Here is a 115,343-nt window from a genome sequence, read left to right as displayed (position 1 = left end):
ATCGCTGCCGCCTCTGCAGAGTCTCTCAACCGACTGGTCTCTTGTACGTAGCGTGTGCCTTCTACCGCCCAAAAGGTCACTCCCATGATAGGGACAAGTAACAAGCCCATCCATACCGCAGCAACCCCTTGTTGTTTTCGAAGGCTTGGGCGATGGATACTGATTTTCCGTTCAAGCTGCATTTTCATTTCATTATCTCCCTGGCATGATTGAAGAAGAGGCAATCTTAACGGTGGTATTTTTGCCACCATTAAAGAAAGGTTTGAACCAAGAGCTCTCTTCTTCGCAAAGGCTCACGCGATATAAGGGGTAAACAACGCCATTATCTACGGGAGCTAAATCAACATGTTCAATAATTGAATCGGTTTGACAGTTTAAGCTCTTGAACTTATTGCTACTAAACTCAGCAGCATTATTGTTGTTGGTTAACGACTCTATCTTGATTGCCACATTATCAACGGGCGTATTCAGCATTCGGCTTGCGACTTTCACCATATTACTTAGTTCTTTCCGTGTAACGGAAACGTTCTGTCCGGCGAGCACATCGCCATCAAAGTAACGAGAGCGTTCTTTGATAATATTCACCAAAGCAAAACTCGATCGATCGAGCTTTGCGCGGGTAAGTAATTGATGGCTCAAGTCAGCAGCAAACAGGTAAACACCCCAAAGGGCGACCAGTACGAACAGTAATTCAATGGTAAAAGAGCCCTTTTGACGAGACGCGGAACAGACACGTTGTTTACAGCTCATCATCTTTCCATCCCTCATGTTCCAAATTTAAAACCATGGTGCGAGAGATATCTCTATCTGCAGCACCTGCTAGCATAATGATCGGCGTGTAGCGGTAGGTTACAGTGATTTCGGCAAGGTCATAGTTGAAGTTCAAATTTTGGCCAGCGTGGCCTCTGTTTGCTACGAAATCATCGTAGTTTTTAAAATACCTTCCTTTGATCGAGAAACGTGAACCGTCAATTAAGAAGCGCCACAAGTTGTCATCATCTTCAATTAAGCTTCTGAACTTTTTCTCGTACTGCTCGTTGATCCCTTTACCCTCATAGATCTTGGCATTTCTGATGGTTTCTCTAAGCGAGTACTCGGTCATGTTCACGACGTAGATTTGATAGCTCGACTCAAAAATTGCGAAGGTTGCAAAGAACAGAACCAGAGCCCCCAATACAAACTCAATGGCAGTTACTCCCTTCTGCTTGTTAAGGTGCTTCATTAGACGCTCCCGTTTGAGTCAGCTCGACTGTAATAACCTGAATTTCTTGCGTCGAAAAGTCGTCTTTTAGTAGTTTTTGGGCTGAGTTGGCTTTGTCAGTTTTCATCAATGCTATCGCCAAGTTTGCTTTGACGATCTTATTCGCGGGATCTTCTTTCAACACCGGAGCTAACGTTTCAATCGCCTGATGATACTCACCATTAGCTATCTGAATCATCGCGATATTATTCTTTATTACAATGTCGTCGTAGCCACGTAAGCGAGCAAGACTCAGCTCCTGGTATGCTTTTTCGTACTGACCTATTTTTGCATATGACACACCGAGTAATACGTGGATTTGACCGGAATTGTTTCCGGCCTCAACCGAATTTATATAAGAGGAAATAGCACGGCCAATGTCATTTTTATCATCGAAAACTTGGCCCTCTAGCTGATACAAACTTGGGTTAACGATGCCCTCTTGATGAAGGTGTTGAACATAGAAATTTGCCGATTCGATATCACCTTTGTGAAAGTATGCCCAGGCCAGTCTCTGTTTCACAGCTGGATCTTCCGAGCCCTGCTCCAACTGGTATTTGTAATGGCTGATAAGACCATCGTAGTTTTTAACCTTCTCCATATTGGTCACATCAGCGTGCAGTTGTTCTTGCTCAGTAGGTGTCGATTGGCAACCCGCTAACAGGCTTAGCGTTAACAACATCAAATAAGTGCGCTTTTTATTCATTCGACCGGCCCTCTAGATACTCAATGTCATTTGCATGATGCTCGGTGCAAGAATCAAAATGACGATTGGAAACATGATAAATAAGATTAAAGGCACACTCATTTTGGCAGAGAGCTTACCGACCTTCTCCTCAACCGTAAGCATTTGCTCTTTACGCATATCCTCAGCAAGGTCACTGAGTATTTGTGCGACGGACGTTCCGTATTGCAAGTTCTGAATAATAGTCAGAACAAAACTTCTCACCGCAGGGGTTGGAATACGCTCCGAAAGGTCATTCAAAGCCTTTTCGATACCATGTATTTTACCTGAGTCAGATGTGCGCTTAATTTGGTAGCAAAGGTCAGAATCGAACTCTGCAAGCTCTAGAGCCAAATAGGCTAAACCAGCCTCTATAGTCATACCGGTTTGTACACATACTGACATCATGTCCAAGAGGTAAGGAAGCTGTGAGGAGGTTTTTCGGATAAGTATCTTACGGCGCACTTGCAACAAAGTATCTGGAAGTACAATTACAGTAATTAAAGAGGTAATCGCGACCAACAGTTGGTTACTCGAAGTCATGTCTCCCATCAGAATCAAAATAGAGACCAAAACCAATACCAATACCTTCGCGGGAAAATAGAACTTCGCCCATTTCGTGTTGTAATATCCCGCTTCGATCAGTTTCTGCTCGAGCTCATCATGATGCTCCTTGCCAAATCTAATGAAAAATCGATTCAAGCGCGAAGGCGGTTTAATAGCATCAGTCGCTAGATAATTCGCTAATTTCTGTCTGCGCTGTTCGGCCTGTAACGACTCGATGATCAAAAAGAGCAGCGACAAAAACAGCACAATAAGTGCAGCTAGTATCATCATGCGCGAACACCTCTTACTAATAACCAAACAATAAATAAGCCGATAAGCTCACTGCCCAGCACATAAAACAACACGACTCTCCCCTCGGGATCATGAAGTACAAAATCAACATTAGACGGATTGATTTGGTTAAGAATAACCATAAAAACCATAGGGATAGCAGCAACTATCTTGGCTGATATTCGGGCTTCCGAAGTCATTGCCATCTTCTTTTTTTCTAACGTTCTAGCATCGACCAACACACGAATTAATCGAGTCAACACACCTTTAAGTTGTCCGCCTCGCGCAATATTGGCTCTAAGCGTTACAGTAAAGAATAAAAACTCTGAATACGGGTAGTTTTTACACGAACGTTTAAGTACTACTTCCGGAGACTCACCTAACTTAAGTCGGTCTCCCATCAACTTAAACTCACGCCCGATAGGATTGTGCATCACTTCGCCGACATAGCTAATGGCGTGCATTAAACTGTCACCCGCCGTCACGGCACTCATCAGAATATTCAACGCGTCAGGGAAGGTATTTTCGAAATCTCGGCGCCTTTTAGTCGCCAAGAAACGATAGCCGAAAAAAGTAAAAACGAGAGCTAACACAGGTACACACCAAGCTTTAGTCATCGATAATAGATTTATCACGACGTACCAAGAGACGACCAAACTACCCATGATGTATAAAGCGATATACAAGGTTGAACGCGGCCCCAACACCATCAGGGTAGGTGAAATAGACTCTCTAAACCTGTGCCAAACCTGTCTCCCAACTAATGATTTCACGTTAATAGCGTCAAAACTTTCAACTTCTACGTCTTCAATATTGAAGAATTGATTGACTTTTTTTACCTTTGAATCTCGGATCAAAAGAAGTAAAAGAGCGAACAGGATCAATGAAATCCAAAGCATGCTAGACTCCCTTGAAGGATTCGATAAGCTCTTCATAAAGCCCAAAGAATTTCGCTTTTTTCACTAACTCAGAGCGCTGCATGATCCCATTGGTGACAAACTCCCCTTTCACATTTTCGCCGAAAAGAGCATCGTCGTACCGAAAGCCATAAATCTCTTCCATCACCACGCTATCGCCTTCAAGTCCAACAATTTCCGATATACTGGTAATTTTGCGCGTGCCATCACGAAGCCTATTAACTTGCACAACCATCTGAACGGCACTCACGATTGTTCTTCGAATCGCATCTAACGGCTGATTCAAGTTCGCCATCATCACCATTGATTCAACACGGGCAATTGCATCTCTCGGCGTGTTCGCGTGCAGTGTAGACATAGACCCATCGTGGCCGGTGTTCATCGCTTGCAACATCTCAAATGCTTCCGAGCCACGACATTCACCGAGAATAATTCGATCAGGACGCATACGAAGCGCGTTGATCACCAAGTCTCGCTGAGTCACAGCCCCAGTTTGTTCAACACTGGAGGTTCGCGTCTCAAGTCGAACTAAGTTAGGTTGTTGCAGACGCAGTTCAGCGGCATCTTCAATCGTGACGATACGTTCATCTTCCGCAATGTATTGAGACAAAGCGTTCAATAAGGTTGTCTTACCGGAACCAGTACCACCAGAGATAAGCACATTAATACGACAGCGAGACGCTATCATTAATACTCTCGCCATATCAGGTGACATCGAACCAAAATCGATCAAATCATCAAACCCGATATTCTGCTCTCTAAACTTTCGAATAGAGATCGATGTGCCATCCAGCGCAATCGGTGGAATCACGATGTTCACACGGCTACCGTCATCTAACCTGGCATCAACCGTTGGAGAGAGTTCATCAACGCGTCTGCCTACACGTGAAACGATACGCTTAGCAATAGCCAACAACTGCTCTTCATTCACAAACGAAACTTCGGACTTTTTGACCTTGCCATGTCGTTCGAAAAAGATGTTATTGGGCCCATTAACCATGATATCGGAGATAGACTGGTCTTCGACCAGTGGCTGCAAAGGACCAAGCCCAAACAGCTCGTCGATAAGGCTTTTCACTAAACCAGATTTCATCATCGATGTGATGGGTCTCTGGTAGCTATTGGCTAATAAGTTTACTGCCGCTTGTATCTGTGATTCTAGTTCTTTGCGGCTCATTTTCTGAACCGCTTCGGCGTCTAGCGCTTCAAAAATTTGACCACGAAAGGCGAGATATAAGTCTTTATTAGAACTCATTTAACACGCACCTTCTTTAACCAAGAGTTCATCGCTTTCTGGTCGATCGGCTGGCCATTAATAAGTTTGACCAACTGCTCCATAGAGTGACTAATATTTCGGTCGTGTTTATGTCCTCGCTTGCCATCAATAATGATGTGCGCAAGCGACTTACAATAATCAAACTCTAGATCAACACTCATTCCCAGATACTTATTAAGATCCGACTTTTCCAACACAAAAGAATTTTTAGGACGATGGTAGTTAGCGACCATAATGATGCGAGTACGCGACGACAAAGTCAGCTGTAAGCTCTCTATCTTTTCATAGAGCCGCTTAGCATTTCTCACCGATGACACCGATGCGTCAAACACCAACACAACCACATCAAAATTTTCTACCAAGAGTTGTGGTTCAACTTTGAAGTCCACAGCCCCAGAAAAATCTTCAATAATGAAGTTGGTGTTTCTCGCCAACAGTCCACATAAGGTTTGGCTATAATTAAAAATATCACTTGGGCTCTTCTCACCATCAATCGCTAATAAACGAAGATGCTTACGAGCATTAAAGAGGTAGCTCAATGCACCCTCTTCGTCCATTTCGTGTAATGGCGTGGTAAACTCATCAATGGTTCGCGGCATAAAATCTTTTAGCCCAAGCAAAACATCAATATTAGTACCAGCATTTTGATGGTCGACAAGAATCGTATCTGAGCCTTGTGTCGATAACAGTGACCCAAGCTCAGTAGAGATAAACGACGCGCCCACACCACCTTTGCTACCAACAATAGCAACGTGCTTTGCTTTACGTTTCTGGCTTACACCAGAAAAGGTTTTGAGGTTCTTACTCACGTGAGTTAAGAAGTCCGCAAATTCTTGTTTATTCACCGGCCAGAAAACGTAGTAGAACCCCATCTCTTTAAGAGAGCGAAGCGTTGAAATAGCATCTTCTTTACCTATAACTACCACGCCTTTATGAGTTGGTAGTTTACTAGCGAAAGCTTTTGCATCTTCTACAACATTGCTCGACTCATTAAGCTCAAGAATCACAATATGACTGCTTTGTTGCTCGGTAACTTTGGTTAATCCGGCCGTTGTGTTTACGCAAGCTGGCTCATCCCACCCTTCAAACAGAAATACTTCTTGAACTAGATTCAAACACTCTTGTGATTGATAAAATAACGTACACCCTGCCACACCGCTCGAGGTTATCAGAACTGGCTTGGCCTTGGTTGCTAACGCTTTTGTCAAATCAAACATTATTGTTCTCCTACCAATCTTGATTTGTGCGCCACTTGCTTCAATCTCATCGACTCAACAAAACAGTCAGACTGCCTCAAATTGACATGTATTTGGGCTGGCTTGCACGTTTGTGTCTTCAAGCGCGTTAGCGTTACTTTGATTCCTAGGTCACTTGGCAACGACTGGGCATACCGATAAACAACTCGTTGTGGTGTGATAATATGCGATGGATACTGTTTAAAAATACTCTGCAGCAGCTGTTTGTTCGCAGCTGACTTATAATCCACCACATAGGTAGCCTCTTTATCGACCGATTCAATTTCCTGTATCAAGTCACTAATCTGCTGAGCTGTTTTATCGCGTTTTTTAATAACAAACTCAAAACTATGGTGCTCTTTGTAAACTAGAGCTTCAGCACCTTGACCAACGAAATACTGTTCAGAAACACAGCCAAACAGTGAGGTAGAGAACAAGGCTATCAATGCTAATTTCTTCATTGGATAAACCCTCCTTGCGACAGCAGACGAATTGTTGCATCAGACGATGTCACTTCCTTACCATCCCATTTGATGTTCAACCAACGTGCCAATGTCGATGTCTTCTTAATGTACGGAAGTTGAATATCTTTTGGCTTCATTGGCTCCACTAGATTTACAGTAGCGACAATGACCAATTCGGTACGTTTTCTTTCGGTGGTTGCTTTTCTGAACGCGGCGCCAAGAACTGGAATATCACCAATAAATGGGATCTTTTGCATTTTTTCCAAATCAGCGCTGCTCATCAAACCACCCAGAACAAAGCTATCACCATCGGCCAGCTCCACCGTTGTCATTGCACGACGAGAAACAAGCTGTGGCACTTTGATACCAGCGGCTTCAACATAACCCTCAACTTCACTCACTTCAGGTGCCAGTTGCATTCGGATCTTGTCTTGGCTCAACACTTTGGCCGTTAGATCCAGCTTGATACCGAACTCTTTGAATGAGATGTTGACGTTATTATTGGAAGACATGATTACAGGTACTTCCCCGCCAACCAGAAAACTTGCAGACTCACCAGATAATACGGTTAAGTTCGGCTCAGCCAGAACCTCTGCGATCTGGTCATTTCCTAACGCTGTAATTAAGGTAGTGAGATTAGCCGCATCGAATTGGTCAAAAACAAATTGCCCGACACTTGAACCTACCGTGCTCCAATCAGAACCGATGGTTTGTCCAAACGATTCTGTCACTTGCGCGACCGATATTTTGACGTTCACCTGCTGAGTCGTGGCGACTTCAATTCGCTCGATGATCCCTTGCCACGTCATATTGCGAGCAAACACCATGCTTTCAGACTCTTCATAATCCGAACTGTCGGATTTAAATTTTAGCTTTTGTGTTTTGTCCCATTTCTCCATTTTTTCTCGGTCTAGTAACGTCGCGACCAAGCGATAAATATCGTCACGCGTTTCTTCTGAATCAACGATACCACTCACTGCAACTTGCTCACCTATTGACTGAACCTTTACTTGAGCGTCAGGAAAATGGAATTTAAGTTGTTTTCTGACGTCCGTTAAGTTCAAATCAACAATAATACGGTCGGATAGCAGCACATCGTTATCCACTCCATAGACAATCAATCGCGATTGGCCCACACTGTTCGCAAACACAACAAGAGTGCTATCGTTGATTACCTTGTAATCGACGATGTTAGGGTTGTTTATGAACACTTGACCGATTGGTGTTTTAAGTTGAATGTGTTGGCCATCATTTAAAGTGATAGAACGATCAGCAGCGAAAGTGTTTGTTGTTGAAAGTAAGCCAAACAGCGTTACTAGAATGGAGCCAAACAATGCTCCTTGATGGATAATCCTCATCACAAAGCCTCTCTTGGGTTGTTCTCATTACCACGTAACTCATTAACTCCTGTGTAGTTATCAATGATGTTACGCACCTCGGCAAACTCAGGCTGACTATAGGTTTGGCTGCGATAAATTTCGATGTGCATGGTTCGTTGTGCAAGGGCGAGTTTGGGTAGATCATCCGGGCCTACTTCAATGACAACCGTCATTAAGCCAGCTTCTTCACTTGGAGAGCGAGCAGTAATCGATCTATCCCCTGTGTCATCATTTCCAATATTGAGCACCTTGACATGTTTCAAAAACATCGACGCCTTAACTCCGCGAAAACGCTTCGGCTTATCTAGGTTGCCAGCCAAATTAGCATGAGGAGAGCTCACCGTAAGCACATCGACAAAAGACCCCGGCCGGATGTAGTCATTAATCAAGTTTTTATCGCTAACTTTCAATGGGTACAATGTCATGTTCTCGGTAACGAGAAGATCGATGTAGCCAGGTCTACCAGGGCTCACTTGATATTCAGGTAATACCACATCACCAGAGCGCAGGTTTCGATTTAATAGAATGGAAGGCGAGAAACTGATTTGTGTATCTTCTCTGACACCAAGTTTTAGTGCTTCACTAAGAGGCAATTGTTGTTTAACAACGTCTTGTGCATTGACTGCATGCCCTTTTTTAAGCGCTTCAGTTGCAATCCACACTCCCACATGTTCTTCGCTTTTTTCTACGACCACTTCATCAGCAGTGTTCGGCTCGGTTTCAGTCTTAAACAAATCGACAGCGCCTAATGCGCCCACGATTAAAGCAGCGATGGCAACAAGTAATACCAGTCGTGATCTCATAATATTCTCATTTTTTGAGGTTATATATATGGCGTAGATTTGGTTAAAATAACCAAATAGAATCCGATACTGATAGCCACACCATACGGAATACCTTTTTGATCATTCAACGTTTTTTTCGCTAGTATTTTGTTAATCAACTTTGTCTTTACGAGATAAAAAACAACTAAAATCCCACCAGAAAAAGCCATCATAACGAGTGCCCAAACTAGATCATGAACAGGAATGGTAAGTGATAAGACAGATGCATATTTAATATCACCAGCACCAATCCAAATTAGCTTATAAAGAACAAGCCCTATACTTAGCACAAGTAGAAAGCTGATCGTTTGAATGTCTAATGGGGATAAGGAACACTGCAAAATCAGCAATACGTATAAGGCGTTATTTTGTATTTTTCGGTAGAGAAAGTCAGTGGCTGACACATATATAATCAATATCGCCAAACCTACTAGATAAAATTCATGACTAAAAATAGGGACGCCACATAGTTTGAGTAAAATAATTTCATTTTATAGCGAAAATAAATTATGCCAGACATCTTTAACATGGTACTGGCATAATGATTTGCTATATTAAACTTCCTAGCGAATAGGATTTATTATGACTTATCACTTGCAGTGTCGATAGCAGTTGCTACTTGTGCGAACGCACCTTCAAGCTTGCCAATGAAACCTGTAGGGCCCACAGCTGTAGTTACTAATACAGCCATTGCAACAGCAATCAGGCCATATTCGATCGCAGTCACGCCGCGTTCATCGTTTTTAAATGAATGGAAAAAATTGCTAGCAGACACGTATGCTTTAGTTAACATTAGATCTTTACCTATACAGTTGAATATCAATAATTGACTCGCTTTGAGCAAGTTAATCATCACACTAAAATTCAAGAACTAACACATAGCTAAGTTAAGCAAGTTTAAGGTAAGAGTTTTATCCTAATTACTGAATAGCCAACAAACTGAATGTTATAAACATTAAACTCCTTAATACTATGTAACAGATAAATAAAAGCCCCGCTAAAAAGCAGGGCTGAACATTTACATTTTGTTTAATTTTGACATTTTTAATAGAGATTAAAACTTAATACATCGCTACTTTTCTTCAAAACGTTTAGCTAACTGATAGAACTCGTTTACTTGTTCTTTAAGCTCTGTCGAATGATCCTTCACAGAATGAGTGGCAACTAAATTCTGTTCTGCAGTCGACGCGATAGATTGCATGTGAAGATTAACCTCGCTCGAGAGAGTACGTTGCTTATGTGCAGAACTTTCAACAGACTGCATCAATTCGTTCATGGATTGCATTAGGTTTTCAACTTCCGACAAGCGCTCGGCACTCACCTTTGCAACATCACCACACGCATCCGTTTGCTCTCTGTTTGCAAGGATATCTTTTTGCCAGCCTTCAATCGTTGCCAGCATGGTATCAATACTCTCTTTGATCTGAACCGTAGCCTTTGACGTTCGACCCGATAGCGCGCGTACTTCGTCGGCAACGACGGCAAAACCTCGTCCTTGTTCGCCCGCTCTAGCCGCTTCAATCGCAGCGTTCAATGCCAACAAGTTTGTTTGTTCGGCGATTCCACCAATCTCTTCCATAATCTTGCTTACGCTCTGCGCTTGGTCGCTCAGTTGGTAAGTCGTTTGCGTCGCCTTTTCGGCCTGAGAAGCTAGGCTCTCTAAGTTTTGATGAGTTTGGTTAATGCTCTCTTTAGCGCCGGCACAGGTTTGCAAAGTCACATCAACAATCTGGTGCGCTTCTTCAGTACGAGAAGATACCTCGTTCGCGGTGACTTCAACCTCTTCCGTTGCTTCACGCACTTGTAGAATGTCTTTTGTTTGTTGATCTAACGCTTCTGATACTTCAAATGATGTGGCATTCAGATTATCGGCTAAGTCCTGCAGCGGTTTCGCAGAATCAGTCATACGGCCGAGTACCGTGCGAATTCGAGCAGACAAAAGTTTTAAGTGAAAATCGGCTACGGAGAATTTGCTGTTACCTGAATAAACAAGGCGGCTCACACTGTCGAATTTCGACTGCAGTTTTTTCAGCTGTAAAGGAGTATCAATCAGCTCTTGTCGGAAAAGCAGAGCTAATGCTGAAACAGGCAGCAAGCTAAGAAGCCATTGGGATACCTGCCCTACTTCGACAAGGTTTGAAATCAGAGGCGCAGCCAGAGAACCCAACAACACCGCATAGCGAACACTATCACTGATCTGCAATGACCATTGGCGGCCAGATTTCTCAGCCTTCAATAAGCCTTGGTAGGCCTTATCTGCAACCTGCACCCACTCGTTCTTCGGTTTAACACGAACAGACTGATAACCACTCACCTTGCCGCTCTCGTAGATGGGAGTAACGTAAGCATCGACCCAGTAATATCCACCAGATTTAGTCTTATTTTTTACAATCCCGCGCCATGCCTTACCTTGCTTCAGATTAACCCACATATCGGCAAACGCCGCTTTAGGCATATCACCATGCCTAACAATATTGTGGTGTTGCCCTAGCAATTCTTGTTGGCTGTATTCTGCGATGCGACAAAAAGCATCATTACTATAAGTAATCACGCCTTTAAGGTCGGTGGTTGATACGAGTTGTTCGTTTTCGCTGAGAAGCGTTTCACGAGATTGAGAAGATGAGCTGACAGTCATTATATTAACTTTTGTTAATTATTATTTTAGGCGAGGAATATATACAATTATTAAAGTTATGACAAAATGTGAACATCACATTTTGTGTAAATGCCTGCTATTTAAACAAAAATAAGCCAGGTACCTCACAAAGCTCAATGCCTCACGTCTCTTCAATCTAACGATTACGACTCATCTAAGTTCACGGCGGTACTAAACTTCACAGTTCTCATTGACACAGAGGTGTGGAACTTACGAATGTTCAAATCTTTACGCAGTACCCGCTCAACAAAATCTTCATAAGCTTGAATGTCTTTGACCGTAACAATCAACATGAAGTCAAAGCTGCCTGAAATTTGGTAACACTGAGTCACTTCCGCAGCCTTCGAAATAGAGTAGCGAAATATCTGATAGATGTCCCCTCGATCTCGCTCCATTTCTACAGACACAACCAAAGTCATCTTACTGCCTGTAAGCTCAGGATTGATGATAGACACATCACCGACGATTACGCCCTCCTCTCTCAAGCGCCTTACTCGCTTTAAACAAGCAGGTGGTGACAAGCCAACAACCTCAGCCAGCGCCTGATTAGGAATTCGGTTATTCTTTTGAAGCTCTACGAGAATGCTTCGATCTATTCGGTCTATTTCCATAATTTCTTACAACCACAGCTTTGTGACTTATAATTTCCAATTCTACGACAATTAAAAAATTTCACGCAACTTCACAAAGTAATTTCAAAATTACGATCACAGCAATCGCGATAAGATCTTCTCATACAACATAATCGAACAATGGTCGTAACAATGAAATTCACTTATCAATTTTTTAAAGAACTCCTTAAAGAAATTTTCGATGTCACCTCGACGCTTTTTCGAATCATGATTCCAATCATCATCGTGATAAAGGTAGTTGAAGAGCTCGGCGGCATCATGAGTCTTAGCGAATGGCTGAGCCCAATAATGGAAAGTGTTGGCTTACCGAAAGAAATGGGGTTGGTATGGGCAACCACCATACTCACTAACATCTATGCAGGGTTGATTATTCTCATCAGTTCCGATGTTCCCCTTACTGTCGCTCAAGCCTCAGTATTAGGCAGCATGATGCTTCTCGCCCATTCATTGCCAATTGAAGGCGCAATAGCGAAAAAAGCAGGCGTAAGCTGGCTTGCCACCTTATCAGTCAGAGTCGGCGGCAGCTTGGTATTGGCATGGCTACTGAATCTCAGCTATCAATACGGAGATTTACTCAACTATCCAGCAACCGTTTTATGGCAGCCAGAAGTATCGTCAGATAACAGTTACATCGGTTGGGCTATCGAACAACTCAAAAACTTTGCAGTGATATTCATGGTGATTTCAGCACTGCTACTGTTACTTAAAGTTTTAAAGGTTCTTGGCATCGAGAAGTTAATGGCTCTGCTGCTACGACCATTTTTAAGACTACTAGGCATCAGCAAAGATGCGACCAATCTAACCATCATAGGGATCACGCTCGGTCTTTCGTTCGGTGGCGGGTTATTGATCAACGAAGCAAAGAAAGGACATATAGCCGCAAGAGACGTGTTTACCGCCATTATGCTACTCAACCTGCTCCATAGTTTGATTGAAGACACCTTGTTGATCTTGCTGATTGGGGCTAATTTTTACACCATATTCTGGGGAAGAATCGTATTTTCAGTCCTCATCGTTGCTTTAATTTCGCACGCTATTAAACGTGTCAAACCAACGATTTGTGAGCGTTACTTTTATCGCGACGTATCCCAATCATAACAGCGAAAACTCACCTTAAACCTTTTAGCAAAAGAGCCGACACACAGGCTCTTTTATCATCAGCTTTTTCACTACCCAACTTGTTCGCCGCTCCAACCCAAAAATTTGCGTAACATTGCGCCCACAAGCGCTTTCACCTCTCCTCAATCGAAGAAATCGTGATAATTCGAGTGAAAATAATTTAAACACGAATAATCCATCATTGGGCTGACAATAAAATTCACTATTCTTATATCAACACAAAGTATAAAGGTATTTTTATTACTATCTAAAGCCTTACCTCTATTAACACGAGAGACAATAACCATATTATCCACACTGATACTTACTATTAAAACAATCAACTATAAATTCACCAAAATGAAATAAATAACTGACAATAAGATAATTATCTAAGGCTATTTGATATTAACTCTTAATGTTGAAAATAGGATAGACAATAACTTGTAAAAATTTACAGTTTGATTGGTTAATTTTATAAATATATTTTGTTACACAATCGAAACAAATGGCTAATTATAACAATGTCACATAAAACAATGGCTTTAATGGTTCTGTCCTTATCCTCACTGTCACAGGCTTCCACTATAGAGAATGATGAACCATTGCTGAGGTCATTGATTGAACAAGGCATTATCTGTCCCGGCTTAAATTATGAGGACAACCAAGAAGCTTTGCGTATCTATCTCAATGCCAAAGCAAATAAGAACCATCAGCCTAATTTCGATTTAAATAAAGATATAAAAAACCAACGTCAGGTAAATAAAGCACCAAAAGAGTGCATTAGACCAATATCGGTGAATAACACCGGTGAAGGAAGTTGATATTAATATCGACATGGAAATATAAAAAGGAAATGTAATGAAGATAATGAGAAAGACGTTGCTGGCTTCAGCAATGATTACTCTATTTAGCGTCAACAGTTATGCTAAAACACCTATTGATTTAGGTGTTGTTAATGAAGATAAGCTAATTGAAATGCTAGTAAGACAAGGCTTAGTTGATGAAAACGCTAGCGATCAAGAAAAACACAGCGCCCTTGATCGTTACCTAAAAAGTAAAATCAATTCGGGTTTTAAAGGTGATGCGCAATTTGGCAAAAAAGCCATGGAGCTGAGAGCAAAGATTCTAAAAGCCATCGAAAAAGAGTCCGGCGTCAAAAAAGCGAGTGTTTTCGCACTGGAAATGGGTACCAAACGCACGGACAAAGTGCTCGCGCTGCTTGTCGACTTCCCTGATCTAAACTGGGACGATAACAAGCTCACTAAAGAGCACACGCAAATGCTCTACGAGAGCTACAACCCAGAACACTACCAAGAGTTACTGTTTTCTGATTCAGGCTATACCGGACCAAATGGTGAAAACTTAATCTCGATGCGCCAGTATTATCAAAGTGAGTCAGGCGACAGTTACAGTGTGGCTGGTCAAGCCGCAGGTTGGTATCGAGCTTCTAAGCCAGCAGCTTTCTACGGTGGTAACTCCCCGACAACGGATAACGACCTAAATGCTCAAGAGCTCGTTCGCGAAGCCCTCAACCAGTTAGCTCAAGACCCTAGCATCAACCTCGCTGATTACGATATCGAAGATCGTTACGATTACGATGGTGACGGAGACTTCCGTGAGCCAGACGGCGTAATTGATCACCTAATGGTGTTCCATGCCTCTGTAGGTGAAGAAGCCGGTGGCGGTGTGTTAGGTCCTAATGCAATTTGGTCTCACAGATTCAACCTTGGGCGCACACATGTGCTAGAAGGCACCTCTAGCTCGCTTCCAGACCGCTTTAATGGCCAGTACGCGGCGTTTGATTACACGATTCAACCGATTGACGCAGCAGCCGGTGTTTGTGCTCACGAATATGGCCATGATTTAGGCCTTCCAGATGAGTACGACACACAATACACGGGTAAAGGTGAACCTGTTTCTTATTGGTCTATCATGTCTTCAGGCAGCTGGGCTGGTCAAATTGGCGGTACTCAACCAACCGCATTCAGTTCTTGGGCAAAACACTTCCTACAGAAGTCTATTGGTGGTCGTTGGATTAATGATGACCAAATCTCAATTGATGACCTGGAAGACAATCCACAAATTTACACCCTGTTCCAAACGACAGATAACTCTCGTCCGAACATGATTAAGGTCGACCTTCCAGAGAAACAAATCGAAGGTTTGAAACCGTTCGAGGGTGAGTACTCATTCCACTCTCAAAAAGGCGACGACCTGAAAAATAGCATGACCCGTAAGCTGGAAATCCCGGCGGGCGATTCTGCAATGCTTACCTTCAAAACTTGGTACCAAATCGAAAAAGACTATGACTTTGCTCGTGTTCTTGTGAACGGACAAGCCATCGCAGGCAACATCACTTCTATGGATGACCCCTACAATACCGGCCTAGTTCCTGCGGTTGGTGGAGAGTCTGACGGGTGGATTGATGCTGAATTTGATGTTTCTCAATGGGCAGGACAAGAAGTCGAGCTTTCGTTCGAGTACATCACCGATGGCGGCTTAGCCATGGAAGGTTTCTACTTAGACAACCTGAGCCTTGTCGTTGACGGCGGCACGGTTGCGGTAGATGACGGCGAAGATAACTCTAGCTTTGCGCTTAATGGCTTCAAATTGAGCAATGGTTTCCATCAAGCTCAACACTACTACCTACTGCAATGGCGCAGTCATATGGACGTGGATGAAGGCTTAGCGAATATCAAGCGCATGGGCCAGCTCATGTCGTTCGATCCAGGTCTGATCATTTGGTATGTCGATGAGTCGCTCACTGATAACTGGGTAGGCAAGCATCCAGGAGAAGGCTGGTTAGGTGTGGTCGATGCAGACCAAAATGCCATGATTTGGCAAAACTCAGGAAAAGTCGCTCAAACACGTTACCAAGTCCGTGATGCCGCGTTTTCACTGAAAGACCATACTCCTATGCGTCTTGTGAACAGTGACAACGATGTGCTTCAGGACACAAACCTAGTGGGTACAGCAAGCTTCTCTGATGATCAAGATTACACATCACCACAAGCTCCTGATTCGGGTCGTATTTTGACTAAGTTTGGCTTGGTGGTAGACATTGTTAACCAAAGCGATGTCAACGAATACGGTGTGGTACGTCTGTCGAAAGTAAGCCAACACAACATCGCGCCAACAGCGAACTTCGAACTCAATACAGATGGGTTGAACGTCTCAGCTCGCAACTTCAGTTCGGATCAAGATGGCGAAATCATCAGCTACCTATGGGACTTCGGCAACGGCGTAACAAGCAGTGAAATAGCGCCAACGTGGACTTACCAAGACGCCGGCGAATACACAGTCAGCCTAACGGTAGTCGACGACAAAGGTGTTAACGCATCGTTTAGCTCAATCGTTAATGTTGAGGTTCCAAACGCGCTTCCTGAAGCAAGTGCGAAGTACATTCACTTAGGTCGTTGGGTCACCATGTGGTCAACAAGCTCAGACAGTGATGGGCGAATTGTCGATACAGAGTGGACATTACCAAATGGAAAAGTGAAACGAGGTCGTACATTCACTTCTATCTTCCCTTCATACGGGAAACACGAGGTGACCTTGAAGATAATTGATGACCAAGGCGGGATCACGACTAAGACCATTATGGTCGACCTATAAGTCGCTTCTAGCTCAAATCATTGAAATAAGTACGTAGACAATAACGTGCGTACTGATAAACCAACTTAAGTACTGCTGTCTTTGGCATGAGTCAGGACAGTAGTTTTAAGAAAACGTTATTATTTAAGCCGTAAGCAAGAGCCCTACCGTCATCGGTAGGGCTTTTTATTGGTCTGTGCTTCGGAAAAGCTAGCCTAACGCTCTGTTCAAATGAAGAGGTCTATCTCACCCAAACAGGTGACAACTACTCACACCGGCTGCTTTTGAATGCGAGATTTACGTGCGCTAAATGCAAACAATAAAATAACGGCTAGCACAAATGGCAATACGTAGATATTGAGGTTTTGCCAGCCCGCAGTCGACTCTAACCAACCAGAAAGCAACGCCGTTACTGTCACACAGCCAAAGACAACAAACTCATTAAACGCTTGAGCCTTCGCTTTGTTCTGCGGTTGATAAGATTGACTGAACAAACCGGTTGCCGCGATGAACATAAAGTTCCAGCCTACCCCGAGTAAAACCAAAGCCGCTCTGAAATGCCAGATTGATTCGCCATGAATGTTGATAGCAATACAAACAACGAACAACACCCCACCCGCCAAAATCATCATTCGTGAACCAAACTTCTCAATAAGTGAGCCAGTAAAGAATGCCGGGACAAACATACCCAATACGTGCCACTCAATCACACCGGCGGCTTTAGTAAAGTCGAATCCACAACCGATCATCGCCAATGGTGTTGCCGTCATTAGGATATTCATCACGGCATAAGCGACCATTGCAGCAAACACAGCACCAATAAAGTTAGGCGCTTTCACTATCACACTAAGAGGATCGGATTTAGGAGCCTGACTATTAAAAGAGGCTGTTGGAAATTGAATGGTTTGTAAGATGAGTAACGCAAGAATGTTCAAGCCAATCAATGAAGCGAACGCACCAATATATAGGCCATCTTGTGACCATTGCTGAGACATAATCGCTAAGTTCGGCCCGAGTACCGCCGCAAGGACACCACCAGCCATTGAAATCGAGATTGCGCGGTGTCGTGCATTTTCATCACACACTTCGATAGCAGCGAAACGATAAAGCGTACCAAAACCAATACCTATCCCGAGCAAAAATGTGGCGAAGCAAAACAAGTAGAAATGCTGCTGAGATAAAGCGTAGGTAGCAAGGCTTGCCCCTGTAATGCCAACGACATTACCAATGCTAAACCCTCTCTTTCGTCCTAGCTTACCTGAAATTAAAGACGCAGGAATCGTGGCAGCCATTAAGCCTAAAAACTGAAGCGCAACGGGCAAAGTAATCATGCTGACACTGGGTGCAATCTGCTTGCCTATCAAGCCAATCACCGAAATCAGTAAGATGTTCCCCGTCATCAATAAGGCCTGACACAGTGAGAGCAGCCAAACATTTCTATTCATCTTAGTTCCTAAATATGAGCACAGTTGGTCAATAGACCAAATAATCAACAAAGTCGCAACACTTTGTTACTCAAAACAACTCCAGCAAACAACCGAAAGCTCTGCTTCGAACAATATTCAATCCAGCGTACTTTGATCTTCGAAGCTTTACACTCTAGAGTTGAAGTTATCATTATTTGAGATAATAATAATTTTTTGTTATTTATTAGGGCGTGTTGATCTTTCGAGCTGATTTTTGCAGCGAGTTGCTGGGTATTTATACAAGGCAGAGGCTTTGATGTGTAGCTAGCCTACATGATAAGCCGATAACGCAGTAGAAATGACCAGCAAACGCTGCCCGGAGGGTTCGAGCTGGGCGCCCCCGCAAAAAGCGTTTTACTCTTTGTTGAGGGAGATTTGCTTAGAATGACTAGGCTGCTTCTCCCTCGCCGCGATTAAAACGCTTTTATCTCGAACAAAATTTAACCACGAAAGTTCAACACGCCCTAGCGCTGTTTTACAAACTTCGGCATTAAGAGGCGAGTATGATCAATCCGCTTTGGCTCAACACATTCAAGACTCTGGTTGAAGTTGGCCATTTCACGCAAACGGCTGAAAAGTTATACATGACTCAACCAGGTGTCAGCCAACACATCAAAAAGCTTGAGCAAGCATGTGATTGTGACCTGCTTTCTCGAGAAAATAAGAGCTTCGAGCTAACCGAGCAAGGTCGGATTATGTATCGCTATGCGCTCAAGCTAGAGAAAGACCAAGAAGATCTTTTCGAGTCTCTGAGTTTTGATAATCCTTATGCAGGACAATGTCATTTGTCTTGCTCTGGCTCACTCTCTTTACGTCTATATCCCAAGCTTCTTGAACTTCAGCAGCAACACCAAGATCTCAGCATCAACCTGGAAGCGGCTCCAAACAAAAAGATATTGAATGACCTACTCCAAGGCACTACCGATATCGGCATTGTTAGGCATTCTCCTAACGACAGCTACTACCAAAGCCAAGTCATTGGCAAAGAAGCACTATGTCTTATTGTCCACCATAGCCACGCCGACCTAGAAATAACACCGCAAACGCTGCATGAGATTGGACTTATCGCTCACCCAGATTCAGCGCACTACCTCTCTTTGTACTTCGACCTATGCGGTGATAAATACTTAGCGAATATTAACGTCAATGAAATTCCAAAATCTGGCTACATCAACCAGCTTCATCAGATATTGCTACCAGTATCAAAAGGATTAGGTTTTACGGTATTACCGGCTGGCGCAGTTGAACACTTCCCAGAGAGAGACAAATTGCACGTTGTGCCGCCAAAAGTAGAGGTTGAGGAGACGCTGTATTTGGTTCAAAAACGAAACCGGAAACTGCCGCACCGATACAATACAGTTATTGATTTGATCAAACAAAATGTGAGTGGCTAACGCGTTGATTCGCTGACTAAATTAAAGCCTTTAACCCCTCAGGTTAAAGGCTTTAAAGGTTATATGATAGTGATTACCACAAGCGACTTATCCCAAGTTGCTTATTCCAAGGATCTGAGAACTTCGCTGGCTCGCTCGAAATCATAGCTAACTAATGCACTTTGAATATCTTTAAGCACAGCAGCATGTGGATACTGCACGAGTAACTCAGCCACGTATTGCGTAGCATCGTTATCATAAGCTTCGAGCAGTGAGAGTAGCTTAACCTTGTGATCTTCTGTGAGCACGGATTCCATCACACTCACTTCATTCACGCATTCAGCTTGTGGCTTTACAATCTGGCTATCCGTTGCTGCAATGAGCTCAGCTAACCTCTCTTCACCTTCTCTGAGGTCTTGCTCATCACACAAACTGTTATGCGCTTTACCTTCTAACTCTCCCATTAAATCAGCTAACTGGAATCCACCAATCGACGCTGCCATGCTTTTCAAGGTATGCAGGTTTCTTTCAAGCGTAATCCAATCGTTTTGTACCAAATTATCAAACGCATCAACCATCATGCTTGGCGCAGTGCTATGGAACTTCCCAATCAATTTGTTTTGAAGTTCCGAATCATGAAGAGTGAGTTGTTCGAACCGCTGTTGAGAAAATACACTGATAGCATCATTGCTCTTGGGTTTACTTGTTAGGCTTTCAAGTGGCTCTGTCTGCCTATCTAACGGAGCTGCCTTTCCTTCTACCATCACCTCCGGCACTATATATTTGACGATCAAAGAAGTCGCTTTATCGATGATAATAGGCTTGTCTAAGAAATCCGTTACACCTGCGTCCCTTGCCTTTTGCTTAGCATCAGCAAACACATTGGCAGACACCGCTATAATAGGGACTTTCGTATCAAACTCACGGATCTGACGCGTCGCTTCAAAGCCATCCATAACGGGCATTTGAAGGTCCATTAAAATCATTTCATAATCATTATTTTTGGCTAGCGCGACGGCTTTTTCTCCGTTCTCAGCCAAGTCAACATTCAAATTCGTACGCTTGAAAAATGCCAACGCTAAGTCTTGATTTAACTCATTATCTTCAACCAGCAATATCTTTTGCCCCTTAAACTCGATGTGATAATCCAGCTTGAGCTCCTGAGATTTAAAGTGTGCCAGTTCTTTAGCATCCGACCTAGGCAGAGTAAGAACGAAAGAAAACTCACTACCCTCTCCCAATACGCTCGTAACTGAAATCTCACTGCCCATGGCTTGTACGAGCTTTTGACTGATATTTAGCCCCAAGCCAGTACCTCCAAACTTTCTCGTGGTAGTACTGTCTGCCTGGCTAAATGCTTGAAAGAGCTTGTGCCTATTTTCTTCTGAAATCCCAATCCCTGTATCAGAAACAACTACCTTCATACTCACGCTTCGATCATTGGATTCGAGATGAGTAACATTCAAAGTCACGTTCCCATGCGATGTAAATTTGATGGCGTTCCCAATCAGGTTCAGAATGACTTGGAATAGTCTTAACGGGTCGCCAATCAACGGGGTATCTAACTCTGGGTCTATCGACATAGACAACTTAAGTTGCTTCTCATCCGCTTTCGATTCCATCAGCTCAATCACATCATTAAAGGTCGTCACGGGATCAAACGGGATGTTATCAATAACAAGTTGCCCAGCTTCTATCTTTGAAAAATCAAGGATGTCATTGATGATACCGAGTAACGAATGGCCAGAACGGTGCACTTTCTCAATATAATTTCGAGCGACAGGATTAGATATTTCGCCAATTGCCAAATAAGACAAACCAATTATTGCGTTCATTGGTGTTCTAATTTCATGGCTCATGTTAGCCAGGAACTCAGATTTCGCTTGGCTCGCTAGATCCGCTCTCTCCTTTTCCTCTGCCAACTGCTCGTTGAGGTATTTCATTTCCGAAATATCGAATGCCCAAAACAGTGTGGCGATATCCCCATCAAGCTCAAACAAGTAATAACTCGCGAGAGCCACAAAGCGAGTGCCATCTGATTTTCTCAGCACTAACTCTCGGTTTTCTACCTTACCATTGAGCTTAAGCTCCTTGTGTACCTCTTCACGTACCGCTAACGAGTCATGAATTGCAGCTACATCAAACGCATCAAGCTTTTTACCTTCTACGACGAACAGGCGCTTTGCGGTGTCATTGGCATAACGAACCTGCTCCTCAAATACCACCGCAGCGGCAATCGGAGAACTATTGAGCATATTGTAGAGTTGATTCTGCGCCTTTTTGAGGGCTTCAGTCGCTTCATTAGCAATACTGATCTGCTTCGCTAATTTTCGATTCCAGAAAATAATAAGTAGGAGGATCACTAGCGAGAAAACCGAAATGGTGTAAACCAACTGGTAGTCAACTCTTTCTATCGCTTTTGGCGCTGCCCACTTTGCTGAGATCTTCTGATGTTCTTCTGCGGAAATACTCTCAATCGCTTTATTCACAATGGAATAAAGCAAAGGTTCTGATTTGATGACATGTAAAGTTGGCGAGAGGAAAAAATCGAGTCTTCCGATAATTCCGATCTCCCGGTGACCAAATGAGTCAATGAGATAATTGAGGACGTCGACAGTATCGATCATGCCATCTAAGGTATTATAGTCCAGTCGGTTGAGTCCATCTTCTGTGGATTCTACCAGCACCCATTCAACGTTCGGGTATTGTTCGATAACCGCATCTGTATTTGCTGCATTCTTCAAGATACCGATTTTCCAACCCTCAGCTTCTTCAAGTACCAAGCTGCTGATATCTCGTCTCGATGCGATCGCTAAGCGGCTTGAAAACAAGCTTTTGACTGCTTTGACATTGTCTCCTAACGAACGGTTTTCTTGAGCCGCGGAGACCAGTTCTACTTCATGGTGATCAACCAAGCTACGGGTCTCTGACCAATTTGCAACGTCTACATGGTTAATATTTAAACCTGTTTTCTGCTCAATCAGTGTTAGATAGTCATCAATCATCCCGATGTATTCACCGGAATTGGATACCGCCTCATAAGGCAACGAATTCGGATCGATACCTATCCGAACATTCGGATTACCTTTGATCCACTTTCTCTCTTTTGGGCTGAGATTTAAGATTTCTCCAATCAAACTATTCGCTTGATAAACATCCGCTATATAGCGTTTCGCCGCATCTCCGAATGAACTGAATTTTTCGACCGAGGGAAAATAAACATGGTTCCGCTCTAACGACTTAACATCAAAATAGAAAGTCATCGAACCAGAGTTGGTGTTTCCTCCTTTGGTTCGATAATTTGCCACCTTGGTGACAGACGAAAAATGAGAGGTGTTTTTCTTCTCTCCATATTCATCAACTAGGTTGCCGATATACCAAGATTTAATCGGGCGATTGTTATTATCCGCTTGTGCGGTGATCACCTGAAATGAACTGTATGTATCAAAAATTTCAAAAACTTCCGTTAACTCTTCAAAGCGGTCATTGACAATAAAATACGCGGATACTTGCGCAATAATATTCGCTTTTTTAAGCACTTGACTTAAATCATTCTGAACCTGCACATCGATAATTTGGCTTAAACCATCATCGGCCTGTTTAAGGTTTTTAATCGCGGCATTGAAGCTGTCTCTAATTTCCTCACTCTTAAAGTCCACATAGATCGGATACTCAACTTTATACTCGTCATGTAACATTAACTCTGACATTTCGATAAAACGAGTATTGGTGATAAACCACTCTAGTACTCTTCGTTCAACCATTAGCAAGTCGACATTTTGAGCCCTCAACTGCGAGAATGCTGATTCAAGATCTTCGTAATCTTCGACACGATCAATGTCTAACTTACCCTTCAGAACTTCAACAGAGTTTTTAATTGGGGATGTTTCGTCGAACAATAACGCCCCTAATGATAGGTCTTTTTGGGATTGAAGTTGGAGTTTGCGTCGCACGAGAGACACAGGAACAAACTCAACATTAAGAACGTTATCACTTAAAAAGTGCGCATTAGGATCATCAAACTGAACACCAGATACAAAGGCAATAGAATTATTGTTATCGATAGCCTTTCTAGCGGCACTAGGAGGAAGGGTGACAACGTCACCTAACTTATACCCCATATCATTAAGAGCACGCTGAAGAATGTCGTGTTCTAGCCCGACCGCTGTGCTGTCTGGGTACATATACGGAGGGTTACCAAAGCCAAATACGCCTTTCAGTGGCACTCGATAAGAGGAGCTATCTAGCCACTTTGATAGAATCTGGTTCTTATTATCAATGTCGAAGGTTTCAATTTGTTTGTTGATTAGCGTCAGTAGCTCTGGTTCGTCAGTTCGAATCACCATTGACGCTTCTAACTTTTTCCAATGTTCCAAAACATAATTGACCGCTAGATCATGAACGCCAATCTTTTTCGCAAGATCCATGGTGGTAATTGGTTCACCGACTATGCCTTGAACATCGCCATCCCCTAACGCACGTACTGCATCAATAACGTTGTCGAACTCCACTCGTTCAATAGCGCTCAATTGAACACCTGCTCTTTGTAAGTCGATATTTTCATTAACCATCGCGATGCGGCGCTTGTTATTTTGCTCTAGGTTTCCATCGAGTTTATTGTCGATAGGTACTATTACAGCAACCTGATAAGGAACATAGGGGTCACTTGCAAGAAAACGCCCTCCTTCACTTGGGTCAAACTGTTGAAATGGGAATACATCACCTCGCCCATCGACTAACGCCGCTTTGGCCTCGACGCGCGAGTTAACTGTGATAAAACGAACATGGACACCAAAACGCTGTTCAAGATCCAATGTCCAATCTTTGATGATCCCAGAAACCAGCCCATCGTCATCAATGAATGAGTACGGGTAATGGTCGGAAAGTGCAATAAAGGTGATGGTCGGTTGGTTTTCCAACCACTGATTTAACTTTGCATCGGTCACTTCAGCCGCGTTTGCACTGCGAATGACCAGTGACCACACCACTATGCCAATGACAAGAGATACTGCAAAACGATTTAGCGACAGCATCCAGCGATCACTCATCTTTGAACTTCTCTTTAATTGCTAGAATCTCAGGTAACTTAAGAAAAAAAAGATCGACGATAGTTGGGTCAAAATGTTTGCCTTTTTGCTCCTCAAACAAACTCAACGCCTCATCAACACTCCACGCTTTTTTGTAGGGCCTTTCTGCGGTCAGAGCATCAAATACATCGGCAACTGCTGCGATACGTCCGACTAGAGGAATATCTTCACCTGCTATCTGGTTAGGGTAACCACTGCCGTCCCACTTTTCATGGTGATATTGCGCGACTTGAATGGCCATTTGCATTAGTTTGGAATCACTCTGTCTGCCAAGTATCTCGACACCGAATTCCACGTGTTTCTGCATGATCGCCCATTCATCGGCATCCAATTTGCCCGGCTTCAGTAACACACTATCAGGAATACCGATTTTTCCAATATCATGCATTGGTGCAGCATCACGCAAAGTCTCAGCGTCTTCGTCTGTCATACCCAAGGCTTTAGCTAATATCTCGCAATAATGGCTCATGCGCATAACGTGCATGCCCGTTTCATTATCTTTAAATTCAGCCGCACGCCCCAAGATATTCAGAGTCTCTAACTTGCCAAGGTTGATTTCTTGAGTTTTCTCTTTGACCTGACTAAACAACGCGCGTTGTTGGTCATAAAGAGCAATATGGGTTTTTACACGCTGAAGTGCGATTTCTGGGGTAATGGGTTTCGTTAAATAATCAACAGCACCTAAAGACAACCCTTTCACTTCTGCTTCAGGATCCATTTTTGCGGTCACAAATATAATTGGTATATGCGCGGTATTAGGCTGAGCTTTCAGTTGACGGCATACCTCGTAACCATCTATATCAGGCATCATGATATCAAGGAGAATTAAGTCAGGCTGTGGCACCATCTTTGCTATTTTGATACCGATAGTACCGTTGATCGCGACCTTTACTTGGTAAGTATCTTTGAGAATTGCAGTTAGCACATCCAAGTTACTTGGGGTGTCATCTACGACTAACACTATAGGTTTACGACTCATTGACACCTCGTATAAAAATCAAACAGTTATAATCATAGTGTAGATGGGTTTTCGCACCACTCAACATGAAAATGACAAATGATTGTTAAAAATGAAGAGTAGATCTTCGAGTGACATCAAACTAACGGTGAGCTCATATGCATGTCAGAATTTCGGCGGGCAATGTTTAAACAATTCACGGGTAAATTCAGCTTTTCACCTTTTATGCAACTCACTTTATTTTGGTTAATCAAGCTTTCGGCTATTAAAGGCGTTAGCAAAAGATTCGATCACTAGAAACAAAAAGAGCTCCTCATACATGAGCTCTTTCTTTTCTGTAGCTAGATACTAATAAGTCTAACGACCTGAGTAATACATACAGATTCGAACACCATCGAACTCGCGAATCTCAAATGGGATCTCGTAGATAGACTCCATCACTGACTTTTCAACCACTTCAGAGACCTTACCCGACTTAACCACTTGGCCTTTGTTCATCGCGACGATGTTATCTGAGTAGCATGAAGCAAAGTTGATGTCGTGAATTACAATCACTACCGCTTTGTTAAACTCATGCGCTAAACGACGCAGCGTCTGCATGATTTCGACAGAGTGCTTAATATCTAGGTTGTTCAGTGGCTCATCTAAGAACACATAGTCCGTATCTTGCGCCACAACCATTGCGATGAACGCCATTTGACGCTGACCGCCACTCAACTCATCAAGGTATTTGTTTTGAATATCAGTAATGCCAAGGTGCTCGAGCGCAGTGTCGACGATCTTATGGTCTTCGTCTTTCAAGCGACCTTGTGAATGTGGGAAACGGCCGAAACAAACCAGCTCACGAATCGTAAATCGCATATTGATGTTGTTTGATTGTCTTAACACGGCAAGGTGCTTCGCAAGCTCTTTGGTATCCCATTCAGCCAGTAATTTATCGCCAATAACGACCTCGCCCGCATCACTTTCGGTTAAGCGACTCGCCATAGAAAGCAGCGTACTTTTACCCGCACCATTTGGGCCAATGATAGAAGTCACTTCTCCTTTTGGGAACATGGCACTGGCATCATCCACCACGAGTGATTTGCCATACTTCTTACTCAAACCTGTTAATTTAATCACTACTTACTACCTTTACTGAATTCTGGTGCGTAACAACAAGAACATAAAATACAAACCGCCGACCAAGTTAATGACCACGCTCACAGTGGTTTCAAACGCCATTACTTTTTCGATAAACCATTGGCCTGAAACCAATAGAACGACCGCTAACAAACTGCTCGCAATGATAAGCACGCGATGTTGATAAGATTTGAATATCTGACGAGCTAAGCTCACGGTGATTAATCCAAAGAACAGCACAGGGCCAACCAAAGCCGTCGATACCGCGACCATCACTGACACAATCACCAAGGTAATTTGAGTCAGTCGCTTGGTGTTCACGCCCAAGCTTGTTGCGTTATCGACACCAAGCCAAAGCACATCAAGCTTAGGCGCTAACAACCACAGGCCAAGCAAGCTCAAACCCAATGGAATAAGGCTGAGGTAAACCAGTTCACCTTTCACGTTGTTGAAGCTCGCGAACATCACATTTTGCAGCACGGCAAACTCGTTCGGATCAATCAACATCGCTAAGAAGTTCGCTAAGCTTGAGAATACGCTGCCGCACACAATACCAATCAACAACAGTGTAAATACGTTGTTTCGCTTACTCTTGAAGTAAAAATGGAACAGCGCAAACGAGAACAAGATCATCACAGTCACAGACAATGAAAAGTTCGCGATTGCATCAATTACCCAAAAGCTAGTGCCACCAAACACAAACAGAAGCACCGTTTGAACCAGCATGTACAAACTGTCAAAACCCAAAATTGAAGGGGTTAGAATTCGATTATTGGTGATGGTTTGAAAAACCAATGACGATGCAGAAATCGCCACCGCCGCCAACACAATCGACAGCAGTTTTGGTAGTCGTAGAGACAAGAAGAACTCGTAGTTATCCCACGTAAGTCCTTGCCCCACAAATACTGCTGCCATCCCCAAAGACGCGATAGCCAGAATCGCAATTTTTACTGAATCACGCATTCGACTTGTCTCTCATGATTAGGTAGATAAAAATCAAACCGCCAAAAATGCTGATGACCATTGAGATTGGAATCTCATAAGGAAAGATAACGATTCGCGCTAACAAGTCACAAGCCAATACCAAGATCACGCCCCAGTAGGCTGTCCAAGGCAGAATCTTCTTCATGTTATCGCCCATTATCAGCGACACAATATTCGGCACGATAAGGCCAAGGAATGGGATAACACCGACAATCATCACCACAGAAGAAGCACAGATAGCGACCAACGCAACACCAATGAAAACGATCTTCTGGTAATTAAGGCCGATGTTTTTCGCGAAGCTCTCACCGATGCTCGCCGCACTGAACTGGCTCGCGAAGTAATAAGCCAGCACACAAGCAGGAACCGCGAGGTAAAGGATTTCATAGCTGCCTTGCAAGACACTCGCAAAGTTCGCCATCGTCCATGCTGACATGGTTTGTACTAAGTCGTACTTGTAAGCAATAAAGGTTGTCAGGGACGAAACAACGTTGCCATACATGATGCCAATTAAAGGCACCAACACCGCATTCTTAAACTTGAGGTGTTGTAAGAAGCGAACCAATAACATGGTGCCTAACACCGCAAACGCAAAGATAAAGCCTAAGTAGCTCCATTGAGCGGCATTACCCAGCACCAAAATACCGACGATGTAACCCAACATGGCGCAATCAATCGTGCCCATCGTAGAAGGAGCAGCGAACTTGTTCTGAACAATCTGCTGCATGATAAGGCCAGAAACACTTAAACCCGCCCCAGCTAGCACGATCGCGAACAGTCGAGGTATCCGACTAACAACATAAATGGAATTGGCATGTTGGTTACCATTGAAGAAGTCACTAAAACTGATTTCAGCGACTCCAATCATCAATGACGCAACGCATAACACAACAAGAAATACAGCAGCTGCAATGGGTTTCAACATAGAAATAATACTAAAGGTAGGTATCGGGTAGACCGTATAAAAAAGTGAAAAAGGGCTTATAAGAACACGCTTATAAGCCCGAAAATCTGATGATTAGTAACTATTGAATCGTACGTTCAATGTCACCTAGCATTCTGTGGATCGCTGTTACACCGCCACCAGCCAGATACCAAGCACTTGAATCAAGGTAAACAATGTTACCTTGTTGCGCTGCAGGTGTTGCCGCAACTAGTGGGTTGTCAAACAGCTGTTGTGCGCGCCCTTCTGATTTGCCGATCGCTTTTTCGCGGTCAAGAACGTAAAGCACTTCAGGTTTTGCGTCAGCAATGTATTCGAACGAGATTAGGTTGCCGTGAGTCCCTTTAATTGGAGCCACTGTGGCACTCTTTGATTCAACGTAACCAAAGTCATCAAAAATGATTGAGAAGCGACTGCCCTTGTTGAACATCGCGATATTGTTGCCGTTATTCATCAACATCATTGCAGTGGTTTCGCCAGACGTTACTTTGTCGTTTACCGCTGCAATAGAATCCTGAGTCTCTGTGATGATTGCTTCAACTTCATTTTGTTTATCAAACAGTTGACCTAGTGCACGCCAGTTTTCTTGAGCGTCAGCCCAGTACTTGTCGCCCTCAATAGAGAACATGATCGTCGGAGCAATTTGTGCCAACTTGTCGTAGACCTTTAGCATGCGGTTTTCAGCAATGATAACGTCAGGCTTCAACATGTAGATAGCTTCAAAATCAGGTTCGCTCAACGAGCCAGTGTTTGCTGTCGTTGCTTTGTAAGACTCTAGGTAATCAGGCATAAGGCTATGAGGTGCGCCGACTGGCTTGACACCAATTTTATCTAGCACATCCAAGCTACCAAAACCAAGAACCACTACTCGTTGCGGCACTTCATCAAACTGCGCTGTACCCTTCACGTGTTCAATAGTCACGGTTTCCGCTTGAGCGGTCATCATGAATGATGATGCAAGAACGATGGCAAGCCCACTCAATAACTGGCGAACTGAATTGATTGTTTTCTTCATGTTTCTTCCTTTGCCATTGAGACAAACCACCACTCATGACAATGAAAGTCAGATGACTCATAGGTGATCATGGGGCCTACACAACGGCTAAATAACGATAATTTAAAGTCTGTCATTGCTTCGACAACAAACTTGCAACGCAAGTGAGAACTATTATCAATTATATTTGCGTTAAATTAGCGACACAACAACTTTATTATTCAGAAACGTAAAAGTGAGTATTCATGTTTTACGTAGTGAAGAGAAGTATTAGGAATCAGAAATAACAAAAAGACGCGAAGAGGAAAATGAGCATTAATCTGGAGAGGAAAATTGATGGCAAAAAGTGACCAACTGTTCTGTAATCATAACGCTTAACCCAAAAGCTACGACTTACAGTTTACAATATAAAGCCTAAATATAACAAAGCCTTACTTTAAGATTAATCAAGCTAGCAATGAAAAGAACTAATTACAAAGAAGACGAAGCGGCGCAAAGCCAAAAATCTGTAGATATCATAGTAAATCTCCTAACCGTCGCTCATTTAACCTTCAGTAAGCGATGATAAGTCACTCAAAAATATTTTTTAATATAATTGAAAATAGGGTTGTAATTTTAAAAACTAGGCGTATAGTTCGCCACTTGGCTCTAATCTATAGAGCTGTTAATGCTAAAGTAAGTCCAAGTTCCACATAGACAGTTCTCGATTCCCTCGTTACACCATCTCTGCGTCAGCTTTCACCTAGATAGTCATTCAATAGCTTCTCAATTAGATCCCACTACCGTTCTATTCGTCATTTGCTTTCTTTTTAGCGAATTCAAGATAGACCGACTACTTAAATACAAATGTAATAAACACAAGGCACAGTTATGTCACGCAGAACAACACGACAAACCCATTGGTACCAACTATCACGCGAAAAAACAGTCAACAAACTAAAAGGTAATAAATGCTCAAGATTAAAATAGACTTACACAAAGAAGAGATTTCATGGGTCACCGAGATTCGACAGCTCAATAGCGATATACTCCACCGCCACATATTGCCCAAGCTACAACATCACAGTTATCTCATCGACTTTGAATTTAATGAACGAGAAAGCATCGGAACTATCGTTTCAGGCAACGGAAACACCCTAGGACATTTCACACTCCTATAGCATTTCCCAAAGGCGACAAAAAGAAACATCGCCTAGCTCCAAAGATATAAAAGATGTCACCCTCAATTCGCTCTAGCAGAACAAAATAGAGTAGAAGTAAAACAGATCAGAAACCTAGCCCTTTTTGCATTTCACACGCGGCTAACGCTAGCTAGGTTATCGTGCTTCTATTTAAACCAACTTATATCGAACTCTGAATCACCAATGAGTCATTATCAGTGCATTCATGGACTAATAAGTTAACGGCATCGACCTTAACTTCTGATCAAGAGTATATAAGTGTTCTGCAGCTTGCATGTGTTGAGGGTAATCACTGAATTTCTCACGGTTCTCTTCATTCATCTTACATGTCTCATCCACCAGCATTAACTTCCAATACAGCTTTGTTGTATGCAGCATCGCCAGTAAAGGTTTGAATACCTCTTTCTCATAAGCTTGGATCAACTCTTCAATCAACTCGTCACGTTCGTCTTCACTTGCGATTGAACCCTCGGTTGCCGACAACACTTTTTGATACTTCAGGTTTTGTTGCAGCTTATCCATAACCGTTTGGTTTTCTTCCGCTAACTCAACAAGTTTCGACTTAATGATATTTATCCAGTTCGCTTGGCTCAGTACTGTGTCATCAACGTTGGTAAAGTCTTCTCGTATCTGTCGTTCCACATCTTTTTGAGCTTTCTTTAAAACCGCACGCACCTTTTGGAAAGGCAGTTGATATTCCTTACTTAGCTCGATAATCAGTTTATGAAAACCACCATTTGGCAGGTGTAAGTTTTCTTTAAACGTCGCCATTGCGGCTTCTTGCTGTTCGGTAAGGTGAGTCATTCTGTTTCCTATTCTTTATCACTTATGGTGCTGAGCCCGGGATCATACCACTATTACCCTCGCTTTTTCGGTAACTTGATCAGTTACACCTAGGTACGTACTTAATTTCTCTCAACTCGTTATCTTTTGGTTGATTTTTACACTACTTAGCATGAAATGGTAAATCTCGCTCGGGGAAAGTTCGTACATTACGCGCTCAGGGTATATCGCCAGACAGGAGTCGTTACTTACATATGAAAGATAACAGCCAGAAGTGAGAAAACACATGACCTATTCAGAATACAAAGAATCCGATTTGCATAAGTGCGTGAGTATTGGTGCAGAAGCAATGGTATCAGTCGCTAAGTTTACCTTTAGAGCCTCGACCCTTTTATTTCGATTTTTCCGTTGGCTTGTCGTATCGGCCTATTCTTATGTGATGAAGTAATTCTATATTGGAATCGTTGTTTTCATTACGACTTATCCAAATACCCAAAAGCGCGCCCTATTAGGTCGCGCTTTTTTTGTGCCCAGTTTTATACCTAGCTTTATGCCAAAAACCCGAGGACATTTTATATTGTCAGTGGCGCTAAATGGTAAAACTGATAATCGAATAAAAACCATACTACACCTGTTCCAACAAAACAGACTTCTAACTTATACAGGTACTAAAATGAAAAAGATTGCACTTAAAATTGTAGGACTAACGGTTTTGGCTTCTGCGCTAACTGGTTGTATCGGCAGTAACGCCGTAACAGGGAAAGTGATGAAATTTAACGTTGAAGTTGTCGATAACCGCTATGCTCGTGCAGGTGTAAACTTCTTATTAGCGCCTGTATACGGTATTACAACCGCAGCCGACTATGTCGTATTCAACTCACTTGAATTCTGGACAGGTAAAAACCCGATCAGCGGTTCACCACACGTATTTGATACAAAAACAGATACTCACTTCAAAGTGAACGATGGGCTAGACCCAAGCCTTAAAGAAGCGCCTGTCGGCCCAATTTCAAGCAATCGCACCATCGAGACCGGTGAGATGATTAAGATCGACGAAAACACGGTTCAAATGGACATCGTTTATACGTCTGGTGAAACGGCGACTCTGACGGGTATCAAAGACGGGCAAAACGTTAGCTATTACATGGATGGTCAGCTTGTATCGCAAACGACTATCGCTGAATTAGAGAAGATTCAAGGCACTGAAGCGTAAGATTCACTGCCTACGCAGAGTTCAAACTTAAAGAGACCTTGAAGCTCATAAAATAGAAGAAGCCCGGCGATTGCCGGGCTTGTTTGTATGTGCTCTATTATTTGTAAATGTCCTATTGGGACTGAGACTGTGCAAGTCGAATGCTCACCAAACTCGCCACCATAATAGCCAAATAGAAGCTGCCGATAATGGATTCCATAAACACAAAGAATTGAGCAATAGGCAGGGCCGGTGATATGTCACCATAGCCAACCGTGGTCAAGGTGATAAAGCTAAAGTACATCGCATTGAACAAGTTGGTTAGCCAAATTTGCTCTTCTAACCCATTAAATGCATTAGGGAAGATCTCTAAAATCAACAAGTAGATGGTCGACCAAGCAAACCCTAACAACAAGTAGATACAGATTGACCCGATAATGTGATTGGGCGTCACCGTTTTTGCTTTCATCACCTGTTTTAACGCCGAGTAAATGTGTGAAAACAAAAATACAGCCAACGCCGATAACGTCACTATCGACAGGTTATAGCCTTCCAAAAATGAAAAAACGCCAGACACTAAAGCCGTAATCAATAACAGTCCATACCAAGAGCGATACAAGGCTCGCTCCTTATGAATGCCGACAATTGAACTCGCCAGAGTAATGATGATGAGAAATAGTATTGTTTTTTGGCCTTGCGGATAAAACTGCTGCATCACCGCGCAACCAAAAAACAATACCAACAGTGCATAGAATAAGAAGTAGAAGTTGTCGTCTTTAGAGACTGGCTTCATCTATTTCTCCTCTGTCTCTGCTTTGTTTGTCTCAGCATCTTCTTGGCTTTTCTCTTCAAGCCCAAGCCACGCCATCATCAGCTCATAGCTTAAACTCAGAATCACAGCACCAACAAACAGACCAACGATTCCTGACATCGCCATTCCGCCCAGTGCACCCAATAAAATAACCAGCATTGGAATATGAGAGCCTCGGCTTAGGAGGACAGGCTTCAAGATAGCGTCACTGCCGCTCACCAAAATACACCACACTAAGAACAAGCTCGCCGCCAGTGTCGATTCAACACTAAACATGTAGATGATCGCAGGTAATAGAGCAAGAATCGGTGGAAGTTGGATGATTGCAATTAACAGCACAGCTAGCGCCCAAAACGCAGCAGCAGGAACGCCAGCAATCACTAAACCGATTGCCGACATCATGGATTGAATCACAGCAACACCAATCACACCTTGCACAACACTGCGCACAGTCGATTTAGAGAGCTGTACCAACTCTTCACCTTTACCGCCCGTTAAACGCGCCACTAAGTGAGTCACACCCGTTTTGCATTTATCGGCATTACTCATAAATGCACCAGCAATGATGGTAGAGATGATGAACTGAATAAAGCCACCACCCAACGAGCCAAGAACAGAAGCAGCTTTCGTCGCGAACTGTTTAAGTTCATCAGCATACTTTATGAAAGTGCCTTCAATATTGTTGGAGGCGGCAACCAAGGTTGAATAAACCTTCTCACCTATGAATGGGATATCTTGTAAGGACGTTTTCGGTTTAGGCAATGACAATGTGCCATCTTGAAGCCCTGTCATCAGGTCAGTCGCGCTGGTGTAGATACCAGAAGAAAGCGCCGCCAAAGGAATAAACAGAAGAATGACACCAATAAAGCTCAGCAATGCACTGGCTTTACCTTTCGACATTCCCGTTTTATTTGAAATTGCGACTGCCACTGGATACAACGCAGTCGCAATGATCGCCCCCCATATAACTAAAAGAATGAATGGGCGCAAAATCGAAAAACACCAATACACGAGCATGGCAATCGCTGCGATCTTAATGGCAGCGTCTATCGCCTGTTTTGAAAAATCATCGGTTAACTTCATGAGACGTCCTTGTTAGACAAAATTAAGGCTGATTCTGTAGGAACTTCCAATTCCGTGTTTCTAGGAATAGAGAAGCCAAAATCATATATATGCCGATTAACACTAATTGGAATATGCGTATAAGGGTGTTGCTATCAATGTCGCCTGAGCTCATCAATGTGCTACCAACCAGTACTAGCAACGTACTAAATGCAGTGGCGAAAATAGGTGCTTTTTCGGGAACCGTGTAGATCTTGGTTGCCATAAGAATGGCAATAAGTCCTATAAACAAAGAATAGAAGACAATGTTGGGTACAATAGAAAGAATTGAAAAAGCAGCAATCGCCAGCAATCCCCCGATACCGTTACTTATCACAAGAAAAGCGCTCAACTTTATCGACTTCTCTGACGTAATCATCAACGATAGCAACGCAATAAACATCATTGTCAGTAAAGCTTCAGATATTTGAAAAATAAAGAAAAAGCATACTACTGGGTAAGAGATAATCATCGCCCTAAAGGCCGCATACCAGCGCTGTTTCTTTTCGAGTGGCGCAGCAGCGAAACCAGAGAACTCCGATTTAGGCTCAGGAAAAAACACATGCACTAACGCGAAAATTATCACTGAAACCACACCAGAAGTCGCTAAGCCAGATGCTAACATTACTGAAACGCCAGGGTTATCAATCGCCATGAATGGCAACATCAAAACAGCAATCAATAGTATGGTCGCGAACAAGTTCCATTTTGGGTCGACAAACAAGTAGTAACCCCAAAGCATCATTAACCCCACTAAAATTAGCAATGGGATTGGGTAATGGGTAATTCCTCGAGATAACAATAAACCTAACCCCATAGTCACCACAACGGCCAAGAGCAATTCGTAGACCGTTTCCTTATGGAGGTTTGGTTTATCAATTAAGAACTTAGCAGTGAACACTGGCGCTACAAACGCAAGTGGCCAGTTTATCCACGCCGCCAAGAAAACAGCCAACGTGACCCCGACGGTATACCGCAGGATCCGTTGCTGTGTTTGTTGGTCAGGAATCGGCTTATCGGACATAAGACAATACGCTAATCAAACGAATCCATACTTTGCCTATCGCGTTGAACACAAAGTTGTCGCCGCTATAAACAATCACATCCGCTTGGCCGCCAACTCGGAGCATGCCTTGCATCTCATCTCGTTTAAATTCGATGGTAATAGGAAGCATCTGTGTTTGACGCAACCAACCCGTTTGTTGGCTAGCCTGAGCAAGCTTACCTGCTTGATCATTTTGCCCCCAATCAACTCCCCAATCGATACTACTTACTCGCCCTTTTACCACTTTGCCCGGTGCGAAATCCAACGCTACTTCAACTTCATCACCTACCGTTACATTACCTAGGCTATTTTCACGATAATAAGCTTCAATCCAGATATCTTCGGTTGAAACGAAGGTCATGATCGGTTGCCCTGCTGATGCATAAAAACCTTCAGACAAGCTAAAGTTAGAAACTCCACCTTGCGTCGGTGCGGTAATCACGGTGCGTTCTAGGTTCAACTGAGCTTGTTCAAGAGCTAACAATGCGGCTTTCACTTGGCTATTTTCTTGGCCTTCTTTACCCATTTGCTTCTTAGCTCGGTCAAGATCAGCTTCTGCATTCACAACCGCAGCTCGAGACGTTGCTAATGCTGCTCGTGCTTTATCTGCATCTGATTTAGAAACCACACCTTTATCGGCCATCTCTAAAACACGCTTGGCTTGTAGCTTGGTGTTTTGTCTTTCAACAATCGCAGAAGTCAGTTTCGCTTGAGCTGAAGCAATGCTCGCGGTTTGAGCACCGACATTTTGCCCAGCGATCTCTAAGTTTTGCTCAGCTTGTTGTACGGCGATGAGGTAATCAGACTCGTCGAGAATCGCAAGCTTATCGCCTTGATTAACAAGTTGGTTAGGTTGAACAAGAATATCGAGTACTTTACCCGACACCTCAGGCTTGATTGGAACGATATAGCCTTTTACACGAGCATTATCGGTAATAGGGATGATGCGGTCTGAAATGACACTGAAGATCAGCATGAACGCCACGAACAACAATAAGTAGTTTGTGACCTTTCTTACTTTGTCTTTTCCGTTTTCTTGCTGGCCAACGTCTTCCTTGGCTTCTTGCGTATTCCCGTCGACTTCTGACATGGGACTCCCTTCTAGATAACTAACATCAACAAAATTAATACTTTAAAAATAAACCCAGCAATGGAAAACTCAAGTAAATGGGGTTAGATTTAGTAAACAAAACGTTGCAAATGATATGCTCGTCTAATAACGCGACAATATATACAGGATTGTATTCTCATGACCTCTAGTCACTATCAAGTCCCGGTGATTCAAACGAACTACGCTAAAATTTTGGTTCAAATTTTTTCTGACTATGGTCTTGATTTACATCTGTTGCTCAAAGATTCCGGTTTACCGCCCGATCTCATCGAATCTGAAAGTGACTTTGTGCCGTCAGAATCCATTAAGCGTTTGATCTATCTCACGTCGGCACAACTTGGCGTATCACGGTTCACCGATATTCTTGGACTGGCATTTCGACGTCGAATCATCCCAAACGTCTTGCATCAATTTACCGAATTCGAAACCATTGGCGATGCACTAAAACAGATCAATTCAATCTTTGCCTACGACTCCCCAGGCAGCAAAGTCGAGTTTATTCAAGAACACGGTCAGAGCTGGTTTTGCAGAACCGCACCTGAAGACAATTCCCCTATGTTTCAATGGAGCGAAGCTTTCGCTGTTATTTATATCATTGAATTAATTACCATTTTATCTCAGTCTCCATGGTTACCTACTAAGGTTCGCTTACAAGGCCATGATATCGATGTCGTCAAAACACTGGTGCCAAGTAGCTGCCAACTGTTCGTTGATCAATCATCGTCGGCTGTGCTTATTCCTGAAGAGATCTTAAAACTCCCTATCCGTCTTACGTCTAAAGAGCTCAGTGCAAAACCGACACTTATTGAGTGGCATACCAGCTTTACCGATAGCGTTTATGAACTGCTAAAGCCGTACATGAAAGAACAAGACCTTTCTCTTGAAGAGGCGGCAGAGCTGCTTAACTTTTCAGTACGAACGTTCCAACGCAAACTCAAAAATGAAAACACCACATATCGAAAGATCAAAGAGAACCTGATGTTTTCAGTAGCCTGTGAGCTGATGGAAGAAGGTCACACGCTGACCTACATTTCTAGCCAGCTCGGTTACACCAACATCTCGCATTTCTCGAGAGCCTTTAAACGGGTGTCTGGTCTTACGCCGAAGATTTACCAACGATCAATCTCGGCTTAGACTCCGCTCAATTGATTAACCAACAACAATTGGAGCAGGAATCACCGAGCTAGGGCTACACACTCTATTTCGCCCGTTACCTTTGGCGCGGTAAAGCGCCTTATCCGCACTGCGATAGGTCGCTTCGGCTTGCGCCTGTATTTCAGACACACCACAGCTCACAGTCAGGTTCAATGTTGTTCCTTTGGCAATCACTTCTTTCAATCGATACATCGCCTCAAACGCTTCTGGCAAATCAGTTTCTGGCATCAAGATAGCAAACTCCTCTCCGCCTACTCGCGCAACAATGTCGGTGTCTCGGCAGTTATTTCTCAACAGTTCAGCGACCTCTTTTAGCGCTGAATCACCTTGGTCATGACCATGATTATCATTGATAGCCTTGAAGTGATCTAAATCGATCAACGCCAGGCAAGAATGCGTGTAACCATAACGCTCCGCTAGGTTTGAGTAATGTTTTAAGTCGTTATCAAAACGGCGTCGATTCCAGCACCCTGTTAATGAATCCGTTTCCACCAGCATTCTTAATCGGCGCTCCAATATCTTGCGTCGGCTAATATCCGTAAAGGTCACCACGTACTTATTATTGTGCGGTAGGATGTCGGTTAGCTTTTCCACTACAACGTTAACGGTAAACTGCTCACCAAGTCGACTTACGCCACTCAACTCACCTTTCCATCTCTGGTTTTCCTTAAGTGAGCGAGTAATGGTCGCGATTAGGCTGTTGTTATTCATAAAGCAGAGGTCAGAAATCGGGCGAGATTCGACTTGGTCAAAGGCATAACCTGATACCCGAGAGAACTGTTGATTAACTTGTATAACCCTCAATTGACTATCGAGAACGATAAAGCCTGCGACACCATCAATGATCGCTTCCGACAAGTTACTCTTGCTTTGAGCCATTTCATGCCGATAAAGGCGTGCGGTAATGAGAGTGCTAAGTAAAAACAACGCACACACCGAAAAAACCATGGCCGTCGTAGCTGCATTACTCAGCAACCACAAGCTAAATGCCATATTGATGACAAGTGCTGACATCACGTATAGCGGCATTTTTCGGTCATAATTTAACTTGTTCATAGTTTGCTCTGGTGATGGGCGAATGACTATGATGGCTAAGTTTTGATCAAGATATTTACCATTTTACGACACATATGAATTCAAATTAAATGCCAACCAGTAAGCTCACTGACTTATGCTAATTATTGAGTAAGAAGAGTAAACTGCCACCACTGAGCGAACTGCCGTAGTTGAAGTTAATCCCAACACCGAAGTTATCAAAGAAGTAGGAATCGTAGGGGACATCGAACACCAATCCTGCGCCAAATTCATAGTAATAGTGCGTATCAAGCGGGTCAGTGAGATCCCCTGCTACGTCTATTCTTCGAAAGTTGTAGTGAATTTGAGGGTTCTTTAACGACCAAGCATCCAATGCCACATTTTGTCTGAATTCAATTTCATTGATAAAGCGTAAACCTTCAGGGTTGCCGATATCGCCATCATTGGCTTCGCCCCATCCTGTTCCATAGAAATAACGCGCTCTTGATGACACATTCCAACTTCCCCAATCTTGTTTCTGTAGGTATTTGAGTTTGACCGACGGCTCGCCAATCAATGCCCATGCAGAAGTATTCAACGCGTATCCATCGAGCTGAGATTGAAAGGCTTGAGAGTAGCTGTTTTTATATTCGTATTTATTGCGGTAGTAGAGTAAATGAGTGCCTAGACCATAAACGATAGACCAATGTTGATTTAAATGGCTTTGAGCACCGAAAAAGCCATACAAGCCCAATACTGAGTCTTTATTAGGGTTAATTCGGCGGTCCGATGTAACATCAGATGAAATCTCAATATCCTGCTCAGACAGCGCATAAGAGCCTCGCACCGACCAAATCAAATCTAGGTCAGGATCATCGGTTTTAATCACGGAAGAATAAGGGATAGAGCCGACACTGACTTGACTTCGAGTGTCGATGGTTTTATCGGAGCCAAAACCACTGTCGTTTAGATTAATGAACGAGTTAGGATCGAAATCCACAAAACCAATAGAGACGGCATCGCTATCTGTAAGCGCAATTGAAACGGCAAATATCTTTTCCAAACGATGTTGAATCGCCTCATTGGATGCATAGGCCGAGGAAGAAATAAGGCCCGTTAAAAGTAAAGTAATAGAAGGGGGATATAGCGATTGGGGTGAAAGCATTAAGTTGACTCCATTCAAACTTATGCTTCAAGTGTAATTGGTAATTTAACTATTTCAATCAGATAGTTAATAGCGTGGTTGATACCCCTCTCAGTTCCGATTGTAAGAGTGTCGCCAAATCTATTAAGCCCCAAAGCTCTTCTACGTCTTGGATTCTAAAATGAATAATCATATGCGCCTCTGTCTAAATTGGAGTCTTATCTTGGATCATTCTGAAACCGGGAACTTACCATAATACGCCATACCCAGTGAAATGACTGTTTACAACTCTGATAGGCGAAGTGATTGTTCATAAGAACTAATTAACGCTGGATGACACGCAGGAACGCAAAAAGTGAGCCACCATGGGCTCACTTTTTAGGTCTAAACAAGATAATAAGTAGCGGAATTAGATAAAGACTCTCGCTCTAATACTAAACACCCAAGCGCTACTTTCATTTGAAAACGCAGGATCTTTTATATACTGGATGTCAGGCGTGACTTGGAAATGATCACCAAACTGCATGTTGTAGTAGATCTCCGCTGTCCATTGCTCTGTGCTACCGCTTATTGCCTTCGCATCAGCTGCAAAAGAATCACCATTCACTTCCGCCCAGTTTAGCGCTACACCTAGGTTATTCGTCGGTTTTCCTAACCCGAAATATCCCATACCAACCGAGATTGATTTATCGTAAAGGGCAACATCCCCTTCAGAGAAGCCACCACGAACAAATGGCATAACTTGATCATTCATGAATTGACTCCATGAGAAGTTAACGCCCGAGCCACCTTCCGCAGCAAGACTATTACTGTGGCGCGTATCATCACCAAAATCCCAGAAAGTGACATGGAAGTTATCGGTGTAGATCTGCTCTTGCGAAGCCGTCCAACCTAATTCCAGTGTCGTAAAGTAAGACGCATCGCTGCCAAAAGCGGTATCAAAACCATCAAGAATATCATCTGATTGACCATTTGCATCCGCGATACCACCGACGACATAAAAATTCTCGCCCAACATATGACCAGCAGAAAGCGCAAGTACACCATCATCTGGTAAGCCCATTGCGCCTGAGCCTGTCGAGAACGCCAAGTTAGTAAAACCAGACCACGGGCTTGCTAGAGCGTAAACATCTGCATAGTTCGTTACATCCTGCCAACCGACAACAATAGTGCCTTTGCCATCGTTGATTTTTTGCTTCCAATTCAAGTCCGTAACACGGAACCCTTGGTCACTGTATGCAGGGCCAATTGCACCAACATAGCCAAGCGGGCCGAATGAATAGTCTTTTGGCGCAGTATCACCATAGGCATGCCTATGTTCCACCTTCCATACCAAGCTACCTGAGTTCTGTGTGCCATTTCCTAGTAGGTGCCATGACCCGTATAGCCGTGCGACGCCGGATGATGCATTAACGCTATCGCCACCAACGCCATCTCCAGAAGTAAGGCCTAACGCAAAGTAATCCGCGCCAAATGTAAAACCATCCGCAGCAAGCTTTTCACGCCAATCCAGTTGCTGATATTTTTGTTTTGAAATTGTATTTTCAACAGAGTCTGGACCTTCGAAATTTGCGCTATAAACCGCTGGGCTCATTGACGTTGCTAGCACCATCACAGCCATACTTACTTTAGATAATCTTGAATTCATCTTGTCACCAATGCTTTTTGAGTGAGTTCTATTTTATTCATTGCTCACATTGAAAATTGTCATTTGATGACAACCATTAATTTTCTTTCTCGTAATAGTCTTCAATCATCGAAGCTTTCATTTCATAACCCATGGTGAGGTTACTGTTTCCATCGACTAAGAAAACTTCTTCAGTCACTTTGTTCGAGCTAAAGTCACCTTCTACCCATACTGGATACTGAACGTTCTGTACCTGAAAGCCTTCAGGGAAAGACACACGCACAATCTGGTTTGCTGGCGGAGGTGGCATGTGAATACATGCGCCCGCCACTGGCACTAAAAGAAACTCAATTGCGGTCATACCTTCTGAGAACTCTAAAGGCACGATGAAACCCGGAACTCGCACTTTCTTGCCGTCAAATTCTGTCGTGATAGCTTCAGCGTTCGCCTTCATGGTTTTCATGTATTCGTCACGCAGCGCGATCATTTCGTCTGCATCAACGCCCTGCTCATTTAGCGTTTTTTTGAATAATAAAGCCTGTTGTTGAGCTTGCTCTTCCTCTGATGCACTCATTGCTATCACACCTTGTAATAGACGCATTTGCTGATCGGTAAGATCTGGCATTTTTAATTTCATTTCGTGAGATTCTGAATTCAGATCTTGCCACTCAAGATTCATCGCTGTTTCAGCAAAGGTAGGTAAAGCGACGATAATCAGTGACATCATCGATAAGATAAGAGAAAGCGTTTTTTGCATAAGGGACACCTTGAAGAGAGGTGACCTACCGAAGTAGGTCGCCTATTAAAGCTTAACTTTTAACTGAATAGTCGCGCTGTGTTACAGCGTGTTTTTGTAGACTTTGCCATCTTTCATGATGACTTTGATGGTATCGATTTCAGGACTACGCGGCTCTGCGTCAAACCATTTTTCGTTTGCACCAATCACTGTTAAGTCTTCAAGTGGGTTGCCTTCTACAATGATGATATCGGCGTATGCACCCGCTTCAATCACGCCCAACTTACCCTCTGGATATGGGTCCATCACACCAGACAACTTAACGATCTCGCCGTTTACTGATGTCATGCCTTTCAGAGTGAAGAAGTTACCAAGCTCTTTGCCCGCAAGGTAAATCGTATGGTCGGTTTGCTTAATACAAGAAACCACGTCACCAACACAGTCTGTGTGGAAGCCCCATTTAGGTTGGTATTTGTTTACGTTCGAGATGTAATCTTTGAACGCTTTGGTTGCAGATTCCGCTTTACGCTTAGATGCAGGGTTCGAGTTAATCGCTTCGATCTGTGTTAAGTAAGGGGAGAACGCAGTCATGTTGGTTGTGATGTAAGCATCTTTATCTTCCATCTTGTCAGCGATATCACCATCGAACATGAAGCCGTGCTCGATTGTTTTAACACCCGCATCCAAGTTACGCATGATCGCTTTTTTACTGTAAGCATGAGACATCACGTAAGAACCGTAAGCATCGGCAATTTCTACAGCTGCCTCAATCTCTTCCGCAGACATCGCATTCAGTTGCCAAGGGTCAAATGATGAGGCTACACCACCCGATGACATGATCTTAATTTGAGTATTGCCTTGCTTGAAGTTTTGACGCGCAGCGGCTTTGATTTCGGTAATCCCGTCAGCATTAAAGCTCACGCTATTACGAGCCATATTGGTCGATGAACCAAAGAAGTGTTGGTTAGCCGTGGTTAGATTACTGAAATCGGCGTGTGAACCCGTTGGCCCAATAAACGCGCCTGATGTGTAGAGTCTTGGCCCCGGCAACATGCCTGAGTCGATTGTTTTACGTAGGCCCGTGTTCAAACCACCCGCATCACGCCACGTGGTAAAGCCTGATTGAAACGCAGCGTTAGCGTTGACTGTTGCTCGAGCGGCCAGTTCTTCAATCGTACGGTTGTTTTCGTGGTCACTTAGATTACCACCATTCATCAGCAAGTGACCATGGCCTTCGATTAGTCCCGGCATTAACGTTTTGCCTGTGCCATCAATCACTTCAGCTTCGCCAGCCTCGATCGGGCTTGCAGAGATTTGTTTGATTAGGTTGTCTTCGACTAATACGTGATGGTCTTCGTACAATTTGTTTTCAGTACCATTGAACACATCGACGTTAGTAAATAGCGTTGATGCTGCATTTGCAGAAAGAGCAAATGAGCACGAAAGAGCAACAACAGAGAGCTTTAAGCCTGCATTTTTCATTTTTACACCTTGATTCCGTTTGTTAGTGGCGTCCACTTCCCATAACGATTCCGTAACTACTAATGAGTGTTATGAGGTTTCAAAGATGTTTTTATTGGTCGTGACACTCACAAAAATCTAATCAAAATTCTGTGAAATAATCGAGGCAAAAACAACTCATCAACATTCAATAACTTAGTAGTGATACTGCCAGTCTTCAAGGTTGATAAATGGCCATTTGGTGACAATAAATAATTCTGCGTGCAGGCTCCGGTTTTTGCTTACTAGCTTTAGCTGTGCTCTTTTCGGTACTGTCTTGGCGTCATGTTCATCTGTCTTTTAAAGGCTCGGGTAAAGTGGGAAGAATCGGAATAGCCCATCTTTGCACCAACTTGCGTGATCGATAGATCGGACTGCTCTAGCAATTCCAAAACCAGCTCAAGAACCATCTCTTCAATCAAGCTCTTGTAGACCACTCCTTCACTTTCCAGACGACGTTGAATCGTCCTAACGTGGATATTAAGAATCTCAGAAGCCAAGCTAATCGGGAGTTTCCCCATCGTGAGGTAAGGCTTGATCACCAACTTGAAGGCATTGAGAAACGTACTAGGTAAAGGGGCGGTTGGCTCAAGTACCTCAGCAACCTTTGGCAAGACAATCGGCGCAAGCATGATTTCTTCTGGAATTTCAAAGGCCGTAACGGGTCTCTGTGTATAAAATTGAGCAGTGCCCATTTGTGGAAGAGATTGAAAACATTCGAGATCGCCACTTTGAATGCCAACCTCAGACGGCTTCCAACGTCCTTGCGTTAATACTGAAAGTAGCTCGTTTATGAAAATGACAGAGAACAATTCGGCGAACTTAAACCAAGGCGCGTTCGTAAATGGCTTCTCGCGAACAAACCACCACTTACCACCTGCGTGTTTGGTATAGACATGAGCCCCATTGGATACCAACTTTAACTGTTCACCAAATTGATCGAGTGCACTTTTCAGCGAATCCTTTTGGTTCAGTTTTGCCACAAACCTTGGTACATAAATTTGCTTGCAAAAGCTCCACATAAACAACGAGAACTCCTCTCTCGACGCCGACTCCCCCATAATCTTGACCACATTTTTTATGGTGGTCTCAGGGAGGTAATCGTAATGGTCATTGCTGGTGAGAATGTCATTGGGGATTTTGGCACTGCGTAACAAGGTGTAGATTTCACCATCGATATGTTTGAACAGTTCCGCAAACAGCTCTACTTCCTTCTTATCAACCACTGTCATTATCTGAGAGGTATTTGGCATCCTTTCCTCTTAATCTGTTCTTTCAAGAACTCTAATTATCACCTTCTTTAAGATAGCAGAACAAACGACGAGTTACCTAGGCCTACTAACCGAATGTCTCTGTCAAAATAACGAATAAACAAACGGTTAGTAGTTAAACACGTGTTTACTGACTTGGTAGATTACTGAACGGCTAGATCCGCTCGGCGTACCCATAATGCTCGGACATGATCGTAAATCAGATTAAACACAAACGCGTAAATGGTAATAAAAATGGTCACGCCGATATCCATCAAAAATGCCTGCCATAACCCCACATTAAGCAAGTATGCCATCACAGGGATCGTCGCTATCAACAAGCCAGCCTCAAATAGCACGACATGAAAAACACGTAACTTGAGTGAACGCTTGGATTTTTCACCCGTGAAATAACGATCGAAAATACGGTTAAAACAGTAGTTCCAAATCATCGCGATGGTCGCAACAACTATCATGGTTCCTGATAAGGCATTTACATCGTGCTCAGTAAATATCGCTAAACCTATAATTGACAGTGTGACAGCCAATACTTCAAATAATACAGAGTGAAACACTCTTTCTAAGGTACTCATACATTCCTCTAAATAATCTAATGCGTGTTGGATTAGCCGAGATTATGTCACCGGAAACAATAAGAGAAAGTTAACAGCCATCACGATTAGTGATAACTTAAGCATGAATAACCCATTTTGTATTGAGCGAGAGATAGCATGTACAGTTTTGAGCAACTAAAAGTCTTCGTCACAGTGTGTGAAAGTGGCTCTTTCTCTGCCGCCGCACGCAAGTTGAAACACGCTCAATCCGGCGTCAGCCAGTCGATCGCCAATCTAGAAATCGCCGTCGACCAAGAGCTGTTTAACCGAGAGAAAAACATCCCCGTTTTGACCAATACAGGTAAAGCGCTATTGCCTGTGGCTAAGTCGATTCTTGACCAGCAAAAGTATTTCGATCAAAAAGTAGAATCCCTGACACAGGAAGATGAGCACGAACTGATCATTGCCATTGACGAAAGCATCATAGATAAAAATTTCATCAAGATAATCAGCTCACTAGCCGATCAGTTTCCAATCACACACTTCGATATCATTACCACCTCAACCTTTGATGTTGAAGATCTAGTAAGACGCGGAAAAGCACAGATTGGCATCATCTACGCGGACGGTGAGCTTAAGGTTGATATGGATTTCTTCTTGCTGGGCCAAGCGCGTTTCCTAACCGTTAGTTCAGCCACTCACGAACTGAGTCACATGGCCGTAGTACAAGACTCAGACCTCAAGCGCTATCGCCAATGTGTGCATCGTAGTTCAAAACAGCGCGAACTGTGGTTCACCTACGGTATTAGCTCGATGCTTTGGTATGCGAACAACCACAAGACCATTGTTGATCTCGTTGAACAGAACGTCGGTTGGGCAAATGTGCCCGAAATGATGGTGATGGAAGGCATTCACAAAGGCGATCTTGTGGCATTGCCTGTCTCACACGAGCATGGTGGTTGGATTACTCCTGTGGGTTGTTTAGTTTCTCGCAGCCACATCAATGGCCCAGTTCTCACCAGCCTTATTGAGCAGCTTAAGGGACACTCACTGCAATACAATCAATGGCAGGCAAACTAACCTCCCCTATTCTTCACACATCGTCCATTCAGAGATTCAATATCGGCGTGCAACTCACCACAGCTACCTCATTTCTGCTTATCTTGCCGATAAATATCTTTGTCGTCTGGATAAAACACCCTAGTTGATGTCCAAAAGTGACCTAACTACACTGCGATCCCAACGGGTTTATCTTTTCAAACAAATTTAGACAGACCCAAATCGCTCTTTAACACCACTGACCCAACTTTAAGTCTCTCAGATAAACGCTCTGCCTTGCAGTCGCTTATTCCAGTTTCAAATAGATCACTTTTTGAATATTAATTCGCCCCAGTTTATGAGCGCTCATCGAGTGCTTTTTTATATCTAAATGAACCTTTTGGAAAATTTGTCGTGAACGTTTTAAGAAATATTTGCCCTGAGAAAATGGGTAAAGAGCGTAACAAACGAGAGTATGATTTACGCGTACTTAATTGTGTCAGTGAAAGCGAATATGAATCGCGTATGGCGGTTTGGAATAGTCTAGCGTTAACTGCTACTCCGTCTGCTTCGGAAACAAAGAGCTTCATCGATGAGTCTTTCAACAAGCTTCAACAAGACCTGAAAGAAGCTAGCCGTGAGTTGTCGATTAACTACACGGACTTCATCGCAATGGCGCATGAAGAGATCAACTACATTAAGGTGTTTGTTGCTGATAAAACCGCACAATACGGTTGGTACGCTGCGATCGTTCTTATGATCATCGGCACCGTTGCTCTGTGTATTCAATAGACCCAACAGTGTGTTAGATAGAGCACCTTAAATGCTCAGTCGATAAGCACATCTACCACTACTTTGTACTGGTGCTTTCACTAGAAAACAGATGACTAGCCTCATTTGTTTTCTAGTCTATAACCTCTTCACTCTCCCATTAGAGATAGTAAGTCTTGGGTCGCTTCTTTAGGGCTTTCAGCGTGACATATCGCCGACACCAAAGCCAAGCCGTGAATACCCGTCTGAACCAACTGCGGAATGTTCGACTCGTTGATGCCACCGATACCCACAATCGGCAGTTTGGTCGTTTCTAACGCTATTTGAATGCCTTCGTAACCCCAGTGTTTCTTTAGATTTGTCTTGGTAGGTGTCGCGAAAATCGCACTAAGGCCAATGTAATCAATCGGCAAACTATCGGCTTCTTGTAACTGCTGCTCAGTTTCGATCGACAGACCAAGAATCTTGTCTGGGCCAATCAACTGACGAGCTAACTCTGCAGGCATATCCGATTGCCCTAAGTGCAAACCATCGGCGTCGACAGCCAATGCAACGTCCACTCGGTCATTGATGATCAGCGGAACACCTGAGCCAACCAAAATCGACTTTACGGCCTGAGCTCGTTCAATGAAAGCTCTTACATCCCCATGTTTCTCTCTTACTTGAACCATAGTGACGCCACCAGCGACCGCTTGTTCAACCACGAACTTAAGCGTTTCTAAATCTTGTTGGTCATCCGTTACTAAGTAGAGCTTATAAGGGTTCATATCGTGCCTTTGGAGTCGGAGTCTAAATTGAGTTGCTACCATTTTACCGACAATTCGCATCATGTGCATGGAAGTTAATACTGAATTAGCTCAATTACACACGCACCCTCACATACGCAACTCGTTGAAAGCATACCGAAAAACCTGAACTTTTTAACTAAAGCGTTACTTATTACACAAAGTATTCACTTCAAGCATGCCCAGAACGCTGTTTTATGAAATACTCCGCTGTGAAGGAATCAGGTAAATATAGGGATAGTTATGCGCCACCTTTCTATAGCGCTCAAGATCAAGCTGGGTTATGCCATCTGCTTGCTCTTTTTCGTCATTTCAGGCTTTGTGAGTTACAAAGGTATCCAAACCTTGTCGAACGGCTTCAGCCAGTACAGTGAACTCAGCCATAAAGCGACACTCTCAGGCAACATTCAAGTGCACTTTCTTCAGATGCGTTTAGCTTCTGAACGTTACTTAGAGTCATTGGATGAACAGTACGAAACAAATTATCAATCAAGTAAACTCGCGATTGATGAACTGCTCAACAACTTAATCCAAACCACCACCAATACTGATAGCTTGTCGAGCCTACAATTAGTGCAAGACAGCGTTGCAGCGTTTGATGCGGCTTATGGATCAATGAAACAGAGTGAGCTCCTCATTGACCAATTGGTAAACGTTGAGATGGTCAAACGAGAGACCAACGCACTGAAAGCTGCTCAGAGCTTGTTGTATGAGTCTTACAATAACAATGATCCAAACGCGAGCTTATACGCCGGCATGTTGATGGAGAACTTCCTCGCAGCCAAGATCACCGTGCTCAGTTACTCAAACAACAACGACCTCAAAACCTATGAAGCGGGCAAAGATATCTTTGAATACGCGCTACCAGGTATCGAAGGCGACATTGAATCTCTCAAATCCTCACCTTATCAAAGTGAGCTGATTGAAGACTTCTCGAACCAACGCGAAGCGTATGCAAAGGGCTTTGAGCAAGTTCATCAACAAATGATTGAGAACACTCAAAGAACCGCTACCCTCGCCTCTATTGGCGACAGTTTAGCGATTGCGGTCGCCGATGCTCAAAGTATTCTTGAACAACAAAAGCAAGCGCTCACGCCTGTACTGCAAGCCAGTGAAAAGCGCTCGATTCAAATCATTATATTGCTGACAGGAGTTGCCTTAGTTATTGGCATGACGAGCGCCGTGTTGGTGACTCGCTCTATTACCACAGGCATCGCGCAGGTTAAACAAATCACCAACGAACTTTCTCAGGGCAATCTGAATGTTGAAGTGAACATTGAGAGCAAGAACGAGATTGGTGAACTGCTAACCAACATGGAGATCACCATTGAGTCTCTGCGCGATATTGTTGGCCAAGTGAACCGCTCTAGTGTGCGTATTGGCGAGATGTCAGAGTCGCTTAACCAGGTGACCAATAATAGCTCGACCAACGCAACACAGTTGAACAGCGAAATGCTCAATATCTCTTCTGCCGTTGATCAATTGGCTTCCAGCACATCAGAAATTGCTGCAAGTGCTAACCACGCCTCTCAAGTTGCCAACCAAGCAACCGAGAATGTGGCGATGGGACTCAAAGAAGTAGACAAAACACTGCATGAGATTGGCAGTGCCGATGAAAGCATGCAGGTCAGTAGCCAGAAAGTGACGGACCTACATAAAGAGTCGATGAACATTGGTGCCATTCTCGAAGTAATTAAAGGCGTTTCTGAGCAAACTAACCTATTGGCATTGAATGCCGCGATTGAAGCCGCCCGTGCGGGTGAGCAAGGCCGTGGGTTTGCCGTGGTAGCCGATGAAGTGAGAACGCTCGCTAAACGTACTCAAGATTCTGCGAGCCAGATTGACGAACTCATCACCTCGTTACAACGTGGCGCTAAAGATGCGTTAGAGTCGATCAAAGAGAGTCACAGCACCGTTTCTGATGCTTCGACTCAGGCGCAACAAGCTTCTCAGAACTTGCATGTGATTAACCAACACATTCAAGATCTGAACCAAGCCAACAGCCAGATCGCAGTGTCGGTTGATGAGCAAGATTGCTTAACTAAGTCGTTGGGTGAAAACGCACAAGGTGCCAATACCATCGCGCAGAGCAACCAAGAGTCAGTCAGCAGCATTTCAGGTGCAGCGAGCGACTTAACCGAGGTTGCTCACCACTTAGAAAGCCAAGTGAATCGTTTTAGAACCTAGCATAAGCTGCTTTATCGCAGCTGACATAGTTCTGAGTCACAAACAAAAAGCCCCCTACACATAAGTGTCGGAGGCTTTCTTTTAGTTAAAAGCTTTAAATTAAGAGCCATTAACTTCGAACTATCAGTTTTGAGCTTAGAACTAGATTAAGCCTACTGAATCTTCAGACGCTGAATCAGTGTCTCTTCATCTAGTTGATACAACTCATCAAGCAAGTTCATTTGCAAGCTACCTGGGCCACGAGAGTTCTCAGCCGCGATTTCGCCAACCACACCCAACACCGCTGCAGCAGCCAAACCACTTTCATCACCGACAGCAGCAAACGCGCCCGTCAATGCCGTTAAGGTACAGCCCATTCCAGTGACATACGGCATCATTGGGTGTCCATTGTTTAACGTCACCACGCTGTCTTTGGTGACAACGTAATCCGTCTCACCAGAAATAACCACATTCGCACCGTATTCAGCCACTAAGCATTGCGCAGCGCCTAATGCAGCATCACTACTATCCAACGCATCAACGCCTTTGCTCTGTGCTTGCTCACCCGCTAGCGCGATAATCTCGGACGCGTTACCACGAATGATCAACTTATCCGCTAAACGTGCGATTTCACGAGAAGTCTCAGTTCGCAGCGTACTTGCACCACAACCCACAGGGTCAAGAACCACCACCTTGTTGTTCGTGTTTGCTTGTTCTACCGCGAAGCGCATTCTTGGCGTCCAAACGCTGTCTAACGTGCCAATGTTAATCACCAAAGCGCCAGAGAATGACATCATCTCAGCCAGTTCTTGTTGTGAGTGTGCCATGATAGGCGAAGCGCCAATTGCCAATAACGCATTGGCCGTGTTGTTCATCACGACGTAGTTGGTGATGTTTACAACCAACGGTTTTTGCTCTCGAACTGCGCGCAGTGATTGGATGATTTGTTCAGTTAGCATGGATTAATCCTTATTCGTGAAAATCGCTTTTAAGCCGCTGTTGAGTCATTAAGTGCATTCAGACCTTGCTGCCAGAAAGCCACTTCCATACGTGTTGCGGTTTTGAAGATATGAACAATGTTCTGACCGCGCTCGCTGTTAATATCAATCTCAGCCAGTAGCTGATTGAAATATTCCGCGCCCGTTGCCACGCCAGACTGGAACTCTTCGCCGCCGTAAAGCTGAAGCCAGCTTGCGTATGGGTTACCTTCCAAAACAGTATCACTGCTTTCTAACAGCGCTTTACCAATCACAGCATAACCAATTGAACATGGAGCCAGTGCCGCATAAAGATCAACAAGATCACCCGTCATACCTGCATCTAGAACGTAGCGCGTGTAAGCAACTGTGCCGAAATCTTCAGGTTCGTTTTCTAAATCCGATTCCGTCAAACCCCACTGACCACAGTAAGTCACATGGTGAGAGATTTCAGAATCTAATAAAGCATGAACACTTGGCAGTGCACGACGCATATCAGCCAGTGTTTTTGCCTTGTAAATCGCCAATGCATAAGCGCGAGCATACTGCTTCAAAAACAGAAAATCTTGTTTTAGGTAATGCAGAAAACACGGCTGAGCGAGAGTGCCGTTTGCCAGCGCTTTAACAAAATCATGCTCAGTGTAGTCTTGCCAATCTTGTTGACAGGCTTGGATTAAGTCTTGGTATTTCATGAGATTCCTTAGTCAAAAGTCGGTACGTAGTCAGCGGCTTTTGGTAGTGATTTAATAATACCTTTGTCAAACATGAACTGCGCGTAATCATCGTAACGCTTCATATCTACTGCAGAAGGGCGAAGTGCGAAACGGGTTAGTGTGTCGTTCCATGCGCGTTGGTTAAGCTCGTTGTTCAACGTATCTGGTGAATACGCCACAAACTCGCTCCATGACTCTTTTGGATGGTTCACGATGTAAGTCGTTGCTTGTTCCAATGCTTTGTTGAACGCTTTGATCGCTTCATCGTCGTGCTGCTTTGCGTTCGCCACAAAGATAAGCTCATCGTAAGCTGGCACACCGTGCTCTTCTGGGAAAAACGCTTTGGCTTTAAAGCCTTCAAGAGCTAACTGGTTAGTTTCGAAGTTACGTAAGCCACCCCAGATTGCGTCTACCTTGCCTGATGCCAATGAAGATGAAAGTGCCCAACCAACATTGATGGTTTGCACATCTGTAAAAGCAACGTTTTCTTGCGCTAACATAGTGCCGATAGTCGCTTCTTCGTTGCCAGCAATCGCAATACCGATTTTTTTACCTTTAAGATCCGCTAGCGAATCGTTCTTGCCGTTATCCAGTACCATTAGTGTGTTCAGTGGCGTCGCGATAAGAGTTGATGCACGAACGAGAGGCAAGCCTGCCGCCACATCCATGGTTAAACTTGGTTGGTAAGTTACCGCTAAATCGACCTTACCTGCCGCAACCAATTTTGCTGGCGTGCTTGGGTCTGCTGGTTCTTGAATTTCAATCTCTAAACCTTGGTCAGCAAAGTAGCCACGCTCTTGAGCGATCACAATTGGGCCATGGTTCGGGTTCACAAACCAATCCAACATCAATGTCAGTTTCTTTTGTTCAGAATCCGCCAATGCCTGACCTGAAGCCAATGAAGCAAGCAGTGCCACTGCACCTATCAATTTTGTATTTTTCACGGTTAACCTTTCCTTTTGAATATTATTCTTATGTTGAGTTATTTTTTATTAAGCAGGCTTTATTAAACAAAGCCTTTTTTAAACAAATGTTATTGAGCAAGCCATCAATGGTTCTCCCAAGGGATAGCTTTTTTAAGTAATTTGTCTGTGATGAAATAGAGCGAGATAGACAGCACCGCCAAGATAAACAAGGCCGCAAACATCTCATCAATGATCATGCGCGCGTTGGCTTGTAGCATTAGGTAACCCAACCCTTCACTCGAACCCACCCACTCACCGACGACTGCGCCAATCGGAGCTATAACCACAGCCACACGAATACCTGACGCTAAGGTTGGCAGCGCAGCAGGCAATTGAATGTGACGAAGCAGCTGCCATTTCGATGCACCCATCGTCTTGGCAAGATCGAGATAGCCTGTCGGTGTATTACGCAGGCCGTCGTAGCAACATGTGGTTACTGGGAAGAAGATAATGATCGCTGCCATCACCACCTTTGAAGCGATGCCATAGCCAAGCCACAGCATCAGTACTGGCGCAATCGCAAACACGGGGATCGCTTGGCTAGCAATTAAGATAGGCAATAGCCAACGTTTCAATGGATCAAACATCAACATCTGTAGGGCGAAAAACAGCCCCATGGATAAACCGAGCAATAGACCAAGTAAGATCTCTTGCGCAGTCACCCAAGTGTGTTTGAGTAACACATCGTAGCGTTCAATCAACTTGAGGAAGACTTCTGCGGGAGCTGGCAGAATGAAGCTTGGCATCTCGAAAATAACTACCACCATTTGCCATAAACCCAGAATAACAGCACTGCTGATAAGCAAACGCATCACGGGGTTCATCTGACGAGGGCGTGTAGTGGCAGCCTGTCCGTTAGTTGAACGAGCCACAGTTTCGCTTCGCATTAGATCATTCATAATCACGCTCCAACTGTTCTAATATCGCTTGTTGTAAGTCAGCACATTCACCATCTAACACTCTTGGTGTGACCGTGTTGGGCACAGATAAAGACTGAGCGCTCGCAGGTGTGCCTTGCAACACATACAAATTATCCGCCAAGCGCACCGCTTCTTGTGGGTCATGAGTAATCAACACAACGGTTTTATCTCTCAACAGCTCACACGCCAAACTTTGCAGCTTGTGCCTCGTTACCGCATCCAGCGCAGAGAACGGTTCATCCATCAGCACCACTGGCTTGTCTTGCATTAAAGTGCGAGCCAAAGCGACTCGCTGACGCATGCCTCCAGACAATTGATCCGGCATCGCATTCGCGTAATCTGCCAAACCAACCGCAGAAAGCAACTCGAGTGCTTGATTGGTTTGTAGCGCTTTATCAGATGCTGGATTTTGAAAGCGATGACTCAGGCAAACATTGTCGATGACCGATAGCCATGGCAGTAACAAATCCTGCTGCGCCATGTAAGCGGTGCGATCCGTTAATGGCAATTCATCGGACGTTGCCAATGTGCCCTGCCACTCCACCTTATCGTCCAGCAAGCCTGCCAGATAACGCAATACCGTGGTTTTTCCGCAGCCACTTCGACCCAACAATACCGTCCACTTACCTGCGTTTAAGCTAAGCGACAACCCAGACAAGGTCGCGTGCTCACTGTCGTTATAGCGTAAGGAGGCATTGCTGAGTTGAACACCAACCGTATTAACGGACATTGCCATGTCCAGCGAAGAAGTGATTGACAGGGCCATGACCTTGACCAACTTGGAGCTCGTCAGCATGAGCAATCGCGCGTGAAATGTATTGTTTACCAAGGTCGACAGCCTCTGGGAGCGTGTTACCTTGAGCCAAGAAAGAAGCAATAGCAGAAGAGAGCGTGCAGCCCGTGCCATGAGTGTTTTTGGTAGGAAAACGCTTCGCGCTAATCACAGCAGATGTGGTCGGTAGAATCAGTAAGTCATTACTGTTTTCATCTTTCTCTAGATGACCACCTTTTAGCAGAACGGCTTTAGCACCTAAAGCGCGCAAATCTTCAATCATATCCTGCATTTCGGCTTCGCTTTCAGGAACGGCCTTTCCTGTCAGTGCAGCGCCTTCCGGCAAGTTAGGCGTAATGATGTCGGCGAGCGGAATCAGCTCTTGTTTTAGCGTGGTTATAGCCGAGTTTTCTAGCAGAAGGTCGCCGCTTGTCGCGACCATCACAGGGTCAATCACTAAGTGTTTTGGCTGGTATTGTTTGATTTTGTCTGCAACGACTTTGATGATTTGCGAATCCGCCAACATACCAACTTTTACCGCCACGATATTCAGATCGGTGAACACCGCATCTAATTGGCTGGCAACATGCTCGAGTGGAATTGGGAAAATGGCTGATACGCCTTGAGTGTTCTGGGAAGTGATCGCGGTAATTACCGAACAAGCGAAGCTACCGGTAGCAGACATGGCCTTAATATCCGCTTGAATGCCCGCGCCGCCGCCACTGTCAGAACCTGCGATGGTTAAAACAATCGGAGTATTGATCGAAGAAGATTGGTTTTCTGGTGTTTGAGTGTTGCTAGGTGATGCTTGAGAAATGGAATGCAGTGTCATGGTCGCTCCTACTGTCTAAAAGACGTAAGAGAACCGAACTTTGGCCGCAAAGAGAATGTGGAGGTGAAAGCAATGAGAGATCATTGTTGAACCACGTAGGCAAAGTAATCATAGTTCCCTACGCCAGTGTTAACTGAATCAGGTTCAACGGGTCTCGAATAACGATCTCAGCAAACACCAAATAAGGTATATGCCCCCCGACTATTGATAGCGATAGTAACAGCACTCTCACAACTGAGATACTGATTTTATTCAATTATAAGAATTACGCATGAATAAATTTCAATTAGGCGCTACAAAACAAGTGCTTATAACGCAATTTAAGATGGCTTCGACTGTATCAACAAGCACAGTACAATCAGGGACATACCTAACCAACCTGTAAAAGGAATCAGCTCACCGACAACGCAGACCGCGAGCACCGCTGCGACTACCGGTTCAAACAAAGTAAGTAGATTGGCACTACTCGCGGTGACATGGCGTAAACCAAAACTGAAGGCGACATAGCCCAAATATTGTGGGATTAACGTCAGATAACTGATGACTAATACGTTGGTCTGCGAGGAAAACAGGTTCTCACCAGTAAACCAGAGCGTTGGCAACAACAGCATCGCACCGAGGCCAAAAATACTGCCCATCGCCGCTTGTGACTTAATCCCTTTATCGATCAGTGCCTTTGTCGCCCAAGAATAAATGGCATAGCACAGGCCTGCCACCAAACCTAATCCAATCCCCAAAAGCTTCAGGTCGTCGCCAGAGTCACTCGCCGATGATGATTCTGAAAATACCAACAACCCAATACCTACTACACCAATCGCAAAGCTAGTGAGCCAACGTTTGTTGATATTATTATTTTTGCTAATCAGACACTCTAGCAGTGCAGAAAAGAAAGGTGCGGTAGCAATCGAAACTACGGTACCTATCGCCACACCTGATAGTTTCATTGAAGAATAGAAAGCTAAGGGATATACCGCCAAAGCCAAAGCGCTCACTGCCAACAGCTTCTTGTTCTGCAAAAGTTTGTCGAAAGCGAATAGGATTTTTCGATACGCCAAGCCCGCTTGCATTAGGCCACCGACACCCATAGAGCAAGCGCCAATCGCCAACGGACTAAGGTCAGGCGCAAAGCTTGCGGCTGTACCTGTCGTACCCCATAAAATAGAAGCAAACAAGATGGCTAAAGTGCCCGTTTGGAATTCATTAACGCGATTGATGGCAAGATTCATTTCTATTATCCAATTTTCATTTTTCAAATAGATAATAGTGAATGTTTATAAAAGTTAGTTTGCTGAAAGGACGCTATTATTGTTTCTAAAGACTGTCTTTCATGGAGCCTAGAAAAGCCCTTGGAGACATCCCAAAATGCTGAGAGAAGCGACGACTGAAAGCAGAAATATCACTATATCCCACATTTTCAGCAATCAACTGAACCGGTAAATCGGTGTGAGTTAGCAAGGCTTGAGCTTTCTCCATACGATAGCGAGTGATGTATTTAAGCGCACTGATACCTAGGCACTCTTTGAAGCGTTTTTTGAATTGAGTGGGACTCAAACAGGCCGTTTCTGCAAGTTGTGAAATGGATAACGGCTGCGTGTAATTATCCGCGATCAGCCTTTGTACCGCACGAATTCGAGGGTCGATGCTCTTGCTTACTTCTTGTTGTTCTAAAAGCAGTGAAAACACATCCAAGATAGATGACTCAATACCACTGTCTACTTGGTATTCCAACTGCTTTTCAACAAACAGCAAGAAGCTCATTAAAGGTGGCGTTATCGTGAAAACCGAGAGCTCATGCTCCAACAAGTGCTGCGGCAACTCTGCCATATCTGCGACAATAAACCGCGCTGCTTCATCCGCCTTAAACGCATGCGCTGTGGTTATCGGGATCACTACACATTCGCCCACGGCCACTTTGCCGACATACCCCACCATCTCGATATTGATACTGCCTTGGATCGGCAATACCAGTTGATGATGGTCATCATGAGCATGGGTATTAAATTGCTTAGTGTAAGATCGAATGCTTAAGCTAGATTTCATGAGCAACGCCGGAGTACATTTCGCTAGGTTAAAGTAAGAGACACAAAGTTACATTATCACTTCCCTAGAGTCACACTCAATACTCATCAAATTCATGCGAGCTAGGTGACATGATCAAAAACGGCCTCTAAATAAGAGGCCGTTTTTATTAAAAATCGTCATTCACATCAAGCTTAGAATGACACTTGGCTATCTTGACCAACCGTTACTTGCACGCCGTTTTGAACATCATAGATTTCAAAACCATCAGCAACCGGATCAGCATTATCTTCACCACTGTCATGTTGCGCAGTACAGGTATAACCCAATGAGTAAGTACCTGGGTCAATGAAGCCCAGTGAGAACTCATAGTTCGTCTGTGCTTCATTCATTGTCACTGACGCTGAAGTTACCGGTTTCACTTCATCACTGCCGCCAATTGGAGCCATGTCAGCTTGTTCAACATTACCTTCATACAAGTAGATCGACTGAACAAATGTAGTGTCACCACCGTTACAAGTGTCATAAGTAGAAAGAGCAACAGTGCCTTCAATATTTCCGGTCTCAACCGTATTGATCAGGCTCACAGACGTTCTTTGAATGGTGTAATCAGGGAAAGTCGAACTGTTCTTTAGGCCACGTCGAAGATCGAACTCGACAACAAAATCGTTGCTTTGCTGGTTCACGTTAAAAGAGTTGTTGAAGTACAGTACGCCAGCGTTATCTTCTTTACCTACACCTTGCGGGCACGCGCCATTACCTTTCACCGTTAACTCACGATTCGTATCATCATTTTCTATCACGTAAGATGGATCTGTTGGATGATCACCATCATTCGCGAACACACACAACTTATAGCTACCTACTGGAACTACCTCATTTTCAATCAAAGGAAGCGCATCGCTGCCTTGGTAATCCAACAAATTAACACTTAACGGAATAGGATCTGCGCCATCAGGTAATGGATCGCCATTTTCATCAACGTAGTTACCGTTTTCGTCCGTTTTATACACATCATAAATCAGAGGCGAACCTCCCCCTTGAGGAAGTAAAGCGACCTTGCTAAATGTCACGGTGACGTCTTTAACATCATCAATGGGCGCATCACTCACGCTTAAGGTAATGGGTGTCGTGCTGCTTGATGAACCTGAATCACCGCCACAACCAACAAGCCCAGCCAGCACAAGGCTCGCTAAAGCGGTTTCCTTTAAATACTTCATAACTAATTTCCTATAAATCACTGCTCAATAAAGGGCGTAGTTTGTTGCCCTCTTATTCTTTTCCTTAATGTGACTCATAGACAAACCGCGCTTATGGCCCAAATCGGCTAGCCCTATTATTTAGGGCTGTCTTCATCCAAAAACTCTGTTCATCAAGGTGCACATCTCAGGTCGCACATAGGTTAATTAAGTCTAGTAAGTAAAATGTCAGTAGTCGCACATATTTGGCAAGGTTGCTGTCAATTGTATTGGAATAGTCGGCATGTATAGGGGCTGAGAGGATGATTGAAAGCAATCAAATCAAAGTCAAAAATCGCCCCCAAGATCAAAAAAGGCCGTTAAGACAGCCTGTTGCTGAACTTAAACGACCTTTTTATTGAATGTGGATAAAGCTAATTCGATATTAGCTCATTCAAATTCACTTATTTTTGAAGTTGCTCTTTAGCCGCTTCAACCTTAGAAAAATCTAGGCCAAGCTCTTCAACTGCTTCTTTGATTAGCGCAGGGTTTTGCATTACCTGACCCATCAGCATTTGAAGTTTGTCTTGAGGTAAACCAAGTTGGCTGATCGTCGCCATTGCTGCAAGAGGGTTCTCGGTCAACGTCTTGAATAGCTCGCTGATCTGCTCGTCGCTAATATTGTTCTCTTTCAACATTGCTAAAATCGGGTTCATTTTTTTGCCTTTGAAACACTAAATTAAGTAGGAGCACAGCATACCATCTAGCTGTGCTCGATTGTACTAGCAACTTATACTTTGCCTACTATGAAATAACCCTAAGCCTAGCGAGACTCTAATGGGTAAGAGCGGTAGCTCCACATACCATACGTTCTCAGTGCGTCACGGTAGATGCCTAGAAGCTCACCACTGCTCGCTTTCTTAAGATCTTCTAGCGGCTTGTCTGGGTAAGAAACCGTATCGAAGGTGATACCTTGAGGACCCGTTTGCCAGCTCGCGATTTCAAACAGAGTTTGACCACGACGAACATGGCTTGCCGAGCTGATAATGGTCGCGTGCTTAATATCATGACGAGCAAGCGCATAGCTACTGAATAAAGCATTCCCTACCGTGCTGGTCGCGTAGTTCTCTTCAATGATGCGATCTTTACTTACCCCTTTTGAGATAAGCCAATCCGCCATTAACTTGCCTTCAGTCTTATGGTTCTTCGGCACGCCACCCGTTAACACGATCATCGCATCTGGGTTCGCTTTAGACATCGCCAACGTTGTCTCAAGACGTTCGATCAAGATTTGATGCATAGAACCATCAGGGTTAAGTGCGTAGCCCAAAGTGACTATGGCACCGTGGTCGCTCAACAGCCCCTTATCTGCAGACTCTTTCAGCGGTGTTTCTAACACGCGGTCGACCGTTGCAAAAATACGTTTGATGTCTTCTGCTTTGCCCTTGTTCAGGCTTTCCAGTTTCTCCATGTGCTTGTTGGATTCACTATCATTGCCTTCAAAACGCTGCCAAACCGCAAGGTACGCGTGAAGATCAACATCGTCTGGCGCAACCGTCAGTGCTTGTTCAAACAACTCAATAGCGCGCTCCGCATTCTTGTTGTAGATCTGAGCGTTCGCTGCCGAGATCAACAAATCAGTACGGTAAGGTTCTAGCTGGTACGCTTCTAACAATCGGTTAGTCACAATTTCCATGTTGCTTGGCATTTTAGCCGTGAAGCCCGCGTGTGAAATTCTTGCCGGAGACTTAAACGCCTGCAACGCATCAAGAAGTAATTGGTCGACAACTTGTCGCTTAGTCACCAACTGCGCGTAATCCGCTGAAGCCTGTACTGCGCCATCGTTAGCAGCAAAAGAATAAGGTGTTGCGCCAAAAGCGAGCATGCCACCAAGAGCTAGGGCGATAATGTTCTTTTTCATGGAAAGATCCTGTGTCGTTAAGTGTTCACATCAGATTTGCTCACCAATGTAAGTCCCTAAGATTAAAAAACTGTGAACCACACCAGAATCTCCGAGGTTAATATTCATTTGTTGCATAAGGTGTGGCAACAGATCACGATTTTTAACTTACCAATAAGCCTGTGTATCCAGATAATTCTGGTTTGAACCAGTGCTCAACGTTTTTGTTGGAATATCTGACTGCGGATTTAATACGCCCTATTCCACCGAAAACCACCCATCACAAACCCGAACTCCGCAGAAAACAACACGCCAAACAGCAACTTAAAGCTCATTTTTTCAACAACTTAAAATCCAACACACCGAATTGTTCGATGGTAATCCTCACTCAAATAACGAAGTTTTAAACACATAGACTTGGAATACGAATCAACAGATTTTCAAATAATTCAAAATCAATTATTGAACGATCGTTCAAGCGGTGCTTTAATGAATCACCAATACAAGGAGTTACCCCATGCTTAAGTTCTATTTTCACCAAACACCCAACCCAATGAAGATCGCTCTGTTTCTAGAAGAGACAGGTCTAGATTTTGAACTCTTTCCTGTTGATACCTTAAAGGGTGAGCAGCACACTCCGGAATATCGTTTGATTAACCCTAACGGTAAAACACCAGCCATTGAAGACGATGGGCAACGCGTGTTCGATTCTAATGCCATCCTTTTGTACCTATCTGAGAACACAGGCAAGCTAGCCGGCCAGCCAGAAGACCGAGCTGAACTATTATCTTGGATGATGTTTATCGCCAGCGGACTTGGTCCATACTCTGGCCAATCAGTACACTTCCGTCATGCTGCGCCAGCAGGCTTAGATTACGCGGTAAATCGTTATCTACGCGAAGCACAACGTCACTACGAAGTGTTAGAGAAACATATGGAAGGTCGTGAGTTTTTCGTCGGAAATGAGTACACCATCGTCGATGTCGCGGCATGGGGTTGGATTGATAAAGCACCGGTTGTGCTTGGTGAAGAAGGCTTAGAACCTTACCCGAACTTGAAGCGCTGGTTTAACGCCATCAACACTCGCCCAGCTGCAATTCGCGCCCGTGAAACCGGCAAAGACGTTGAATTTAAAACCGAACGTGATGAAGAAGCGAAACGAGCACTGTTTCCTTCGAATTATGCGAAATAACTAAACATAAAATAACTACGCGCAAAATAAACAAGCTGTACGCAATCTCTAAGTTAAACGAGTACAACTCAAACAACAAAAGAGCGGCTAACATGCCGCTCTTTTGTTGTTCAATTCATATACGCTGCATGAGCTTACTATTCAGGTCTCGCCACAAAGTTAATCTCTCCAGAACCCGTTAAATATGGGTCTTTGATCTTACCGCTTATCTCATTCTCAGAAACAAAGTCAATCAACAATCGTGAAGCAAACTCGGAGTAGTACAAACTCTTAAATGTGCCATCAGTTAGTAAGATTGAGGCTGACGCTCGAGTACGACCGTCAACACTCAATCGGTAATAACGACCGCCGCTAAATGTTAATACCGCGTCTGGGTAAGAATCAATCTTCCATGACTTACTTTCTAAAAATGAAAACGTAGTTTGATTAATTTCAAAACCTTGAACCGCGTACTTTAGTTCACCATTAGAGTTAAGAAATACGATCTCTGGCCTACCGTTACCATTTAAATCGGCTAATTCGAACTGCTGAACATCTTCACCAGGGAGCAGTGCTTTAGGAGCTATATATGACATCTCATAAGCAGAAGCTTGAAGTGATATAAATGAAATTAAAGACGTCAATAAGACTCGTGCATTCATTGCTACTTTCCTTTATATATTAGTATTTTTTAAAAAATTCACGAACTGAAAAGTAAAAGCACTTACATACCAAGAAGGCTTTTCATGTCACCAGACATATTAAGCATCCAATATTCGCCATCGCTTTTAAGCGTAATAATTTCATATTGAGTAGTGATTCGGTCGCCGAACTGCTCTTTTTTCTCAACCGTAATATACTTTTGACCTTGGTAATCAAAGTCATTAATTACACTGAACGAAGATAATTGAGCAACATTGGAGCCTTGAGCAACCTTCCGAATATTCAAGAAAGTATTCATAAAGACTTTATCATCCATAATCGCGATATCTTCTCTGGTAACTCCAGAACCAAAGGCAATATTCGCAATATCAAGAACATTCTGATTTTCGTTTTGAAGACCTTCCATAATGATGGATTTGAGGTCTCTAATGACATCCGTATGATAAAAACTTGCAGACTGGTTAAAACCGACCTTAGTGATGAAATCAAAATACTGCTCAACAAACTCAACGGGATCTTGAGACAAAGATAGCTCCCCTTCAACCACGACATCGACGTTTTCAATCAACGCGAATACTGAACTGTAAGGCGTAAAGTTGATACGTTTGTCAACCAACCAATTCTTGTAAACCCACGATGATTCGTCCAGGCAATGCTGTGAAACTTCTGCCAACGGCACTCTGTCGCCAATAGTGGTATTGTGCGTTTTTTCACCTTGAGTGTTTATCGCATACGTGTAAACCAAAACACCAGATTGTGGATAACGCGCCTCTCCATCTATCTCACTAAACGTAGTGTTGATACACACACTATCTATGCTATTTAGCGCTATTGGCAATAAGGCACTGGCTTCAGCCCTCTTTGTCAAATATCCCTCACTAAAATCGAAAAAATCAAAGCTAGGAGCTTGATACAGATCGGGTTCTTCAGTCAGTGTAGGGAGACCATGTTTTAAATTTGGACTAACCGTGTATGTTTCACTCGCAGCGTTCGCTGATAATAATAACATTGTTAATGGTGCGATATTTTTCATTATTTACTTCCTTTATTTTTGGCGAGAATATCTTTTATCCTGATAAAAAATTCAACCGTATAAACAGTAAAATAATCAATAAAAAACTCATCTGTGATTACAATCAACTATATAAGCATAATAAAATACAATTAAAACAATAAATATACAAAACACTATAAGTTATAATTAACTATTGATAGCATTAACTAAAGTTACAACTGTAGATATAAACCTCTATTTATCTCTTTCACATTCTAATTAATTTAAATTAAAAATTGGATCATAAAATAAAATATTGATAAAAATAAAAAAACGATTACATTCGCTTCCTGTACTAAATAAGAAATTACACAATGTTATTATTAACATCACTTTCAAATACCTTATATCTCAAAGTTATTAGTAGCTAACCGAAAATTTCACACCATAAGTGAAAGATAAAATCTATAACCTACGTGATTTCAACCTATCTTAAAGAGCCACTCCAAATGAAAAGCAAACTCGCATTATTAGCACTACTCTCGTTCAACACAGCCTCAGCCAGCGACTTATTCTTATTTGAACAAGTCACCGCTTTCAAGTTAGGCGGTGAGCAACATAGCCTTAGTGGAATAGAAAAGCACACGCAGCAGAGAATTCGTATTGAGTGGCGAGAAAACCCTTACGAGAATTCACAGCGTTTAGATAGATGTATTACAACGTTCCAACAAGCAATGAACCAACCGGAACGTTATTACTTGCATGTTCAGCTCGCCCAATCGACGTTCATAGGCTGTGAAATCGGAGTGAAGGAAAGCTTGTTAGCAAACTGATCCAGACAGATTTGATAGTCTACGATTAGTATTCGTTATTACTAATCGTGTCTAATCTCATTCAGGTTCAGCGTCCATGATTAGACACCGAACACCTGAATCGAGAATTCATTCATATTTGTGATATATGCAACTTAATTTATATAACTGTATTGCATACATACGGAAGACTAACTAACTTCGCATGCCCCACAAAAAACTGAAGGAATCATTTGCATGCGACGTTTATTACCACTCTTAACTGCCTCTATACCAGTCCTCTTTTCACCAACGTTATTTGCACAAAGCTACTATTCTGTAGCTAGTTGTGATCAGCTGGTGAACATATACAATGAAAAAAACAGTCCACTGTACATCGATATTGTAGGTAATCTAGATTGTACAAGTTCTCCGACCTTAGTTGAGAGCCTATCGGGAGTAATCAATGGTAATGGCCATACCATCACGAACCTGAATTTCCAAAGTGAAAGAGGATATAAATTAACCAAGGCAAATTTAAATAACATCACATTTAAAAACACTTCTATCCATAATGAAAACAGCTTTGATCACTTGTTTGACATCGATGATCATTGGCGAAACGTCAAATTCATAGACATAGAAACCACAGGTGCACCATTCAACCAGCTGTTTTATTCACTTGATAACAAAGAGCTTACCGATGTCTCAATTGATCTTGTGGGGGTAAAATTGGCAGTTGTTAGAGATTTAGTCTCTTCACGTATTTCTCGATCTAGTATTAACAACCTAGAGCTTTTGAATGCATTTGTAAGCCGCCATTCGTCATCGCCGCTATCTCTGCTTAGTGGGAATGTATCCAGGTCAACCTTAACGAACGTTACACTAGCTGATATAACAGTTATCGGTGAGCCTACTGGGGATAATGGGAAAACCAGCATAGTAGATAAGATAGCTGACTCTGACATCAACGGGCTAACTCTAGAAAACGTTACATTCTCACGTTCAGAAGAAGATGCATTCTTTTATTATGAATCCGATAACAAAAGTACCTACACAAACATCTACCATAACCTGTTCGATGACACGACAAATATTGGGTTTATACCATTAGTCTCAAAACCTAAAGACGATCCACTTAACCGTACGATCAATTTCCAATCTATGAACCAACCAATGCAAGCTCCGGCAATGTGTACCCCATATTTACTTCAAGATAGTTACTTCGGTATTAAAGCTGAATAAACATAAAAGTGACTCATCCGTAAGTGGCCAGACTAAACTGGCCACTTCAAGCCTCCTTTGAACAACGTATCCTTGTTAACCTCAGTAACGAGATGGGAGAACAAACTTAGTCCTCTAACCGCTTTGTAGGACACTAATGAGATTAAGGGACGCTCCGATATATCGCTATCTAATGCACCTACGTGAAGGCGATACCTTTCTGGATATTGAGTTCATTGAGCTTACAAAATGCGAGTGTTGACAATGAACTCGATTCAGATTGCTCGATAAGCGTTTGCCATTCTTGATTAGTGTACCGTTTTTCCATTTCAAATCTCCTCATGGTTGGTGACTTGATCTTATTATTCGTGTTAGGCGATTAGAATGCGAGGTTTATGGAGCGCTTACGGTCAAAGCGCTTAACACCGAAGAACATGCGATTCATGTTGGTGACACGGGAAGTCTCCCAACTACTGATGTCCTGATCGAAGTATTTATAACTAGCAAGAAGGCCACTCATATCAATTACGTGAGTCGTGCAGAATTGAATATTGCCATTTAAGAAGTTTTACCAATAGTCTGAATTTCGAATGAGTGGACCATTGACGACTACAAACAACTCATCCTCTAGAACCATGAGGGTTCCTGGTTTGTTTGACTCATAGGCAACTGTTTTAGGCTCATTAGCCAAGGCTTAGCTACAACTGAGTAGCGCGCAGGCGGAAATAATCGAACGTAACTTCAGAGTTAACACTATGATTTTATAAAAATTAGCTCTAAGCCATACAGAAAGCTCACTGGCTATGGTCACTTTTTCCGATGAAGATTATCCCCAAATGTATAAATTGAACCCCTCACCTAAAAAAACCGCCCAACTAATAACAATCGAGTTACTAAGTAGCTTAACAAATCAATTCTATTAGGGATTAGTTTCTGTTTTTATCCCTTTATTCAACGTTCTAATCATAGAAATTTCATCATCTAGCACGTAGCTTTCAGGCTATCTAACAGGCACAAAAAAGCCACCGCAAGGGTGGCTATCTGAGATAGTAGCACTTCAAACTTGTACTAATTCTCAATTATCTCTGAGTTGAAATTGCCAAAGCTGCACCAGCACTGATAAATGTAGTTCCAAACACCTTTCCAATAATGCTCCCTGATACAAATTTTTTAGTCCCAGTTTTTAGCTTTTGACTTAAAAGAGAATATGAAAGCAAACATAAAAATGAACACATCATTAGAGTAATAACTAATATTAAAAATTGAATAAATAAAGGCTCTGAAGTATTAATGAACTGTGGAAAAAGTGCAGATGTAAATATAATAGCTTTTGGGTTTGTTAATGAAACCAGAAGTCCTTGAGAATAAAGGCTCCAAGCACTAAATTTTGTTTGGTATATGCTGTCGGCTGTCTTTAGGTTTACACCACTACGCCATAGCTTTATTCCCATATACAAAAGATATAACGCCCCAACTACTTTTATGATCGAAAAAGCTGTTGAAGAAACAATCACTAGCGCGCTTAATCCCAATATAGAGCAAGTAGACATAATAAAAAGTCCAGTCACATTACCCGCTGCGGTAATAAGAGCACGTAGAGCCCCGAACTCTAGACTATGCGTTGATATTAGCAATATCGCAGGACCAGGAATTGCTGCTGCAATAAATGCAATTGAGCAAAACGCTAACCAATTTTCAAAATTCATCATATTTCCTCATATAAAACTTATCTTCTATTAAGGGAAAAACAACGCCAAGCGTTACGAATCACTCTTAAATACTTGTTAGCTGAATTTCTTAAGGTTTTCTTCCAACTGCCCTCTTAAACCTTGATTCTCTTGCTGAATCCAATATTCCGCTATTTGGTTTTCACTGACTCGGTACACTGCGCTTCCTACTGTAGAAAGTTCTAAACCTGTAGGCTCATAACCATAAATGACTCCCTCATGGCGACCTTCTTGACGCCAACGTACGTAGACCTTCGCTCCTTGAACTAAAAACTCTTCTACTTTGAGGTCAAAATTACCGTAAGCCTCTAGAAACTCTTCGACGTGTTCACGATAGTTTTCAGGAGTTCTTTCAATTGCTTGTGAGACTCCAGATACAATTTGATGAGCGACAACTACTTGGGCTAGATACTTGTTAACTAAATCTAGCTGTTTCCCCGACCTTACTTCCTCAATAAAACCTCTAACCACTTCTTCAACTGACATCAAATATTCCTTCTCTCCTGCTAACAGCTTTATTAGACAAAAAATTCTGCATTTACATACAGAATTTTTCTATCTAGTAATCTTATACAGGGAGAATACACACTGATATGCAATACGATCAATACCTTACTTTCGCTGATGATTGATCACTTCACAAAATACAGAATTTTTCTACATAGTCCGACAGCTATGGTTCATCTAGGTAAGTACGCCCATTTACTAATAGAAAAAGATGTCTCTAAAATGATAAAACTGTGTAAATCATCACCACAATTTAGTACCGTGGGCTTATCATTCCGATAAGTCTATGGTGTGATATAAGAGTAGTTTGCCCCGAATGTGGCCATTCCTTCGTAATGAACCTAGCCTTCACTCATACTCTTAGTCCATCGGACAAAACTACTTCTCAGTTAGTTTTTGAAATGATTAAAGCTCTTGCATCCGATCAGCGCCAAGAGCTAGTGAGATAGGCTCACTTCGCACCCACCCAACATGCTGTCCACACTATCAAAAACTTTCTTCCACCACTTTGTCGCGAATTAACGATTTCAAAAAAAAAGAGCCGCTAAAAAGCGGCTCTTGATTTTCAAACTATTCGAACTCGTTCAGATTACTCTTTACCGAATACGTTATTCTCTTGCTCTTGTACACGGATGAAAGTCGTACGCTTAGTTAGCTCTTTAAGCTTCGCTGCGCCTACGTATGTACAAGTTGAACGTACACCACCGAGGATGTCAGAGATAGTGTTGTGAACTGAACCACGGTATGGAAGTAAAACAGTTTTACCTTCCGCAGCACGGTACTTAGCAACACCACCTGAGTGCTTGTCCATAGCCGACTGTGAAGACATGCCGTAGAACTTCATGTATTGCTTACCGTCTTGCTCTACTACTTCACCGCCCGACTCAGAGTGACCTGCTAGCATGCCGCCTAGCATTACGAAGTCAGCACCGCCGCCAAACGCTTTAGATACGTCACCCGCACATGAACAGCCACCGTCACCAATGATCATGCCGCCAAGGCCGTGTGCTGCGTCGCCACACTCGATGATTGCAGAAAGTTGAGGGTAACCTACACCTGTTTTAACACGAGTAGTACAAACAGAACCAGGGCCGATACCAACCTTAACAATGTCTGCACCCGCTAAGATTAGCTCTTCAACCATGTCACCCGTTACAACGTTACCCGCAGAGATAACTTTGTTCGGGAATTCTGCACGTACTTTTTGTACGTACTCAACTAGGTGCTCTGAGTAGCCGTTAGCGATATCAATACAGATAAATACGAAGTCTTCGCTAAGCGCCATGATTTGCTTAGTCTTCTCAAACTCAGCTTCAGATGTACCTGTTGATACAAATACGTTGTTCAGTGTTTTCTTGTCTGCTGTTTTAGCAAACTCAGCCCACTGCTCTACTGTGTAGTGCTTGTGTACTGCCGTCATAACACCGTGCTCTGCTAGAGCAGCTGCCATTTCAAAGCTTGCTACCGAATCCATGTTCGCTGCAATTACTGGAGTACCAGACCATTGACGACCGCTATGCTTGAATGTAAAATCGCGGGTTAATTCAACTTGAGAACGGCTTTTAAGGGTAGAACGCTTCGGACGGAAGAGTACATCTTTGAAACCTAACTTAAGTTCTTGTTCGATACGCATAGTGTTTTCCTTGATTCATAAAATTATGTGTCTCTCGCGAAATGCGTAGTAAAACCGTTGGCAGACGAGTTTACTTTTCTTCGGACACAAAAAAACCGGAGCGTTGGCAGACGCTCCGGTTTTCAGCATTATAGGTCGTGATTTAGTAACAGCAAGTCTGATATTTCACTTTTTTTTGTGTTATCCTCTCAAAGATTCCATATCTGGTAAAACCTCCCTAGCTCGACCTTCTTACTAAATTCTTACTAATTAATAACTTAGCGAACCAATCACGCAAACGTTGTCGGTTTATTGCGCAATCGTTTTCCTCTCTCTTTCACACAATATCGCCTTCATTAAGCAAATATGTGAAGAAAGTGCCTCGAGATCACATAAAAATCACACTTTTCTCCAACAAAAAAATGCCTTTTTTCTTAAATAAATTCGATTTTTTCCAAATTATTTCTGTTTTCGTCCAAATTAGGCAAACTCATCGTGTTGCTGGTTAACCTCACCTAAGAGAAACACGCTTCAATGCACTCGATTTTGAAGGCAAGCTTCATTTGATTTCGACAATCCAAATCCCAGCCTCTATTAAAAGCCCCCTAAAAAGCCAAACTTTATAAACCACCAACAACCAAAATCATGCTTCTTTGGCGTCTGGTAGTTCATTCAATCTAGATTCTTGAGGAAGAAGGTTCGAAAAAAGAAAGTTCGCTGAGCGAAAAGCAGAGTAAACATTGAAAATTTAGAGTGAGTAGATGAAAGAGATCGAAGCCTCTAAGGTCAATTGAAGAATAAAAAGCAAAAAAATGGCTAAGGTGGTTAACCTTAGCCATTTTTATTCACTCTTTAGGTTCAGTGCTAGTTCTTTTGAGAGACTAACGCTTCTGCAGTCGCATCTTGAATAGACAAGAACAATGAGGTCACTTGGCCTGTTGGCGAGCGCATCGGATTTAGCGTGACGTTCTGATACATGAAATCAGCTTGTTGGGTTACTGGTCTAACGTTACGACACTTAAACAGATAAGGCCTTTGTTGCCATGTAATGAAGCTGCGACAGCCTAAGTCATAGACTGGCTTGGTTTTCAGCCTAAACCACTCTTCTGGGATTTCAGGGAATAACTCAAAGATCGACTTACCAATAGCATCATGCGATTGCTTGCCACTGTGGTGTGTCATGAAACCATTCCAGACTTGTACCTGAAAATCACGGTTAATGACCACCAGCCCCATATCGACGTTTTGAACCATGTCGACCATCCAGTGGAACTGTTCAAATTCAGCAGGAAGATTCAGCATATTAAAACTCCTCCATTAGATAGGCCAATTTGTTGTCTAGAAGAGGCAGAGACTCATCAACGAACATAAATAGAAGGTCACAACGGATAGAAGTGCCATCAATGTTATAGCTTACTTCGAAGGTCATGGTCTTCTTAAACGAACCACTGGTATTTTCGATGACCGAATCAATCGAGATGTGTTGACCTAGCAACACAGGAGAACTCTGGAAGAAACGAACTTCTGATTGCTCCCCTAGTCCATTCAAGAATGAGCCAACGAGAATATTCGACACATCCATCAGTAGTTCTAACTCTTCAAGCTGTTCGCTTTCGGTTGGCACCTTCATGAGCTTCTTAAGATCGCTCACACTGGAATCACTCAACAAAACTAGTGCTTCACCTGCAATCCCTTCTCCGCTGAAGCCTTGGCAAACACCCGATACTTGGTCGTTGTCGGCTAGGTCACGAAGTGCCATGTGCAATTCACTCACTTCGAAGATGTTGACGTTCGGCAGCGGTAGGTGAACAAATACATTAAAGTGGCGCGCCAATGCATCGGCTGCACGGCCTATCGCTACGTTCGCGACTTCCATATAGATATCACGTCTGCGAAGTATTGGCAGTTCTAAAGCGGTTGGAGTAATGATTTGAGGTTGTTTTGGCGGCTCGACATGCTCGCGCAAAATAGCTTTGAGCGCTTCTTTATCGATCGGCTTTTGCAAAAACGCTTTGGCGCCAAGATCCATCACCTTCTGTTGTGCTTTTGGTTGTATGTCACCAGAAACAACGACAACAGGCGTGGTGTCACCTAAACGTTGCATCTCTTCCAATGTGCCATAGCCATCTAATTCCGGCATGGTGAGGTCGAGGAACATCAGTTTGAATTGGTTTTGAGCGAGCTCTTCAAGTGCATTGAGCCCATGAACAGCAAAAGTTATATCTGCATTTAGAGAACTAGGCAGTGACCGAGCCATCTGCTTCCTTGCTAATGCAGAATCATCACATATAAGAACTGGGAACGACATAAATGCACCACTAACAAATTTAAGCTAATTCGAACGAGTGTAACAGAACATTATGGTATCAGGTACGGGGTGAATGGATTTATGTGCAGATTATTAGTAAGAATGATGAAACAAGTGGGTAAGCTATTATTTCGTATTATTCTTCATGAAAAACAATATGCTACAAAGGTAATAGCCACTCCTTCCTGTTGAGTAATAGCACTATTTTATATAATAGTAGCCTTAATAAGCGGGTTTATTAAGGCTCGGTTTACTCATTCATTTATCGGCTTTATGTACCCATGATAAGAGAGATAGTATGAAGAACTAGAACTGATATGAAGGCCATAGAATCAGTAATGCGAAACGTATGATCACAGCAAATACCAGCAAAGCGATACCCAAACGATACCATTTGTATTCGGCTATGTTCATTGGGATACGCTTGTAGAACATCGTAATTACGCCTTTCCAATCGCTACTGCGTCTTCCGTACTGCATCATGCTCGTCAAAACAAACAGTGCGCCAAGCACTAGCATTCCTTTTTCAGCCCAGAACAATCCAACTTCCATTTGTGTATTCCTTGATAAAACGGTGAGCAACTCAAATCATTCTAGTCACCTTTTAGCTCGGTTTCTGTAAGACCAAGGTCTAAGTCGTGCCGTGCTTAGATAAAGGTAACTAAATGAACGCAATGAACTCAGCAAATTTAACTGAACGACATGTTCATATCGAGTTCAGCTTACTCACCTATACTCATGTTTCCACTAACAGGAGAAACTCAATGAAATCACTGAAAAAGTCGCTTTGTGTATTAACTGCTTCAGCTTTACTCGTTACCGCTCCGTTTGTGAGTGCTTCAACACCACAACAACCGCCGCAGCCAGCGCTTAGCCCACTGCAAATGGTCATTGCTTCTTTGAATCTAACCGAAGAGCAACAAGCGGAAGTGTTCTCTCTTATTGAAGATTATCAATCCGATCGAACAGAGATTGATATGGATAAAGCGATAGAGCTTAAGAAGAAACAGCTCTCCCTAGTAACTCAGCCAGAATTCGATGAAGCTGAAATGGAAAATGTCATCGACACGGTTCAAGCAACCGAGAAGTCGATGGTAATGCAAGAAATGCGTCTTAAGAACAACATTTATAACGTGTTGACTGAAGAGCAAAAAGAGCAATTCAAAACCATGATGAAATCAGTGCTCTCTGGTGGAAAGTAGTCTGGCAATAAAGCTACCTTATAACCAATAGGTACTCCCTACATCCTGATATTGATTCATTCCCCCAAGGATCAATTTAGATAAACAAAAGCCGCAGTCATTGATGACTGCGGCTTTTTCGTTATCAACTAACTTAATTAAGAGTAAGCTGAACAATCTAAGTCTGGTGTCTTACTGCTCTTGTTTAGAACGACCATCAAATGGATCAGCAATAGAATACCTGTCACGCCTAAACCAACGCCGATTCCACCCCAGATCCCTGCCAATTCGAATTTTGGCATCAAATACCAAGCTGCAGGTAGACCAAATACCCAGTAACCGATGGCAGTCATCACGGTTGGCATAGAGACAATCTTCATCCCTCTTAGCAGGTTAATCGCCAGTAGTTGCCAAGCATCAACAATAAAGCACAACGCCACTACCCAGATAACAGAAGCCAATAGCGATGTCATTGCACCAGTGCCGTCATCTAATTTGAAGATAGAGGCAATCATTTCAGGCCATATGATGAACACAGCAGACAAGGCCACACTCAATACCGACACCAATATAAAGCTTTGAATTGAGGTTCTTTTGATGCCTTCGTAGTTGCCTGCGCCATAATCACGACCTACTAAAATTGCGGCAGCTTGCGAGAAACCGAAGTTGAAGTTCCAAGTAAAGCTTAGGCATTGCAGCAGGATTTGGTGCAAGGCTAACGAAGCAATACTGATCGTGCCCGCCATTAAGGTGCCGCCGTATATCAAGCCATGCTCAAGTAACGCCGCTAAGCCGATAGGTAAACCCATTAGCAACAAAGGGCTCATCAGCTTGATGGAGTACTCTTCGGTATTTAGCCAAGGTGCGAACTGTTTGAACTCGTCACGTTTAAACACCCACACTGTGTATCCAACCATCACGATGAATGCTGCGATAGCCGTGCCTAAGCCTAAGCCTGTTAATCCCATATCGAGCTGGAACGTGAGGAAGTAGCTCACGGGCACATTCAGAATCACTGTGATTATCGACATCACCAGAATCGAACGCACATTACCAAACGCACTGGTTAAGCCACGCAGCACCAACAAGATAAGCGAAGGCAACATCACCCATTTCAAGGCATGGACATATTCCATGGCTAAAGTGATCACTTCTGGCGGCTGTTTGGCTGCTTCTAATACCAGCGGAGCAAACCAGAAGCTAGCCATTAAGGTCACACTGAGTACGAACGCCAACATGGTTGCGCCTTTCACGGCCAATCTAATTTGAGTATTACCAAACTCTGGGCGTGCGACACGCTGACCATAAGCAATTGCGATCAGGTTTGCGACACAACCGACGGTGCTGCTCGCAATAATAAAGATGAAGAAGTAAATAGAGGCACCTAAGCCACCAGCCGCAAGGGCTGACACACTGATACGCGACATCATCCAAACATCAGTAAGGACTAACGCCATGGATATCAGCTGTGAAATGATCAAAGGGAATGCAAGAGTGAGTATTTTTTTCATGAGCGCCTCAGTTAATTTCGCCCAAAATACGATCGATGGGGCTAGCGTTCAATTGATAAATTTGCGACCCTAACATTCCATAAACTCATGCGAACGAATTATGACCCCATATCCTAGCTTGCCATCGTCACATAATGGCTTAAAAGCTTTCGAAGCTGCCGCTAGGCTGATGAGCTTTACTCTGGCTGCCGAAGAGCTGCATGTAACGCAAAGTGCGATTAGCCGACAGATCAAACAGCTTGAAGATGAGCTAAACGCATCACTGGTTATTCGTAAGCATCGAGCCATAGAATTAACGGTACAAGGTCATGATTTGTATGTCGCTTTGCGAGAAAGCTACGGCAATATCGAAGCTGTTATCGCCTCTTGGAGTGAGCCGAAGCAGAAACGTATCGTGATCAAAGCAACCTTGAGTTTCGCAACGCGGGTATTGATCTCTAAAGTCAGAGAATTAAACGAGCGTTATCAGGAATATGAGATCGTCATAGTTCCTGTGATTGAGGAAGACGAATCAATCAACAGCAGCGAATATGACCTACTGATCTTCCACACGCGCTTCAAAAAACGCTATGACAAGGCACCAGACATCACCTTCTTGCGAGAAGAGTTCATGGCGCCGGTCTGTTCTACTAGCTTAACCACTAAAGACACCGACCTCGATTCAATCTTAACCTTACCAAGGCTGCACCCGACCTTAGATCACCATGATTGGAAAGTATGGCTAGCTGATGTTGAATCCCCACCGAAGAAACCCGTCAGAAATACCAGCTTCTTATCTTTAGATATGGCACTCAGTGCCTGTTTATCCGGTGAGGGGGTGACGGTCACAGATCTGTTGTTAGTTCAACAAGATCTCCAACGAGGCTTCTTGTACTGCCCTAAGAATGCAAAGATCCAACACAGTGCTTGGACTTACTTCATTCACCAGCGTAGTCACACGCATATCATCAACGACCTTATTGAATGGCTTAGAGAAGAGACAGAAAAAGAGATCGAGTTACTGAAAGCACTGTCTCATCAGAATCATTGGTTTGGTGTTATTAGCGATCAACAGTAACGATAAGCCTTAAGCTTAGATACAAATAAGCCGCAGAACTTACTGCGGCTTATGCTTTTTACCAGTGGTGTTCGCTCTAGAGAATAAGCATTAAAGCTTAAACATACGTGCACTGCGCGGTGGTAGATTGAACGTATGGTAGCGAGAAAAAATGGTTTCTGTCGCGCTGCTTAATACGTCTTTGTATTGAACATGCCAATTGAACTCATGTTGGTAGGTATCAACCGTCACGCCACGCGTTTCGCCACACTTGTTAATTCCAACAACGCCTTCTTTGCCACGCTTAAACAGCAAAGTACATTGGTCGCTCGAAATTATCGTCATCGACTTACCTTGCATCGCGTTATGGAAACTAAGCATATTCTTCATATTCGAGCTATTCCAAACATTGCCCCAACGACCATTATCTTTGTCTTCTGAATCCGGAAGATCATCACTGTAGATCAGCGGCGTGCCGCCATCTTTCCCAAGGATATAAGCGTAAGCAAGCTGCTCATCTTGTGGATCCATAATTTGGTAACGGAAGCCGTCGTTGGTTGGAATATCATGTGTGATCGCGAAGGTGATCGAACGATTGTCATCGAGTGCTTGGCCGTACGCTTTTGGATCATGCAGTTGGTTCAAGCCACCGCCCATTGAGAACGCCGAACGAATCGACGCAAACAACGGGAAATCATACGCGGAGTGATTAGTATTATTCAGGTAAGGCGCTAAGAATGACTCATAGCCACTGTTCCCTGCCCCGCCACTGGTGATCACTTCACCAAACACATGAATGTTCGCTGTAATTTCAGGCGTGAACACTTGGTCGATTTGGTACTGGCTCATGTGTTTGACGGCATCAATTCGGAAACCTTTGATACCCATATCCTTCAACGCTTTCAGATATAAGCGCTGCTGCGAAACTACCCAGTTATTTGGATCGAGATCAGGCAAACCTACATCGCCATCAGCCCCGCACAAACGCCAATATTGAACATGACCGGGATCGTTCCAATCTGAAATACAGCCCGCGGCATGGAAGTCATTAGCGGATACAAAACCTTGAGCCAGATTGCCAAACAGAGTCTGGTCAGCATAATAGCTTGAACGGCTCGCATAATCGTTTAGTACTTCGGCTCCCGGATAATCCAAGTCACTTCGCTTCCAGCTTTCGTTTGCCATATGGTTGAGCACCACATCGGCGTAAACATCGACGCCCACACCTTTGAGAGCGGCAATCATTGCGGTTAGATCTTGTTTGTTGCCGAGAGGTGAATCAATGGTGCGAAGATCTTGAGGTTGGTAACGCGCCCACCATTGGCTGCCGCTCGATTTCATTGCGGGAGCAACCAGTACTTTCTTATAACCGGCTTGAGCAATTTGATTGGCGTTGGCTGTCACATCTGAATACTTCCAGTTGAAAGCGTGCAAGATGGTATCTGCATAAGTAGCTGGACTGAAAGAGCAAAGCGCGAGCGTGGATATGAGTAGGGTATTGAACGGTTTCATAGAACATATCTCTTATTATAAATTCACGAGAATGATATGACTAAGAAAGACAATTAAAACGACCGATAAATCAGAGTTGAATTAGCGTCACCTTCTGTTGATGTTGATTTTATAAAATTGAGCTATAACCGATCTTATGTGAGATAAAAAACGAAGTAATCTGAAATGAGAATTAATTGAATCAAGTTGACCAGAACAGGACAAAGACTTTGGTCGGCTCTTCTAAACTAAGTTATGATTCCTGTTCCCTCAACCGATTGATATTTTTATGCCTTCTTTCTCTTTTTCAATGATCCCTGTAGGGGTTAGGTTCATGATCCTCTCTGCTTTTGGATTCGCACTGATGTCAGCGTGTGTGAAATACATCAGCAACTACGGCATACCTGTATTCGAAATTGTTGCAGCAAGGGCTTTGGTGTCTTTGATCATCAGTTATATCGACGTTAAACGAAAAGGCATTTCGATCTGGGGAAATAACAAACCTTTGTTGTTTGTTCGAGGTGCAGTTGGCACCGCAGCACTGATGTGTGTTTACTACGCTGTGACCACGCTACCGTTAGCAGAAGCGACCATTCTACAATACGTACATCCCGTATTTACCGCATTGCTCGGTGTGCTATTTCTGAAAGAACGCGTCCAAAAATCGACCATGATCTGCATTGCGTTCTGCTTAGCAGGGTTATTAGTAATGGTTCAGCCAAGCATGAGCAGTGGCACGAGCAGCGAGTTACCGCTATTTAGCATAATGGTGGCGTTATGTGGCGCATTTGGTAGCTCAATTGCTTATGTGATTGTGAGAAAGCTTAGCCAAACGGAAGACAGCTCAGTCATCATCTTCTACTTCCCACTGGTAGCTCTACCAATCTCAACAGCCCTTATCTGGAATGACTTTGTATGGCCTAGTTTGTTCCTAACCATGATGTTGGTTCTAGTCGGGATTTTCACACAAATAGGCCAATACGGTTTAACCAAAGCGATGCAGACACAAGCCGCGGGTAAAGCTTCGGCTTACTCATACGTTCAGATTGTCTTCTCGGCACTGTTAGGCGTGTGGATCTTCAACGAAATCCCATCAGTTTGGACTTACCTAGGTGGTGGTCTAATCGTAACTGGCGCGCTAATCAATGTGTTTGGCAAACAACTATTGGTGCCATTTAAAGCTAAGTAGACAACCAAACTAACCCTCAGCTAGTCAATTGATCTAAAAAAGGGCATTGCGGAAAATTCCACAATGCCCTTTAAGTACTTTCTACCCTACTATCATTCTACTAACTTGTCGCATTACGAAGTTTGGGATCATCACTCAGATATTTAACGAACTCGATTTCAAAGCCAGCCGGATCCACAAAGTAGACGTTCTTGCGATAAGGTTCTTCGGCACCGGGCTTAGCAATCGGGAAACCTGCATCAATAAGGCGTTGAGTGACGCTTTCAATGTTATTGGTTACATAAGCGAAGTGTGCGAGGCCAACAGAATGCCCAGCCAAATCTCTGTTCTCACCCTCTCCGTGATCACTCAATGCGATGTATTGGTACTCATCGCCGAAATGCAACCAGTTACGTGGCTTACCCGACCACTCCCCTTTTCCCTCGTCACGAACATACCAATGAGGGAATGCCGCTTTATAGAAAACCAGCATTTCTGGGATGTCTTTTACCACTAGATTTACATGTTCAAGTTGGATCATTCTTCTCTCCTTAAAGTATTCTCGTAAGCAACGTTGCATATCCTAATACCTCAAGTTAGGTTGAGGTAAAGCACTAATTTGCATTTATTTCGAGAACGTCTTTAGAGCCCAAATTGTTCTACTTTGACTACATACAAACTTTAAGTTTAGACGACCTAATCTAATGTGGCTTCCTTGCCAGTGTTCTGTTCTTTGTACCTTGGTGATCTCGTTGTGCTGAGCAGATAACTACATCGCGACACACATTGGTGTATTTGAAATAGGGTCTCGAAAGACGCTCGCTTTGAGATCAAATACGTTACTGAGCATCGTTTCGGTCATCACCTCATCAGGCGAGCCTTCCGCTATTAAGCACCCTTTTTCCAAAACCACTAAATGGTCGCAATAACGACTGGCTTGGTTCAGGTCATGCAACACAACAACCACCGTTTTTCCTTTAGCATTCATCTGTTGCATCAGGTTCATTAATTCCACTTGGTGAGACATATCAAGGTATGTGGTCGGTTCATCCAACATCACTACGTCCGTATCTTGTGCAATTACCATCGCAATCCATGCTCTTTGACGCTGCCCACCAGACAGTGACTCAACCGGCTTATCAGCAAACTCAAGTACACCTGTATCTCGCATTGCTTGTTCGACAATCTTTTGATCGTCCAGCCCTAGCCTTCCCCAATGAGAGACATAAGGCGAACGGCCATATTCGACCAATTTTCTTACCGTGATCCCCTCAGGGCTGACTAAGATTTGCGGAAGAAGTGACAACGAACGAGCAAGCGCTTTATCGCCATAGCTTGATAGCGGTTTGTCTTCAAACAACACATCTCCAGCCACTGGCTTGTTAATTCTGACTAACGTCTTCAATAAGGTGGATTTACCGCAACCGTTAGGTCCTATCAATGCGGTGATTTTTCCCTTAGGGATAGAAACCGACAGGTTCGGTATGATCGTTTGTTTGCCGTACGCGACGGAAAGATTCTGCGTTTTAAGCATGGTTACCAACCTCGATAACGATAGAGAAGAAAGATGAAATATGGCGCGCCAATCACGGAAGTTAGAACGCCTGCTGGTAATTCAATCGGTGGTTGTAGACCTCTAGCTAACCCATCAGCGCTGGTAACCAGAATTGCCCCTACCAGTGCAGATGCAGGGATTAACAACTTATGATTATGCCCAAACAACAAGCGAGCTAAGTGAGGTGCTAATAAACCCACAAAACTGATCGTTCCAGCAACAGAAACGCTAACACTGGCAAGCAATACAGCGGCCAATAACGCGAGAGCCTGAATCTGTTTTGGCTTAGTGCCCAATGTGGTTGCACTTTCCTCGCCAAGCCCCATCACATCTAATCGCCAAGCAAGCCATAATGCCATGGGTAATAACAAGAGCAGAGCACTCCAAACAAACGGGACTTGCTGCCAATTTCTGCCCCAAAGACTGCCTGTTAGCCACACCATGGCCGTGTTGATCTCTATTGGGTTGGTGACCAGCAAGAAGTCGATACAACTGGCCAGAAACGCACTCACCGCAATACCAATCAGCGCCAATTTGGCGGGTGTTGGCCTTGACCACCAGGCCAATGCAGCAATCAGTCCAGCAGCCAATACCCCACCGAACATCGCCACCACAGGAAGCACACTGACTGGTGCATTTGGGAACCAAACTAAACTCGCTGTCGCAGCAAGTCCTGCTCCAGCACTAATACCCATAAGATCAGGCGATGCTAACGGATTACGTATCACGCCTTGCACTAATACCCCTGAAAGCCCTAACCCTGCGCCCACGCTTATCGCGAGCAACATGCGTGGTAGCCGATACTGATGGGTAACAAAGTCGTCACTGGAAAATGCGACCAAATGTTCGATGACTTGAGGAATAGAAAGTGACGCTGCACCGACAAACAAACCCGCAGATGCCACTAATATGAGAATCCCGGATAACAAAACTATCTTAGTGTGGTGGTGCATTAAGATCTCCTCGTCGCAATCAAAATAAAACAAGGTGTCCCGAGCAAAGCAGTAATAACACCAACGGGTGTTTCAGTCGAGAAAGCAATCGCTCGCGACAGCGCATCTGACCAAGACACTAATGCTGCGCCTGCCAATGCTGAAATAGGAATCAGTAAATGATAATTGTGCCCAACCATAGGTCGAACCAAATGAGGTACTAACAACCCAACAAAGCCAATTGGCCCTGCGATAGCGACGCTTGCGCCAGCAAGCAACACGATCGTCAGTCCACTCACGAAGCGAGTAAATCTGATGTTACTGCCCAACCCAACAGCTACCTCTTCACCAAGTGCCAGCAAGTTGAGGTTACGAGCAAGACTCATTGCCAACACCAAACCAATCACTACAGGCGGCCAAAGCTGTTGCCATTGCTCATCATCGACACTAGACAGTGAGCCAGTAAGCCAATGCAAGACGCTATAAGCCATATCGTCGGCAAGAATCAGCGCCGCTCGTGTCAGTCCGAGCAATAACGCCGTAATGGCGATACCGGCTAGAACCAAACGTAACGGATGAGAACGTTCGGAGAAGAAACCACCGAGAAGCATCACGGCCCCTCCGCTTAGCAACGCGCCAAGAACTGCATTGAGGATTGGGTTTAGCTCACTGACTACCGGTATACCTATCGCAGCCAACGCCATAAAACAGGCTGCGCCAGCGTTAATGCCAAGAATCGATGGAGACGCCAGTGGGTTACGCGTTAATCCTTGCATCAATAACCCAGCGACAGACAAACTCGCACCAATCAATAGCCCCGCATAAGCTCTTGGGGCTCTTAATGTCGCCAATATTTGATGAGTCATGTTGCTTTCATCAAACGCAAACCAGTAGTGAATCAAGTCACTCAATGTTAATGAGAAATTAGACCACCCGGTCATAGAAGCCGCGTAACCAGATAGTGCCAAACACGACACTAATGCCGCAAATAATGTGACTCGCCACGACAGTATTGGCCAGAATCGCTTACTTTTAGAGAACAACATCGTACTCATGATGGATCCAAGATCTGCTCAATATTTTTCGCCATTTGTTCTGCCGCTAACATGCCTCGATTCAATGACCAAAGTGCTGGAGAAACTTCTACAACTTGCTGTTTTTTTGCAGAGGTTAGTACATTGAATAACGGATTTTTCTGCCAATCATCAACAATATTTGGATGAGAGTAAGCGCCAAGGAGTAACCAATCCGGGTTGGTTTTCAACAACAACTCAAAGCTGGTTGGCAAATATGCCTTCTCTGTTGGTTTCACAATTGGGCTCGCAATGCCTAATGTGGTCAGCACCCCTCCTGCGTAAGACGCTGGGCTATGTAACCACATACCTTTATCCGACACGACAGCGAACTGGACGGTTTGTTTGAGCGAGAAATGACTTTTGAATTCGGCCATGGCGTGTTGATGTTGTTGAATTCGTTGTTCCATTGACGATTGTTTATCGAGAGCGATGCCAATCTTGAGCGCAGACTCCAAATTTTCTTGATACGTCTCGCCGCGGCTTTTAAGCAGCAGAGTTGGTGCGATACGTTGTAGATCTTGATAGACAGTACGATGACGCTCTGCATCAGCAATGATCAGGTCAGGCTTTAATACCGCAATGGCTTCTAAGCTAGGCTGAGAACGCATGCCAACCGATTCCCATGGTTGAACCAATTCACGTACCGCCGGAATCACTCGCGAAGCATCATTGTCATCAGCAACGCCAACAGGAGAAACACCCACCGCAGCGAGTGCATCTACAAATGAAAACTCCAACACCACAATACGTTGCGGGGTAGTCGCTATCTCAAACTGACCCTGCTCGTCTTGTATGATCCTAGTTTGTGCTGAACTGGAGATTGAGGACAAGCTTAAAATCAGCAAAGCTAAGGTTATCGCTATCCTGCTGAATAAAAACGGCCGATTAAATGACAACAGTCCGTTCGACAGCTGCAATGGATTCGAAAACAAGAGTCGGGAGCTGTTTTCCATATTTAATTTTCCTTAAACGCTAGAACCGTGAAAGCCGCCAAGAGTATTGGCGACTTTTATTCGTTATTACTTTCAATAAATTACGTATTAGAACTGATAATTCAGATCCAAAGTGTAAGAACGTCCCGGTGCTGGATAACGACCAACCGGGCTGGTATCAATACCGCGGAAGTAATAGTCCTCATCAAACAGGTTGTTCACCGCAAAGTTCATGCGCAGCTTACTGTTCTCATCTTTGTACAAATCCGAGCCTAGGTTGAAGTTCCAAACCATGTAAGCAGGCACTTTACCTGTCGCGCCCGTTGAATCTTCAGCACTTGTATTCGCATTGTCAGAATAAGATTCGCTAAAGTAATAACCAGACAAAGTCGTATCTAACTTGCTAAACGCGTAAGTCGCATCCCAGCTAAATTGATGCTTAGACGTATATGGAAGTTGATTACCTTTGTTTGCACCCTCTTCCTCTAACGTTGCATCTAAGTAGTTATAGCCAGCGCCTAAACTCAGAGCTTGCATCGCTTGAGGAATATAACGACCAGAGAGTTCAACACCTTGATGGAGGGTTTTACCAATATTGTCGAAAGTTTCAGTCGCTTTTTGCCATTGAAGCTGATCTTCAAAATCGATTCGGTAAAGCGCTACATTGAAACTGGTTGAATCTTGGTTGTAGCGAGCACCCAACTCATAACTCCATGCCAGTTCACTGCCCTCTTCACCTTTACCACGGATGTAAGCAATTTGTGGTGCTCGCAAAGATTTCTGAGCATTGGTATAACCTACCCATTGTTCAGTTAGATGGTACGCCACCGTTAAACCAGGCAACCATTCTGTCACTTTGTTATTTGTCTTTTCTGCCTTACCTAGATCGTAAAATGCCATATCTATTGATTCATAGCGAATACCCGGCGTCACTTTCAGTACATCATTGAACAGGCCGATTTCGTTACTGATGTAACCAGCAAAAGCGTCAGTATCCAAATGCCAATCGCGTGGCGTTGTGGTTACTCCACTAGAAATTGATGTTTGAGTGAGCTTGTAATCAATGTCTTCGTTAACATAGCGCGCACCCACAATCACATTTTGCGTCACGGTATTACCGTCAAAATACATCGCAAGTTTCGGCTCTACCCCATACACCTTAAATTCACGTGGTGACGTACGAATATCAGTAGATGGCTGCGACGGATCAGACCACTCCACACCTTTAGTACTGTTGTAACCCCACTGGAAGAAACGCTCAGAACGATGGCCAAAGGTCAGTACTTCTAGCTCTGCACTATCAGCAATATTCAAATCATGTAAGTACTTTAAGCTCCAACGTGTCGATTTACCTTGGTACTCATCATAAGGGCGCTTAGATTGGGTACGGTCATTCTCGTAATCTTCTGGCGATAAAGCGCCCGGCATTTGCGTGTCGGCATCATAACGCTGCACGAAAGCTTGTAGTTCTTGAGTATCACTCAGTAACCACTGCAACTTAGCTTGGAAGTTTTTGACATCGGTGTCTGAATGTTCACGGAAGCTTTCACCTTTTAGAAAATTACCTTCGACTTGAAGCGCAAGCGTATCGGTTAACCAGCCACCCGTGCGCAGGTAAAAATCATTAAGTGGCGTATCGCCACCCTCGAATACAGTAAAGCGATTACTTATTTCCGTTTGCCACTCGTGTGGAATAGGCTTAGTCACCAAGTTAATCACACCACCCACGTTGTTTGGCCCATACTGCACAGCAGCGCCACCACGCACGATATCAATTCGGTCAAGCATCGACAGAGTCGCAGGGAAAATAGATTGTCCGGTATGACCATAAGGCGCAAGAGTCAGTGGCACACCGTCCATTAGAAATTGAGCATGACCACTGCGGCTGGCTTTCAAGCCACGCACCGAGATGTTAGGCAATACACCGGTACCCGTTTCGTCTTGAACCTTAATGCCCGGTACACTTTGGAAGGCCGAATCAATCGAAAGTGCGCCAGTCTTTTTAATTTGTTCGTTAGTTAGAACGGTACGCGCTCCCGGATACTCTTTCACATCCTCTAGCTCTGAGTTACCGATCAAGCTACCTGTCACGACAACCGTTTCCATAGTCGTTGTTTGAGGATCAGACGCTGCAAATGCGCTCATGGAAGTCACTGAAGCGATGGCCATTGCAAGGGTACTTAGACGCAACTTTTGGTGTGATTGAGTACAGGGTTTACCATCCAAATTCTGGTAAGGCATGAAAATCTCCTAAGTAGGCAGGTTAGGATCAAAGGCCGTGTTTTCGGTTATATCGGCGCTTTGACCCTATGGGCTAAATGGCCTCAAAATAAGACCAACTGTTCACTCATTCGTAGCGAACAAAACAATCGTTTTTAGAGTAGAAAGAGCTCTTAGAAATGAACTCATTCTTAGAACATAATTAGCTTTTAAAACTGATAGCCGTAGCTGAGCATGAATTCGGCTGGCGCTCCGTAACCAATCTGGTTAGTACCAGACGTGCCGTTGGTTGCACCCAGAATGTATTTCTCATTAAGCACGTTGTAAGCGTTCGCTTGAACTTTGTGACGACCCGTGGTGTACGCTGCCATCAAGTCAACCGTGGTGTAGTCACCCAGCGCTACAGCTTCATCATTACCCGCGTAACGGTCACCTACGTATTTCACGCCACCACCTAAACGCCAGTTATCGTCTAGCTGATAAGTGCTCCAAAGCGAAAACAGGTGATCAGACACATCGTTCGGCTTTTTGCCTGTCTCTTTGTTTTCTGCATCGAGGTAGCTATAACCCACAGAAATATCCCACTGCTCAGTAAATTGACCGCGAGCTTCTAGCTCAATACCTTGGTGGCGAGCTTCGATCTTGTTAACAACGTCTCCGTCTATATTCGTTTCTGGTTGCTCTTGATCAATTTGGAAGACCGCGGCATTAAGCATCAAGGCGTTATCTAGTAAGTAAGCTTTTGCACCCACTTCTTTTAGATCCGTATGGAAGAATTCAGCCAATTTAGGATTGATATAAATACCCGAGTAAGGCAATTGCCATGAGCGAGCTAAGCTTGCGTACACTGACATATCGTTGTTGAGACGGTAGACTAAACCACCACGGTAGCTCACTTTGTCATCGTCTAGATTTTCTTTTGCTGAGCCCGCTTTTTGCTGTTCAAGCTCCATCGAGTCGTAACGCACATTGCCGATCACTGAAAGATCACCAAAGGTATAAACATCTTGAATGTAAACGCCAGTGGTCGTTGTGGTGTTGTCGCGGGTAGGTTTAAACCCCGGATCAGGTGTAGGGCCTGCTACAGGGTTGTAGATATCTTTTGGAGGTAAGGTTTCATCTCTTGCGAGCATTAGGTCGATATTGACCTGATTATAATCCGCACCGATCATCATTTGGTTCGAATCCGTTTCCCAAACTAGCTCAGATTGAAGAGTCGTCGTGGTACGAGGGTCGTAACCGAGGTTATTTACACTCTGAGATACTCCATTCCCAGTTACCGTCCCTTGGCGTGTACCCTTTTGCTCAAGTTCGATATGGTTGTATGCTGCGCGGTTTGTCCATGCCCATTCGCTATTCAAAAGCCATTCATAATTAACGCCAACACGAATGCTGTCTGACTCTTGATAGTCATTCGTGCCACCGTAAAACGTGCTTTCAGAGACGTCGACAGGCTTACCATTCTTTGATGGAACACCACGATATGGCACTAACTCTTGGTGCGCATATTCGACATCGAGATCAATAATGTGTCCATCAGAAGGCATCACTCGAATTGTTGGCGCAATAAAGAAATCATTAGAGTCGACATGGTCTACATAGGAATCAGACTGTCGACTTTCCACGTTGATACGACCACTGACCTTGTCACTAAGCGCCATCGAACTATCAACTTGGCCAACAAACAAATTGTTGCTGCCAACACTGCCATTTACGTTGGTGAAGTTATCACCGTTAGCTCGCTTGGTGACCAAGTTAATGATACCGCCCGCGGAGCCTCGGCCATAAAGTGCGCCCGCAGGGCCTTTTACCACTTCGACACGTTCGATATTCGCTAGGCTTCGGTACGATTGCAGAGTCCCGTCATCACGCATACCATCACGGTAGATATCGTTGAGTGCATCAAAACCACGAATCACAAATTGGTCTCGGCTTCCCTCACCCAGAGTATTGTTAACCCCTGCGACACCATCAAGTGCATCCACTAAACGTACCGCGCCACGGTCTTCCATTTCTGTCTTTGTAACAACCGATACCGCTTGTGGCACATCTAACCACTCGACATCCGTTTTGGTTCCTGACTGAGGCATATGCTCTGCATAACCTTCGTATTGATGGCCAATAATTTGCACTGTTTCATCTACAGTGGCTTGTTCTTCCGCCACTGCAGTTGACACACCAGCCACGGCCGCCAAGGCTCCGCCAATTGCCAAAGCAAGAGGGGACAAGGTCAATCTCATGTTCATTTTCTAATTCCGTTTTAGTTTATAAAATAACAATATTGCGAATAAGAACAAATATCATTTATATTTGCAATATATATTTTTTGATCTATATTTGCTTTGCAATATGCAACACTACTAATGACATAAGAATCAATAAAAACAATAAGATAGAAAAACTCTCTTTCTTTTAACCCCGAAAGAGAGCACTTGAAAGCGAGTTGTGAGCAGGCGACAACAACGTTTTAAAATTAGGAAAGCCCCATGAAATCTACGATTATTATCGTAAGTCACGTCGTGAATGATGCAGTCACTCACGGCTTCGTACCTACCGCAAAGGCGATGGGTCTTCACGTCGTTTTGATCACAGATCACAAGCTCAATCACCTGAAATTGAGCAGTGATGATGAACGCTTTAATCCCGATGAAATTTTAGAATGCGATGTCTTCAACCCTCTTGAACTCATCGAAATCATCACCGAGAAAAATCTAGCACCTCATGCTGTTTTCAGTAATAGCGACCACCTACAAACTTCCACTGCAATCTGTGCACAGTTCTTTGGTTTACCCGCTAAAGATTGGAACGTGACGATTAAGGCGAAAAACAAATACTTAACTCGTCAGGTTCTCAACGAAAAATCGTTACCTAATACTCGAAGTGTTTTGTTAAGTCGAGAGAGCGCTCCTGTATTAGATTTCGATTTTCCTGTCGTTGCGAAGCCCAAGGAAGGCGTGGCTAGTTTAGACGTGCAGCGCTGCGATTCTGCGGCTGAGCTGGATAACTATTGCGATACGTTTTGGCAAAGGCACCCTACTACTCCCATTTTGGTTGAGGCGTTTTTACAAGGTCCGCTTATCACTGTCGAAACCATTGGCGACGGGGAAAATTTAGTCGCACTTGGGGGGTTCGATGTGGAACTCTCGGCGCCACCTTACTTCATCGAAACAGCCGCGAGTTGGAATGGTATTAACAGCGTGTACTACCGTGATGAATGTATACGTCAGCTTCAAGAATTCGGGGTGGGGTTTGGTGTCTGTCATAGCGAATTCATCATCACAGATTCGGGGCCGGTACTGGTCGAGATCAACTATCGAAGTATTGGTGATGGCCGGGAATTTTTGCTTGATAACCTCAGTGGCGGGAATTGGTTCAATACCATCTTGCGCCTTCACTTGGGTCACAAACTTGACCCTACATTTCGCATTGATGGCAACGCCCATGTGCACTATGTAGTGGCGCAACAAAGCGGTTTGATTGAAGGGTCATCAACCTCTTTCATTCACCAAGAGGGCGATATTGTCACTCAACAACAAGTGCTTAAGAAGGTTGGTGAGACGTTCCAACAAAGTTTCTCCAACAAGGATTACCTAGCGAGAATTTCGGTCGTTTCTCCTTCTGGTCAAACTCTAGAACCCGCGCTACAACAGGCAATCTCTCGCTTCAATCTAACAGCAAAAAACGAGGTAACAGCATGAATGAAAACGCGTTATACCTCACTCAGCGATTAGTCGATACGTGTTTGCGTGAAGACTTGTTTGGATTGGTTTCTCAAAGCCGATTTAAATCTCAGCTCCCGAGTGAACTCAAACTATCTTCTTATCCTCGTAATCAAATTTGGGCTGTTTTTGCAGGTTCAGACTTTACACTCTACTTGCCCGTTACTCCGAACTATTACATGCAACGTTGGGTTTACGGCCAACCAGATGGCTCGAAAGGTGATGGTTGGTTCATCGAGAGAAATGGTGTCGTTGAAACCCAGCAGCACTATCAAGATTGGATCGAATTATTGAAAGCAGGTGCTCACGAAAGCTCGCATTCGTTATTAGATGGTTATTTGCAAGAACTCGAATGCGCAGAAAAACACAAAGGATTGTGTGATAGCGCCTTCAGCCAGCACTCGGAAGCACTCATGCTGCCAATTTCTCAACTAGAACGTTGGGAGCAAAAGCTATTACGCGCTGATCAAATCGCATCCTATCTTGATCACCCTTACTACCCGACAGCACGTGCTAAGTTCGGTTTAAGCGATCACGATCTAGAGCAATTCGCGCCAGAATTTGCACAAAGCTTTGAACTTCGTTGGCTCGCAATCGAGAAGTCACTCGTTACATTGACCAGCCCGCAGCCGGAATGTTGGCCGACGATGGAGCAAGTGGGCCTGCCCGCCGATTTTGCTCTTAGCCATGAGTTATTTCCTGCACATCCATTAACCCTTCAAAGCCTTGAAAGCCTCCCTGATTGCGTCATTGAAGCGCCGGGTGCTTATCTTGAGGTAACTCCTACCCTGTCAGTGCGCACAGTGGTCGTGAATCAAGCACCACAGGTCCACATCAAGGTGCCGCTGATCATGCGATCTTTGGGTACTAAAAACATTCGCCTAATCAAACCCTCCACGCTCTATGATGGGCATTGGTTTGAACGTTTATTGACGCACTTAGAGCAAACAGATCAAGACTTACACGGCACGCTTTTCCATTGCAATGAGAAACATGGCGGGCATATTGGAGACGATAAAACCTTTGCTTACATTGTGCGTGAATACCCAGTGAGCTACTTCCAAGACAAAGCACTGGTGCCTGTGGCTGCCCTTGCCAGTCCAATGCCTGATGAACGTTTGTTCTTGGAACACCTCGCCGAACAGTATTATCAGAAAAACACGCTGACTTGGTTTAAAGATTACGTTGATCTACTTTGCAAAGTGCACCTTACATTGTGGATTCGTTACGGTATCGCTTTGGAGTCTAACCAACAAAACGCCATCATCGCATTCGATGAGCAAGGCAAGATGACCTTAGCCATGAAAGACAACGATGCTGCACGTATTTGGCCAGAGCGTTTCCAAACGTTTGAGCAACAATCACCCGTAAAATGCGATCATCTTTTAGACCAACGCATCACTGTAGATAACGAGCTTGCTCTTGGTCAGATGTTTACCACCATTACTTTGCAGTTAGACATAGCCGCGATTGTGGAAGCAATGGCGACGAGAGGAATCGCCACGTCAGCTTATCTGTATGAAGTGGTCGCCAATAGCCTCTCACAACAACTTAGCCAATTGGAGAAACAAGGACACGACATCAAGATCGCAAACGAGATGTTGTTTGAGTCACCCAACCTATACGCTAAATATCTATTGAGCTCGGGGAGCTTATTGTCTAAAGAGGCGTCTGGCGCAAGCGATATCAATAAATTTTATGGCTTATCAGCACCTAACTTCTTATTGCTAACCAGCGAAGAAGCACAACACGCTTACCTTGAAAACATCAAGCAGAGCGTGAGTTAACCCGTCATGACCAAACTCATCTATTGCGTGCTTTTAAGCCACTTTATCGCCGCGTTTGCAGCTTTAGGAATGCCGTTGTTTTTGCCAATGGTATTACCGACATTGGATGCAAACATTACTGCGGACTGGGCAGGGATACTGTTCATTTTACCCACCTTTTGCACTGCCGTTGCGGCACGTTTTTGGGGACAGTTTGCTGATAAATATGGCAGACGTCGATCTCTATTACGAGCTCAACTCGGGCTTGCAGCAGGCTTCGCGCTGTGTGGCTTAGCCGATAATCTATCCATGTTTGTGTTTGGTCTTGTCGTTCAAGGAACCTTTGGTGGCACCATGGCCGCCTCAAACAGCTACTTATCCAGTCAAATCAACGATGCGAAAGCACTCGGTAAATCACTCAATAAAACTCAGCTTTCTGCCCGTCTGGCGCTAATTATTGCTCCGATAGGGCTTGGCTGGAGTTTATCAGCAACAAACCCGCTGAACGCGTACCTGTGGCTGTCCGCTTTGCCGCTATTCGCGCTAGTGATCACCTTAACATTACCCATTGATGACTTAGCGAAATCTAAGGGAATTGTAAAAGATCAGGCATCGAAGAAAGCTCAATGCAGCCAAGTCAATTCGTTAAATACGCTTTACTGGGTGTTTGGCGCGCAGTTCAGCTTTGCTTTCGCCATGGTCGTCACGCTCCCCTATTTCTCGCCTTATGTGCAGCAATATGGCGTGACAAATCAAGCGTGGATTGGATTTCTATATGCCCTCCCACATGGTGTTTATCTGCTCTTTGCAGGGAAAGTTCATCTGTTCTCTGAATGGGTTGATCGCCACCAGCTTGAACACAATCAAGCGCAGCGTACTTTATGGCTAGGCTTTGGTTTGCTTTCACTCAGTGCAGCAATGCATCTCACGCCATATCAAGAAGTGTTGATTATTGCTCGTATTGTTTTCGGACTTGGCATGGTTTGCTGTTATCACGGCTTGCATCAAGCATTAGCAAACCAAATTGATCGACGACAAAGCGGCAAAGTATTTTCGCGCTTTGACGCTATGTCTAAATGGGGTGGCGTTGCGGCTGGATTGAGCGCGTCTTTCATATCAAGCCAGGGCTGGCTTGAGGTTCCTTTCATACTTTCTATGTTGGTCAGTGGCATTGCTGCTATCGCGCTGATCATCCATTCAAAATTTGGACATCAACATGTTACAGACTCAATTATCTCCAAGTGAATATTCCGCTGAAGACCAAGTTCTTCAAAATCGTAAAAAAGTACTGCTAAATCGAGAAAAAGCCCAACTCAATACCATCATGGGCGTGGTGAACTGTTACTTACGTGAATACGCGATACCCAATAAGCAGGTTGATTGGTACTACAGTTCGGCCTCTCTTCCTCTAACTTTGAAAAGAAACTACAACGCTCACCAACGCGTGGCCATTCACCTACCTCATCAAGATCAACCTCAGAAAAATGGTCTGATGGTTTTACCCGTTGAGTACACCAGTAAACTGGGGAAAGTGAAGCTCAGTGATACACCTTGGGCTAAAATGCCCGGTGCAGCTTGGTGCAAATTGGACGCAACGCAAACCCTGACGCTTCTACTCAGTTACCTAAAACAAGTGCTGACGATTCCATTCAATCACGAACTGGTCGAGCAAATGGAAAACAGTTTGTTGATCACCGAGCAGTTCCTAAACTCTGACGGCTCTCCTCAGTATCACAATGCGTTTATCGCATCAGAGCAATCGTTACTTTGGGGACATACTTTTCACCCAACGCCAAAGAGTCGATCAGGCGTAAGCATAGATGATCTGCTCGCGTGTTCCCCTGAAGTTGGCGCTAAGGTTCCTCTCTATTGGTTTAAGATCGACACAGAATTGCTTGATATCTTAAGTTCAGATGACCGAACTTCACCAACGACCATGCTTGAACAACTTGCGCCAGACGAGAACAATTCAGCAACTACCATGCTTTACCCTTGCCACCCTTGGGAAAGTTACACACTTTTGCAAAACCCGGTGGTCAAAACGGCCATTGAACAAGGCAAAATCATCCCCCTTGGATTAGGGGGTAAAAAACTCTTACCTACTTCATCCGTGCGCACTCTGTATCACCCAGATATGGATTGGTTTGCTAAGTTCTCTATCAATGTACGTTTAACCAACTGTGTACGTAAAAACGCATGGTATGAACTCGATAGTGCCGTTCAATTAACCTCAATTCTTCATCCAATCAAAGAGAGTGAGCAGCTACGCAATCCAGTATTCAAGGTAATGACAGAACCTTACGCCACCACATTGAATCTAGAATCTGTGGCTGAACAAGAACATGCGGATGTTATTAAGGCTCGAGAATCATTTGGTATTTTATATCGAGAGAATTTCAGTTTAAGTGAAACCGATATTTTGCAACCAACGTTAGCGGGTGCGCTCTTTGCTTACGACACTGACGGGAACAGTTGCATCGCCACTCAACTCAAACAAAAAGCGCAAACAACACAAAGCCAATATGCAAATATCGCCACGCTGTGGTTTGAACGCTATCTGCATTGTTTGATTCCTGGTGTCTTTAACTACTACTTCAAACATGGAGTTGCGTTTGAACCTCACCTACAAAACACGCTGATTGGTTTTGAAAAAGATATGCCATGCTGTGTATGGATTCGAGACTTAGAAGGCACTAAGCTGCTACCCGAATTTTGGCCATCAGAGACACTTCAGCAACTTTCAGAGCGTGCTCGTCAATCGGTGTACTACAGCCGTGAGCAAGGTTGGAACCGCATAGGTTACTGCACCTTCATTAACAATGTTAGTGAAGCTATTTTCTTTATCGCTGAGGGGGACTCGGCACTTGAGAATACGTTATGGGGAACTTTAAAAGACGCTATCGTCCGCTGGCAGTCGATCAATGGTCAGCAACCAGAACTGATGGCATTGATTAACGATGGCCACTTCCCAAGTAAAAATAACTTCACAACCCGTTTGATGCAAAATGCCGATAAAGAGTCTGGGTACACACTAGTTGCTGCACCTTGGCCGACTCATAAAAGAGGAGCTCACCATGCTTAATTCGCCTCAACTTCCTGAGAACATCCATCAAGAAATCCACCAATTGGCCAAGCAACAAACTCAACCATTATGTGCTTATCTTTATGATCTCGATGCATTGAAGCTGCACATTAAGCAGATGCGCCATGTATTACCAAAAAACGTAGAGCTATTTTACGCAGCGAAAGCGAATCCTTCAGAACCAATATTACGCACTTTAGCTCCTTATGTTGATGGTTTCGAAGCGGCATCAGGCGGAGAGCTTACACACCTCCACCAGCAACAACTCAATAAACCACTGATCTTTGGTGGTCCTGGGAAAATGCCAAGTGAATTAGAGCAAGCAATTGAACTCGATGTTGATGCGATTCATGTCGAGAGCCTCACTGAGCTACAACGCATTGGTGCTTTAACTCAGAGGTTGAATCGGCCTGCTTCGATCTTTTTGCGTATGAACATCGACATTGGTGACATCACACTGAGCAAATTAGCCATGGGGGGAAAACCCACTCCGTTTGGACTCGATGAGGGTGAACTCAATAACGCCTTGATGTATCTACGCGACTTTCCCTTGATAAAGCTAAAAGGCTTCCACTTCCACTTAATGTCGCATCAACTTGAAGTCGATCGCCACCTCGCCTTGATGCAACGTTATTTCCAAGTCGTCAAAGAGTGGCAAAAGACATTCTCACTCGATGAGCTGATCATCAATCTAGGTGGAGGTATGGGAATCAATTACCAAGACCCGCAGCAACACTTTCCTTGGATGGAGTTCTGCGACAAGTTGGAGTTCTTGATTGCTAAAGAACATATACAAGACTGGACGCTACGTTTTGAATGTGGTCGCTACATCTCTGCACCATGCGGTTATTACGTGATGGAGGTACTGGATATTAAGCAAAACCTTGGTGAGAACTTCGTGATTGCTCGTGGTGGAACACATCATTTCCGTACACCTGCTGCACAGAACCATGACCACCCTTTTGTTATCGTGAAAAGTAATCAACAACCTACTATTTCACATCCGATAAGTCATGCTACAGCCACACTAGTTGGACAACTTTGCACTCCAAAAGATGTGATGTCACGAAATCAACATATCGACCAGGTCGATATCGGTGACTATGTGGTGTTCACCCTAGCAGGCGCTTATGCTTGGAACATCTCGCATCAAAACTTCTTAATGCATGAACCTCCGGTGTTTCATTATTTCTAGGCACCCCGCTGTGCTCTATGATTTCTAACTGACGGTTTGAGTTGAACATCCATAGAGCCAGCTAAAGACACTAAATGAAAAAGGCGTTAGTAAACTCAGGTCTACTAACGCCTTTCTTATGTTTATCTTACTCTTTTACCAAACAACTACGGCGATTGAGTAACCGAATCCCCACAGTGATCGCAATGCAGAACCAAACCGTAGTTAATTTAAATACAAGCACTTAGCATTTTTCATCGACTGCGTAGAGGGAATGGTACATGGACAACAGAATCACCATTTTAGAGTTTCTCAGAGTGTTCGATTGCATTCGCTCCTCGGGCAAGCAATTGGATAGCAAATATCAATTGGGCGAGATGGTAGCTTGGCATGATTACGATGGTTACACCTGTTGGTTAAACTACCGAGACGTTACCGTGACCCTGATGTTCCACGGCTCATTGAAGATCGAATACGACAAAGCATCGAACTATGAAGACTTCATCAAGCGTTGTTTAGCTATGCTTGAAACTGAACCCTCTCCTTAAACTATGCATCGCTATCGAGCGAATAACGCATAGCCTACGAGGAAGCAGTGGAGAAAATGATGAACGGAACCCATTGTAAAAAGCGGTTACCCCTTAGGCTAACCACACCTTTACTCCTTCTACTCAGCCTACATTCGTTAATTCTTAAGGCAGATGCAACAGGGACAAACATGATCGACTTTACACAAGCGAGTGAGCATCAAAACTGGACAGTGACCAACGACAATGTAATGGGTGGCATCTCAACAGGCGAGCTCATTTATCTTGATAATATGAGTCGATTTAGGGGAGAGCTATCGTTAGAAAATAATGGTGGATTCAGTTCCATAAAGCGCTCCATTGAATCACCTGCCTATGAAATAGATAGTGCAGAGCTAATATTCGTTGGTGATGGACGCACCTACCAACTGAGGTTCACAACATCGAAGGACGGTCATCGCGTTCAATACAAACACGATTTCGATACCATTAAGGGAGAGCAATTTAGCAAGGTGTTCCACTTCCATGATTTTCAAGCGGTGTTCAGAGGTCGGCTACTGAGCGATGCGCCGGAACTTAAGGCACAAGACATCAAACAAATCGGCTTTTTGATTGCAGACAAGCAGCCCTCTCCTTTTGAGCTGGACCTAATACAGTTTCACTTCAAAACATCGCAACCTATCACATCACCAGAAGCTGACTAATCCGCAAACAAAAGCCCGTGATACCTTTTGACTAGCAATCAGATATCACGGGCTTCTTCTATTTAAACCGTCAACGATTAGTATTTGATGGCCGTTTTACCAATCGAGGCACTGCTTTCAATACGTTGATGTGCATCTTTGATTGTATCCACACTAAAGCCATTTAGGGTCGTGGTAAGCGTCGTTTTAATACGGCCCGCATCAATCAGATTCGCAGCTTGGAATAGGATGTCTTGCTGCTTCTGAATATCGTCGGTATTAAACAGCGAACGTGTAAACATCAGCTCCCAAACAAAGCCCGCTGATTTGCCTTGCAGCGCTGATAAGTCAACGCCACCGTCAAATTCAACAATCGAACTGATCATGCCTTGCGGTGCGATCAACTCAACCATCGCATCCCAGTGCCCTTTTGTATCAGCAACATTGAAAATGTAGTCGACATGTTGAATGCCTTGCTCTCGCACAGATTCGACAAGGTTACGGTGGTTCACCACATAGTCCGCTCCCATATCCCTTACCCACTGTTCCGTTTCAGGTCTTGAAGCTGTCGCGATAACATTGAGGTTGGTCAGTTGCTTAGCCAGTTGAATCGTAATTGAACCAACGCCGCCCGCACCACCAATGATCAGGATAGATTTTTTCTCTTCAAGACGAACTCGCAGGCGGTCAAACAATGCTTCCCAAGCTGTAAGTGTTGCTAGTGGCATCACTGCTGCAGCCTCATCAGAAAGGCTCTTAGGCGCTTTAGCCGTAATACGGTAATCCACAGCTTGGTATTCTGCGTTAGCACCCATGCGTGTTACGTCACCCGCATAGTACACTCGGTCACCGACTTCAAAGCCTTCAACGTCAGCACCTTTGCCAACAACTTCACCGACTGCGTCATAGCCCAACACTTTTGGCAGCTCAAGAGTTTTGTCTTTGGCATTACGAATACGAATTTTTGCGTCAGCAGGGTTGATAGAAGTCGCGCTCACTTTTACCAGCAAGTCATTATTTTTTAGTTCGGGAAGACTCGTTTCAAACTCAAATAAACTGTCTTGTTCTGTAATCGCAAGTGATTGAGTAAATCCGATTGCTTTCATTGTTAATGGTAATGACATGATACTTCTCCTTAAATTCGATAATTGAATCTTAGAGAATTCTCGCTTTAGATAAACAGCCTAATATTTGAATTATTATCAAATGATTTTTGATAATAAGATGTATATGCGCAGGAAAAATACTAAGATTAGCAATTTGAAAATGCCTAATTTATGGGTAACCGAACAACCGATTCAAGGTTCAGAACAGGGAAACGAAATGCTTCTTGAAGACTTACAGGTCATTTTGAAAGTGGCGGAGTTTCGCAGTATCACCGCTGCAGCCACCAACCTAGATATGCGCACTGCCACAGCAAGTGCAGCAGTAAAACGTGTTGAAGCAGCACTCGGTGCTGAGTTATTTGTAAGAACCACGCGCCACCTAAGGCTCTCTTCTGCAGGCGAGCGTTATTTACCGGAATGCGAACAAGCCTTAAAGATGTTGGAGCAAGCAAAGCTCAACATGCGCGAAGAGCTCGGTATTCTTGACGGTGAAATTCGAATTGCGCTTTCATCGGATCTAGGACGCAACCTAATCACACCTTGGTTAGATGAGTTCTTGCTTGAATACCCAAAGGCGACGCTTCGTACTAGCATCAGCGATAGCAATATCGACTTCTACCGAGATTCCGTCGATATTGCGTTGCGTTATGGCTCCCCGACCGATGCCAATATGTATGGCTTTAAAATCTGTGATGTACCCAGAATATTGTGTGCGGCCCCTGAATACTTGGCTGAAATGGGAACACCAAAACACCCGAGTGACTTAGCTCAGCACAATGGTTTGCTTTATCAACTCCACGACATGTTGCAAGACGAGTGGGTGTTTAACGATGGTGCTCAAGATCATAAAGTGAAACTAAAAGGAAATCGCGCTTCCAACGACGCAGATCTTGTAAGACGTTGGTGTATCGCAAGTAAAGGAGTGGCAATAAAATCTTGTCTAGACATGTCACCTCATCTGCTTTCAGGTGAAGTTATTAAAATTATGCCTGAATTTAAGCCGACACCTACCGAGTTGTGGTTAGTGTGTCCAAGTCGTCAATCCATCACTCCGACTGTGCGTCTACTGAGAGATTTATTCAGAGAGAAGACCGCAGAGATCCTTTCGCAACTGAGCGAGCAAGGCATTATAGATACTCAAAAGTCTTAGCGACCTAGAGATAAAAAAGGCGTTAGTGAACTTTTAAGCCACTAACGCCTTTCATCATTTGAACATCACACCATATTGATAGATGTATCGTCTAATACGAGTGCTTAGTTTGACTCGTCTTCAACGTCACACTCAGCACAGCACTGAAGAGCAATCTCATGTTCGAAGGTGATGGTGTCTTTACCTTCTTCTACTAGCTCTGCGATTTCGTCTGCCACTTCTTTTTCATCATCCGCTTCGATTCCACTTTCTAACTCTTCTTCTGAATAACCAAAGAAGTTAAGCAGTAAGTACTCGCGAGCTTCTTCTTTCGTGCAAACAACGTCTGCTGAAAGATCGGGTGTAACCTCGCCTTGTGCAAGTGTCGCTGTCACTTGTGCGATAGCATCATCTTTCATCGCAGGCGTTAACCAACCAAGATCAGTACTTACTGTCGTTTTTTTACAGTCGAAGCAAGGCAGTTGGTGAAAGTAGTATTGAAAGGTAGTCATAGGTAAATTCTTCTTTAAATGTTGTATAGCGAGATTATGCGCGTTTTGTAGCAAATTACTATCTCAATCAACATTGGAGGCAGAATAGCCGCTAGTTATTTGTACTAAGAGTAAACAAATTAATGAGATGACGTAACAAAAATGCTTTTTCTAGTCGACCTATCCGTATCACAAACTCACAACAAAGCTAAATACGAACCGCTCCAGATAAAGCGACAACCCGTTGGAGTTTACACATCAGTATTTAAGAAATAGTAGCGGTAGGTAAAGTTAAGCTCCCTTCCTGTAGCGACCAAAGCTTCGTTCTGTATCTTCAACCCCAAAAGTAACCTCCCCATACTTACAAGGTACGCGTTTCTATTGTCTCCAGTTCGAGGTTTTAGCTTTCGATTTTCCCTTTTGCATACTCGATCAATCACTCGTAGGAGCTCCGTTAGCATTATGGGGGAAGGTTCAATTCGATCAAGGCATCAATACCTTTGACCGGCATAAAAAAAGAGCACTGGCGTGCTCTTTGGAGTTACGTGAAAGTCTATTTTTATGATTAAGCCATTTCTGGTTCTTTCACTGACGTTGTTGCATTCTTATGCACGGTAACATCGCCACCTAACACTGTTGCATGTACGCGAATGTCTTTGATTTCTAGCTTGGGTGTCTCTAATGGGTTTGCGTTTAACACAGCAAAATCAGCTAATTTCCCTCCACAAATCGAGCCCTTATTGTCCTCATGCCCCATTAAGTAAGCAGCACCTAGTGTAACCGCATGGAGAGCTTGTTCTGCGGGTAAGCACTCCTTCTCACCGTACACATTGCCAGAAAAAATACACTTGCGATTCATTGCCCCCCACATCATAAACAGCGGATTAACCTGAGTTACACCATCGTCACACTGAAAAGCGACCGTTTTCGCATAATACAAATTCAAGGTTGTCATCTAAGCTAAAGCCTGACTTTTCAAGCGCTAATGTATTCAGACCAGCAAGGTGGCAGCTTGCGTGCATAAAAAACACTAGAGAGTCACCAATCACTGAATCTAAGAAATAACGATTCACAACCGTGTCATCTGCCATCAATAATGGATCTAACCCCATAGATTTAACCATCAACTCGCTTTTCCAGCCTGCTCTATCGTACCTGTGAATAGTATTTTCCCACCTCGTACAACGGTTGCCGAAGCCTTTGGAATATCTGCATTCATTGTAATAAAATGGCCGGTGTATAGGACGGTTTCTTCATTGTATTGAACACCAGGCTTAAGAGCTGTTTTAGTTCTCATTGTTAAACTCCAAATGTGTAAGGTGTATTGTATTTTTGTTCGTCTTCAACTTGTCTTAACCTGGATTTCGTTTCGAGAATTTAAAAGTGAAATAAAATGATGAAATAAAATAGCGATCTAAAAAAAGGTAAAGATTATGATTTATATGAGTTTTTAGCTATAAGGAGTGCCAGTGCTGTTCAAAAAAGGAATGAACTTCAAAACTGCCGATTGGGTACTCATACTCAATCTCGGGGTTAAAAGTAAAGGTCGATAGCTCTAAGATAATGAACAAACTCAATAATGCCGCCATCATAATCACAACGAACAATTTAAAATAAAAACTCATCACTGCATTCCTTATTAATTAGTAATGTAGTCTTTATAAAGCTTATTCATCGTCCGTTTATTGACAATCCACGCTATAAAACAAATTTTCATCTATTGTCATTTTTATTATTTGCCCTCGATATAGTTGAATGAATCTACTCAGTAAAAAAGCGAGCCACTTGGGCTCGCTTTTGAATAGTCTTTACTGTTTCTAATCAAAACGATAATAGAAACCAAGGATCACATCGTAACTCGCTTCATTTTCCATATCTTTGAGCATCAGATACGGCTCTAGGCCAGACTCTCCCATGTATCCTACATAAAACTCGTGGCTAACAAGATAGTTGTCCCCCATAGATTCATACGCTAAACCGAAATCTAACTCTGCGCTCATTTTCTCAGACAAAGGCATACGGCACTTACCATGTACCGCTCCTGGGTTGTACTCCAATCCGGTTGTATCTTTTTTGGCTTCAACACTAAATATACCGGCGACAGACCCCGCCATTTGATGCCCCCCCCCCAAAAAAATGTACTGCCGATTCCCAGTAAATTAGTACCAGACACCGTGAATAAGAAAGTAAGCAGTGCGGGTTCTCGGTAGTGATTGTCTGCCATTGATAAGGAAAGGCAATTCATCAACGTGGTACCTAAGACATGAAGAATACAACATTGGCTTTTTCGTCAGTTAGTTGTTTCCTTTTGAGGAAGCACTAGGGTTTGAAATATTCGAACTCACCCTAGCACCCGATTACCAGCATGAATCCGCACCACATAACGCAGGCGTCACTGAGCATAGCTTATGTATTTCAGGAGAGACGGCCGCGGTGTTTGGTGGTGAGTGGCATACGTTACGAGCAGGGCAAGCAGTTCGCTTCAATGCTAACCAGAACCATGGCTACAAAAATATCGGTGGAGACAATGCGGTGTTCCATAATGTAATTCACTACCCTAATAACAAGCAATAGTGCCAGATTTACCGCTAACGGATGTTTAGCGCTAACGAAAGAGCTGTCAAACCACTGACCAGTATTACTTTTGAACGACTATACGTTGACGACCATGCTGCCATCTTCGGCTTGATAACGAGCCCATAGTTGAGAGAGGTTTGTTCTTCGATTGGTTTGTCGATGATCATAAGCGTAGCTCTGAGACCTGCTTAGTCAAGAAGTGCCGGAATTGAAAACACTTTCATTTTCCAAATAACAATTATAATTAGGGGTGATCGATTAGATTGAGGGTAAATAAGATGTTTCTAAAAGAGAAAAAGAGCGGTGACCTCGTAGATGTTACTGAAATGACCAAATTAACCAACTTATTCCAGGACAGTATCGAAGGTCGGTTTCAAGCTGGTGAAGAGCAGCAAGACCCTGAGATTTTTAAAAAGTCCGAACTGATGTTTATGTCAGGTGAAGAGTTACCTAGATGCTGGACAGATCCAAACTACCGCTCAAGGACTAAATAACCTAAGCGATTCCGGTGCACCAGAAACTCTGTTCTAAAGGTGTTTGACAAGCGCCTTGTAGGCTATAACCCCTGCTAAAACATTCAGACGCACCTTAACTAGATACCAAAAAGCGAGCCACTTGGGCTCGCTTTTCATTATCTGATTTTCTTAGAATCTATTACAGATAGTTCTACCAACGGTTAAATAATCACGAGCTCTCGTTGGCTAGCAAGCTATTAGAATCGCAACTACTAACACGGATTTGGACAAGTAATCGCTAGGTCGTGTTGGACAAATCGTTAAATAAGTTTAAATGCCTTAGTTAGACTTTTTAGTGTCTAGATGTCTTAGATCTTCAACTACTGGTTGGATCCTTACGTCATTTCCTCCTTTCCAGTTAGCTGCATATACTCGCATCCAGTTTTCACCTAGGAATAGAGAAACTTCATCTTTCGTCCAACCATGTGTTGTTTCCAAAGCATCGACCACGGCCCAAATATCGGCAGGATGCCCAATCTCAGAGATGGAGCCATACCCTAATGCTGGTGGGTAGTTTTGTGGATTCGAGGAAATCATTGTAAGTGAATCTTTAAGGTTGTGTAGGTAATCAACAGCAACGGCGACATGACGCTTACCATCGACACCAAGTTCACGCTCAATTAAATCAGAAATATAGACAATGTGTTCGGCAACTGATTCGCCCGATGCATCGGACTCCTTGTTCAGGAAGCCGCCAACAAAATTAACGCCTATTAGACCATCAGTCTTAGCGATCGCTAATATTGCTTCATCATTGATATTTCTAGAAATTGGCATGAGTGCAGCAGCATTTGAATGTGAAGCCACTACAGGGGTTGTAGAGTATTTAGCGATATCAATACATGTTTGGTTTGAGTCGTGCGAGCAATCCGGTACCACACCATTTTTGTTCATGTGCTTTAATGCGGCTAATCCTAATTTTGTCAGCCCCTCACCATTTCCTACGCCTCCCTTTACAGATTCACCAGAGCCAGAAAACTGATTGTTTTTATTGTAAGTGAATGACATGAGCTTAACGTCTTGGCTAAATCGGTCAATATGAGTTATATCTTCACCCATGGGGGTGATCGCCTGAAAATTAAAGATAACTGAGGTGACACCTGCAGCTTTGTTTGCCTCGATTTCTTCAACGGTTGTCACGTGTTTTTGGCCATGTTTTTCGGCCAAATATTTTTTTGTAGCAGGCACTCGATCATAAATTTCTTCGATGGTTTTATCGGTGCCATTTGATAGCGTGGTTGAATAAACATCGTAATCCTCCTTACCAGCAATCGCGAGCATATCAAACTGTTCAGCCGTCATTGCAGGGAAGCCTTTCCCATCTGAACCAATCCCACCGACAGCAGTGCCATCGATAACAATGCGATCAGCATACTTTGCCTTATACTTTTTACGAAATTTAGCGCGATCCTCGTCAGTGTATGGCGCAGCAGCATCCACTAAAATATCAATACGCTGCTTTATTTGATTGGCTGGTTTTACATTACCCTCGTGATCAAGCGCATTCCAATATTTAGCATTAATATCTTCAGAGAGTGTAACTTCAGAAGAAACCGCTCCAGTTGCTACGGTTAAACATGTGAGTGCCAGTATTGAATATTTCATATGCGCTTCCTGATTAAAGTGAATCTAAATAGTAAACAGATTGTTATAGCCATCTTAATTTATTCATATCTGCAACTACTTACCTTTTTATGCAAAGGGAGTATATTATAAGAAATCACGTTAAGTTGGAGTTAAGAGTGATTCCATTAGTCAGTGCCCAATTAGTGAAAGCCATTTTGAGTGGTTATCAAAAAGTACTCGGAAAGACAGTAGATATAGAAGCCTTTGGCCTTAGCTATCATATCTATGAACAAAACTCATATTACTTTCCGTCTAAACCACTCATCGTTTTTCTTAACTTCTTACACCATACTTTGAGCACAAAACAACTCGTTGATTTTTATACATATATAATCAATAACTTTGCTATTCCTCATTACTTGGCCCAGTGTTCGAGTAAGCCTACCAATGTAAGAGATTCTTTGCAGAAAATGATAGAGATTTCTCGGATACAAGCACCGTCCGCTCAGATTACGTTAGAAGAAAATAGCGACATATTTTGGCTAAAAAGAACCCAAGTGATCCATGGGTTGGATGACACACCCTCAGACTTTGTATTCGTTCTCTTTGTTCAGTTATGGATCAACACCATGTTGGGCAAGGCAGTGAAAATACATAAAATTCACACCCCTTCAAAGTCGCTATTTACACTTGGGGCATTAACAGTGACTAACCCTCAAACGGATATTCATTATCAAAAGGGGTTCACTAGCGTTGGCTTGTTAACTTCGTTATTAGAACGAGAAACGACCTTACCCAATGAGTATTTTGAAAATCTACAATCGAGATTAGAGCCGATTGATTTTTTAGATTCGGTCAAACATGCGATGGACAGTTATCTTGGAACTGAAAACTACAGTATTGATAGAATTGCCGGCGTGCTAGGTGTAAGCGTCCGTCAGTTTCAATACAATTTAGAAGCACATGGTGTTACGTATCAGAAGTTGAAAGATGAAGTGATACAACACAATGCGAAATGGCTAATACTACAGAATCAGTCGAATTTATCGACTATTGCGACACAACTTGGCTACTCTTCTATCACTCAGTTTTCGAGAAGCATTAAACGCATTACGGGCATGTCTCCACGCGCGTACAAACAGCATTTGTTCAATGAACAACTTGGGAGCTAAGGGGCGAAAGAATACCGATGTTCGACTCTTCGATTTAGAGCCAAATCTTAGATACATGTATATTCTCAGTTATCACTCAGAAGCGATAACTGTTTTGACTACCAGGTAAATATCTCTTATTGGCAATTTTGGCTTTGCTGTAGCGCCCCATTAGAGAGAGTTTTTATCATCGTTGGATTTCTCATTCCCCTTAAAGTACTCAACCAGAAAATCAATAAAGGCACGTATCCGATAAGGTTGATATTCACCCGACTTATAGACCGCATGCATGGGTAAACTTGCCGCGGTGTAGTGCTCAAACAACGGCACCAATTGTTCATTTTCAAAGTACGGTTGAACCATCCAACTTGGTAATGCTCCAATTCCATGTCCCGCTAATGCCATAGCCAACAGCATGTCTGAACTATCGCTTTTAAAGACTTCTTTCACCTTGACCTTTAGTTGTGGGGCCAACTCTTGTTCAAATACCCAAGTGTTTGATGGAGAGGAAAGAGAGTACGTAAGGCAATCATGATGTTTTAAGTCGCTAGTGAGTTTCGGGCTAGATCGGGTTCTCAAATAGTCTGGAGAAGCAAAATATACCAACTGGTTGTTAAACAAAAAACGGGCTTTGTAATCAGAATCTTCGAGGACAGAGACACGCATAGCGATGTCAATACCACTTTCAATAAGGTTAATTTGTTTGTCATTTACCGATAAATTGATCAATACCTTTGGATGCTTAGTCATAAACTGTCCAATAGGTTTAGCAAGCAATCGTGTCGCCATCGCACTCGGTACTGACAACGTTAGCTCTCCAACCACCTCGGAGAGTTCGCCTTTTAACTCCGCTTCTGTGGACTCCATTTCTTCTATGACTCGCTCACAATAAGCCAGATAGCTACAGCCCTGTTTTGTGAGTTCAATTCTTCGACTATTACGATAGAACAATGAAAAGCTGATATCACGCTCCAACCAGGCAATTTTTTTGCTGATAGAACTTTGCGTGACGTTCATCTCATCGGCAACAGCCGTAAAGTTTCCTAAGTAAGCCGTCCGAATGAATACTCTCATGCAGTTGATCTTGTCCATTTGGATTCCATGTAGGAATGAGTGGTATACCAATTTTACTATTCAACACCCCTAAATGGAATGATTTAATAACGACATCACACTAGAGGAGTCTATTAATGAATACTAAATCACAACCCGTTGCGATAGTTACAGGCGCTAACGGTGGCATTGGAAAAAATTACACTCGTATGATGCTCGACGATGGATATCAAGTAGTTATGGCTGTGCGTAATGCGTCCGCAGGAGAATTGGTACATGAAGAACTGCTCAAATCTCATCCGGACGCTTTAATCGATGTGCTAACGGTGGATATGAGTAGCCTATCGTCAATTAAGGCGTTTTCTAAACAGGTAACCCAAAAATATACTCGGATTGATGTACTCGCTCACAACGCGGGTGTCTACTTTTTTGATAACAAGCGTCGAGAATCTGAGGATGGAATCGAGCTAAATGTTGCGGTCCATGTTGTTGGCCCGTATGCGTTAACAATGCAGTTACTACCACTACTAAAAGAAACTCGTGACTCACGAGTGATCACCATGTGTTCTACTGAACATCACGGGGCTGAATTGGATCTTAGTGATCTTCAAATGGCGGAAGATTTTGAACAAAAGGGCAACACAATCGCTTACGCTCGTAGTAAATTTGCAGGGCTGGCACTGAGTCACGCGATGGGAAGACAATTTGCAAAAGACGGATTCAATATTAAGGTAATTGCGGCGCATCCAGGCGTTTCTATTACGGGTATTCAGCATAAGGGTAACCCTACATTTATGCAGCGTGTTGCCATTTGGGTATATGGTAAATTATTCGCAGCAACCCCAGCAGAGGCAGCAAAGCCACTTTATTTAGCCTCAACAATTGGAAGCATGGGAGAGTTTTACGGCCCCACAGGGTTTAAGGAAATGAAAGGTAAGGCAGGACTCGTTCATCCGGATCCAGAGGCTCTTGATGAACAAGTAGGGACGAGCCTCATACGTCAAATGGCTACACTCAGTGGCGCTAATAGTGAATGACTGTATGATCATCTTTACTAAGCGAAATAGACTCGTTCATGAAATAAAATCTGAATACTATTTCTAAATATACCGACCATTAAGATGGTATCGAACAACGACCTAACTACCGTCACTGTTCGTTGAGAGGTTAAACAATGTTATTTATTCAAGGGTTACTCATTGCGTTTTTCTTATTTGCAAGCTCAATCAAAATCTTTGGTTGGCTAAATAAAATCTATGAACCGAAATTAGCTTTTTTTCACCGTTACGGACTTAATCGTGCGGCGATGTTTGCGGTGGGAGTGGTTGAAGCAACAGGTGCGATAGTGATGTTAGCTGGTATGATTACTGAAGACTCATTGTTAAGCGCCGTTGGTGCAAGTTTCATTGCTTTTACTTCAGTAGGCGCAATATTCTTTCATTTCCGTTTTGACACTTGGAAAGATGCAATACCGTCGACAGTGACGCTTCTTCTTTCTGTTCTGATTTTGTCACCACAATTAGAGATGCTTTAACCAAACATTTAAAACAAAAAAGCGAGCCACTTGGGCTCGCTTTTCATTATCTGATTTTCTTAGAATCTATTACAGAAGCTCTACCGACTGTTGAGCAATCACGAACTCTTCGTTGGTTGGGATAACCATAGCTACTGCGTCTAGCATTTCAGACTTAGCGATGATGCCTTCAGCACCAAAGCGAGCCGCTTCGTTGCCAGCTACATCTTCAACAAAACCAAGAATCTTAAGGTTGTTTAGGATCTCACGACGAATTGGTAGAGAGTTCTCACCGATACCGCCAGTGAAGATGATTCCGTCTAAAGAATCTAACGTTGCAAGGTAAGAAGCAATGTATTTTGATACGCGGTAAGTAAACACCTCAAATGCTAACTTAGCACCTTCATGGCCCTCTTCCATTGCTTCTAAAATGCCACGAGCATCGCTCGTAAGACCAGACACGCCTAGGAAGCCAGACTCCTTGTTAAGAGAGTTGAAGACTTGCTCTTGTGACCAACCTTTCTTAAGTAGGTACTCGATGATGCCCGGGTCTAAGTCGCCACAACGTGTGCCCATCATAAGGCCAGAAAGCGGTGTGAAGCCCATTGATGTATCAACACTGTTACCGTCTTTGATAGCACATACAGACGCACCGTTACCTAGGTGAACAGAGATGAAACTCGCTTCTTCAACTGGCTTGTTTACCATTTTCGCAGCTTCACGGCTAACGAAGTAGTGGCTCGTACCGTGGAAACCGTAACGACGAACACCAAAGTCTGTGTATAGTTCTTTTGCGATTGCACCAGTGAATGCACGCTGTGGCATTGTTTGGTGGAAAGCCGTATCAAATACAGCAAATTGAGGTAGAGAAGGGAAAGCTTCAATCGCAGCACGGATGCCGATAGCACCTGCAGGGTTATGAAGTGGAGCTAGGTCAGATAGACTTTCAATTTCGTTCGTTACTTCTTCAGTAATACGAACGGTTTGAGTGAACTTCTCACCGCCGTGAACGATACGGTGACCGATAGCAACGATATCAGCAGTGAAGCCTAGATCTTCCATCAGGCCAACTAGTTTGCCAATGGCAATTTTGTGGTGGTTACCCTCACCTTGAATGGCAATTTCAGTTTTCTCGCCTTGATATTTCCAGCTCATGCGAGCATCTTCAAGACCAAAACACTCCCCTAGGCCACTCAATACTGCTTCACCAGAAACAGAATCAATGACAGCAAATTTTAGGGATGAACTACCCGAGTTAATAACCAGAACAAACGAATTAGACATTGGATATGGATCCTGTTTCAGTACGAATTGGATGAAGTATTTACTTCAATTTTAGTTAAGCCCATTATTCAATAATTTTTGAATCTTTCAACTTTTGTTTTGAAAAAACCACTAAATGAACACAATTAAGTTGATCTTAGTCATTAAACCATTTATTTCGAGAGCGAAATTAAAAAATAGTTGAATAAGAAAGTTAGCGAACAGGTGACGCAAACGAATGCTCACGTTATTTTTAACTTGATTGAGTTAATTAGAGCGACTCGAACAGATGCAGTCAATCCGCCTAGAAAACAACCGCCCTTCCCTTTCGTCTGCTTATCATTACCGATAACTTTTTACTCGATTTCTCAATGCTTACATCAAAAATATCACAGGTGTGTTGAGAATAATGAACGACAGAGCCGATCTTCTTTTGATTGCCTTCGAGCACAACCCTTCGAATAGATGCACTGTAACGTCGCTGAGATAGCCTTCACTCTTTGTTTTAGTATCTTGTAGCACGTTCTCGCTGTATAGACTTAGAACGCGATACAGCTAAGTTTAGGCGTGAATCTTAGTTGAAGTAAGCTGACTACATATATCGAGCCAACCAAAGCTTAAGTTCAAATAACAGGCACAAAAAAGCCGAGCATTACGCTCGGCTTTTAAATTCAGTGTCTAGACTAAGCGTCTAAGCGAAAGGTTGATTAACCTTCGTTGCGCTCTGGACGACGACCACGGTTACCACCGCCATTGCCGTTACCATGGCCACGTTCGCCACGGAAGTTACCACGGTGATCGCCACCACGGTTACGGTCGAAACGACGCTCGCCATCACGGCCGCCTTCACGGTTACCATCGCGTGCACCATCACGGTTGCCACGGTATCCACCACGACCGCCTTCACGGTTGCCACCTTCGCGGTTACCATCACGGTTACCACGGTAGCCGCCACCATCACGACCGCCACGACCGCCGCCACGGTTGCCATCACGACCGCCGCCGCCACGACGAGGCTCACGGAAGTCGTTGAAATCAACAACAACAGCGCCAGCTTCTTTTTGACGAATACGTAGTTTGCTTAGCTTACCCGCAGTTTCAGAGTTCATTGCTTTTGGCAGTTGAACGTAAGTAGAACCTTGGTCTAGCTTGATAGCACCGATAGAGCCTTTAGTTAGGCCAAGTTCGTTTGCTAGTGCGCCAACGATGTCTTTAACCTGAACGCCTTGCTCACGGCCAACTTGTAGTTGGTAAGTATCCCAATCTTGCGTATTGAAGTTGCGATCGCCACGACCATTTTCACGGTCTTCACGACGCTCTTTGCGACGGTTTTTGTCACGCTCAATAGCAGCGATCATTGGGTCTTCGCCAACGTAGAATAGTGGGCTCTTACCTTGCTGACGCTTAAGAAGCATTGCAGCTAGAGTAGCAGCATCAACTTCTAGAGACTCTTGAAGTGTAGAGATAAGACCTGCAAAGTTTTCTAGAGCTTTGCTTTCTTTCTCTGTTTCAAGTTCAGCGCCAAGCTTAGCAACACGTGCAGCAGCAACTTGGTCACGTAGAGGAAGTTGAATTTCTTCCATAGATGACTTAGTTACGCGCTCGATTGTACGAAGCATGCGAATTTGGTTAGTGCGAACTAGTAGGATCGCTTTACCTTTACGTCCAGCACGGCCAGTACGACCAATACGGTGGATGTAAGATTCAACATCGAATGGGATGTCGTAGTTAAATACGTGAGTGATACGTGGAACATCAAGACCACGTGCTACAACGTCAGTTGCAACTAGAATGTCGATAACACCTTGTTTGATGTGATCAACAGTGCGCTCACGTAGAGACTGAGGAATATCACCGTGCAGTGCAGCAGCTTTGAAGCCACGTGCAGATAGCCAATCAGCTAGACGCTCAGTGTCTTGACGCGTACGTACGAATACGATTGACGCGTCAGTTTCTTCAGTTTCTAGAAGACGAGACATTGCTTCGTCTTTTTCTACGCCTTTAACAACCCAGAAGTTCTGCGCTACTTTATCAACTGTGTGGTTAGTACCAGCAACGTCAACTTTAGCCGGGTTACGTAGGTAACGGTCAACAATAGTCTTAACCATTGGAGGCATAGTTGCAGAGAAAAGTACACGTTGTGCAGATTCTGGAGCTTGCTCTAGGATCCAAGTAACGTCATCTACGAAGCCCATTTTTAGCATTTCATCTGCTTCATCAAGAACAAATGTGTGTGCTTCATCTAGGTGTAGACGGTCACGAGTTAGTAAGTCTTTAACACGACCTGGAGTACCAACAACAATGTGAGCACCGCGGCTTAGAGCACGCATTTGGTCAACAATTGAAGCACCACCGTAGATTTCAATAACCTTAAGACCTTTGATATCACGGCCAAGGTTTTTGATTTCCGCAGCAACTTGGATCGCTAGCTCACGAGTAGGAGCCATGATGATTGCTTGTGGTTTGTGTTGGTTTAGGTTGATTTTGTTAAGTAAAGGCAGAGAGAATGCTGCTGTTTTACCAGTACCAGTCTGTGCTTTACCTAGTGCGTCACGGCCTTCAAGAAGAAGAGGAATAGCTGCTGCTTGGATTGGAGTCGGAGAAACGAAACCCATGCTATCAAGAGCTGAAAGAATGTTATCGTTTAGGGCTAATTCATTAAATTGAATTACAGATTCGGACATTGGGATCCCACTATATATAAGTAAACAAAAGGTCCCGGGAGCTCTATCAATTCCAATACTGATCCAATCAGATACTGATTCCATTCAGAGTTACGAAGCAGTAATAAAACACTTCAAGCCATTAGGGACGTCTAAGGGAGGCGGATTATTCCCTAAATGCATAAAAAAAGCCAGAAAAAATTGAAATACATCACATATTTTTCGGTTTTCTATCAATACTGGCTATCATATCGTCAAAACTTGATGGATATCTCGTCAAGGCAATAGAGTTCGACCAAATTGGTAGAGTTAAATAAGAGGGCAATTAATTTACGCTCACTTCGGCTTTAAGTAGTAATCGGGCCTCGCAATGATTATAGTGTGCTCAATTGTTCTCGTTAGATAAAAGTAAGATGTTTCAAGATAATCCTCTACTCGCTCAGCTCAAGCAGCAAATCCAAGAAACCCTCCCTAAAAAGGAAGGTACTATCAAAGCCACTGAAAAAGGTTTTGGTTTTCTCGAAGTTGATAGCAAAACAAGCTTCTTTATCCCGCCTCCGTACATGAAAAAATGTGTTCACGGTGACAAGGTGATTGCCATCATTCGCACCGAGAAAGAGCGCGAAGTAGCAGAGCCTGAGGAATTGGTTGAACAAGGTCTTACTCGCTTTATTGCGCGAGTTAAGCTTTTCAAAGGCCGATTGAACGTTGTTCCTGATCACCCGCAACTGAAAAAACTGCAACTTAAAGCGAAAGCAAAGAAGGGCCTAAACCCTGAAACGCTTAAAGAAGGTGACTGGGTTGTTGCTCATATCGTTCAACACCCATTAAAAGGTGACAATGGCTTCTTGGCTCAGATCTCTGAGAAAATCACAGACGCTGACGACAAGATTGCACCTTGGTGGGTAACGCTGGCACAAAACGACCTACCAAACAGTGAGCCTGAAGGTATCGACAACTGGCTAATCAACGATGACGCCGATCTTGAACGTGTAGACATGACGCACGTCCCTTTTGTGACTATCGATGGTGAAAGCACAAAAGATATGGACGATGCGCTTTACGCGAAGAAGAAAGAGAACGGTGATTTTGAACTGACTATCGCAATTGCTGATCCAACGGCTTACATCTCTCCAGATGATGCGATGGATAAAGTAGCACGCGAGCGCGGTTTCACTATCTACCTTCCTGGTCGTAACATCCCGATGTTGCCTCGTGATCTTGCTGACAACCTATGTTCACTGATCGAGAATGAAGTTCGTCCGGCACTTTGCTGCACAGTAACGGTATCTAAAGATGGCGTTATTGGTGATGACATTAACTTCTTCGCTGCGAACATCAAATCTCATGCTCGTCTTGCTTACGATAACGTATCAGACTGGCTAGAAACAGGTGCATCAGAGAAATGGCAACCATCAGAAGAGATTGCTGCGATTGTTTCTGACCTTCACCAATTCGCTCAAGCACGTTCAGCATGGCGCTCAGCAAACGCTGTTGTATTCCCAGATCGCCCTGACTACCGCTTTGAACTTAGCGAAGATAACGATGTTGTCGCTATCCACGCTGACATGCGTCGTAGCGCAAACAAACTGGTTGAAGAATCAATGATCAGCGCGAACATCTGTGCGGGCCGAGTACTCAAAGAAAGCTTCAACCAAGGTGTGTTTAACTGCCACTCTGGTTTCAAGGCTGAGAAAGTATCTGACGTTCTTGAACTGGTAAACCCGCAAGCGGAAATACCGTTCACTGAAGAGCAAATCGTTTCTCTAGAAGGTTTTGCTACTCTGCGTCGTTGGTTGGGCTCTTTAGACAACAGCTACTACGACAACCGTATTCGTAAATTCCAAGCGTACAGCGAGATCAGCAATGAGCCAGCACCACACTACGCGATGGGTTTAGATATTTACGCAACTTGGACTTCTCCAATTCGTAAATACGGCGACATGATTAACCACCGTATGCTAAAAGCGCACATCCTAGGTAAAGCGCCAATTCAAACACCAGATGAAACCATTGGTGATGAACTTGCCCTACACCGCCGTCACCACGGTATGGCTGAGCGTAATGTTGGCGATTGGTTGTATGCTCGTACTCTAGCGAATGCTCCAGCGGAAGAAACTCGCTTCCAAGCAGAGATCTTCGATATTAACCGTGCAGGTATGCGTGTACGTTTACTTGAAAATGGTGCTGCTGCATTTATCCCTGGTTCTCTCATTCTTGATAATAAAGAAAGAATAGAGTGCAACGGAGATATGGGTACTGTATCTATCGATAAAGAAATGGTATACAAACTGGGAGACGTTTTAGAAGTAGTTCTCTCCGAAGTTAATCAGGAAAACCGCAACTTAGTAGCAAAACCTACTCAAGTATTTGCGGACTTGCCTAGCGAGCCTGAAACGACAAACGAAACTGAAGCTTAAAACCTTGAAAGGTTAGGCTTGTAAGGTTAGAGCTTTCAAGGTTAAAAGCTTCAAAGGTTCACTTCTAAAGGCGCTAATTATTAGCGCCTTTTTTGTAAATGTCTCATGCTTAAACAATACTTAAAAAAACAATCAATAAGCAATCAATTTACAACGTCAAAGAAGCGCACTATGTCATCAATTACAGTTACTCAATTCAGAAACTTCATTCCCAGGAGACGAGAACGTTATCCTGCCTCTAAAAACGGTATCTTCATGGTATCGAAGGGCAGCATTTCGTTCGTGCTACCCAATGGCACTGAAGCCTCGTTACAAGCGGGCGATTTCACACTTTACAATTCTGGTCAGATTAAAGACATCACAGTTAACACTGAAAATGGCGAATTTAGCGCAACCTGCTTAGATTTCGATTTGGCTATTTTTCAGAAGTTTATCAACCAATTCAGCGATCTAGAATCCACAAGAATTCCAGACAAGTACATAAAGTTCAATCAAACCGACACCGAGATCTGCCAGTTGAAAGAGCTCATCATGTCGCTTGTTAGTTCTTCGCCCCAGAATGACTACGCACTCACTCAACTTGGCTTAGGATTGTTGTCGCTAATGGTAGAACAACATCCAGCTCTATTAGTCATTATTGCTCGAGCTTCTAGATTAACCGTGACACAAAAGGTCATTCATTACATCGAACAAAACATCGAAAATAATATCTCTTTAGATACACTAGCCAGTTATATGGGAATGTCACCCGCAACGCTTAAACGCCGCTTATCTGCTGAAGACTTATCGTTCTCAAACCTTCTGAAAATAAAGCGTATTGCTCATGCGGCTACACAGCTAAGAACCTCGAGCAAGTCGATCACTCAAATAGCCTATGAATCCGGTTTTAAAAGTGCTGCTCACTTTAGTACTGCCTTCAAAACTTATCATGGTAAGACACCAAAGGACTTCCGTTCGTTAATTGCACAAGCTCAACAACAAATCATAAAACCGGAAGTTTGAAGTAAATAGATTGATGTGATGTGTGAACTGGTAGCTGATGCAAGCTATTTGGCTTTGAGGCTAAGCTGTTTAGCTTTGGGAGCACGCCACCAGCAACGTAAAAACTGAGTGACTATGACCAGAAATACGATTTAGGGTCTTTTTCTATCTCAGCCAAGATAGCATCAAGATCCTTTGATTTAGGCAGGTAGGGATACGGCCCCCAATTTACAGAGTCGGTTTCAACATCACCTTCAAGTGGCACCATCACTAACCAACAAGATAACGACTCATCAAAAGTCACGCAGGCAATCTCGTTTGTATAATCGCTATGAGATGAGTCGAGCAGATAATGCGCCTGAGAAAACAGCACACCACCCTCACACTCTTCATATAGGGATTTGCCTAGCTCGACAGGTAAACTGCGATTTCGAGATGTACAGAGCCTCTCAGCCCCAATTAAAAGACGATTCAGTTCGATATGAATGACGGACATAACACCCCTTGTAACTTCATAGAAACTTCTAAGTAGTGAATTCCTCTACTTAGCTTAGGACTCAACAAACATTTTAGCGAACAAGCGCAAACAAAATACCCGCCCAGCTCCCAGAAACGAATCCTGCTTTCGTAAACCCAGAAAACTCTCACTCATCAAGCTAACAGCTATAAATCAAGCGTATAGAATTTCACAAAAGTGTCATATAACCGACCTATCATATGCGGCAAATGTTATTAACTAGGAGTTGTTTATGTTACGAGTCGCGCTTGCCTCTCTTTTATCCTTAGCCCTGTCTTCTCATGCTGCTTTTGCACAAGAAA

The 115,343-nt window shown here is 43.6% G+C and carries 107 protein-coding genes, 4 pseudogenes and 1 riboswitch (2 of these 112 only partly in view); of the genes and pseudogenes, 33 read left to right on the top strand and 78 right to left on the bottom strand.

Annotation, left to right across the window (positions count from 1 at the left end):
• From CWO27_RS01725 to CWO27_RS01655, 15 genes are all read right to left on the bottom strand, one after another.
• Positions 1-182: the start of a TadE/TadG family type IV pilus assembly protein gene (locus CWO27_RS01725; protein WP_107898481.1), read on the bottom strand. Its footprint begins 1,375 nt before the window's first position; the window shows 182 of its 1,557 coding nt (coding positions 1-182); it begins with the start codon at positions 180-182; its stop codon lies beyond the left edge, outside the window.
• A gap of 10 nt (positions 183-192) precedes the next feature.
• A complete protein-coding gene (gene tadF, locus CWO27_RS01720; protein ID WP_107898467.1) occupies positions 193-750 on the bottom strand; it encodes a tight adherence pilus pseudopilin TadF in 558 nt (185 codons plus the stop codon).
• A complete protein-coding gene (locus tag CWO27_RS01715; RefSeq protein WP_107898466.1) occupies positions 740-1,222 on the bottom strand; it encodes a TadE/TadG family type IV pilus assembly protein in 483 nt (160 codons plus the stop codon). Before CWO27_RS01715 ends, tadF begins: the two co-directional genes overlap by 11 nt.
• Positions 1,209-1,946 carry a tetratricopeptide repeat protein gene (locus CWO27_RS01710; RefSeq protein WP_107898465.1) on the bottom strand — a complete coding sequence of 246 codons (738 nt, stop codon included), beginning with the start codon at positions 1,944-1,946 and terminating at the stop codon, positions 1,209-1,211. Before CWO27_RS01710 ends, CWO27_RS01715 begins: the two co-directional genes overlap by 14 nt.
• A gap of 12 nt (positions 1,947-1,958) precedes the next feature.
• Complete coding sequence (locus tag CWO27_RS01705) at positions 1,959-2,801, bottom strand: type II secretion system F family protein (protein ID WP_102422951.1); 843 nt, start codon at positions 2,799-2,801, stop codon at positions 1,959-1,961.
• Positions 2,798-3,700 carry a type II secretion system F family protein gene (locus CWO27_RS01700; RefSeq protein ID WP_107898464.1) on the bottom strand — a complete coding sequence of 301 codons (903 nt, stop codon included), beginning with the start codon at positions 3,698-3,700 and terminating at the stop codon, positions 2,798-2,800. Before CWO27_RS01700 ends, CWO27_RS01705 begins: the two co-directional genes overlap by 4 nt.
• A gap of 1 nt (position 3,701) precedes the next feature.
• Entirely contained in the window at positions 3,702-4,973 is a 1,272-nt protein-coding gene (locus CWO27_RS01695; protein WP_107898463.1) for a CpaF family protein, read from the bottom strand.
• Complete coding sequence (locus CWO27_RS01690) at positions 4,970-6,211, bottom strand: AAA family ATPase (RefSeq protein WP_107898462.1); 1,242 nt, start codon at positions 6,209-6,211, stop codon at positions 4,970-4,972. Before CWO27_RS01690 ends, CWO27_RS01695 begins: the two co-directional genes overlap by 4 nt.
• Positions 6,211-6,690, bottom strand: a complete 480-nt coding sequence (locus tag CWO27_RS01685) for a hypothetical protein (RefSeq protein ID WP_102431320.1) — start codon at positions 6,688-6,690, stop codon at positions 6,211-6,213. Before CWO27_RS01685 ends, CWO27_RS01690 begins: the two co-directional genes overlap by 1 nt.
• Positions 6,687-8,051: a type II and III secretion system protein family protein gene (locus tag CWO27_RS01680; protein WP_102431321.1), complete on the bottom strand. Its 1,365-nt coding sequence runs from the start codon at positions 8,049-8,051 to the stop codon at positions 6,687-6,689. Before CWO27_RS01680 ends, CWO27_RS01685 begins: the two co-directional genes overlap by 4 nt.
• Positions 8,051-8,875 (bottom strand): Flp pilus assembly protein CpaB, encoded by an 825-nt coding sequence (gene cpaB / locus CWO27_RS01675; protein ID WP_102431322.1) that lies wholly within the window; start codon positions 8,873-8,875, stop codon positions 8,051-8,053. Before cpaB ends, CWO27_RS01680 begins: the two co-directional genes overlap by 1 nt.
• A 20-nt stretch (positions 8,876-8,895) precedes the next feature.
• Positions 8,896-9,351: an A24 family peptidase gene (locus CWO27_RS01670; RefSeq protein ID WP_107898461.1), complete on the bottom strand. Its 456-nt coding sequence runs from the start codon at positions 9,349-9,351 to the stop codon at positions 8,896-8,898.
• A gap of 125 nt (positions 9,352-9,476) precedes the next feature.
• Complete coding sequence (locus CWO27_RS01665) at positions 9,477-9,689, bottom strand: Flp family type IVb pilin (RefSeq protein ID WP_102431324.1); 213 nt, start codon at positions 9,687-9,689, stop codon at positions 9,477-9,479.
• 279 nt (positions 9,690-9,968) lie between these two features.
• Entirely contained in the window at positions 9,969-11,531 is a 1,563-nt protein-coding gene (locus CWO27_RS01660) for a methyl-accepting chemotaxis protein (RefSeq protein WP_107898460.1), read from the bottom strand.
• 164 nt (positions 11,532-11,695) lie between these two features.
• The gene (locus CWO27_RS01655) at positions 11,696-12,163 is read right to left on the bottom strand and encodes an Lrp/AsnC family transcriptional regulator (protein WP_102431673.1); all 468 of its coding nucleotides are present in this window, start codon (positions 12,161-12,163) and stop codon (positions 11,696-11,698) included.
• A 153-nt stretch (positions 12,164-12,316) separates the two neighbouring features.
• Between CWO27_RS01655 and CWO27_RS01650 the strand changes: the two genes are divergently transcribed.
• From CWO27_RS01650 to CWO27_RS01640, 3 genes are all read left to right on the top strand, one after another.
• Complete coding sequence (locus CWO27_RS01650) at positions 12,317-13,282, top strand: hypothetical protein (protein WP_107898459.1); 966 nt, start codon at positions 12,317-12,319, stop codon at positions 13,280-13,282.
• Between the two features lie 524 nt (positions 13,283-13,806).
• Entirely contained in the window at positions 13,807-14,106 is a 300-nt protein-coding gene (locus CWO27_RS01645; protein ID WP_107898458.1) for a hypothetical protein, read from the top strand.
• 37 nt (positions 14,107-14,143) lie between these two features.
• A complete protein-coding gene (locus CWO27_RS01640; RefSeq protein ID WP_107898457.1) occupies positions 14,144-16,900 on the top strand; it encodes an immune inhibitor A domain-containing protein in 2,757 nt (918 codons plus the stop codon).
• Between the two features lie 248 nt (positions 16,901-17,148).
• On the opposite strand, the gene CWO27_RS01635 is transcribed toward CWO27_RS01640, so the two are convergent.
• Positions 17,149-18,324 (bottom strand): MFS transporter, encoded by a 1,176-nt coding sequence (locus tag CWO27_RS01635; protein WP_107898456.1) that lies wholly within the window; start codon positions 18,322-18,324, stop codon positions 17,149-17,151.
• A 524-nt stretch (positions 18,325-18,848) separates the two neighbouring features.
• On the opposite strand from CWO27_RS01635, the gene CWO27_RS01625 reads away from it, so the two are divergent.
• Entirely contained in the window at positions 18,849-19,739 is an 891-nt protein-coding gene (locus CWO27_RS01625) for a LysR family transcriptional regulator (protein WP_107898455.1), read from the top strand.
• A 101-nt stretch (positions 19,740-19,840) separates the two neighbouring features.
• Here CWO27_RS01625 and CWO27_RS01620 read toward each other — a convergent pair whose 3' ends face one another.
• From CWO27_RS01620 to CWO27_RS01595, 6 genes are all read right to left on the bottom strand, one after another.
• Complete coding sequence (locus tag CWO27_RS01620) at positions 19,841-24,766, bottom strand: ATP-binding protein (RefSeq protein ID WP_107898454.1); 4,926 nt, start codon at positions 24,764-24,766, stop codon at positions 19,841-19,843.
• Positions 24,759-25,784, bottom strand: coding sequence for a response regulator (locus tag CWO27_RS01615; protein WP_107898453.1), 1,026 nt, complete (start codon positions 25,782-25,784; stop codon positions 24,759-24,761). Before CWO27_RS01615 ends, CWO27_RS01620 begins: the two co-directional genes overlap by 8 nt.
• 336 nt (positions 25,785-26,120) lie before the next feature.
• Positions 26,121-26,885 carry an iron ABC transporter ATP-binding protein gene (locus tag CWO27_RS01610; RefSeq protein WP_107898452.1) on the bottom strand — a complete coding sequence of 255 codons (765 nt, stop codon included), beginning with the start codon at positions 26,883-26,885 and terminating at the stop codon, positions 26,121-26,123.
• A 12-nt stretch (positions 26,886-26,897) separates the two neighbouring features.
• Positions 26,898-27,848 carry an iron chelate uptake ABC transporter family permease subunit gene (locus CWO27_RS01605; protein ID WP_107898451.1) on the bottom strand — a complete coding sequence of 317 codons (951 nt, stop codon included), beginning with the start codon at positions 27,846-27,848 and terminating at the stop codon, positions 26,898-26,900.
• A complete protein-coding gene (locus CWO27_RS01600) occupies positions 27,841-28,794 on the bottom strand; it encodes an ABC transporter permease (protein ID WP_107898450.1) in 954 nt (317 codons plus the stop codon). Before CWO27_RS01600 ends, CWO27_RS01605 begins: the two co-directional genes overlap by 8 nt.
• A gap of 100 nt (positions 28,795-28,894) precedes the next feature.
• Positions 28,895-29,827, bottom strand: coding sequence for a siderophore ABC transporter substrate-binding protein (locus tag CWO27_RS01595; protein WP_107898449.1), 933 nt, complete (start codon positions 29,825-29,827; stop codon positions 28,895-28,897).
• A gap of 929 nt (positions 29,828-30,756) precedes the next feature.
• On the opposite strand from CWO27_RS01595, the gene CWO27_RS01590 reads away from it, so the two are divergent.
• Positions 30,757-30,966, top strand: coding sequence for a hypothetical protein (locus CWO27_RS01590; RefSeq protein ID WP_004731601.1), 210 nt, complete (start codon positions 30,757-30,759; stop codon positions 30,964-30,966).
• Positions 30,967-31,197: 231 nt separating this feature from the next.
• Here the strand turns inward: CWO27_RS01590 and CWO27_RS01585 are convergent, their stop codons facing one another.
• The gene (locus CWO27_RS01585) at positions 31,198-31,791 is read right to left on the bottom strand and encodes a hypothetical protein (RefSeq protein WP_048659943.1); all 594 of its coding nucleotides are present in this window, start codon (positions 31,789-31,791) and stop codon (positions 31,198-31,200) included.
• 652 nt (positions 31,792-32,443) lie between these two features.
• Here CWO27_RS01585 and CWO27_RS01580 point away from each other — a divergent pair.
• A complete protein-coding gene (locus tag CWO27_RS01580; protein ID WP_107898448.1) occupies positions 32,444-32,983 on the top strand; it encodes a DUF3332 domain-containing protein in 540 nt (179 codons plus the stop codon).
• Positions 32,984-33,095: 112 nt separating this feature from the next.
• On the opposite strand, the gene CWO27_RS01575 is transcribed toward CWO27_RS01580, so the two are convergent.
• Genes CWO27_RS01575 through CWO27_RS01560 form a run of 4 tightly spaced genes read right to left on the bottom strand, consistent with a single transcriptional unit; the run spans position 33,096 to position 37,009 of the window.
• Positions 33,096-33,755 (bottom strand): potassium channel family protein, encoded by a 660-nt coding sequence (locus CWO27_RS01575; protein WP_086712092.1) that lies wholly within the window; start codon positions 33,753-33,755, stop codon positions 33,096-33,098.
• Positions 33,756-34,856: an AI-2E family transporter gene (locus CWO27_RS01570; RefSeq protein ID WP_107898447.1), complete on the bottom strand. Its 1,101-nt coding sequence runs from the start codon at positions 34,854-34,856 to the stop codon at positions 33,756-33,758.
• Between the two features lie 22 nt (positions 34,857-34,878).
• On the bottom strand, positions 34,879-35,898 hold the full coding sequence (locus CWO27_RS01565) for a DUF2955 domain-containing protein (protein ID WP_107898446.1): 1,020 nt from the start codon (positions 35,896-35,898) through the stop codon (positions 34,879-34,881).
• On the bottom strand, positions 35,888-37,009 hold the full coding sequence (locus tag CWO27_RS01560) for an HlyD family secretion protein (protein WP_107898445.1): 1,122 nt from the start codon (positions 37,007-37,009) through the stop codon (positions 35,888-35,890). The genes CWO27_RS01565 and CWO27_RS01560 overlap by 11 nt, the downstream gene beginning before the upstream one ends.
• A gap of 159 nt (positions 37,010-37,168) precedes the next feature.
• Here CWO27_RS01560 and CWO27_RS01555 point away from each other — a divergent pair, with 159 nt between their 5' ends.
• Positions 37,169-38,164, top strand: a complete 996-nt coding sequence (locus CWO27_RS01555) for an AraC family transcriptional regulator (RefSeq protein WP_107898444.1) — start codon at positions 37,169-37,171, stop codon at positions 38,162-38,164.
• A gap of 15 nt (positions 38,165-38,179) precedes the next feature.
• On the opposite strand, the gene CWO27_RS01550 is transcribed toward CWO27_RS01555, so the two are convergent.
• The 7 genes from CWO27_RS01550 to CWO27_RS01520 all read right to left on the bottom strand — a co-directional run bounded on the left by CWO27_RS01550 (position 38,180) and on the right by CWO27_RS01520 (position 46,049).
• Positions 38,180-39,241 (bottom strand): sensor domain-containing diguanylate cyclase, encoded by a 1,062-nt coding sequence (locus tag CWO27_RS01550; protein ID WP_107898443.1) that lies wholly within the window; start codon positions 39,239-39,241, stop codon positions 38,180-38,182.
• 118 nt (positions 39,242-39,359) lie between these two features.
• Positions 39,360-40,364 (bottom strand): Solitary outer membrane autotransporter beta-barrel domain, encoded by a 1,005-nt coding sequence (locus CWO27_RS01545; RefSeq protein WP_107898442.1) that lies wholly within the window; start codon positions 40,362-40,364, stop codon positions 39,360-39,362.
• Positions 40,365-40,752: 388 nt separating this feature from the next.
• A complete protein-coding gene (locus tag CWO27_RS01540; protein WP_240699574.1) occupies positions 40,753-41,991 on the bottom strand; it encodes a carbohydrate porin in 1,239 nt (412 codons plus the stop codon).
• A gap of 76 nt (positions 41,992-42,067) precedes the next feature.
• A complete protein-coding gene (locus CWO27_RS01535) occupies positions 42,068-42,727 on the bottom strand; it encodes a DUF3299 domain-containing protein (RefSeq protein WP_107898441.1) in 660 nt (219 codons plus the stop codon).
• 81 nt (positions 42,728-42,808) lie between these two features.
• Entirely contained in the window at positions 42,809-44,188 is a 1,380-nt protein-coding gene (locus tag CWO27_RS01530) for a metal-dependent hydrolase family protein (protein ID WP_107898440.1), read from the bottom strand.
• 269 nt (positions 44,189-44,457) lie between these two features.
• Positions 44,458-45,438 (bottom strand): helix-turn-helix transcriptional regulator, encoded by a 981-nt coding sequence (locus CWO27_RS01525; RefSeq protein WP_107898479.1) that lies wholly within the window; start codon positions 45,436-45,438, stop codon positions 44,458-44,460.
• 182 nt (positions 45,439-45,620) lie between these two features.
• Positions 45,621-46,049 carry a PACE efflux transporter gene (locus CWO27_RS01520; RefSeq protein WP_102479285.1) on the bottom strand — a complete coding sequence of 143 codons (429 nt, stop codon included), beginning with the start codon at positions 46,047-46,049 and terminating at the stop codon, positions 45,621-45,623.
• A 138-nt stretch (positions 46,050-46,187) separates the two neighbouring features.
• Between CWO27_RS01520 and CWO27_RS01515 the strand changes: the two genes are divergently transcribed.
• Together CWO27_RS01515 and CWO27_RS01510 are read left to right on the top strand one after the other, a co-directional pair.
• Positions 46,188-47,090, top strand: coding sequence for a LysR family transcriptional regulator (locus tag CWO27_RS01515; protein WP_107898439.1), 903 nt, complete (start codon positions 46,188-46,190; stop codon positions 47,088-47,090).
• Between the two features lie 405 nt (positions 47,091-47,495).
• Positions 47,496-47,840 carry a thiamine-phosphate diphosphorylase gene (locus CWO27_RS01510; RefSeq protein WP_107898438.1) on the top strand — a complete coding sequence of 115 codons (345 nt, stop codon included), beginning with the start codon at positions 47,496-47,498 and terminating at the stop codon, positions 47,838-47,840.
• Between the two features lie 128 nt (positions 47,841-47,968).
• Here CWO27_RS01510 and thiE read toward each other — a convergent pair whose 3' ends face one another.
• Positions 47,969-48,586 (bottom strand): thiamine phosphate synthase, encoded by a 618-nt coding sequence (gene thiE / locus CWO27_RS01505; protein ID WP_107898437.1) that lies wholly within the window; start codon positions 48,584-48,586, stop codon positions 47,969-47,971.
• Between the two features lie 261 nt (positions 48,587-48,847).
• Between thiE and CWO27_RS01500 the strand changes: the two genes are divergently transcribed.
• The gene (locus CWO27_RS01500; protein ID WP_107898436.1) at positions 48,848-50,791 is read left to right on the top strand and encodes a methyl-accepting chemotaxis protein; all 1,944 of its coding nucleotides are present in this window, start codon (positions 48,848-48,850) and stop codon (positions 50,789-50,791) included.
• A 152-nt stretch (positions 50,792-50,943) separates the two neighbouring features.
• On the opposite strand, the gene thiM is transcribed toward CWO27_RS01500, so the two are convergent.
• The 11 genes from thiM to CWO27_RS01445 all read right to left on the bottom strand — a co-directional run bounded on the left by thiM (position 50,944) and on the right by CWO27_RS01445 (position 61,067).
• The gene (gene thiM, locus CWO27_RS01495; RefSeq protein ID WP_107898435.1) at positions 50,944-51,729 is read right to left on the bottom strand and encodes a hydroxyethylthiazole kinase; all 786 of its coding nucleotides are present in this window, start codon (positions 51,727-51,729) and stop codon (positions 50,944-50,946) included.
• A gap of 29 nt (positions 51,730-51,758) precedes the next feature.
• Complete coding sequence (gene tenA, locus CWO27_RS01490; protein ID WP_107898434.1) at positions 51,759-52,439, bottom strand: thiaminase II; 681 nt, start codon at positions 52,437-52,439, stop codon at positions 51,759-51,761.
• A gap of 8 nt (positions 52,440-52,447) precedes the next feature.
• A complete protein-coding gene (locus tag CWO27_RS01485) occupies positions 52,448-53,404 on the bottom strand; it encodes an ABC transporter substrate-binding protein (RefSeq protein WP_107898433.1) in 957 nt (318 codons plus the stop codon).
• Between the two features lie 104 nt (positions 53,405-53,508).
• A complete protein-coding gene (locus CWO27_RS01480) occupies positions 53,509-54,249 on the bottom strand; it encodes an ABC transporter permease (protein WP_308822226.1) in 741 nt (246 codons plus the stop codon).
• A 67-nt stretch (positions 54,250-54,316) separates the two neighbouring features.
• Positions 54,317-55,075: an ABC transporter ATP-binding protein gene (locus tag CWO27_RS01475; RefSeq protein WP_107898431.1), complete on the bottom strand. Its 759-nt coding sequence runs from the start codon at positions 55,073-55,075 to the stop codon at positions 54,317-54,319.
• A complete protein-coding gene (gene thiD / locus CWO27_RS01470; protein ID WP_170960836.1) occupies positions 55,065-55,949 on the bottom strand; it encodes a bifunctional hydroxymethylpyrimidine kinase/phosphomethylpyrimidine kinase in 885 nt (294 codons plus the stop codon). The genes CWO27_RS01475 and thiD overlap by 11 nt, the downstream gene beginning before the upstream one ends.
• 98 nt (positions 55,950-56,047) lie before the next feature.
• A riboswitch (TPP riboswitch) is annotated at positions 56,048-56,159 on the bottom strand.
• A gap of 110 nt (positions 56,160-56,269) precedes the next feature.
• Complete coding sequence (locus CWO27_RS01465; protein ID WP_107898430.1) at positions 56,270-57,175, bottom strand: DMT family transporter; 906 nt, start codon at positions 57,173-57,175, stop codon at positions 56,270-56,272.
• An 85-nt stretch (positions 57,176-57,260) separates the two neighbouring features.
• Positions 57,261-57,989, bottom strand: coding sequence for a helix-turn-helix domain-containing protein (locus CWO27_RS01460; protein WP_107898429.1), 729 nt, complete (start codon positions 57,987-57,989; stop codon positions 57,261-57,263).
• A gap of 173 nt (positions 57,990-58,162) precedes the next feature.
• Positions 58,163-59,188: a DUF4382 domain-containing protein gene (locus CWO27_RS01455; RefSeq protein WP_107898428.1), complete on the bottom strand. Its 1,026-nt coding sequence runs from the start codon at positions 59,186-59,188 to the stop codon at positions 58,163-58,165.
• A gap of 422 nt (positions 59,189-59,610) precedes the next feature.
• Positions 59,611-59,862, bottom strand: a complete 252-nt coding sequence (locus tag CWO27_RS01450; RefSeq protein WP_004731647.1) for a DUF2999 family protein — start codon at positions 59,860-59,862, stop codon at positions 59,611-59,613.
• Positions 59,863-59,969: 107 nt separating this feature from the next.
• Positions 59,970-61,067: a YdcF family protein gene (locus tag CWO27_RS01445; protein WP_102432301.1), complete on the bottom strand. Its 1,098-nt coding sequence runs from the start codon at positions 61,065-61,067 to the stop codon at positions 59,970-59,972.
• A gap of 496 nt (positions 61,068-61,563) precedes the next feature.
• Between CWO27_RS01445 and CWO27_RS01440 the strand changes: the two genes are divergently transcribed.
• Positions 61,564-62,238, top strand: coding sequence for a glutathione S-transferase family protein (locus CWO27_RS01440; RefSeq protein WP_107898427.1), 675 nt, complete (start codon positions 61,564-61,566; stop codon positions 62,236-62,238).
• Between the two features lie 137 nt (positions 62,239-62,375).
• On the opposite strand, the gene CWO27_RS01435 is transcribed toward CWO27_RS01440, so the two are convergent.
• Together CWO27_RS01435 and CWO27_RS01430 are read right to left on the bottom strand one after the other, a co-directional pair.
• The gene (locus CWO27_RS01435; RefSeq protein WP_017105147.1) at positions 62,376-62,879 is read right to left on the bottom strand and encodes a hypothetical protein; all 504 of its coding nucleotides are present in this window, start codon (positions 62,877-62,879) and stop codon (positions 62,376-62,378) included.
• A 62-nt stretch (positions 62,880-62,941) separates the two neighbouring features.
• Entirely contained in the window at positions 62,942-63,913 is a 972-nt protein-coding gene (locus CWO27_RS01430) for a hypothetical protein (RefSeq protein WP_107898426.1), read from the bottom strand.
• A 470-nt stretch (positions 63,914-64,383) separates the two neighbouring features.
• On the opposite strand from CWO27_RS01430, the gene CWO27_RS01425 reads away from it, so the two are divergent.
• Together CWO27_RS01425 and CWO27_RS01420 are read left to right on the top strand one after the other, a co-directional pair.
• Positions 64,384-64,707, top strand: a complete 324-nt coding sequence (locus CWO27_RS01425) for a hypothetical protein (RefSeq protein ID WP_107898425.1) — start codon at positions 64,384-64,386, stop codon at positions 64,705-64,707.
• 216 nt (positions 64,708-64,923) lie between these two features.
• Positions 64,924-65,910, top strand: coding sequence for a hypothetical protein (locus CWO27_RS01420; protein WP_107898424.1), 987 nt, complete (start codon positions 64,924-64,926; stop codon positions 65,908-65,910).
• 205 nt (positions 65,911-66,115) lie between these two features.
• Here the strand turns inward: CWO27_RS01420 and CWO27_RS01415 are convergent.
• From CWO27_RS01415 to CWO27_RS01400, 4 genes and pseudogenes are all read right to left on the bottom strand, one after another.
• Positions 66,116-66,217, bottom strand: a pseudogene (locus CWO27_RS01415) (IS66 family insertion sequence element accessory protein TnpA); the annotation flags it as partial.
• Positions 66,218-66,268: 51 nt separating this feature from the next.
• Positions 66,269-66,439: a BspA family leucine-rich repeat surface protein gene (locus CWO27_RS01410; RefSeq protein ID WP_258185065.1), complete on the bottom strand. Its 171-nt coding sequence runs from the start codon at positions 66,437-66,439 to the stop codon at positions 66,269-66,271.
• A 529-nt stretch (positions 66,440-66,968) separates the two neighbouring features.
• A complete protein-coding gene (locus tag CWO27_RS01405) occupies positions 66,969-67,598 on the bottom strand; it encodes a LysE family translocator (protein ID WP_017104804.1) in 630 nt (209 codons plus the stop codon).
• A 75-nt stretch (positions 67,599-67,673) separates the two neighbouring features.
• Positions 67,674-68,102, bottom strand: coding sequence for an ester cyclase (locus CWO27_RS01400; protein ID WP_017104805.1), 429 nt, complete (start codon positions 68,100-68,102; stop codon positions 67,674-67,676).
• 332 nt (positions 68,103-68,434) lie between these two features.
• Here CWO27_RS01400 and CWO27_RS23710 point away from each other — a divergent pair.
• A pseudogene (locus CWO27_RS23710) lies at positions 68,435-68,572 on the top strand (transcriptional regulator); the annotation flags it as partial.
• Positions 68,573-68,712: 140 nt separating this feature from the next.
• Here the strand turns inward: CWO27_RS23710 and CWO27_RS01390 are convergent.
• The 4 genes from CWO27_RS01390 to CWO27_RS01375 form a co-directional block, all read right to left on the bottom strand.
• A complete protein-coding gene (locus tag CWO27_RS01390; RefSeq protein ID WP_060980457.1) occupies positions 68,713-69,756 on the bottom strand; it encodes a GMP reductase in 1,044 nt (347 codons plus the stop codon).
• Between the two features lie 843 nt (positions 69,757-70,599).
• A complete protein-coding gene (locus tag CWO27_RS01385) occupies positions 70,600-71,037 on the bottom strand; it encodes a PAS domain-containing protein (RefSeq protein WP_048606084.1) in 438 nt (145 codons plus the stop codon).
• 1 nt (position 71,038) lies between these two features.
• Entirely contained in the window at positions 71,039-72,043 is a 1,005-nt protein-coding gene (locus tag CWO27_RS01380) for a response regulator (protein WP_019821697.1), read from the bottom strand.
• A gap of 306 nt (positions 72,044-72,349) precedes the next feature.
• Positions 72,350-72,595 (bottom strand): hypothetical protein, encoded by a 246-nt coding sequence (locus tag CWO27_RS01375; RefSeq protein ID WP_010430578.1) that lies wholly within the window; start codon positions 72,593-72,595, stop codon positions 72,350-72,352.
• A 212-nt stretch (positions 72,596-72,807) separates the two neighbouring features.
• Between CWO27_RS01375 and CWO27_RS01370 the strand changes: the two genes are divergently transcribed.
• Entirely contained in the window at positions 72,808-73,245 is a 438-nt protein-coding gene (locus tag CWO27_RS01370) for a Spy/CpxP family protein refolding chaperone (RefSeq protein WP_107898423.1), read from the top strand.
• A gap of 137 nt (positions 73,246-73,382) precedes the next feature.
• Here CWO27_RS01370 and CWO27_RS01365 read toward each other — a convergent pair whose 3' ends face one another.
• Entirely contained in the window at positions 73,383-74,735 is a 1,353-nt protein-coding gene (locus CWO27_RS01365) for an MATE family efflux transporter (protein ID WP_048659891.1), read from the bottom strand.
• Positions 74,736-74,835: 100 nt separating this feature from the next.
• Here CWO27_RS01365 and CWO27_RS01360 point away from each other — a divergent pair, with 100 nt between their 5' ends.
• Complete coding sequence (locus tag CWO27_RS01360) at positions 74,836-75,792, top strand: LysR family transcriptional regulator (protein ID WP_107898422.1); 957 nt, start codon at positions 74,836-74,838, stop codon at positions 75,790-75,792.
• A 90-nt stretch (positions 75,793-75,882) separates the two neighbouring features.
• Here the strand turns inward: CWO27_RS01360 and CWO27_RS01355 are convergent, their stop codons facing one another.
• Entirely contained in the window at positions 75,883-77,283 is a 1,401-nt protein-coding gene (locus CWO27_RS01355) for an alpha-amylase family protein (protein ID WP_107898421.1), read from the bottom strand.
• Between the two features lie 268 nt (positions 77,284-77,551).
• Between CWO27_RS01355 and CWO27_RS01350 the strand changes: the two genes are divergently transcribed.
• The gene (locus tag CWO27_RS01350; protein WP_102432980.1) at positions 77,552-78,451 is read left to right on the top strand and encodes a DMT family transporter; all 900 of its coding nucleotides are present in this window, start codon (positions 77,552-77,554) and stop codon (positions 78,449-78,451) included.
• A 100-nt stretch (positions 78,452-78,551) separates the two neighbouring features.
• On the opposite strand, the gene CWO27_RS01345 is transcribed toward CWO27_RS01350, so the two are convergent.
• From CWO27_RS01345 to CWO27_RS01315, 7 genes are all read right to left on the bottom strand, one after another.
• The gene (locus CWO27_RS01345) at positions 78,552-78,971 is read right to left on the bottom strand and encodes a VOC family protein (RefSeq protein ID WP_102432979.1); all 420 of its coding nucleotides are present in this window, start codon (positions 78,969-78,971) and stop codon (positions 78,552-78,554) included.
• A 228-nt stretch (positions 78,972-79,199) separates the two neighbouring features.
• Positions 79,200-79,964, bottom strand: a complete 765-nt coding sequence (gene fecE / locus CWO27_RS01340; protein ID WP_102432978.1) for a Fe(3+) dicitrate ABC transporter ATP-binding protein FecE — start codon at positions 79,962-79,964, stop codon at positions 79,200-79,202.
• 2 nt (positions 79,965-79,966) lie between these two features.
• Positions 79,967-80,938 carry an iron chelate uptake ABC transporter family permease subunit gene (locus tag CWO27_RS01335; protein ID WP_107898420.1) on the bottom strand — a complete coding sequence of 324 codons (972 nt, stop codon included), beginning with the start codon at positions 80,936-80,938 and terminating at the stop codon, positions 79,967-79,969.
• Positions 80,938-81,972 (bottom strand): FecCD family ABC transporter permease, encoded by a 1,035-nt coding sequence (locus CWO27_RS01330; RefSeq protein ID WP_107898419.1) that lies wholly within the window; start codon positions 81,970-81,972, stop codon positions 80,938-80,940. The genes CWO27_RS01335 and CWO27_RS01330 overlap by 1 nt, the downstream gene beginning before the upstream one ends.
• On the bottom strand, positions 81,969-82,946 hold the full coding sequence (locus tag CWO27_RS01325) for a Fe(3+) dicitrate ABC transporter substrate-binding protein (protein WP_107898418.1): 978 nt from the start codon (positions 82,944-82,946) through the stop codon (positions 81,969-81,971). Before CWO27_RS01325 ends, CWO27_RS01330 begins: the two co-directional genes overlap by 4 nt.
• An 87-nt stretch (positions 82,947-83,033) precedes the next feature.
• Entirely contained in the window at positions 83,034-85,166 is a 2,133-nt protein-coding gene (locus CWO27_RS01320) for a TonB-dependent receptor family protein (protein ID WP_107898417.1), read from the bottom strand.
• Between the two features lie 188 nt (positions 85,167-85,354).
• Complete coding sequence (locus CWO27_RS01315) at positions 85,355-87,391, bottom strand: TonB-dependent receptor (protein ID WP_107898416.1); 2,037 nt, start codon at positions 87,389-87,391, stop codon at positions 85,355-85,357.
• A gap of 240 nt (positions 87,392-87,631) precedes the next feature.
• Here CWO27_RS01315 and CWO27_RS01310 point away from each other — a divergent pair, with 240 nt between their 5' ends.
• The 7 genes from CWO27_RS01310 (at position 87,632) to CWO27_RS01280 (ending at position 96,117) form a co-directional block, all read left to right on the top strand.
• The gene (locus CWO27_RS01310; RefSeq protein ID WP_107898415.1) at positions 87,632-88,843 is read left to right on the top strand and encodes an ATP-grasp domain-containing protein; all 1,212 of its coding nucleotides are present in this window, start codon (positions 87,632-87,634) and stop codon (positions 88,841-88,843) included.
• Complete coding sequence (locus CWO27_RS01305; protein WP_107898414.1) at positions 88,840-90,651, top strand: IucA/IucC family protein; 1,812 nt, start codon at positions 88,840-88,842, stop codon at positions 90,649-90,651. Before CWO27_RS01310 ends, CWO27_RS01305 begins: the two co-directional genes overlap by 4 nt.
• Before the next feature lie 6 nt (positions 90,652-90,657).
• The gene (locus CWO27_RS01300) at positions 90,658-91,875 is read left to right on the top strand and encodes an MFS transporter (RefSeq protein ID WP_107898413.1); all 1,218 of its coding nucleotides are present in this window, start codon (positions 90,658-90,660) and stop codon (positions 91,873-91,875) included.
• Positions 91,847-93,712: an IucA/IucC family protein gene (locus CWO27_RS01295; protein ID WP_107898412.1), complete on the top strand. Its 1,866-nt coding sequence runs from the start codon at positions 91,847-91,849 to the stop codon at positions 93,710-93,712. The genes CWO27_RS01300 and CWO27_RS01295 overlap by 29 nt, the downstream gene beginning before the upstream one ends.
• Positions 93,705-94,907 carry a type III PLP-dependent enzyme gene (locus tag CWO27_RS01290; protein ID WP_107898411.1) on the top strand — a complete coding sequence of 401 codons (1,203 nt, stop codon included), beginning with the start codon at positions 93,705-93,707 and terminating at the stop codon, positions 94,905-94,907. Before CWO27_RS01295 ends, CWO27_RS01290 begins: the two co-directional genes overlap by 8 nt.
• Before the next feature lie 260 nt (positions 94,908-95,167).
• Positions 95,168-95,434: a DUF3081 domain-containing protein gene (locus CWO27_RS01285; RefSeq protein ID WP_102432967.1), complete on the top strand. Its 267-nt coding sequence runs from the start codon at positions 95,168-95,170 to the stop codon at positions 95,432-95,434.
• A 47-nt stretch (positions 95,435-95,481) separates the two neighbouring features.
• Entirely contained in the window at positions 95,482-96,117 is a 636-nt protein-coding gene (locus CWO27_RS01280; protein ID WP_102479256.1) for a CIA30 family protein, read from the top strand.
• Between the two features lie 77 nt (positions 96,118-96,194).
• On the opposite strand, the gene CWO27_RS01275 is transcribed toward CWO27_RS01280, so the two are convergent.
• Positions 96,195-97,220 (bottom strand): zinc-binding alcohol dehydrogenase family protein, encoded by a 1,026-nt coding sequence (locus CWO27_RS01275; RefSeq protein ID WP_102432965.1) that lies wholly within the window; start codon positions 97,218-97,220, stop codon positions 96,195-96,197.
• A 199-nt stretch (positions 97,221-97,419) separates the two neighbouring features.
• Here CWO27_RS01275 and CWO27_RS01270 point away from each other — a divergent pair, with 199 nt between their 5' ends.
• Complete coding sequence (locus CWO27_RS01270; protein WP_107898477.1) at positions 97,420-98,352, top strand: LysR family transcriptional regulator; 933 nt, start codon at positions 97,420-97,422, stop codon at positions 98,350-98,352.
• 104 nt (positions 98,353-98,456) lie between these two features.
• On the opposite strand, the gene CWO27_RS01265 is transcribed toward CWO27_RS01270, so the two are convergent.
• The 7 genes and pseudogenes from CWO27_RS01265 to CWO27_RS01250 form a co-directional block, all read right to left on the bottom strand.
• Entirely contained in the window at positions 98,457-98,843 is a 387-nt protein-coding gene (locus tag CWO27_RS01265; protein WP_107898410.1) for a hypothetical protein, read from the bottom strand.
• Positions 98,844-99,387: 544 nt separating this feature from the next.
• Positions 99,388-99,777: an amidohydrolase family protein gene (locus CWO27_RS23705; protein WP_240699552.1), complete on the bottom strand. Its 390-nt coding sequence runs from the start codon at positions 99,775-99,777 to the stop codon at positions 99,388-99,390.
• Complete coding sequence (locus CWO27_RS23700) at positions 99,728-99,946, bottom strand: hypothetical protein (protein ID WP_240699551.1); 219 nt, start codon at positions 99,944-99,946, stop codon at positions 99,728-99,730. The genes CWO27_RS23705 and CWO27_RS23700 overlap by 50 nt, the downstream gene beginning before the upstream one ends.
• Entirely contained in the window at positions 99,946-100,119 is a 174-nt protein-coding gene (locus CWO27_RS23695) for a hypothetical protein (RefSeq protein WP_240698021.1), read from the bottom strand. Before CWO27_RS23695 ends, CWO27_RS23700 begins: the two co-directional genes overlap by 1 nt.
• Positions 100,120-100,276: 157 nt before the next feature.
• Positions 100,277-100,447 carry a hypothetical protein gene (locus CWO27_RS23515; RefSeq protein ID WP_157933149.1) on the bottom strand — a complete coding sequence of 57 codons (171 nt, stop codon included), beginning with the start codon at positions 100,445-100,447 and terminating at the stop codon, positions 100,277-100,279.
• Positions 100,448-100,639: 192 nt separating this feature from the next.
• Positions 100,640-100,936 (bottom strand): hypothetical protein, encoded by a 297-nt coding sequence (locus CWO27_RS01255; protein WP_133146460.1) that lies wholly within the window; start codon positions 100,934-100,936, stop codon positions 100,640-100,642.
• Positions 100,819-101,073, bottom strand: a pseudogene (locus CWO27_RS01250) (benzoate/H(+) symporter BenE family transporter); the annotation flags it as partial. The pseudogene CWO27_RS01250 and the gene CWO27_RS01255, both read right to left, overlap by 118 nt.
• 5 nt (positions 101,074-101,078) lie before the next feature.
• Here CWO27_RS01250 and CWO27_RS01245 point away from each other — a divergent pair.
• A pseudogene (locus tag CWO27_RS01245) lies at positions 101,079-101,396 on the top strand (cupin domain-containing protein); the annotation flags it as partial.
• Positions 101,397-101,677: 281 nt separating this feature from the next.
• Positions 101,678-101,893, top strand: coding sequence for an acetyltransferase (locus CWO27_RS01240; RefSeq protein WP_107898409.1), 216 nt, complete (start codon positions 101,678-101,680; stop codon positions 101,891-101,893).
• A gap of 300 nt (positions 101,894-102,193) precedes the next feature.
• Here the strand turns inward: CWO27_RS01240 and CWO27_RS01235 are convergent, their stop codons facing one another.
• Positions 102,194-103,519 (bottom strand): dipeptidase, encoded by a 1,326-nt coding sequence (locus CWO27_RS01235; protein WP_107898408.1) that lies wholly within the window; start codon positions 103,517-103,519, stop codon positions 102,194-102,196.
• Positions 103,520-103,656: 137 nt separating this feature from the next.
• Between CWO27_RS01235 and CWO27_RS01230 the strand changes: the two genes are divergently transcribed.
• A complete protein-coding gene (locus CWO27_RS01230; RefSeq protein WP_170960802.1) occupies positions 103,657-104,652 on the top strand; it encodes a helix-turn-helix domain-containing protein in 996 nt (331 codons plus the stop codon).
• A gap of 150 nt (positions 104,653-104,802) precedes the next feature.
• On the opposite strand, the gene CWO27_RS01225 is transcribed toward CWO27_RS01230, so the two are convergent.
• Positions 104,803-105,723 carry a LysR family transcriptional regulator gene (locus CWO27_RS01225; RefSeq protein ID WP_107898406.1) on the bottom strand — a complete coding sequence of 307 codons (921 nt, stop codon included), beginning with the start codon at positions 105,721-105,723 and terminating at the stop codon, positions 104,803-104,805.
• A gap of 98 nt (positions 105,724-105,821) precedes the next feature.
• Between CWO27_RS01225 and CWO27_RS01220 the strand changes: the two genes are divergently transcribed.
• Together CWO27_RS01220 and CWO27_RS01215 are read left to right on the top strand one after the other, a co-directional pair.
• Positions 105,822-106,721, top strand: coding sequence for an SDR family NAD(P)-dependent oxidoreductase (locus CWO27_RS01220; protein ID WP_107898405.1), 900 nt, complete (start codon positions 105,822-105,824; stop codon positions 106,719-106,721).
• Positions 106,722-106,858: 137 nt separating this feature from the next.
• Positions 106,859-107,218, top strand: coding sequence for a DoxX family protein (locus CWO27_RS01215; RefSeq protein ID WP_107898404.1), 360 nt, complete (start codon positions 106,859-106,861; stop codon positions 107,216-107,218).
• 69 nt (positions 107,219-107,287) lie between these two features.
• On the opposite strand, the gene CWO27_RS01210 is transcribed toward CWO27_RS01215, so the two are convergent.
• A complete protein-coding gene (locus CWO27_RS01210) occupies positions 107,288-108,481 on the bottom strand; it encodes an acetate/propionate family kinase (RefSeq protein WP_107898403.1) in 1,194 nt (397 codons plus the stop codon).
• A 686-nt stretch (positions 108,482-109,167) separates the two neighbouring features.
• Positions 109,168-111,228 carry a DEAD/DEAH box helicase gene (locus CWO27_RS01205; RefSeq protein ID WP_080967426.1) on the bottom strand — a complete coding sequence of 687 codons (2,061 nt, stop codon included), beginning with the start codon at positions 111,226-111,228 and terminating at the stop codon, positions 109,168-109,170.
• A gap of 308 nt (positions 111,229-111,536) precedes the next feature.
• Here CWO27_RS01205 and rnb point away from each other — a divergent pair, with 308 nt between their 5' ends.
• Positions 111,537-113,543, top strand: coding sequence for an exoribonuclease II (rnb, locus tag CWO27_RS01200; protein WP_107898402.1), 2,007 nt, complete (start codon positions 111,537-111,539; stop codon positions 113,541-113,543).
• A 171-nt stretch (positions 113,544-113,714) separates the two neighbouring features.
• Positions 113,715-114,545 carry a helix-turn-helix domain-containing protein gene (locus tag CWO27_RS01195; protein WP_107898401.1) on the top strand — a complete coding sequence of 277 codons (831 nt, stop codon included), beginning with the start codon at positions 113,715-113,717 and terminating at the stop codon, positions 114,543-114,545.
• A 112-nt stretch (positions 114,546-114,657) separates the two neighbouring features.
• On the opposite strand, the gene CWO27_RS01190 is transcribed toward CWO27_RS01195, so the two are convergent.
• Positions 114,658-115,020: a DUF3024 domain-containing protein gene (locus CWO27_RS01190; protein ID WP_019826408.1), complete on the bottom strand. Its 363-nt coding sequence runs from the start codon at positions 115,018-115,020 to the stop codon at positions 114,658-114,660.
• A 253-nt stretch (positions 115,021-115,273) separates the two neighbouring features.
• On the opposite strand from CWO27_RS01190, the gene CWO27_RS01185 reads away from it, so the two are divergent.
• A protein-coding gene (locus CWO27_RS01185) for a phosphate ABC transporter substrate-binding protein (protein ID WP_102479266.1) crosses the window boundary here: on the top strand, positions 115,274-115,343 show its beginning. 746 nt of this gene lie beyond the right edge of the window; the window shows 70 of its 816 coding nt (coding positions 1-70); its start codon is at positions 115,274-115,276; the stop codon falls past the right edge of the window.

Origin of the sequence: Vibrio sp. 10N.286.51.C3 (assembly GCF_003050065.1) — a bacterium.
GTDB classification, from domain to species: domain Bacteria; phylum Pseudomonadota; class Gammaproteobacteria; order Enterobacterales; family Vibrionaceae; genus Vibrio; species Vibrio crassostreae.
The sequence above is the reverse complement of the archived record's forward strand: the minus strand, read 5'-3'. Positions and strand labels throughout refer to the sequence as shown.

What these genes read in the sequence shown, in the direction of transcription:
- cpaB (WP_102431322.1), bottom strand. Translation starts at nt 8,875, where the DNA reads ATGAGATCACGACTGGTATTACTTGTTGCCATCGCTGCTTTAATCGTG.
- CWO27_RS01405 (WP_017104804.1), bottom strand. Translation starts at nt 67,598, where the DNA reads ATGATGAATTTTGAAAATTGGTTAGCGTTTTGCTCAATTGCATTTATT.
- CWO27_RS23515 (WP_157933149.1), bottom strand. Translation starts at nt 100,447, where the DNA reads ATGAGTTTTTATTTTAAATTGTTCGTTGTGATTATGATGGCGGCATTA.
- CWO27_RS01525 (WP_107898479.1), bottom strand. Translation starts at nt 45,438, where the DNA reads ATGACAGTGGTTGATAAGAAGGAAGTAGAGCTGTTTGCGGAACTGTTC.
- CWO27_RS01665 (WP_102431324.1), bottom strand. Translation starts at nt 9,689, where the DNA reads ATGTTAACTAAAGCATACGTGTCTGCTAGCAATTTTTTCCATTCATTT.
- CWO27_RS01535 (WP_107898441.1), bottom strand. Translation starts at nt 42,727, where the DNA reads ATGCAAAAAACGCTTTCTCTTATCTTATCGATGATGTCACTGATTATC.
- CWO27_RS01580 (WP_107898448.1), top strand. Translation starts at nt 32,444, where the DNA reads ATGAAAAAGATTGCACTTAAAATTGTAGGACTAACGGTTTTGGCTTCT.
- CWO27_RS01695 (WP_107898463.1), bottom strand. Translation starts at nt 4,973, where the DNA reads ATGAGTTCTAATAAAGACTTATATCTCGCCTTTCGTGGTCAAATTTTT.
- CWO27_RS01285 (WP_102432967.1), top strand. Translation starts at nt 95,168, where the DNA reads ATGGACAACAGAATCACCATTTTAGAGTTTCTCAGAGTGTTCGATTGC.
- CWO27_RS01195 (WP_107898401.1), top strand. Translation starts at nt 113,715, where the DNA reads ATGTCATCAATTACAGTTACTCAATTCAGAAACTTCATTCCCAGGAGA.
- CWO27_RS01555 (WP_107898444.1), top strand. Translation starts at nt 37,169, where the DNA reads ATGACCTCTAGTCACTATCAAGTCCCGGTGATTCAAACGAACTACGCT.
- CWO27_RS01320 (WP_107898417.1), bottom strand. Translation starts at nt 85,166, where the DNA reads ATGCCTTACCAGAATTTGGATGGTAAACCCTGTACTCAATCACACCAA.
- CWO27_RS01685 (WP_102431320.1), bottom strand. Translation starts at nt 6,690, where the DNA reads ATGAAGAAATTAGCATTGATAGCCTTGTTCTCTACCTCACTGTTTGGC.
- CWO27_RS01530 (WP_107898440.1), bottom strand. Translation starts at nt 44,188, where the DNA reads ATGAAAAATGCAGGCTTAAAGCTCTCTGTTGTTGCTCTTTCGTGCTCA.
- CWO27_RS01455 (WP_107898428.1), bottom strand. Translation starts at nt 59,188, where the DNA reads ATGAAGTATTTAAAGGAAACCGCTTTAGCGAGCCTTGTGCTGGCTGGG.
- CWO27_RS01545 (WP_107898442.1), bottom strand. Translation starts at nt 40,364, where the DNA reads ATGCTTTCACCCCAATCGCTATATCCCCCTTCTATTACTTTACTTTTA.
- CWO27_RS01465 (WP_107898430.1), bottom strand. Translation starts at nt 57,175, where the DNA reads ATGAATCTTGCCATCAATCGCGTTAATGAATTCCAAACGGGCACTTTA.
- CWO27_RS01655 (WP_102431673.1), bottom strand. Translation starts at nt 12,163, where the DNA reads ATGGAAATAGACCGAATAGATCGAAGCATTCTCGTAGAGCTTCAAAAG.
- CWO27_RS01385 (WP_048606084.1), bottom strand. Translation starts at nt 71,037, where the DNA reads ATGCTGAATCTTCCTGCTGAATTTGAACAGTTCCACTGGATGGTCGAC.
- CWO27_RS01710 (WP_107898465.1), bottom strand. Translation starts at nt 1,946, where the DNA reads ATGAATAAAAAGCGCACTTATTTGATGTTGTTAACGCTAAGCCTGTTA.
- CWO27_RS01420 (WP_107898424.1), top strand. Translation starts at nt 64,924, where the DNA reads ATGCGACGTTTATTACCACTCTTAACTGCCTCTATACCAGTCCTCTTT.
- CWO27_RS01205 (WP_080967426.1), bottom strand. Translation starts at nt 111,228, where the DNA reads ATGGAATCAGTATCTGATTGGATCAGTATTGGAATTGATAGAGCTCCC.
- CWO27_RS01515 (WP_107898439.1), top strand. Translation starts at nt 46,188, where the DNA reads ATGTACAGTTTTGAGCAACTAAAAGTCTTCGTCACAGTGTGTGAAAGT.
- CWO27_RS01585 (WP_048659943.1), bottom strand. Translation starts at nt 31,791, where the DNA reads ATGACTCACCTTACCGAACAGCAAGAAGCCGCAATGGCGACGTTTAAA.
- CWO27_RS01445 (WP_102432301.1), bottom strand. Translation starts at nt 61,067, where the DNA reads ATGAAAAAGAACATTATCGCCCTAGCTCTTGGTGGCATGCTCGCTTTT.
- CWO27_RS01705 (WP_102422951.1), bottom strand. Translation starts at nt 2,801, where the DNA reads ATGATGATACTAGCTGCACTTATTGTGCTGTTTTTGTCGCTGCTCTTT.
- CWO27_RS01435 (WP_017105147.1), bottom strand. Translation starts at nt 62,879, where the DNA reads ATGAATGCACGAGTCTTATTGACGTCTTTAATTTCATTTATATCACTT.
- CWO27_RS01590 (WP_004731601.1), top strand. Translation starts at nt 30,757, where the DNA reads ATGCTCAAGATTAAAATAGACTTACACAAAGAAGAGATTTCATGGGTC.
- CWO27_RS23705 (WP_240699552.1), bottom strand. Translation starts at nt 99,777, where the DNA reads ATGACAACCTTGAATTTGTATTATGCGAAAACGGTCGCTTTTCAGTGT.
- CWO27_RS01380 (WP_019821697.1), bottom strand. Translation starts at nt 72,043, where the DNA reads ATGTCGTTCCCAGTTCTTATATGTGATGATTCTGCATTAGCAAGGAAG.
- CWO27_RS01550 (WP_107898443.1), bottom strand. Translation starts at nt 39,241, where the DNA reads ATGAACAAGTTAAATTATGACCGAAAAATGCCGCTATACGTGATGTCA.
- thiD (WP_170960836.1), bottom strand. Translation starts at nt 55,949, where the DNA reads ATGACACTGCATTCCATTTCTCAAGCATCACCTAGCAACACTCAAACA.
- CWO27_RS01295 (WP_107898412.1), top strand. Translation starts at nt 91,847, where the DNA reads ATGTTACAGACTCAATTATCTCCAAGTGAATATTCCGCTGAAGACCAA.
- CWO27_RS01240 (WP_107898409.1), top strand. Translation starts at nt 101,678, where the DNA reads ATGTTTCTAAAAGAGAAAAAGAGCGGTGACCTCGTAGATGTTACTGAA.
- CWO27_RS01400 (WP_017104805.1), bottom strand. Translation starts at nt 68,102, where the DNA reads ATGTCAGTTGAAGAAGTGGTTAGAGGTTTTATTGAGGAAGTAAGGTCG.
- CWO27_RS01345 (WP_102432979.1), bottom strand. Translation starts at nt 78,971, where the DNA reads ATGATCCAACTTGAACATGTAAATCTAGTGGTAAAAGACATCCCAGAA.
- CWO27_RS01300 (WP_107898413.1), top strand. Translation starts at nt 90,658, where the DNA reads ATGACCAAACTCATCTATTGCGTGCTTTTAAGCCACTTTATCGCCGCG.
- CWO27_RS01235 (WP_107898408.1), bottom strand. Translation starts at nt 103,519, where the DNA reads ATGAAATATTCAATACTGGCACTCACATGTTTAACCGTAGCAACTGGA.
- CWO27_RS01475 (WP_107898431.1), bottom strand. Translation starts at nt 55,075, where the DNA reads ATGTCCGTTAATACGGTTGGTGTTCAACTCAGCAATGCCTCCTTACGC.
- rnb (WP_107898402.1), top strand. Translation starts at nt 111,537, where the DNA reads ATGTTTCAAGATAATCCTCTACTCGCTCAGCTCAAGCAGCAAATCCAA.
- CWO27_RS01330 (WP_107898419.1), bottom strand. Translation starts at nt 81,972, where the DNA reads ATGAGTACGATGTTGTTCTCTAAAAGTAAGCGATTCTGGCCAATACTG.
- CWO27_RS01360 (WP_107898422.1), top strand. Translation starts at nt 74,836, where the DNA reads ATGACCCCATATCCTAGCTTGCCATCGTCACATAATGGCTTAAAAGCT.
- CWO27_RS01350 (WP_102432980.1), top strand. Translation starts at nt 77,552, where the DNA reads ATGCCTTCTTTCTCTTTTTCAATGATCCCTGTAGGGGTTAGGTTCATG.
- CWO27_RS01375 (WP_010430578.1), bottom strand. Translation starts at nt 72,595, where the DNA reads ATGGAAGTTGGATTGTTCTGGGCTGAAAAAGGAATGCTAGTGCTTGGC.
- thiE (WP_107898437.1), bottom strand. Translation starts at nt 48,586, where the DNA reads ATGAACCCTTATAAGCTCTACTTAGTAACGGATGACCAACAAGATTTA.
- CWO27_RS01210 (WP_107898403.1), bottom strand. Translation starts at nt 108,481, where the DNA reads ATGTCTAATTCGTTTGTTCTGGTTATTAACTCGGGTAGTTCATCCCTA.
- CWO27_RS01570 (WP_107898447.1), bottom strand. Translation starts at nt 34,856, where the DNA reads ATGAAGTTAACCGATGATTTTTCAAAACAGGCGATAGACGCTGCCATT.
- CWO27_RS01635 (WP_107898456.1), bottom strand. Translation starts at nt 18,324, where the DNA reads ATGAATAGAAATGTTTGGCTGCTCTCACTGTGTCAGGCCTTATTGATG.
- tenA (WP_107898434.1), bottom strand. Translation starts at nt 52,439, where the DNA reads ATGAAATACCAAGACTTAATCCAAGCCTGTCAACAAGATTGGCAAGAC.
- CWO27_RS01430 (WP_107898426.1), bottom strand. Translation starts at nt 63,913, where the DNA reads ATGAAAAATATCGCACCATTAACAATGTTATTATTATCAGCGAACGCT.
- CWO27_RS01480 (WP_308822226.1), bottom strand. Translation starts at nt 54,249, where the DNA reads ATGAACCCCGTGATGCGTTTGCTTATCAGCAGTGCTGTTATTCTGGGT.
- CWO27_RS01265 (WP_107898410.1), bottom strand. Translation starts at nt 98,843, where the DNA reads ATGACTACCTTTCAATACTACTTTCACCAACTGCCTTGCTTCGACTGT.
- fecE (WP_102432978.1), bottom strand. Translation starts at nt 79,964, where the DNA reads ATGCTTAAAACGCAGAATCTTTCCGTCGCGTACGGCAAACAAACGATC.
- CWO27_RS01270 (WP_107898477.1), top strand. Translation starts at nt 97,420, where the DNA reads ATGCTTCTTGAAGACTTACAGGTCATTTTGAAAGTGGCGGAGTTTCGC.
- CWO27_RS01225 (WP_107898406.1), bottom strand. Translation starts at nt 105,723, where the DNA reads ATGGACAAGATCAACTGCATGAGAGTATTCATTCGGACGGCTTACTTA.
- CWO27_RS01680 (WP_102431321.1), bottom strand. Translation starts at nt 8,051, where the DNA reads ATGAGGATTATCCATCAAGGAGCATTGTTTGGCTCCATTCTAGTAACG.
- CWO27_RS01615 (WP_107898453.1), bottom strand. Translation starts at nt 25,784, where the DNA reads ATGAGTCGTAAACCTATAGTGTTAGTCGTAGATGACACCCCAAGTAAC.
- CWO27_RS01190 (WP_019826408.1), bottom strand. Translation starts at nt 115,020, where the DNA reads ATGTCCGTCATTCATATCGAACTGAATCGTCTTTTAATTGGGGCTGAG.
- CWO27_RS01660 (WP_107898460.1), bottom strand. Translation starts at nt 11,531, where the DNA reads ATGACTGTCAGCTCATCTTCTCAATCTCGTGAAACGCTTCTCAGCGAA.
- CWO27_RS01640 (WP_107898457.1), top strand. Translation starts at nt 14,144, where the DNA reads ATGAAGATAATGAGAAAGACGTTGCTGGCTTCAGCAATGATTACTCTA.
- CWO27_RS01500 (WP_107898436.1), top strand. Translation starts at nt 48,848, where the DNA reads ATGCGCCACCTTTCTATAGCGCTCAAGATCAAGCTGGGTTATGCCATC.
- CWO27_RS01305 (WP_107898414.1), top strand. Translation starts at nt 88,840, where the DNA reads ATGAATGAAAACGCGTTATACCTCACTCAGCGATTAGTCGATACGTGT.
- CWO27_RS01355 (WP_107898421.1), bottom strand. Translation starts at nt 77,283, where the DNA reads ATGAAACCGTTCAATACCCTACTCATATCCACGCTCGCGCTTTGCTCT.
- CWO27_RS01315 (WP_107898416.1), bottom strand. Translation starts at nt 87,391, where the DNA reads ATGAACATGAGATTGACCTTGTCCCCTCTTGCTTTGGCAATTGGCGGA.
- CWO27_RS01595 (WP_107898449.1), bottom strand. Translation starts at nt 29,827, where the DNA reads ATGAAGAAAACAATCAATTCAGTTCGCCAGTTATTGAGTGGGCTTGCC.
- CWO27_RS01510 (WP_107898438.1), top strand. Translation starts at nt 47,496, where the DNA reads ATGGGTAAAGAGCGTAACAAACGAGAGTATGATTTACGCGTACTTAAT.
- CWO27_RS01255 (WP_133146460.1), bottom strand. Translation starts at nt 100,936, where the DNA reads ATGGCGGGGTCTGTCGCCGGTATATTTAGTGTTGAAGCCAAAAAAGAT.
- CWO27_RS01390 (WP_060980457.1), bottom strand. Translation starts at nt 69,756, where the DNA reads ATGCGTATCGAACAAGAACTTAAGTTAGGTTTCAAAGATGTACTCTTC.
- CWO27_RS01215 (WP_107898404.1), top strand. Translation starts at nt 106,859, where the DNA reads ATGTTATTTATTCAAGGGTTACTCATTGCGTTTTTCTTATTTGCAAGC.
- CWO27_RS01310 (WP_107898415.1), top strand. Translation starts at nt 87,632, where the DNA reads ATGAAATCTACGATTATTATCGTAAGTCACGTCGTGAATGATGCAGTC.
- CWO27_RS01625 (WP_107898455.1), top strand. Translation starts at nt 18,849, where the DNA reads ATGATCAATCCGCTTTGGCTCAACACATTCAAGACTCTGGTTGAAGTT.
- CWO27_RS01715 (WP_107898466.1), bottom strand. Translation starts at nt 1,222, where the DNA reads ATGAAGCACCTTAACAAGCAGAAGGGAGTAACTGCCATTGAGTTTGTA.
- CWO27_RS01620 (WP_107898454.1), bottom strand. Translation starts at nt 24,766, where the DNA reads ATGAGTGATCGCTGGATGCTGTCGCTAAATCGTTTTGCAGTATCTCTT.
- CWO27_RS01690 (WP_107898462.1), bottom strand. Translation starts at nt 6,211, where the DNA reads ATGTTTGATTTGACAAAAGCGTTAGCAACCAAGGCCAAGCCAGTTCTG.
- CWO27_RS01425 (WP_107898425.1), top strand. Translation starts at nt 64,384, where the DNA reads ATGAAAAGCAAACTCGCATTATTAGCACTACTCTCGTTCAACACAGCC.
- CWO27_RS01290 (WP_107898411.1), top strand. Translation starts at nt 93,705, where the DNA reads ATGCTTAATTCGCCTCAACTTCCTGAGAACATCCATCAAGAAATCCAC.
- CWO27_RS01275 (WP_102432965.1), bottom strand. Translation starts at nt 97,220, where the DNA reads ATGTCATTACCATTAACAATGAAAGCAATCGGATTTACTCAATCACTT.
- CWO27_RS01335 (WP_107898420.1), bottom strand. Translation starts at nt 80,938, where the DNA reads ATGCACCACCACACTAAGATAGTTTTGTTATCCGGGATTCTCATATTA.
- CWO27_RS01560 (WP_107898445.1), bottom strand. Translation starts at nt 37,009, where the DNA reads ATGTCAGAAGTCGACGGGAATACGCAAGAAGCCAAGGAAGACGTTGGC.
- CWO27_RS01325 (WP_107898418.1), bottom strand. Translation starts at nt 82,946, where the DNA reads ATGGAAAACAGCTCCCGACTCTTGTTTTCGAATCCATTGCAGCTGTCG.
- CWO27_RS01370 (WP_107898423.1), top strand. Translation starts at nt 72,808, where the DNA reads ATGAAATCACTGAAAAAGTCGCTTTGTGTATTAACTGCTTCAGCTTTA.
- CWO27_RS01645 (WP_107898458.1), top strand. Translation starts at nt 13,807, where the DNA reads ATGTCACATAAAACAATGGCTTTAATGGTTCTGTCCTTATCCTCACTG.
- CWO27_RS01600 (WP_107898450.1), bottom strand. Translation starts at nt 28,794, where the DNA reads ATGTTGAAACCCATTGCAGCTGCTGTATTTCTTGTTGTGTTATGCGTT.
- CWO27_RS01520 (WP_102479285.1), bottom strand. Translation starts at nt 46,049, where the DNA reads ATGAGTACCTTAGAAAGAGTGTTTCACTCTGTATTATTTGAAGTATTG.
- CWO27_RS01650 (WP_107898459.1), top strand. Translation starts at nt 12,317, where the DNA reads ATGAAATTCACTTATCAATTTTTTAAAGAACTCCTTAAAGAAATTTTC.
- CWO27_RS01220 (WP_107898405.1), top strand. Translation starts at nt 105,822, where the DNA reads ATGAATACTAAATCACAACCCGTTGCGATAGTTACAGGCGCTAACGGT.
- CWO27_RS01700 (WP_107898464.1), bottom strand. Translation starts at nt 3,700, where the DNA reads ATGCTTTGGATTTCATTGATCCTGTTCGCTCTTTTACTTCTTTTGATC.
- thiM (WP_107898435.1), bottom strand. Translation starts at nt 51,729, where the DNA reads ATGCTAACTGAACAAATCATCCAATCACTGCGCGCAGTTCGAGAGCAA.
- CWO27_RS01565 (WP_107898446.1), bottom strand. Translation starts at nt 35,898, where the DNA reads ATGTCCGATAAGCCGATTCCTGACCAACAAACACAGCAACGGATCCTG.
- CWO27_RS01460 (WP_107898429.1), bottom strand. Translation starts at nt 57,989, where the DNA reads ATGAAATCTAGCTTAAGCATTCGATCTTACACTAAGCAATTTAATACC.
- CWO27_RS01450 (WP_004731647.1), bottom strand. Translation starts at nt 59,862, where the DNA reads ATGAACCCGATTTTAGCAATGTTGAAAGAGAACAATATTAGCGACGAG.
- CWO27_RS01605 (WP_107898451.1), bottom strand. Translation starts at nt 27,848, where the DNA reads ATGCGTGATTCAGTAAAAATTGCGATTCTGGCTATCGCGTCTTTGGGG.
- CWO27_RS01440 (WP_107898427.1), top strand. Translation starts at nt 61,564, where the DNA reads ATGCTTAAGTTCTATTTTCACCAAACACCCAACCCAATGAAGATCGCT.
- CWO27_RS23700 (WP_240699551.1), bottom strand. Translation starts at nt 99,946, where the DNA reads ATGGTTAAATCTATGGGGTTAGATCCATTATTGATGGCAGATGACACG.
- CWO27_RS01365 (WP_048659891.1), bottom strand. Translation starts at nt 74,735, where the DNA reads ATGAAAAAAATACTCACTCTTGCATTCCCTTTGATCATTTCACAGCTG.
- tadF (WP_107898467.1), bottom strand. Translation starts at nt 750, where the DNA reads ATGAGCTGTAAACAACGTGTCTGTTCCGCGTCTCGTCAAAAGGGCTCT.
- CWO27_RS01540 (WP_240699574.1), bottom strand. Translation starts at nt 41,991, where the DNA reads ATGAATTCAAGATTATCTAAAGTAAGTATGGCTGTGATGGTGCTAGCA.
- CWO27_RS01575 (WP_086712092.1), bottom strand. Translation starts at nt 33,755, where the DNA reads ATGAAGCCAGTCTCTAAAGACGACAACTTCTACTTCTTATTCTATGCA.
- CWO27_RS23695 (WP_240698021.1), bottom strand. Translation starts at nt 100,119, where the DNA reads ATGAGAACTAAAACAGCTCTTAAGCCTGGTGTTCAATACAATGAAGAA.